Source organism: Thermococcus sp. 2319x1 (assembly GCF_001484685.1).
Taxonomy (GTDB): Archaea; Methanobacteriota_B; Thermococci; order Thermococcales; family Thermococcaceae; genus Thermococcus_A.
Window position 1 is genome coordinate 999,214 of sequence record NZ_CP012200.1, and the last position, 109,708, is coordinate 1,108,921.

Here is a 109,708-nt window from a genome sequence, read left to right on the forward strand (position 1 = left end):
TGCAAACAAAGTTAGAAAAGTTCTCTTCGCCTTAACACGTGGCAAGCTCAACCCCGAGGAAGTTGTAAGAGCGTCAGCCCAGCTAAACCAATACCTCTTTGATAAGCTCCAAGAAATGGGCGTGAAAAAAGAAGACGTCGTAAGAATTTCGATAGGGTTTGACATCAAAAATGAAGAGATAGAGTGGAACTATGACACGCTGAGAATCGAGGTCTACAAGAAAGAGGAAGAGGAAAAGCTTGCGGAGGCTATGAGAGAGGTTGAAGAAAGCGAGAAAGCCCTAGAAATTGCGATAGACGAGTTGAGCAAACTTTCAGAGAAACTAAGAGAACTCAGCAATGAAATTGCCCAAACTATAGAGAGGCTCAAAAGGGAGCATACATCCCTAAAGCTCGAGTTCGAAAAGTAGTTACTATTCGTATCCTTCACTCTGGTAGCTTTTTCCTTCCATTTTTATCACATAATCGGCTGCATTCTGAAGTGCAACACTAAACCCGGGCTCGGCTCCTATAACTACAGTCTCCTTACCTTTCCTTTTTGCTTCGCTTATTATGGGGAGAAAATCCGCATCCCTCGTAGCCAAGGCTATCACCTCTATATCACTGTTGTATATTAGCTCCATCGCCTCAATGGCAATCCTCACGTCTGTATCCCCGGCAACTATTATGGGCTCAAATCCTTGATTAACAACTGCCTCAATAAGCCCCTGAGGAGCGTACTGGTTTAATACAACCTTAGCTACTCTGATTTTCCCTATCTTTTCAAGTGCCTCCTTGATGTTTTCGAGCTTAATCCCAAATTCCTTCCTCAGTATATTAGGGCCGTCTATTATCAACCCTATGCTTTTTTGGGGAGTTTCAACTTTTTCTTGCTTTTCTTTTTCCTTAGGCTCCCTTTCTTCTCTTTTCAGTATTCTGAACAGTGCTGTTCTCATCCACCTCACCCCTTTCAAGGATAATTACGTAATCCGCAGCATGTTTTAAAGCGGCACTAAACCCGGGTTCAATTCCAATTATGGCGGTTTCTTTTCCTTTTTCTTTTGCCTTCAAAATTATCGGGAGAAACTCCGCATTTCTCGTGGCCAAAGCAATAATATCAATGTTTGGATTGTATATCTCTCTCATAGCCTCGACGGCAAGTTTTACTCCAGTTTCTCCAGCAACGATTATCGGTTCAAAACCTTGATTTGCAATCGCTTCAATAAGCCCCTGAGGAGCGTATTGGTTCAGAACGACTTTTGCTACCCTTATATTGCCGAGTTCTTCCAATGCTGTAACAATATCCTCAAGGTGCACATTGAATTCCTTTCTAAGGATATTTGGCCCATCTATAAGGAGAGCAATCCTTTTTCCTCGCTGGATTTTCTTCCTCATCATTGCAATACTCTTAACCCCTTCCTTTGTCATAGAGACTATTCTCTCCCAATTACTGGGCATCGTTACCACCGCAATCATTATGAAAAGTCTACATAAAAAAGTATGGCCTTAAAGTATAAAAAACTTAAGGAAACGGTCAGACGAAAGTATTATAATCGATGAAAGTCTAGTAAAAAACATGAGCAGAGTCCCTTTCTACCTTAGGGAAAGACTTGACGAGATAAGGCAGAGGGTATTGTACGAAACCTATGAAGCCCAAAAGCTTCCAAAATGGGAACAGGTAGTCCTTACCTGGATTGCACTCTTTTCCTTCTGGGTGGTGATAAGTGGAAATACAGAGATTGAGAATTTATTCATCGGAGGGATAGCAACCCTGATGATTTCTCTATTCATGTACGAAATGCTCACCGAAGATATAAGGCAGAGCGGCCACATTGTAGAGAAGATTCTTTATATAGGTCTCTTTGTTATTCCCCAGTACCTTTTCATAATGGCATTTCGGCTAATCGAAAGCAACTTCAAAGTAGCAAAACATGCTATATTAATGGACGTAAACCCGGGAATAATAAAGATCAAGACCGACCTGCATTCAGATACTGGAATAACGATTTTGGCAAACTCCATAACCCTCACTCCCGGGACTTTAACCCTCGATGTCGACAAAAAACTCGGAGAAACCTATCTCTACGTACATTGGATAAACGTTGAAACGCTCAACAGAGAGAAAGCCGGTGAAAAGATTAAGGGGGACATCGAAGCATGGTTGAAGAAAATCTTCTGGTAAGCCCTTTTGGATGGGGCGCAGTAGTGCTCATAATAACCTCTATAATCCTCTCCTATCGAGTACTCTTCGGGCCTACCTTAGCGGACAGAATAGTCGGTATAAACACCGTAACAACAAAAACAGTTATTATACTGGCTATTTTCGGATTCATGGCAAAGGAGTACTTCTTCTTAGACCTTGCAATAGTTCTTCTCATGGTTAACGCTGTTGGAGGACTAATATTAGCAAAGTACATGGAGGGGGCAAAGTGATAGAATACCTCCTTCTTCTCCTTGGAGAGTCCATAATGATATTCGGAACCCTCGGGATACTCCGCTTTCCCGATGTGTATACTCGCCTTCATGCGGCAACAAAGTGCGACACCGGTGGAGCGATGAGCATCCTCATAGCCTTGGCTATTGCCTCGGAAGCTCCGCTATTGATTAAGCTGAAATTTCTCGTGCTGGCGTTTTTAATAGCCCTAATAAACCCCATGGTCTCACATGCAATAGCGAGAGGAGCCTATAAGTATGGAATAAAACCGAAAGTTGTGGTGGATATGTATGCCTGGGATAATCCTTGACATACTTCTCTTAACCATGATCCTCCTATCCATCGCCGTGGTAGAGGAAGAGAACCTCGTTAGCGCGGTTGTTAAATACGCCTTTCTCAGCCTAGCCTTTGTTCTTGTGTTGGCCCTTTTAAAGGCCCCAGACGTTGCCCTTTCTGCCATTGTTGTAGGAGCAGTGGTCATAGGCGTGTTTCTCTTTACGATTCGGGAGGTGGGAAAGTGAAGCGATTAGCTGCCATTCTTTTACTCTTAGCTCTTGCCTATGTTTTCACCGGCTTGGATTACTCCAAAAGCGAAGGTGGAAGCTATGAGTATTACATCACTAACTGGAAAGAAGTTGGAATTCCCAATCTCGTAACGGCAATCCTGGCTGATTGGAGAGCATACGACAGCTTAGGAGAAGCAACGCTTCTTTTTACCGCTGTGGCCGGCTTTTACATTCTCTTAGGAGGGAAGAAAAAATGAAAATGAGCCTGATAGTAAGGACAACAACAAAGCTCATAAGCCCGTTTCTGGTAGCTTATTCCGCTTATCTAATGGTCTACGGCCATCTAAGCCCGGGAGGAGGGTTCCAGGCGGGAGTCATCTTGGCGGTAAGTATTGTTCTCTTAATAACCTCCCACGGTTACAGCAGGGTTAGAAAAACCTTTAAGTTCTGGGAGGTTCAGCTCATCGAAGGAGTCTCGGGGGAATTTTTAGCCCTCTTGGCAACGGCAGGTGTGTTCTTCAGGGGATTTTTCTACAACTTTTTGCGAGGGGGGAGGTTTGGTTCTCTTCTAAGCGGTGGAACAATTCCTCTCTTCAACATAGGCGTTGCATTGAAGGTTGGGGCAGCGTTTACGTTCATGTTTTACATCCTGCTGAGGTGGGTGGAGCGTGATTAATCCCGAACTTGCTGGGATTATAATAATCCTCATAGGGCTCTATGGTCTGATGACGAAAGAGAACCTGATCAAGATAGTCCTCTCCATAAACGTGGTCTCCATAGGGCTCGTCCTCTTCTTTATTGGGACTGGCTATGTAGAGGGAGCAGATGTTCCAATAATGCCTAGAGAGAAAGTTGTCGATCCTTTACCCGCTACCCTTATGCTGACCACCCTCGTTGTTGATGTTGCCATAACTTCCCTTGCATTGGCATTAATCCTAAAGATGGGGAGGGAAGAAGAATGATTCCCCTTATCGTTGCGTTTCCACTTATTATGGCATTTTTAACCTCCATTCTTCCAGCCCTAAGGAGAGAAAAGTTCTCCAAGTATCTGTTCATGACCGGCATGCTGTCCCCGTGGCTTATTCTACCCCAAATAATCAACAATATCCCTTCCAACGAGGTTGTTGGGAACTGGAGCAGAACCTCTGGCATTGAAGTTGCCATAGATGCCTATAACATCCCCTTTATAGTGGCAGAGCTCATTCTCTCGGCCTTTGTTGCTCTCTATGTGTGGAGCTATTATCCAAGAAAGATTGAAAACAAAGCCTATGTCCTCATCCTTCTTCTTCATGCGGGGCTTTTGGGGGCTTTTATAAGCAGGGACCTCTTCAATTATTACATCTACATGGAGATAGCATCTGTGGCGAGCTTTGCCCTTGTGGGAATTTCAAAGGAGAAAGGAGCAAGAAGGGCGGCTTTCAAATACGCGGTCTTTTCCCTTCTGGCTTCATACATTTTCATCTTGGGGATAGGGATTATCTACCTGAAAACAGGCTACCTGAACCTGGCCCTTATAAAAGAAAACCTGAGAATGTCGAGAGAGATTAACGCAGCTTTGGCACTATCTTTTACATCTCTGCTCTTGAAGAGCGGCATTTTTCCCTTGCACTTCTGGCTTCCAGATGCTCATTCTAAGGCAGATGCTCCAGTAAGTGCCCTGCTTTCCGGCCTTGTAGTCAAAGCCCCAGCATACGGAATGATTCTCCTCACACTGACGTTCCCGGTCAATACCGCTATGCAAAGAACATTGCTTGCTCTGGCGTTTCTTTCGATGTTTTTTGGCATAGCAATGGCAATTTTACAGAAAAACTCCGAGAGGCTTTTGGCATACCACACTGTTTCGCAGATGGGATACGTCTTATTGGGGATTGCCCTCCTAAACCCCTTGGCCGCAGCTTACTATGCCTTAGCACACGCCCTCTTTAAGGGAGGCCTTTTCTTAAGTGTAGGAAGCTTAGCGGAGCACTATGAAACTCGGGATTTGGAAAAACTGTCGTATAGGAATAATAAGATTTTAATGCTTGCAATCGTTTTGTTGAGCCTTGCTATCGGAGGTATCAGTCCATTTATCGGGGCATTTGGGAAGGCTATGCTAATTGAGAACCTCAAGGGATTTCTGAAATATGCTTTTTATGCGGGAGGAACCGGCACTCTGGTTTCGTTTACAAAGCTCAACTATTATCTTTCGAAAAGAGGAGAAAAAATTGAAATTCCCAAGAGAAAAGAAGTGATTTCATTGTCTCTTGGAATCCTAACACTCCTCGGAGGTATCTACCTCTACCCGCATCTCAGCGTCCTCAAAGACTCAATTAGCCTCGTCATTGCCATCTTTCTCTTTTTCCTGCTCAGGAAGCTGGGAGTCTTTGAGGTATCCCTTAGGGCTTTTACGCCGGAGCAATTCAAAACCCTGGGCAAAGAGATAAACGCCTATATGCTCCTCTTCACTGCTGTGTTGCTATTGTTCTTATTCAATTTCCTTTAGCGAAACTTCCATAACCTCTTCAATATTCTGCAACTCCGCGATAAGCTCTTCCCTGCTTATGTCCATCTGACTTACGTCGACAACAGCTACTATTGCCCCAAGGCCAATTTGCTCCATTTCCTCGGCCTCACTAAACAGGATATTGACTCTATGCTTCCCAAGAGTGCCGGTGATTTTAGCCAGAACTCCCGGTTTGTCCTTAACAATTAGTTCGATCTCTACAAGTTCTTTTCCGGGAAGGGCGATCCTTTCGAGGTGAATTTCGTTTAGATCGGTGTCAATTTCCACCAAGAAGTAAGCTCCTCTAACAAGCCCTACTTCGTATGCCCATTCCAGCGGTATTTCTATCTTTCCGTTCTCCTTAATCCTTAGAATTTCATAGTGCCTCATATGGATAACTAATGTTTCGCAACATAAAAACCTTCTTCCCTTTTAGAAAATTTTTTAATAAAGGAAATACCAGAAAGGGTGGAGGTGCACCCGTGGAAATTGGCGTGATCGGCTATGTGTTCGTTATAATCGCAATTGCAAGGCTTTTTGCGGAGATATTTGAGCGCTTGGGTTATCCAGGGTTTCTCGGGGAAATCTCAGCAGGTTTGGTACTTGGGACTTTTCTCGTCTCAATGCCAAGGGAGGAGCTAAACCTTCTCGCAGAACTTGGGGTATTTTTCCTAATGATGTACGCCGGATTGGAGCTTACCCCAGAAGAAGTCCATCTCGGAGGTAAAAAGAGCCTCCCCCTCTATATCTTAACCTATGCCTTGATGACCTTCGTAACACTACCTTTTACAAATTACAAAATCTCACACGAAAACCTCATAGTAGGTTCAATACTCTCCGTTGCCTCTGCTCCCATAGTTCTCAGATTATCGAGATTTTTTGGAGAAGATTTTCTGCACATAGCCCTCTCATATGCGGTGATAAGTGAAATCGGAGCCCTTGTTAGCCTATATCTCTTAGTTAACTTTGAGGTTTATCACTTAACGTATTTCGGCCTGTTTGTTGAACTACTAAAGGATGGACTGTTCCTGGGAGTCCTCCTTGGAATAAACTATTTCCTAAACGTCAAGCACAAGGTTTTGATTATCCGAGCACTTAGGAATTTAAAAAGTGACGAGGCGGTTTTTGGTCTGGTGATGATTCTCGCAACCTCCATAGCCCTTACCAGCGAAATGATCGGCCTTCACTTCAGCATTGGTGCCTTTATCGTTGGACTCTTGCTTCACAGTGACTTAATGGGAACCAAGCAGTATAAGAGGGTATACACAATAATATCCGGTGTGACCTATGGGATTTTTGCCCCAATCTTCTTTGCTTGGCGAGGGATAAACTTTGAAACTGAATTTTCAGTGGAAGTGGTTTACTTCTTCATCCTAATTTATATCATCAGGATTCTTTTAACCATGGGCTTCACCCGGAGCAGGGATATTAGAAAAACGATAGTAAGGGCAAGCGGGATAGCGAGCTTTGGAGTTCTTGGACTGCTTGTGGGCGAGTTAGGATACGAGTATGGAGTGTTAAGTCAGCACCTCTATGCACTGGCATCTTTGGCCAGTATCTTGGGAATGTTTGTCTCCACGACACTTGGAAAAGTTCTCTCGGTTGAAAATTCCTAGCTTTTTCTAGCCTATTTTTGGTTTTAGGTCTTTTCAAGACGTTTTAAGGGGATATGGAGCCATTTATACTGTTTTACAATTGTTCCGAGCAAAGGCGAAAGGTTTATAAGCAAACCTACATGTAACATCAAATTGATAGCAAAATTCTTAGTTAAATGGGCTTAAAATTATGATTAACCATAAAATATATGAAAAAAGAGGAGGTAAACTGCTATGAGCTGGACAACTCCGAAAAAAGCCATTTTACTCGCCGCAAGTGCTGAGGGGGGAACAAAACTAAACGCATTTGATAACGCTTTACTCAAAATAGGGATTGGAAACGTCAACTTGGTAAAGCTCAGCAGTGTCATTCCAGCCCACATAGAGTGGATTGACGAACTTCCCAAGAACATTCCAATAGGGATGCTCCTTCCAACAGTTTACGCTCACATAGAGAGCGATGAACCCGGATCAACAATTAGCGCCGCCCTCGGCGTCGGGATTAGCGAGGACAATACCGGTGGGCTAATCTACGAATACAGTGGCTACTGCACCAAAGAAGAAGCCGAAAGAATGGTAAAGAAAATGGTAGAAGAGGGCTTTAGAGTTAGGGGCTGGAAGCTTAAGGAATTCAAAGTTGCCGTTGCCGAAATAACGGTTAAGGATAAACCTGCCGCCGCCATTGCGGCCGTTGTTATGCTGCCCTATTGATCTTTTAATTTTCCAAAAAGTGGGGGGTGTTGTGGATGGAGGGAGGTGAAGGCGATGGCTCAAGTAATCGAAACCCCAATAGGGATGCACGTTATTTTGGACCTCTACGAATGCGATCCCGAGATACTGGACGATATGGAGAGAATAGAAGAGATACTTACCAGAGCTGCTGAAGTAGCGAATGCGACTATTATTGATAAACGCTTCCACAAGTTTTCTCCTCAAGGCGTTTCTGGTGTTGTTGTCGTTTCTGAGAGCCATATAACAATTCACACATGGCCGGAACATGGCTACGCAGCAGTTGACGTTTACACATGTGGAGACCATACGATGCCCCTTAAAGCGGGCGAGTATATTATCAAAGAACTAAAATGCAAAAAACCAACTGTTGTAAAGCTCGATAGGGGGCTTCTCTTTAAGGAGTGATCTCTATTTCTTTTCTTACCTTCTAAAACAAGATTTTTGTTGAATATTAAGGCAAACTGGAGGCAAAAGTTTAAAAGACGTCTGGTAAGCTTTCAACCGAGGTGAGCATAATGGAATTCATCGAGTGGTATCCAAGGGGATATGGCGTGGGATTTAAAGTTGTTTCAAAAATAACCGAAGTAGAGAGCGAATATCAGAAGATAGAGCTTTATGAGACTGAGGGCTTTGGAAAGCTTCTTGTTATTGATGGTACCGTCCAGCTCGTTGAGCATGGCGAGAGAAGTTATCACGAGCCGTTGGTTCACCCCGTCATGCTCGCTCATCCAAACCCAAGGAAAGTTCTCGTCATAGGAGGGGGAGATGGGGGAACTTTAAGGGAAGTGCTTGAGCACAAGACCGTTGAAAAGGCGGTTATGGTGGAGATAGACGAGAAAGTTGTTGAGATTTCAATGAAATACCTGAAAATTGACGGGGGACTTCTGGAGAGGGCTCTCAAAGGAGAAGAGCCTAGGGCGGAGCTCATAATAGGGGATGGCGTTGAATACATGAAGGGGCACAAAGACCGCTTTGACGTAATAATTGTGGACTCAACGGATCCCGTCGGCCCGGCAAAGCTGCTGTTCAGCGAAGAGTTCTATAGAGATGCATACGAGGCCTTAGGAGAAAAAGGCCTGTACATTACACAAGCCGGGAGCGTTTATCTCTTTACAGATGAACTTCTTGATGCCTATAAAAACATGAAGAAGGTCTTTGATAGGGTTTACTACTTCAGCTTTCCCGTAATAGGCTATGCCTCTCCATGGAGCTTCCTTGTTGGAGTTAAGGGCGACGTAGACTTCACAAAGGTTGATCTAGATAGGGCGAAGAACCTTAGCTTGCAGTATTACGACCCAGAAAGGCACGAAACTCTGTTCCAGATGCCGAAATACGTTAGGGATCTGCTGGAAGGAAAGCTTAAGCTTTAGAGCATCTCATTCGCTTCCTTTTCAAAGCTTTTTATAAATTCTTTCATTTTGCTCAAAAGGGTATTTAATGCCTCCTTTGGGGCTTTTGCTTTGTAGAGATAGCCAAGCCATCCCCTGTTTATCAGCTCCTTCTCAACCAGTCCCAGCTCAAGGAGGTGCTTAAGCCTCTCCCTAACAATTCTCTCAGACAAATCAAGCTTTTTTGATATCTGCCTTGGTGTTAGTTGCTCTTTTAGAAGGAGAGAATATATTTTAATTTCTGAGCTTGTAAGCTCAAATTTTTCAAGTGTATTTGTGAGGGCCTCCAACAGTTCCTCCATTTTTAATCACTATGAAAATTTTTCTTCATACCTATTCATAATTTAGTGAAAATATTTATAAACCTTTCCGAAAGAGGTTCAACGGTGGTGATATGTTAAGGGCCGTGATAAAAAACACCAGAATAATCGATGGTAAATCGTTCATAGGAATGGGACTACTTGGCCTGGTAATGAACCTCACTTATAACCCCAATTTCAAAGGTGCCTTCATGGTTCTGATTTCACTGATATTATATGTTGCATACGCTTTTGCTGTAAACAATTGCTTTGACGTGGACACTGATTCAATAAATCCTCTAAAGAGAAATAAAAATCCAATAGCCAACGGGGAGCTCGGCTTTAGGATGGGAATTCTATCATCAGTTGCAATTGCAGTTTTGGGTATATTATTTGCAGCCTTCCTTAGCTATGGAGAGCTTCTAATTTACGTTTCAATGATAATGCTGGCTACTCTTTACTCAGCACCCCCAAGACTTAAGGCACAGCCCATACTGGACGTTCTATCACATGGAATATTTTTTGGAGCAATGCCCTTCCTCTATGGTGCATACTTCGATGGAGTTTTAACGAAATACGAGGTTGCAATAGGAGCGGCTCTCCTGTTCTATTCATTTTCGATGGAACTCAGGAATCATCTTGAAGACTATGAAAGTGACTTAAAAGCAAATTTAAAGACTACCCCAATTGTTATTGGTAAAAGCTTATCAGAAAAGCTCGTGGTAGTGTTTTCAGCTCTTTCAATAGCTCTTCTCTTAGCTGTTCTGGATGTTCCTTTTGGGGTCCTCGGGGTTATGTTTTTGGGGGTTAGGGTGAATTACAGAACTCTTGATGCAGTTGTCGTTTTCCTGTTAATTCTGCATGCTTTAAGAACGTTATTGGGTGCGTGAGATGAGAAAGGCAACTTTAAGAAAGCTCTTTAGCGCAGTGGCTTTTTTAATCTCTCTGGCTTACCTCTACAAGAACGTTGATTTTAACGAGCTTGCCATGGCAATAGGCGAGGCAAACTATGCCTATCTTCTTCTCTCCTTCCTTCTGTCCATTCTCACCATTTTACTCGGTGCATTGAGGTGGTATCTGCTCCTGAGAAAAGTTCAAAAGGCCAGTTTTGGAAAAACCCTCCAGGCATTTGTAAGTGGTTACTACCTAATGGCGATTCTTCCTCCAACGCTGGGGCATATGGCAAAGGTCAAGCTTGTTGGAGGGGATTACTTTGCAGCCCTTTCTTCCCTTGCCCTTGGAATGGCCGCAGAGGTAATTGTCCTCCTCTCCTTCAGTTTAATATTCCTTGGCTTCACAAAGCTGGGTCTTTTGGGAATAGCGATAATACTTGTCGCTTTTGTTTATGATAACGCCTTTCATAGGATTGCGCTCACCTTCTTTAAGCTCTGGGAAGATTTAGGGGCAAAGAGAATTTCAAAGACGCTCAAAGAATGGTGGCATAGAGGCTACTCGGGCTGGACAAAGGCAAAAGAAAGCAAGACCGGTTTTGCCACAGCATTTTTGATTTCACTCGCAGTAATAGCCCTTCAGGTTTTTGGTTTAGTCTTTGTGGGAAAAGCTTTCTCGCTGGAAATCTCAGTCAAAGGGGCATTTTACGCCTTTCTTATGAGCGTTCTCTTTGCTTCTCTTAGTGGAATACCCTCGGGAATCGGAGCCAATGAGTTTGGCATTCTTATAGGAATCGGCCCATCAACAAAAGGGGCTTTGACGGCATTTCTCTACAAATTTATTTTCCAGTACGAGTACTCAATACTCGGCGCATTTGTGTTCTATAAACTTCTCGGTGGTGGATATGAAGGTAGCGCTGGTCAGTGACTGGTATTATCCAAAAATAGGGGGAGTTGCAAGCCATATGCACAACTTAGCCATAAAGCTCAGAGAAAGAGGACACGAGGTGGCGATAGTCACAAATAACAGAACCACCGGAAAGGAAAAGGAGCTTGAGAAATATGGAATAGAACTTATAAAAATTCCCGGTATTGTAAGCCCTATTCTGGATGTAAACCTGACATATGGAATAAAATCCTCAGATGAGCTCAATGAATTTCTAAAGGACTTTGATGTGATTCATTCCCATCATGCCTTTACACCCCTCGCTTTAAAAGCCGTTAAGGCTGGAAGGACAATGGGAAAAGCCACTCTGCTTACAACCCACAGCATCTCCTTTGCCCACGAATCAAGGCTCTGGGAGGCGTTAGGATTTACAATCTCCCTCTTCACAAGCTATCTAAAGCACCCTCACCGGATAATAGCAGTAAGCAAGGCTGCAAAGGCATTTATAGAGCACTTTACAGATGTTCCAATTTCAGTTGTGCCAAATGGGGTTGATGATAAGCGTTTCTTCCCTGCAAAGAGTAAAGACAAGATAAAGGCCAAGTTTGGACTTGAGGGTAACGTGGTGCTTTATGTAAGCAGAATGAGCTACCGAAAAGGACCTCACGTGCTTTTGAATGCATTCTCCAAAATAGAAGATGGTACTCTTGTAATGGTCGGTAACGGAGAGATGCTTCCTTTCCTAAAAGCCCAAGCTAAATTCCTTGGAATAGAAGACAGGGTTGTCTTTATGGGATACGTGCCGGATGATATTCTCCCAGAAGTTTTTAGAATGGCAGATATCTTCGTGTTGCCATCAGTATCTTCGGAAGCATTTGGTATAGTTATCCTCGAAGCTATGGCCTCAGGAATTCCCGTTATAGCCACAAACGTTGGTGGAATACCCGAAGTGGTTAAGGAGAATGAAGCCGGCCTCTTAGTGCCTCCCGGAAACGAACTTGAGCTGAGAAAAACAATTCAAAAGCTTTTGAAGGATGAAGAACTAAGAAGGTGGTACGGGAACAATGGGAGAAAAGCCGTTGAGGAAAAGTATTCATGGGACAAGGTTGTGGTGGAAATAGAAAAGATTTATGAGGAAATCCTCTCAAATCTTTAAGGGGAAAGCACATGAAAATGGAAGAGCTGACGTGGGAAGAATTTGAAAAGGCAAAAGCCAAGGTATCTGCTGTTCTTCTTCCCGTGGGCAGTGTTGAAGCTCATGGAAAGCACCTACCTCTGGGCACTGATGTTTTTGCCCCCCTTGAAATTGCAGGGAGAGTTGAAAAAAAGCTGAAGGATAAAGGAATAGAAATCCTAATAGCGCCTCCGATCTGGTATGGGCACAGCTTTGTACTGAACGTTTATCCGGGAACTATAAACGTGAGAGCAGATAGTCTGAGGAGATACGTTAGGGATGTGATGAGTGAATTTGCAGAGGAGGGCTTTAAAAAGGTAATCATCTTAAATGGGCACGGTGGAAACGTTTATCCGCTCATAGAGGCGGGTGAAGAAGTTGCAGAGAGTTACAACGTCGAGATAATCCTCATAAACTGGTGGATGGACTTCAGAAAAGAAATACTTGAAATATGTTCTTCCCAGGGGCACGCAGGAGAAGATGAAACTTCGGTAATGCTTGCAATAGCGCCGGAACTCGTCAAGATGGAGAAAGCGAAAGGCGAAAAGAGAAGTGCTCCGGTTAGAGTAATAAGAAGAGATATAGGACTTGAGCTTTTCCCAGACGGAATCAATGATAATCCGCAAGGAGCAACAAGAGAAAAGGGAGAAAAGATTTTGGAAGTGGTTAGTGAGAGAATAGCAAAAATGCTGGAAGGAGTGTTATGAAGGAGGTTTTAAAAGAGATTGATACAAGGATAAAAAGACTTGAAGCGGAAATAGAGCTAGCCGAGAGCAGGCTGGAATTTCTCGATAAGATAGGGGCGAGCTCCAGATATAAGCTCCTCGAAAAAAAGCAGAGAATCAGCGAGATGTATGTGCTCTTTCTCATGCTCTGGGGGTTTATAGGGCTAATGCTCCTTCTATATCTCAAATATAGATATGCAGAGATGCTGCCATTTTCGCTAACTCCCTATATCCTCTTGATGGTGTTTTTTATCCTCTTACCCGCCGGATACTATGCAATCTCTTCCAGAAAGCCCGAAGAAGAAACCCCAATTGACTATCTCAATAAAAGAGAAAGGATGGCACGCCTGCTTATAAATCGCTTTTACAAGCCTCTAAGAGAGGCCCTTGAAAAAAATGATAACGTCAAGCTAAAAGAGCTGGCGGACATTATAAGCACGGGAGAACTCGCCAGAGCTGCTGAAGAACTCAACGAGGGCAATCCAAAAGCCATGGCATATGCCCTTTACATCTACCTTGCCAGAGATACCGTAAGCCCCGAAGAAATCCAAGAAGCATTGGCACTCGTAAAGAACAAACCTCTAAAAATTCTGCTCTCAACACTTCTCAAGGAAAGCTCGAGCGAGCAATGAAAGGTTTTTAAACTCAAGGGAAAAAGAAAAGAATGACCGATGATGGCAACAGGGTAGCTACCGAATTTGATGTGGAAGCCGTTCCAGTCTGAGGTTATTCACACGGCACTAACAGGACGGGAAGTTTTGAGTCCCTAACCACCCTTTCTGCCGTGCTTCCGAGCAAAAGGTCTTTTAGAACGCTCCTACCCTTCTTGCCCATAACTATGATCGAAGAATCCTTGGCCAGGGCGGTGCCTAATATAGAATGCGAGGCTATTCCCGTGAGCACCTCAGTTTTTACCGGAACGCTAAACGTCTTCGCAAATTCTGCCAGCTTTGCCTTTGCGTTTTCAATGTTCTTTTCAAGATCTTCCGGCTTTCCATAGTCCACTACGTGAATAATAACAGCTTCTTCGATTAGCTCCTCAAACCTCTTTGCCGCATTTACAACTTTTTCAGAACATTCAGAAAAGTCCAAAGCAATCAAGGGCCTCTTGAAAATCTCTTTACAATTTGAGAGACATTTAATTTTCTCCTCTTCCCCGTCCCATTCGTATTTTACAACCAAGACAGGTTTTTTAGTCGCCCTAACAAGGTTCGAGGCAGTGCTGCCCAGGAGCATCTGCCTGAGGATGTTCTCACCTTTAGACGGCACAACAATCAAATCCACATTGTTCTCCTGAGCTATTTCAGCTATTTCCAATGAGGGTATTCCAATTTTCACGATTGGTTCAACGTCAATTCCCTTTGCCTTTATTTCCCCGGCAAGCTTATTTAGCTCCTCCTCGTCTATTTTCATAAGCTCTATTGCCTCTATATCCGTAGCTGTGATATCAACTATGTGAACTAGGTAGAGCTTCTTAGCACCGACTTCAAACAGCTGGGGAATGCACTCCCTAAGGGCGTGCATAGAGACCTCAGAGAAGTCCGTTGGAAAGAGCACCTTTTCAAACATGCGACCACCAGATATATATCGTCGTGAGGGTATTTAGCTCTTTAGGAAGGAAAACATTATATTTGAAGGGGCATATTTCATGGATGGTGATACTATGAAGAGGGTGCACATTTTTGACTGGCACAGGGAGCATGCAAAGAAGATTGAGGAGTTTGCAGGCTGGGAGATGCCCATCTGGTACTCGAGCATAAAGGAGGAACACCTTGCCGTCAGGAATGGAGTAGGGGTTTTTGATGTTTCCCACATGGGAGAAATCTTCTTTAGGGGGAAGGATGCGCTCAAGTTCCTTCAATACGTGACCACAAATGACATTTCCAAACCTCCTGCAATAAGCGGAACCTACAGTTTAGTCCTCAACGAGAGGGGAGCCGTGAAGGATGAAACCTTGGTTTTCAACATGGGAAACGACACTTACATGATGGTCTGTGACAGCGATGCCTTTGAGAAGCTCTACGCCTGGTTCACCTCAATTAAAGGGGCAATTGAGCAGTATACAAAGCTCGACCTTGAGATAGAGAACAAAACCTATGACATGGCCATGTTCTCGGTTCAAGGACCAAAAGCAAGGGATCTCGCCATGGATCTCTTTGGAATTGACATCAACCAGCTCTGGTGGTTCCAGGCTAAGGAAGTCGAGCTTGATGGCATAAAGATGCTCCTCTCAAGGAGCGGTTATACGGGAGAGAACGGCTTTGAGGTCTACTTTGAGGATAAGAACCCCTATCACCCGGACGAGAGCAGGCGCGGAAAGCCGGAGAAGGCCCTCTACGTGTGGGAGAAAATACTTGAGGCCGGGCAAAAGTACGGCATAAAGCCGGCCGGACTTGGTGCTAGGGACACGCTCAGACTTGAGGCCGGCTACACCCTCTACGGCAACGAGACCAAGGAGAAGCAGCTCCTAAGCACGGACATAGATGAGGTGACACCTCTGCAGGCCAACCTTGAGTTTGCAATCTTCTGGGACAAGGAGTTCATAGGCAAAGATGCTCTCCTCAAGCAGAAGGAGAGGGGCCTCCCAAGCAAGATGGTGCACTTCAAGATGGTTGATAAGGGTGTTCCAAGGGCAGGGTACAAGGTATATGCAGAGGGCAAGGAGATTGGAGAAGTTACGAGCGGAACAAGCTCACCGCTCCTTGGAGTGGGCATCGGTATAGCCTTCGTCAAGCCCGAGTACGCAAGGCCCGGAATGGAGATAGAGATCGATATAAGGGGGCAAAAGAAGAAGGCGTTAACCGTTGCCCCACCTTTCTACGACCCCAAGAAATACGGAGCATTTAGGGAGGAATGATTTTAAACCCTCCCTCCCTTTTTCCTACCATGTCCCGAAAGCACGCCGTCCTCGCTATTTCCCTCTGGTCAACCGTTGCCAGCGCCTTCAAGCTCTCCCTACGCTATCTTACCCCTCTCGGGCTCCTCTTCTACGCCTCTCTGACTTCACTGATCCTCTTTGGAGTTCTTTACGCCCGCGAGTTCTCCCTTCGGAGGGAGAACCTCCGCTCGGCTTACCTTGGCCTCATAAACCCTCTAACCTATTACGCCGTCCTCTTCTCGGCCTACGACCTCCTTCCGGCTCAGGAGGCTCAAGCTTTAAACTACACCTGGCCCCTAATGCTGGTTCTCCTCTCAATCCCCCTCCTCGGAAAGAGACCCAATCCAAAAACAATCTCCGGCCTGTTTTTAGGGTTCCTTGGAGCAATAATCGTGGCCACGAAGGGAGACCTCACGAGGCTGAGCTTCTCAGACCCCTTTGGCGTCGCCCTCGGTCTCGGGAGTGCGGTGATATGGGCGTCCTACTGGCTCCTGAACCTAAGGGATGGTAGGCCTCTCATTGAGAAGATGTTCTGGAACTTCCTCTTCGGCTTCGCCTACGTATCGGTGGTTCTCTTAATCTCGGGCGAATTCATCGTTCCCCCGCTTGAGGGCCTCATCGGTGCAGTCTACGTGGGCCTCTTCGAAATGGGAATTACCTTCCTCCTCTGGTACAGAGCGGTTGAAAGCGATATGGCCTTCGCCTCGAACCTTGCCTACCTCGTCCCCTTCATGAGCCTCTTTTTTATCTCCCTGCTTGTGGGCGAGAGGATAGCCCCCGCCACCGTCCTTGGGCTGGCGATGATAGTTGGGGGCATAATCCTCGGAAGGGGATGGTAAAGCTTTTAAATGGGGAACGGCTTAATTATGGCGGGCCAGGGGGGTAGTAGTTTAGCCTGGTCCAGGACACCGGCCTCCCAAGCCGGTAACCCGAGTTCAAATTCCGGCCACCGCACCATCTTCTTCTCACGGACATTGCTCACACCTTCCTGCCCACGAGGAGCCTGACAGAACCTCTCCAGGGGGCCGTCTATGCGCTCGTACCCCGGAATCCCATGGTTGTGACTCCTCGGCGACTTCGAGTTCACTGGAAAAACCAAGAAGTTCATAACCGAGAAGATCGAAGGCGCAAAAGCGAGACACATAGGGAGCGTGCAGTTCTCCATAGACGACTCGGCGATAGTGGCAAAGCTCATCGCGGAGGGGAAGAGGCTGGGGGAGATAGAGTATAACCCTCCACTACGCGGTGCCGAAGCTGGAGGGGAGGCTTCTGCTCACGCCGGGCCTGATAGAACTCCAGAAGAGGGAACTGGGTTACACCGGGGCGGACGATGAGATAAGCGACGAGGAGCTTGAGGCGTTTTTCGAGGGGAAGGGGGAGCTTTAAGTCGAATCCCCCAAATTCTTTCGGATTCGTTGGGTTTCTACAGGGACATTCTCCGGGACGGCACACGATTACCCCGTTAGAGATTTATCTCCATACGACAGGCGTTGACTGTTTTTAAACCTATCGAATGTGTTAAACACAACCTTAAAACGTAAGACTTATATGGCTCAATTTGTTATTACTAATGCCTCCTAAGGAGGTACTACTATGGGGCGTAGGATACTGTTCGGAGTCCTCTTGGTGGGAGGACTATTAATCGGCCTTGTGAATGCCGCAAGCGGTGTTTCAACCCAAAGCTGCTGGACGCCCTGGGACCACAACAGCGACGTCAGGCAGTGGGGTCAGAACGAGTGGGTGTGGGCTGGAATTCACGGACAAGTCCTTGTTTGCGACGGGAAATTCCAGAGAATCCTCACCGACACAGTTTATGGAACAGCCACGGCGAAGGGAATGGAATGGTATCGTCCCGAACACAGGGTTACTTCTTCCTATGCATATTACAAAGTAGTTTACAAAAGGTACTCTGAGACGTATTCCGGCACTGCAATAGCAGACATACCCAATTACCGGGGGTGAATTGATGAAAAATCGCCTTCTTCTGTTCCTTTTTATTATTTCTCAGCTTGTCATACTGTCATCTTCTGCGATGTCTTCCAACTATACAACCCTTAATATAGATGGGCTTTACCTAAAATATGCGCTATTGGCTCCTAACGATACTCCGGGACATGATGTCAACATATTTGAGGTGTATCTTCCCAGAATGCCGGAACGACCAAGGAATCTAATTCTAGAACGACTAAACGACACAAAAACGGATGAGCTCGTGTCTTTGGTTGTTCGGGGAGACGTATTCCTGACATTTAGAATATTGAACATACAAAATGAGATCGCGCTGGTAAACACCACCCTTGAGCTCAACGATGTCTGGATTTACAACAGGCATTACCTGAAAAAGATCGTTATGTCCACCATTCTCACCCTTGATCTTAAACGTATGGAGTACGTAAATGACAATGGTTCGGCAATTGGGAGACCAACTTTTCTCGTCTTTCCCTGGGAGCTACCTCCTAAAAAAAGCCTGTTAGTAAATATGAGTGATGTCGGAAGATTAGGTGCGGTAACCCAAGACCTCGTCGTGGACAACGTATCCTATTCCAAGTGGGTGGACGCAAAGTTAAACACATATTACCGAACTTTTGAACCTCCGTACATCTACATTTCAAGCTCACAGGTTCCTTTCTACTGGAAACTCAGTGACGGGTACTACTCGGCCACGATTTGGAATTATTACATTTATGACTTTGATATGGGAGTGCTGATAACAGGACTTTTTGATGTGACGCCTGAGTTCCTAGCCCTTGGGGTTATAAACGGTGACAGTTATGACTACCTAGCCGCAAAAAAGATGGACGAACTGCAGAAAAAGGGTATAAGGCACGAACTTTGGAATCCCGGTTTCAATCTCTATGATACAAACATTGAGTTCCCGGAGACTTCGTCAACAGCAACTCCAAACACGGGGATGAGGTACTTCTTCACGGTTTCCCTCGTCGTCCTGCTCCTCACCGCCATTTTCACCAGGAGGTGGGGAAGAGGATGAAAAACGGCGGCCATCCTACCGGTGCTCATCTCAATCCCAGCCACCACGCACCAAGCATACTCCAACCCATACTGGTTCAAAGAAGGAACCTACATCAAATATGTCACAAAAATGCCTGAACATCCAGACAGGCACGAGGTAAACGTATCTCCCGTGTGGCCACAGCTTCTTCCCAAAGGATACATACGCTAAAATAAAGGAGTCCTCCACCTTTAACCTGAGCGATATCCCACGTTTTTCATAGACGTCAGCAATCCCCCAACGAAAGGGGAGCACGTTCTCTCGCCGGCGTTTATGAAAAAACACCATTTACTAAGGGAGTATATTGTTGTAACGAACGTCTCCCTCACCTAGATGGAAGACAAAATCCTCCATACCCATTACAGAGATTTTCTGCCTCCTTATCTCTACATGGAAGGGAGAAGCAGAATACTTAATCTATGACCTAAACACCGGGGACGGAGTGGAAACCGTAACCCAGCTGGTCTACGATATTGACACGGGAATATTAACCTAGTTCCCACGACATGTGAAGTGATCCCCCTCTTCACGGCCAGAATCGCCCCAAAATCCTTATCCAAAAACAAGAAAAACCAGTGAACTCTTCAACAATCGCCCCGAACTCTGTAAGTTACGCGTGGAGGTTGATTTCGTTGTGAGTGTTTTTCGGGTGGTGTTCTCTGATTATTGAGTAGATTTTGGATTTTTATGATCAAGATTTCCTTCTGAAAGTCTATAACAACAACCATCAAAAAAGCTAAGTAATTCTAACAGCCCGATGGGAACTAAGGTTGTTTAGGACATTCATTCACGAAAATGTTGCATGGGGAGGAGACTCTGAACAACACTAGCGTCCATAGGAACGAAATTACCGCTGTGGAGTACGGATAAAACCTGAAAACCCACACGAAAACATTCGACACCGGAGCCACGGCCGAGTAGACGAACCATACTCTGCCCTCTCTTGCGCAGTACTCTGAATCTCTGTAGGTAGAGCATATGATCCACTCCAAAGTTGAAGAAGCCAACCAGAAAAAACCGGTGATAAGAAGGGCCACGGGATGGAAGCAATTGCTTCCAACGTAACCCCCAGAGTGCCAAAACCAGCTCGGCAATCCACCAGTGTAAAAATAAAACGGGAGAAACCTCAGCCCCGTAAAGCCTCTATCACCACCCCACGATGTCAGACACACTCCGTTCTTACACGGTGGAAGGTTTCCGCTTGGATACAAAGTCAGGGTTCCGGTTTTTGTCTTTTCCACGACCCATCAAATGGTATGGATATAATCATTAACCGAGTTCTGCCATGTGCATCATCCGACAGCACTAAATGGGAGGTGGCAAAAGGAAAAATGTTACGAAACCCGCCAATAGACTGGAAATCCGGATCAAATGAACTCTTCCAGGTGAAGACCTCGAGACGATGATTCCCATGTAATAGTAAGACACAACGAGAGAAACTACAAGAAGGCTTTGTTCAAGAATAACTCTGAGTGGAAGAAATTCCGGAATAAGCATATTAAAAAGCCTTAAAGCGAATGCAATCACCCCATAAAACGCGGCGGGTCTGAAATATTTTACAGAATCTTCCGTTACAATGATATTCGACCGCAGGATCATTTTCAAAAGACCTAATGGGACAATCAAAAACGCCATACCCCTAATCGTATAACCAACACTTGAAATTAAAAATAACAGCAGCGCTCCAGCCCACCCAGATCCAAAGCCCCACACTGTAAATGACAATATTTGGGGCAGATAAAACATCCAAGAATAAAAGGAAATTCTCAGCAATGTTCTACCAAGTTCGGACATCTAATCACTCTCCACGATTTTATCAAGCCTGTAGAGGACGGGTAACACTATGAACAGGCAAAACCATCCAAGGATTGGTTTTATCCGTCCGCCAATCAAAGCCGGGAAGTACGCGAGGATAATACCAAGAGCCAAAAGCCCCACAAGCTTTGTCATGCTCTTTGTTATGCTTCTGTCTGAATTTTTTCTTTCGTAGAAGCCATTTCTAGTCTTAAATCTTTCATATACAAGAGACAGAATTAATATCACTGAAACAACGACGAAGGGAATTACCACAGCGTAAATAATTCCTTCCCCAATCTCCCAGATGTTCCATTTACCCAAGGTGGCTTCAATCAGTCCGACAATGGCGATAAAAGAGTAAATATAGAAAAACCTCAAAAGGTTCATAAATCTCACCCCACGTATACAAAGGCTATGTCCGCGTTGACCCCAGTTTCAATTATCGAGACTACAAGACCTGCAAGGTTAGACTTCAACGCCAAGTTCTTTAGAGCACTTAGAGTGAACTTTGTGCCAAGAGACTCAACGAGCTTTTTAATGCCATAAAAACTCATCGCAAGCTTTGTAGTGTCTCCGAACGATGACATGGAAGTTCCCAAAGTACCAACTATCGTCCACCCTCTCTTTGTGAATTTCACAGGGATTCTGACTCCGACCTTCCAAGTCAACCAGCCTTCTTTCTTGAAGTGGAACGTGTTCTTCTTGTTCCCAATCCACGGGCCGAGATACTCCACCTTTTTGTACTCATTCGAGAGTATCTTTTTTCCATCTATGTCTGTGGCTTCATTTAGGTTCACCACGGCACTCTCTGGGAATATAACTACAAATTGATACTGGCCGCTAAAGGGTATCCTGTGGTACTTTACTTCAACTGTATACCATCTGTCTCTGCTTATCATCCACACATCAAGTTTTCTGAGTTCACTGGATATAGGAAGCGAATAGTGATCCGCGTTGGACCCCATTATTGACATCGAAACATATGATCCCAGGCCAATGCCACTCTGTGGTCTTATCTTTTCCATTCGAACCGGCATCGCTATAACACTCCCGGCTGTCACTCCAACCATCAGCAGTCCCAAGAGGACTGCCATCAAAGGCTTCCACTTCACGTTGTTCCCTCCAATAGTTTTTACCTGAGTATTAAGGCTGAGCCTTTAAAAATTTTTTTCTTTAATAGTAAATTACAAACTAATAACAATAGTTCTCACCACATGTGAAGTGTTCTCTGATTATCGGGTAAATCTCGGATTTTATGATCAAGATTCCCTTCTGGAAGCCATCACGACCACCAATCAACCAATCCTAACGATCCGATGGGAACTAGGGTATAGTTTCTGGCTTCATTTTTCCCCTTCTTTTTCTGAAAATTTCAGGGATTTAAGCCTGACGCCCCGCTGCTTATCCTGATGGTATCCTTTTTCACATTCCACATAGTAAAACTTTTAAGGACCCGGTCATTATTACTGCTCGTTTGGGGGTGCTACTATGGGGCGTGGGATACTGTTCGGAGTCCTCTTGGTGGGAGGACTATTAATCGGCCTCGTGAATGCCGCAAGCGGTGTTTCAACCCAAAGCTGCTGGACGTTATGGGATCATAACGGCGATGTTAGAGAGTGGGGTCAGGATGAGTTGGTGTGGGCTGGAATTCACGGACAAGTCCTTGTTTGCGACGGAAAATTCCAGAGAATCCTCACCGACACAGTTTATGGAACAGCCACAGCAAAGGGGGTTACCGTGATAGGTAGGGGCATCAGGAAAGGCTCAGATATCTCATACGCATACGTTACGTACACTAGAGATGGCAAAATAATCACTGCCTTTGCGGACATACCCCCCTACTTTGGATAATCGGGGGAAACAAAATGAAGAGGATAGTTCTATCTTTCTTAATCCTTCTTTTGCTTGTTTTACCTTCCCCCATTGTACAAAGTATAGAAAAGCCGAAGACGTCCCCATGGTTCCGGGATGGAATTTATTTGACGTACGCGATGATGATGCCCACGAATCCAAAGAAGGGGGAAGTTAATGTTATTGAAGTGTGGCCCAAGCTAATTCCTGCTCAAAACGTTCTTAAGATTATTGGGGATTGGGATGAGAGCTCAACTGTGACCCTTCTGGTTTATGGAGACATGTATCTAACCCTTAAAATCACGAATATAACCGGTGACATTGCGTATGTTCACATCGCGCTGGAGTTAAACAATGTGAGTCCGAAATCTGGAAGTACTATTCACAAATTAAATCTGAACAGGACTCTCATCCTTAACCTAAGCGACATGGTTTACTATGAGGGAGATGGAACACCAATTGGCAGGCCCATGTTTTTTGTGGATCTAGCTCATTTGCCAAAAAAGAATGACTATCTGGTCTATCCAGCCTTCCTCAAGAAGTACGGCATTATCTCGGACAGTATAACCATAAAGAACGTCTCATACACTTGGATGGAAAACAAGGTGCTTCACACGCACTACAAAGATTTCATGCCACCATACATCTACGTTGATGGTAGAGGACGATATCTCGTGTATAATCGAAAAACAGGAGAAAGCTTCGATATCGCGACTCAGTTGGTTTACGACATGGATACAGGCGTTTTAATAACAACCGGGGTTTGTGATATCACCCCCGAACTTGTTAGTTTAGGCATTGTTAAGATGATCGCTTTGGATCGGGTTAACTCCAAGAAGCTTGATAGGCTCATCGATGAGGGGAAGGCGGATAAGGAATGGTACGCTCAGGGGTTCAACCTCTACGCTACGAACGTTGAGTTCCCGGATTACGGAACAAAACACTCGCCCTCAACTCCAATGAAGTACTTCTTTGCCCTGGCACTGCTCGTCCTCATGATAACCTTTGTCTGGAATGAAAGGAGGTGGAGACGGTGAGGTGGAAGCTCATTTTTCTGACGTTTTTGATGGCCGGTCTACTCGTTCCTCCCGCGTATTCGGCCGGAGAAAGCACGATGGAGAGGCCCGGCTACCTGTTCGTTGAAGCACCTGGAAACGTGGCCGAGATAGTTGGGGTGGGCTCTTACACCACCCCCGTTGGTCTGGTGCTCAAGCCGGGAAACTACACCGTCAAAATAACCGGAAACGCAACCGTAATCGCCGGGGTTTCGGTGAAGGCTGAGAAAGCCACAATCCTCCGCGTGAATCCTGAGGAGATTGCGAAGGCGGTTTCTGGAGATGGGATTGTGTCGATATGGGCAATCTTCAACGAGAGCGCCAACTACAGCTGGGAGAAGCTCAACCCGCCTTTTAATCCGTTTGCGTTCCCGGGTGGGTGTGGAAGCAACTCCGGGTATCTCAACATATCGAACCCCTACCCAATGGGCCTCGCAGTGCGGGGAAGGGACGAGGTGTACATAACCCTTAATGGAACCTTCATGCACATTGGGGACGATGACGGGAAACCCTGTATTTTCTATGTCGAAGTGTATCCCGGGGGAAGCGAACGCCAAGAAAGTGTTAAAAATGCCACCTATCTCGTCCCTTGGGCGCGGCTGGAGATAACCTCTGTTCCCGAGGGTCTGACGATATACCTCAACGGCGGTCACAACCGCTACATCTTCTACACCCCTCTGAGCCTCTACGTTCCGGCCATTCCCCAAGACGTCTACAACGCAACCGCCGTCGGCTACTACGGGACGATACAGATTCCCGTCATCCATAAGCTCGACATCCACGTCGTTGGAATCGCGGAGAACCACTACCTCGTTGAGAGCGTCTTGAAGGTTGTCCCCAACGAAAACCGCCACATCAACGTGGACATGGAAAAGGTGAAGTCCTCGCTGACGGTGGAGAGGGAGACTGTGAGAGCAATTCCTCTCAAGGTAGATTCAGAGCCGGACAACGCTTCCATAGTGGTTACCGACGGCGTTCTACGGGCCTTCGCCGTCACGCCGGCGACCCTCTTCCTCCCGCCTGGAAACTACACCGTCATCGCCTCTAAGGGCAACCTCTCGGCCGGGAAATCTGTGGCCCTGATGGAAGGCTCGAACCTCTTCCTGAAGCTCTCCCCTGCCAACGCGACCCTCAACGTCGTGACGTCTCCGGACAACGCAACAGTGCTCCTTAACGGCGAGGAGGTCAAAGCTAAAAACCTCACCCTCAGCCCCGGGCGCTACAACATCACAGTGAAGGCTCCCGGCTACCTCACGAAGAGCTTGGATATAATCCTGGCCCCAAATGAGTCAAAGACGGTTGAAGTAAACCTGGAAAAGAAGCCCGCGGGGGAGAACTCGGAAATCGTCATCTCGCCCTCTTCTGGTGGGTCTGACGATATGAAACCGGGGGAGGTAACAGAGACCGACAAGAACGACGCTTCCGGTAAAACCCAAACCAATCCGCTGCCCCCAATGGATAACGTCCAAAGCCCGGGAGGAAAGAAAAACGGCTCCCTGTGGGCCAAGCTGGCTATCCTAGCTGGGGTTGTTGTGGCGGTTTACCTGGTCCTGAGAGTGAGGAGGTGAGGCAATGCGGACACAGATGAAATGGGAGCTTGAGGACCCCTACAACCTCATAGTATTCATGTTTGGTTTCGTTATGCTGGGCATCACCTTCTTTTCCGGCCTGACGGGTAGCGACGTGACCTTCATGATAAGTGGGCCTGACGGGATCATCGTTTCAGAAGCAGCCAAAACCTTGGGCCTCATGCTTCCGAGGCTTGGAACCGAAGAGTACACAATATTCGCCCTTACCGGGGCCCTACTGGTTTCACTGATGATGAGATACGACAGGGACACGAGAGTCGCCAAAAGCGTCTACAGCCTGCCGGTAAGAAACCATTCCGTGGTGCTCTCAAAGGCACTATCGGCCATGGTCTTGCTCTTCATTGCCTCGCTCCTTCCGGCGTTTTTAGCGTTTATCTACATTCACTGGGACGTTTCAAATCTAATTGAGAGGGCGCTCTTTGACGAGGGCTTCCTGACGGGTTACCTACTCTACTGGGCGATGATGGTGCTCTACGTTGTCTCGGTGTCGGCCCTTGTGGCAATGCTCTCCCCCAACACCTTTGCCTCTCTCCTGGGAAGCATTACCCTCCTATACTCCCCCCTCGTGCTCAAACTGAGGAGTCTCCCTCCGGCGGTGATTGAGGACGCGTTCTTCAAGGCCTACACAACCCAGTTTTACCCCTCCGACAGGATAGCGGCGTTCATTGATGGTTCATTCTATATGGGTATCCTCCTTCCGGCGGTGATGCTGGGGGCGGCCCTCATACTTAGCGAGTGGAGGGATGTCTCATGAGGCTCCTGAAGGCGGTACTGCTGTCGGTGGTCATCTTGACGCTCCTTGTATTTCCGATAGAGAAGAACGCGTTGACCCGGCCGATTTCTGAGGTCGTGCTCTTGGGGCAGGGGATTGTAGTGCCGTCCGCCGGAATGGCAGTGCTCAGTGCCAGCGCCGACGGGGAAACCAGCTATACCGTTAGGGTCTTTGACCCCGAAAACAGTAATGCTATTCTTGAAAGAAACGTGACCGGAAGTTTCAGGGGCAGGGTTATGCTGGAGCATTCAGGGCCGTACTACTTCTCGGTTCAGACAATGACCCCCGTAACGATGGCGTTGAGGGTCATCAACAGGCACCCCTCGGTAGCGGTGCTCAACATCAGGTATGGGGTGGGGGGAATAAGCGCCCTTCTTCTGTCTGTTATCCTGCTGCTGGAGGGGAGGAGAAGATGATAACCGCGAAGAACCTCACAAAGAGGTTCGGAAAGCTCGTGGCCCTGGACTCGGTGAACTTAAAGATTGATAAAGGGGTAACGCTGATACTCGGCCCCAACGGTGGCGGAAAGAGCACCTTTCTGAACCTCTGTGCCGGGTTATACCGGCCAAGCAGGGGAGAGATCAGGGTGCTGGGGGCTAACCCATGGAGCAACGATCGCCTGAGGAAGAGAATAGGCGTGTCCTTTGATCCACCCGCGCTTCCCCGACACAGGAGCGGAGAGGAATGGCTCAAATATCTGGCAGAGTTCAAGGGACTCGACGATGGTGAGGTCAACAGGGTGGCGAGACTATTCTCCGCTAACGGCTATCTTGATAGAAAGATAGGTGAGTACTCCGCAGGAATGTTGAAAAGGATCAGCCTGGCCCAGGCTTTCTTAGGAATGCCAGAGCTGGTGCTTCTTGACGAGCCCCTTGCAAACCTCGATCTCAAGGGGATTAAGGAGGTGGCGGGAATTCTGAAGGAACTGGCGGAGAAGGGCACCAACATGGTGGTAGTCTCCCACATATGGCGCCCCCTCCTTGAGTTCGCGGACAGGGTGGTTGTCATTGCTGCAGGGAGAGTGATGCTGGAAGGAACTCCCGACGAGGTGATCCCCAGTATCGAGGAGATTTAAGCTTTCTTCCACTCCTCCTTTTATCAATCACGAAAAAACCTCCTGAACGCTCCCATCGCTCTTCGCTATGAGCTCGTCTTTTTGCTGTTTTCCCGATGCCATTCAGCCTAATTAGAAGATGAACATCAAAATTTTCTTTTGGATCTTCTTCAGAGTCAGTTAAGCACTCCCTAAGCCCCCTCTCTCTTAATAAATTCTTACAAGCAACCACCGTTGCCTCAATAATCACCTTTTTAACTCTTTGACCTTATCCCCAAAAGGTGATTGTATGGAGTGCACAAAAGATTATTGCGTAAAGGACCTTAAACTTGCACCAGAGGGGGAGAAAAAGATAGACTGGGTTTCAAGGTTTATGCCCGTCCTCCAGCATATAAGAAGGGAATTTGAAAAGGAAAAACCCTTTAAAGGGGTTAGAATTGCTGCAACTCTTCATCTCGAAATGAAAACAGCCTTCTTGCTCTTGACTTTAAAAGCTGCAGGAGCGGAGGTTTCGGCAACTGCCAGCAATCCGTTGAGCACACAAGACGATGTTGTTGCAGCTTTGGCAAAGAATGGGGTGAAGGTCTACGCCATAAGGGGAGAAAGCAGGGAGGAGTACTACGAGTTCATGCACAAAGCCCTCGACATTAACCCAAACATCATTATAGACGACGGAGCGGACATGGTTTCAACGGTCTTAAAGGAGAGACAAGAGCTAATCCCCGAAATATGGGGTGCCAGTGAAGAAACTACCACAGGCGTGATAAGGCTAAGGGCGATGGAAAAAGAGGGAGTGCTCAAGTTCCCGGTCATAGCTGTTAACGATTCATATACAAAATATCTCTTCGATAACCGCTACGGGACAGGTCAATCAACGTGGGACGGCATAATCAGAAGCACAAACCTCCTTGTTGCAGGCAAAAACGTCGTGGTCGTTGGCTACGGCTGGTGCGGAAGAGGAATTGCCATGCGTGCAAAGGGGCTGGGAGCGACGGTTATAGTTGTTGAGGTAGATCCTATTAGGGCATTAGAGGCAAGAATGGACGGGTTTTTGGTTATGTCAATGAAGGAAGCGGCTAAAGTTGGAGATATCTTTGTTACCTCAACCGGAAACATAAACTGCATACGCAGGGAGCACTTTGAAGTTATGAAGGACGGGGCAATAATGGCAAATGCCGGACACTTTGACGTGGAGATATCAAAGCCCGATTTAGAGAGCCTGGCCGTGGAAATAAGCAAACCAAGGCCAAACATAACAGAGTACAAAATGAAGGATGGAAGAAGGTTATACCTCCTGGCAGAAGGTAGGCTCGTTAATTTGGCTGCAGCAGATGGGCATCCAGCCGAGATTATGGACATGAGCTTTGCTTTGCAGGCGAAAGCAGCAGAGTACATCAAGGACAACCGTGGAAAGCTTGAACCTAAGGTCTACGTCCTTCCAAGGGAGATCGACGAGATGGTTGCAAGGATTAAGCTTAAGGCAATGGGCATTGAAATCGAGAAGCTAACTGAAGAGCAAAGGAAGTACCTTGAGAGCTGGGAACACGGGACTTAACTCCACTATTTTGTTGCCTCTGGTTTCCATTTTTCTCCATAGAAGTTGTTCCTTAAAAAAGAAACCGAGGTTTGGAGATGAAAAAATTCAAACTAATCCCAATCGGCCATGTTCATAAAGACAGTGAGTCCTTCCTCGAAATCTACCCAGAGTTCGCTGAGGCTCTTGAAGGCCTTAACGAAGGGACTGGATAAAGCTTATCTTATGGTTCCATGAGAGCGACACCCCAGAGAAAGGGAAAACGTTGAAAGTCCATCCTCGTGGGAATCCAAAAAAACCCGCTAAGAGGAGTTTTTGCAACTCGCTCGCCAGTTAGACCAAATCCCATTGCCATTTACACCGTGAAGATTGTTAAAATAAAAGGGACAAAGATATTTATCAATGAGATAGATGCCTTTGATAGTACTCCTATAGTGGATATAAAGCCCTTCGTAAAAGGGCTTGACTGTCCAAAAGGGATTTAAGTTTTTTGTTATCTCTTTTTTTGGGTGTTCAGCTTGATATACAAGGCAAAGTTCGGAACCCCCGAAAAAGGGTGGGTAATCCTAGTTCACGGCCTTGGAGAGCACAGCGGAAGATATGGCAAGTTAATAAAAATGCTGACTGAAGAAGGTTTTGCCGTTTACACCTTCGACTGGCCTGGCCACGGAAAAAGTGAAGGAAAGAGGGGCCACGCGAGCATAGAGGAGGCAATGGGGATAATTGATTCCATAATTGAAGAGCTAAACGAGAAACCTTTCCTCTTCGGTCACAGCCTTGGAGGATTAACGGTGATAAGATACGCCGAGACAAGGCCTGAGAGGATAAGAGGGGTCATAGCTTCGTCTCCCGCTCTTGCAAAAAGTCCCAAAACTCCAAGCTTCATGGTTGCCCTTGCAAAAGTTCTCGGAAAAATAGCTCCCGGCTTAACGCTTTCCAACGGCCTTGACCCGAAGCTTCTCTCTAGGAATCCCGAAGCAGTTAGACGCTACATCGAAGATCCCCTAGTCCACGACAGGATTTCGGCAAAGCTTGGCATGAGTATCTTTGACAACATGGAGCTCGCACATAAAGAGGCCCACAGGATAAAGGTGCCCGTGCTTTTGCTTGCTGGCACTGGAGACTTAATAACCCCTCCAGAAGGAGCAAGAAAGCTTTTTTCGGAGCTTAAAGTGGAGGACAAAGCACTGAAAGAATTCGAAGGAGCCTACCATGAGATTTTTGAAGACCCAGAGTGGGGAGAAGAATTCCACAGGACTATAGTGGAATGGCTCATTGCCCATTCCGATAAAAAGAATTGGGCTTGAAAATGAGGTAAACTCCCATTTAACTGTAGAGAGTGACTAATGGAAGGCTGGAAGATGATGTAAATGAAAAACTGTCATAAGTGCTCCTGAAAGCCCTGAAATTGCTGTGAAAATAGATGATTCCTCCGTTCGAGAGTTTAGATACTCTCCGCTTCCAAGGGAAAAATGCCTAAACCTATTACGCTTGAGGATTAATTGCCCACGAGTTCGGCCACTCAATCCACTGGCTTTTAAGGGGAGAGGATATAGAGAAACTTGAAGACGAGTAAATCTGGCTTTATACAGAGGAAGCAGTTCTTGGGCTACTATCTCGGCTATAAATTTATCCGATGGCTTGAAAGGGAGTATTCTCTTGAAGAAATTGCAAAGCTTGAAAAAGAAAAGATCAAAATCCTACAGTTTCTACGCTAAATGTTCTCCCTTAAGTCGATGATGTGCTCTAATTCCGGCCCAGTTTTTATAAGGCCCACTGGCACTCCAACCCTTTCCTCTATCTCCTCAATGAACTCTTTAGCCCTCTTCGGAAGCTTGTCAAAGTCGGTCACTCCAAATGCCTCCTTATCGTACTTATCGAGCATAGTTACCGCCAAAATTGTCGCACCGTTAACCCTTGCGGAGTACCTTGCGAACTCAAAGTCAAACCATCCAACTCTTCTCCTTCTTCCGGTAACTGTGCCGTACTCGACCAATCCCAGTCTATCGGCCTCCTCTTCGCTCATCTCCGTTGGAAATGGACCCGCACCGACCCTCGTTGGAAAGCTCTTGAAGACCACTATGACGTCATCAACCCTTGTTGGGCCTATTCCGACGTCACTTGCTATGGCTGATGCGGAGGTATCCTTGGATGTAACGTAGGGATAAGTGCCGAAATAGAGGCTTAAGCCAAACCCCTGCGTTCCCTCCACCAAAACGAGCTTTCCATCGTCGAGGGCATCGTTGACCTCTTGAGCCACATCGGTTAAGTAGGGCTCAAGTTCCTTGAGGTCCTTTACCTGCCTAGCCTTTCTCAATGCCCTATCAGCGTTAGCTGGACCGCAGCCAGAGCCAGTGGTTCCTATCTTTCCGTGGAGATAGCCGTTTGTCCTGTCGAGCTCTTTGTGCTTCGGCTCTATTAAAGTGCAGCGATAATCAATGCCCACCCTATCCTTAACGTTGAAGTCTTTTAGATGCTCAAGTTCGTGGAAGAAAACTTCCGGATCAACCAGAACTCCAGCCCCGACCAGAAGCCTTGCATCTCTGTTCATAAAACCCGTGGGAAGCTGTCTTACCGCATACTTCTTTCCGTTTATAAAAACGCTATGCCCTGCGTTTGTTCCCACTCCGCCCCTTGCTATGACCTCTGGTTTATCGCGCATAGCGAGATAAGCGATTATCGACCCTTTCCCTTCATCTCCCCATTGACCACCAACGACAATGTAGCTTGGCATGGCTCCTTACCCATAGTTAAGAGAATGACACCCTTAAAACAGTTTCGATTAAGCGATGAGATAAAAATTGACAAGAAAATGCAAAAACTTAATATACCTCAGCCCTTATTCCTCACAAGGAATCCAAGATGATTGCCGCTGTGCTTGCCGGAGGAAAAGCAAAGCGTTTTGGGGAAGAGAAACTACTTTACAAGGTTAGTGGGAAGCCTCTGATAGCCCACGCCATAGAGAGGGTCTCGAAGGCAGAGAAAATAGAAGGGGTAGTGATAATAACCTCAAGGGAGAAAAAAGAAACGTTTGAAAGACTTGGCTTTAGAGCCATAGTCGACGAACTTGAAATAGGGCCCATAGGGGGTGTTTACACAGCTTTAAGAGAGCTGGGCGATGTTTTTGTAATAGCAGGAGACATGCCCTCGATAAAACCCGAATTCGTCGACTATATCATAGAGAGGTTCCATGAGCTTAACCCCATTGTGTGCGTTCCAAAATGGGAAAACGGGTATCTTGAACCCCTCCATGCTGCATATTCAAAAAACTTCTCTAAAATATTGGAGGAGCAGATAGCAGAAGGAAGGTACATGCTTAACGAAGCAATAAGACTCTCTAACCCATGCTACATAGAAATAGAGCCCCTCCCCAAAGAATGGCAGGAGAGCTTTTTTAACGTAAACACTAAAAGCGATTTAAGGAAGATTAAAGGTTCTTTGAGAGTATAATAACGTTATCAAGCACTTTGGGTTTAAATTCTTCCACAAATTCTTTTCCGATTATCGTGCGGAGCTCTTTGAATCCAAGCCCCTTCGCTCTGGCGAGTAGAAGAGGGATGTCTCCCTCTCTCCCCCACAAGTAGCCCGTAACAACAGAACTATCATAATAAACCCCTTCAAGAACATAATAAGACTTCCCCAGCCTTCCGCTCTCGAAATAAACCCTATCATCTATCCCCGCTATCTTATCCCTAAAAGCCAAGAACCAGTGGTGGTAGGAGCTTTGGAACTTTCCCGCGACCATTTCTAGGCCCTTAACTTCTTTCCACGAGAATTCAAACACCTCAGGCTCTAACTCAATAGTAGAAAAAGAACTTAAGTCAAACTCCACAAAGCTGGCATTGTAGAGAACATCCCTTATGCCGAGCTTTTCATAGAAGCCGATTGCCGATTTTTCAGGCGTAACTGTAACCAGCTCACAGCCTTTCTCACGGGCCAACCCTTCGACAAATTCAACAATAGCCCTGCCCACACCTTTGCCTCTGAAGCTTTTATGCACCTCAAGTACATCTATGTGGGCGATTTTTCTAATTTTGCCCCCCATGGGCTCTTCACTGACTAAGACCTCCCCGTTCCCCATTATACCGCCATTTTCTTCCGCAACTATGGGAAACTGCCCCTCTAAAAGGAGGTTGTTTATATGAATTGCACAGGTTTCAACGCTCATCCAAGGGCCGCCATGGAGATAGCGCTCCTCAATGCTGAGTTCTTCATAGCTGGCTTCTCCACCTCCACTTTTCTTTATCCATCTCTCAACTCCGGAGCAGTGGACATCAACTATGGCTTTGCAGTCATCAAGCCTTGCAATCCTAACTCTCATAAAAACCACCAAAAAAGAAGAAAATTAAAGCTCCGCCTCGCTTAAGAACTCAAGAAGGTCCAAGAGCCTTCTGTCCTTTATCTTCGTTATGTAGTCACTAACCCCTTCCCTTCCGATCTTGCCGTCCTTGTACAGGGCGACAGCCTTTACTCCTTCAAAGAACTCTCTCATCTCTGGAAATGCCCTGGCAAACATGTCTATGTTGTTGTAAATCTCATCAAACCTGTCTTCGATCATGAGCTGCCACACTACATCTATTAGGGCATCAAATGCAACGTCAAAGTACTCGCTGTCTCTTCCATAGAGCATTGCATAGAGGCATTCATGCAGGGCCGCCTCGTAGTTGTCTTCATCCTCAAATATCTCCTCAAAGACAAGGTGTATCTGGGATTTCAACCTGTTGTTCAGCTCTTGTGAAAGAAGCTCAGCAAGCTCTGCCTTTGCCTCTGCTATCTTCCCCATCTCGAAGGTTATGTAAGCTTTGTAAATCCTTATCTGCTTAACATCCTCCTCCTTCCCAAGCTCTTGGAGGGCTTTTTCTGCCCTGTCCATTAGCTCTAATGCTTTTTCGTACTCTAAAAGCTCCTCATGAATGAGCCCCATGTTGTAGTAGATTTTTGCAATGTTTTCCAGATTTCCCTTCTCGGTCTCCTCTTCAAGCAGTCCTCTGTAGAGGTCAAGTGCCTTTTCTAATTCTCCCAAGAGGTAATATAAATCGGCGAGGTGATATTTAGCCTCAAAGGTATTCTCTTCCTCAGCGAGCCTCTCAAACTCCTCAACCTTGTCAACATCCAGAAATTCAAGGAAATAATAAACCACAAGCTTGTAAAGCTCATAATCCTTGCACTCTAAGGCGAGCTTTTCAGCCTTTCCAAGAACCTCTTTCAGCTCTTCTTCACTAAGCTCATCGGCCTTGTAATATAGCAAACTTGCCAGCTTTTTACAGTCTTTCTCCTGAATTGCCTCGAGTATTTCTTCCATTTTATCGCACCCCAAGAAAATTAGGCAATGGAACCTTTTAACCTTTAACATTTTTCTTTTGAAAGCCTCGCCCTTGAGCGGTTGAAATCTGTTGAGTGGCCCTTTTGGGTGATAACCCCGAGCTGGCTTTGCCGGTAGGGGTAATGGGCACGAGACCGGGCCCTCGGGCTGAGCCGAAACCGGCGACGGGAGTAGGTGGTGAGCCCGTAAACCTCTCTGTCAATGGCGAGGGAGTTAACGGCGGGGAAGAGAACAAAACATAAAAAGGCTTATGGGGGTTGAAGCTCTGTGAAAGCTGCAACGCCTCGGCGAGCTATAGGGTCTACCAATATGGAGAGGTCGTAAAGGAGGGAACCGCAAAAATCAAATGGCTTAAAGGAACTCTCTACATAACAGTCCCTCTGGAGCTCTACGATGAGTTTATCGTTTATCTCTCTCCGAACTTCTCCTGTGAGGTAAAGCCTGTAGAATATAGGGTGATTGCCGGACTGAACCTCAACAAGCTTAGAGACATCAGCGTTAAGGTTGGGAAAGCGATTGAGTTGCAATGGAATGGCACTGTATCCAAGAACTCTTCCTCAAAGCTAAGATTCAATGCCTCAGGGAGGCTTTTAGGAATTGATGTAAAGCTCTACAATTACAGGGGAAAGGAGGTTTCGGGGATATTAGAATGGGGAAATAGTAAAGGATGGCTGGACATGGATACCTGGCGAAGATATACGTGGGGAGGTAACACTAACCTTAAACCTCCCACCCGGAACTGGAGTAAGTGCAACCGCTTATCATGCTCGGGAGAGGGAGCAAATTAACGGAGACCTCTTGATTAAAGACAAAGAAAACCACACAGATTTTAATTACCCCTTCGGAGCTATGTTGTGGGACAGAGGAGGTATCGAGGCATAGTTTGAAGCAAAAGGTGAAGGAGATGTCCTGGTCTTTGACTTCGGCAACGAAAAAATATCCAGAGTATCAATAAAACGCAACGAAGTCTGTGCTGAGCTCTACACCCTATATTATGGCAAAAAGAAGCATTGCTCTCTGCTCCCAATGAAGAAAATACACAATTTAAAGGTATCTTTGATTAGAATCCCCGACGGAAGGCGGCTCCTGCGGATTAAGGTTGATAAGGTTGTCTTCAGCGAAATGGTAAATTCCCCCAATTAGATTCTGGTATTTTGGAGATAATATCTCCCTGATAAGTCTTGATGCATCTTTGCACAGAAACCCGGACTACTATGTAGTGCCACCTGATGAAAGAAAAACGGATATTGCCCTTGGGATTTCAACATTGGCACTGGTATTTGCCATAGCATTGTGGATACGTGAGAAAAGGAAGCAAGCGTCATGAGAATACCTTTTAAACTCTCCCGTCGATCACAAATCATGCTTGAAGTGATTTTCCTCGGAACCGGAGGTATAATGCCCAGCAAAGAAAGAAACGTGCCCTCCATAGCGTTAAGATACAACGGGGAGATTATCCTCTGGGACATTGGAGAGGGAACTCTAAGACAGCTGAACATAGCCAAGCTGAGCCCCATGAAGATTGAGAAGATTTTCATAACCCACTTCCACGGCGACCACTACCTTGGTCTGATGAGCCTTGTTCAAACAATGACCCTCTGGAACAGGGAAAAGCCCCTCCACGTTTACGGTCCAAAGTACACCTTCGAGTTCATTCAAAACTACCTAAAAAGTGGATTTTTCAGGCCAAGCTTTGATATACATGTCCACGAGCTCGGAGAGGCAAGGTTAAAGTTTGGAGACTATGAAATATGGAGCTTCAAGGTGGAGCACGGCGTTCCAGCATTAGGCTATGTTTTCAAGGAGAAGGACAAAAGGGGAAGTTTTGATCTTGATAAAATTAAAGAACTCGGCCTAAAGCCCGGTCCCTGGATGAAAGAGCTTGAAACCAAGGGAAAGATTGAGATTAATGGCAAGTTTATTCACCTCGAAGATGTGACTGGAAGTCCCAAGAGGGGTGTGAAAGTCGTTTATACCGGCGATACCGAGCCCTGCGAGAGGGTGAAGCTCTTTTCTGAAAAGGCAGATGTTTTAATTCACGAAGCAACTTATCTTAGTGAAGAGGATAGGGGAGAGAGCTATCACTCAACGGTTCCAGAGGCCTGCGAAGCTGCAAAAAAAGCAAAAGTTAAACTCCTTGTTCTCTTCCACAGAGCTCCCAGATACACGTATGAAGAGTATAAGCAGGGGGCGGAAAAACTCTGCGGGCATAGATTTATAATACCCAAAGACTTCGATGTGCTTAGAATTGGTGAAGGCTATGAGCTATCTTCGCTACGTTAAGGTCATAGGGACAATGCACGTATCTCCAAAAAGCAGAAGGGATGTTAGAGAGACCATATTAAAGGAAAAACCAGACGCAGTTGCCGTCGAGCTTGATAGACAGAGGTTTTACTCCCTCCAGTCCTCGGAGAGGATAACGTTTAAGGAAGCAGTAAAGCTCGGAAAGAAGGCCCTCTTGGGATACATCCTTATGAAGGTTGAGGAGAGGATTGGAGAAGAATTTGGCATGAAGCCCGGAAGAGAAATGATGGAAGCAATCCAGACAGCATCTCTTCTCGGAGTTCCGCTGTATTTAATCGATGAAGACATACAAAGTATAATGGAAAGGCTTCTCAGAGCACCTTTGAGGGAGAAGATACTCCTCCTACTTGAGAGCTCCTTGGTTTTTCTTCCGATTGCTCCCGAATCAGAAAACCCGGAGGATATAATGGAAGGCTATAAACTAATGATGCACAGATTTAAGCTCCGCTATCCATATCTTTTCAGGATTCTCGTGGAGGAGAGAAATGAGATAATGGCAAGGAACCTAAAAGCAATCGTTGATGAGCTCAAGGGGAGAGGGGTCAAAAAGCCAAAAGTGGTGGCGGTTGTTGGCCTTGGACACAAAAAAGGCATAGAAAAGCTTTTGAATTCTTACAGAGAATAGAAGAACTTTTATACAATAACGACAAGATTGTATGGGTGATACCATGGAAAGGCAACACTTAAAATGCCCTCTATGCGGAGGAACAAGCTTTAAGGTTGAAGAAGGAAAGCTGGACAGCAAGTGGGGCTTTACGGCGCATAAGGTGAAGATAGTCATCTGCGAAAACTGTGGTTATGTTATGATGTTCTACAAAGGAAGAACGATATGGGACTTCGATTAGTCCTAAACTTTATATTCTATCCATCCAATTTTTCTTGGGGTTGGAAATGAGGGAAAAACTGAAGCGCATGCTTAAAGTTGATATTCTCGACATTGAATACGAGGGAGACAAAGTGATTGTTTATGTTCCCAAGGATCAGGTTAGGATAGCCGTTGGGAGTGGAGGAAGCGCTGTAAAGGCAGCAGAGCTTGTACTTGGCAAGAAAATCGAGATTAGAGGTAGATGAGCAATGGTGCTTGGCTTTAGGAAACAGGAGCTTGAGGACTTAGCCATATCCTTCATTGTTCTTACCCTTGTTTTTTCCCGATTTGAGCTCAGGCTAATCCCCTATGTTGCCCTTGGAATATTTACGGCGTTTGTGTTCCACGAGCTTGCCCATCGACAGGTTGCAAGGAAGTATGGATACTACGCGGTTTATAGAAGATGGGACACTGGAATAATGCTCGCTCTGCTCTTGGGGATACTGAACAAGCTTCTAGGCCTTAGGTTCATTTTCGCAGCGGTTGGGGCCGTTCAAGTTTACTCTCTCTATGCAGGCTGGAAGGATAGGGAGATTTATGGAAAGATAAGCCTTGCCGGACCTGTAACGAACATATTGGTGGGAGTGTTTGCACTCGTTTTACTGCTATTTGGAAAATTTTCCGGTATTTTGTGGGCTTCCCTGTACTATACGGCCTTCATAAACCTCTGGCTGGCATTCTTTAACCTTCTACCGATTCCTCCTTTGGATGGCTATAAGGTTTTAAGGTGGAATCCCGGCTACTGGGGAGTGGCTATAGGGATAGCCTTTCTCCTCCAGTCCCTCCTTTAGTTTCACTCTTGGTGATACAGGAGGGAAAGGTTAAAATACAACAAGTCCAATCATCTAAGGGAGGTGAAAAAATGAAGTATAAAGAGCCCTTTGGTGTTAAGCTCGATTTTGAAACCGGGATAATTGAGAACGCAAAGAAAAGCGTCAGAAGGCTCAGCGACATGAAAGGCTACTTCATTGATGAGGAAGCCTGGAAGAAAATGGTGGAAGAGGACCCTGTGGTCTACGAGGTCTATGCAATAGAGCAGGAAGAAAAAGAAGGCGACTTAAACTTTGCAACAACCGTTCTCTACCCCGGCAAAGTTGGAAACGAGTTCTTCATGACCAAAGGTCACTACCACTCAAAAATAGACAGGGCAGAAGTTTATTTTGCCCTTAAAGGCAAGGGCGGTATGTTGCTTCAAACACCCGAGGGAGAGGCAAGGTTCATCGAGATGGAGCCGGGCACTATAGTTTACGTTCCTCCATACTGGGCTCACAGAACTATAAACACCGGGGATGAGCCGTTTATCTTCCTTGCACTGTACCCGGCAGACGCGGGCCATGACTATGGGACAATCGCCGAAAAGGGCTTTTCTAAGATAGTGGTTGAAGAGAACGGAAAAGTTGTTGTCAAGGACAATCCCAAGTGGAAGATGTAATCCCGTTTTCTCTTTTTTGAGAGCTGGATAAAATGTCCAATAGAAAATGAGACCTTTGAATATGTAAAAGATTTTTATAGGCTTAAAACATATCCCCTTACGGTGGTGTTAATGACTTTCGATAAAAAGAAAATTGAGGAGATTAAGAAGGCCGAGCAGGAATGGGAAGAAAAGACCGTAAAACCGTTCATTCAAAAAGGGCCTGAAAGAAAGGAGAAGTTCATGACAGACGACGGCTTTGAAATTAAAAGGGTCTACACACCTGCAGACCTCGAGAACTGGGACTATTTGGAGAAGCTAAACTTCCCGGGTCAATATCCGTTCACCAGAGGGGTTTATGCTACAATGTATAGAGGAAGGTTCTGGACGATGAGGCAATATGCCGGTTACGCAACCGCTGAAGAGTCAAACAAGCGCTACAAATATCTTCTCGAACAAGGGCAGACCGGTTTGAGTGTTGCCTTTGATTTGCCAACCCAACTTGGCTACGATTCCGATCACCCCATGGCGGAGGGAGAAGTTGGAAAAGTAGGCGTTGCCATCGATTCTCTCTGGGACATGGAGATTCTTTTCGATGGCATTCCCCTCGATAAGGTTTCTACATCAATGACAATTAACGCCACAGCCGCCAATCTTTTGGCCATGTATATTTTAGTTGGTCAAAAGCAGGGTGTTTCCCAGAAACAGCTTATGGGTACAGTCCAGAATGATATTCTCAAGGAGTACATAGCGAGAGGTACCTACATCTTCCCACCTCAGCCCTCTATGAGACTAACAACCGATATTATAATTTACTGTGCTGAAAACGTTCCGAAGTGGAACTCGATAAGCATAAGCGGTTACCACATCAGAGAAGCCGGAGCAAATGCGGTTCAAGAGGTTGCCTTCACACTGGCCGATGGAATAGAGTACGTCAAAGCGGTGATAGCAAGGGGCATGGACGTTGACAAGTTCGCACCAAGGCTCAGCTTCTTCTTCAGTGCCCACAACAACTTCCTTGAGGAGATAGCAAAATTCAGAGCTGCCAGAAGATTATGGGCAAAGATTATGAAGGAAAAATTTGGCGCAAAAGACCCAAGGTCAATGCTCCTAAGGTTCCACACGCAAACGGCTGGTTCAACTTTGACCGCCCAACAGCCTGAGAACAACATAGTAAGAGTCGCTATCCAAGCCCTTGCAGCGGTATTGGGAGGAACTCAAAGCCTACACACCAACTCCTACGACGAGGCTTTAAGCCTTCCAACGGAGAAGAGCGTTAGAATAGCCTTAAGGACACAGCAGATCATAGCTTACGAAAGCGGCGTCGTTGATACAATAGATCCCCTCGGAGGAAGCTACTACATCGAATGGCTTACAGACCACATAGAGGAAGAGGCCATGAAGTACATCGAAAAAATCGAGGCCATGGGGGGCATGATGAAGGCCATTGAGAGGGGTTACATCCAGAAGGAGATAGCCGAGAGCGCCTACAAGTACCAGAAAGAGATTGAGGAAAAGAAGCGCATTATAGTTGGAGTTAACGAGTTTGTCGTTGACGAGCCAATAGATGTTGAAATTCTCAAAGTAGATCCAAGCATTAGGGACAAGCAAATAGAGAGGCTAAAGAAGCTGAGGAGCACAAGAGATAACAAGAAGGTTGAGGAGGCCCTTGACAAACTCAGAAAGGCTGCGGAGAATGAAGACGAGAACTTAATGCCCTACATCATTGAGGCACACAAACACCTCGCAACACTCGGTGAGGTTACGGACGTTTTAAGAGAGGTATGGGGTGAATACAGGGCTCCACTTATCTTCTGATTACCCCATTTTCTTTTCTAAATATACCACAAGGGCGAGGAGTATCACAAGTGCGCCAATTATAAGATATGCCCCCCGTGACTTCAGTTCACCAACTTCCGCCCCTCTGCCCGCTTTTTCAAAGTTTATTGTGACATTTCCTTCCCCAATCACTGCCAGGGCTATGAAGTCCTCGTAACTCCTTATACCGAGTTCTCCTTCAATGGCTTTTCCCTTCCCCTTAAAAGCTCCTTTGAAGTTCGTAGATAAGGGATCAAAGTTTTCTTTTTCGTTGTTTAGGGTGAAGTAATACACCCTCAGCTCCACATCCCTATCTGAGGAAAGAGAAAATTTCAGCTTCTGACCTCTGAGAGAGGTGGCATTTATTATAAAAGTCCTCAGTCCTTCGCCGAATTCCCTTCTCCTAAGCTCGAAACTAACGTTTCTCAGCCCGTTGAGATAATCCGACACCAGTAAGATGCCCTCGAAGTAGCCTTCTCCCTCGACCATTACCATAAAATCGCCCTCGGTGAACACTATGTAGTCGCTTCTTCCCCTCTCTTGCGTCGAAGATGCTATGATCTTTCCTGAAAGGTCTAGGAGATGAATTCTAAGGTCCTTTCCCTGTCGTATGTGCCTCCCGTAGAGGACGGCAATCTTCTCCCCGTCCCATGGCTCAAAGGCGAAGGGAGGGGTTATCTCGTTCCCCATTACTCTATAAGGCAAGCCTACATGGTGGTGTTCGCTGGTGTAGTTGACCTTCGCGAGCCAGTTGTCGCCGTAAACCGGGAGTATCCCTATTCCCCTGACCTCCAGTTTTAGGGGAATCTCGATGTCGTTAACCGTCACGCTGAAATCTATCGGTTCATTGAGCATGAAACCCTGCGGTAGGCTTGGAAGCTTTAAAACGAGCGTTACCTGAGCATTTTGAACCACGTCAAGCTCCTCAATTTGAGTATCTCCATAGTAAAAGTAGGCCTTTATAGAATCCGGCAGCCCTCTAATGCCGAACTCCGCTTTTCCGTTGCCAACAACAGTTATAACATAGCTCACGCTTCCTCCAAGTATGCCCTTAGCGTAGGAATTGACCGCTTTTGCAGTCAGTTCTGCCTTTAGGAAGAGCGGGAAGGTAACAGAGTAGGAGCCCGATGTGACCCCAATGGTTAGAATTTGCACATCTTCTGGAACTTTAAACTCGAGATATGCCTCTTCGTTTGGATTTATTGTAACATCGGCAAAGTAGGGCTCACCCACAATGGCGGAGTTCCGGTAGACAGCCACTTTTCCCAAGAAGCTTGCCTTCCCATCGTTTCTTAACCATACCCTCAGCTTTCCACCTTCCTTCTCAACCTTCACAAGAGAAATCTTTGGCATTTCGAAGTAAAAGCTCTCCTGCTTTACTACGCCATAGTCAATCAAAACTGTGCCTTGAGTTACATCTATGTCAAAGACCACTTCTCTCTCTTCCTTTGAGTTAAGGTAAACCTCTTTCTTGTCTAAGGTCATTCCGCTAACCAGAAGCTTAACCGTGACTCCAACAGGATCCCCATGGTTTTTAAGAAGGACGTGAAGCTTTTCATCCCTCCAAATCTTCTCAATCGTCACAAGTTCCTTGAGAGAAGTTACCGTTATGGTCTTTGACAGCTTGGCTTCTTTTAGCATAAAAGTTAGCTGATTGTAGGAGGGGGAGATCTTCAAAGTTAAGCTTTCTCCGGGTTTGAGAACAACAGGCTGCTCCACTATTCCAACTCCCTGAGCAAGAACCATAAGTGCATCGCTGATTTCGTAATAACCCGTGTTCTTTACCTTTACCTTTATGTAGGCATCAAAGGACTCCACAAGGGACACCTCAAAGTCCTTCTTTTTTAGAACCTCAACGCTAGAGTAGTTACCGCTTAGATGGAGCCTGAGGGTAAGCGTATCCAAATATAAGCTCCCGACTGTGTAGTTCACCCCATTGAAGAGAACACTTTCCCCAAAGTGAAGCCCCTTGATCAGGCTCGTGTTTTCACCATTTAAGAATAGAAAGACGATATCAGGATTGCTCTGGGAAACATCAAAAGTTACAGTGGTGTTATCCACTATCAGAATATCATCCATTCCGAGCTCAACCGAGAGAGCAAAAGCGTTCCCGGCAAAGAGGAGAAGCATGAAAAGTGGTAAGGCTTTCCTCATGGCTCATCCCTCATACTCCTTCCTGTATAAACCCAAGAGAGTAAAAATAAGGCTCAGCAAGACAACACTAACGAAAAACAGAGCACTCATAGCTGAATCTCCTTTGTAGCTGTCCAGTCCAGTGTGAAGCGTAAAACCCCTCTTTAGCAAAACCCCTATTTGATAGCTCAGGTTAAAGCGCTCCGGGTTATCAAAAAAGGGCAACTGTGGGAGTATGAATTGAGCAGTAAACACCAGCCCAAAGCTTGCAAGGGATGCGTAGAGGGGTCTCGAAAGAACCACTGAGAGAAGCATTGAAACCGCCCCAAGGCTTCCAAGAACGAGAACTGTAACCCCAAGGGCAAAGAGGAAGTCGTCAAAAGTTGCCCTAAATCCCTCAAAGCCCGATTTGTAGAGAAGAACCATGTAAACCTGCATCACAAAGTAGGGGATGCCAAAAATCATGAGCACAGCAGTAATCCCAGAAAGAAACTTGCCAAATACTATTTCGCTTTTCTTTATCGGTTTTACGAGGAGAAGTCTTATCGTGCCCCTGTCAATTTCACTTGCGAGCAAATCGCTCATAACAATAATAACGACCAGCTGGCCGATTACACTCGCCCAGAAGTTTATTAAAAACTGGGAAACGTTTATCTGGAATGAAATCTCCAAGGCTTTCGCGCTGTATTCGGTTATCTCCTCATGGGTGAAAAAGTAGACTATCACGGGAAGAAGCATCAAAACCAGCATTACCTTAAGACGCCTTGATTTTAAAAGCCTATAAACCTCGTTTTGATATAGAACGCTAATCACTTTCCTCACCTATGCTGAACTTTTCCATAAGAATTCTCTCAAGCGGGCTTGTGTGGGGTTTGAAAAGCTTTAGGCGAATACCCCGGGAAACTAAATGCTTCGGGAACTGCAGGAAAAACTCGTCAAGGAACCTCGGATCGACTTTAACCCTAATTATGTTCTCCTCCTCCCAGACTTCCCTAACGTATGGCTTTTCCTTTAGGAACTCAATTGCTATCTTGTTGTCCGAAGTGGAAACATCATAATCGTTTTCCTCTATCTCCGTCAGCTCACTTATCTTTCCCTGGGCTATCAAACGGCCCTGATTTATAAGGCCAACGTAGTTGCACATCTTCTCAACTTCGCTCACTATGTGTGAGCTTACAAAAATAGTCTTTCCTTCCTTTGCCAAGGAGAGGATTTTTCCTATGAACTCTATTCTCCCTAGAGGGTCAAGATTGGCTGTGGGTTCGTCCAGTATTAAAAGTTCCGGATTACCAATTAGAGCAGAGGCAAAAGCTACCCTTTGTTTTTGTCCCGAGGAGAGTTCCTTTATTTTGTTCAAGGCTAATCTACCAACCCCAACGTAGCGCATAAGCTCCTTCGCCTGTTCCCTAGCTTCCTCCTTTTTTAAGCCTGAAAGTCTGCCCATATAAGTCAGAAAGTCAAAGATCGTCATATCATCATAGGCTATGGGTATTTCGGGCATATAGCCAACGTTTTTCATTATCTCAACTCTCTTTTGGGGCATCTCAAGGTTAAAAATTCTGATTTCTCCATAAGTGGGTCTCAATGCCGCCGTGAGCATTTTAATAGTGGTGGTTTTACCAGCACCATTGGGCCCCAAAAAGCCATAGACAACCCCTTTAGGAACTTTAAGGTTAAGATGATAGATTATGTTCCTTTTTCCGAAAAACTTTGTGAGATCTCTGGTTTCTATAACGTATTCCATCTTCAACACCAGACTGTAGACGATGATCTTAACCAATAGATAATAATCTAAAACGAAGTTAAATGTTTTGTGGAATTCTGTCTTAGTTTCTGTATACAGATTTTGCCAGCATGGCTCATAGTTCCACCCACGTTCACGGGTTCGTGAGCGTGCATGAAGTCGTAGATGAGGACTTCCTTAAAAGCATTGAAGCAACAGATGAAAAAGAAGGAGTAAAAAACGCTGGAGACATCAGGCCCGGAAAGCTACCGAAAAAAGAGCTTAACAAAATGCTGATAACCTCAATCGTGCGCAGGTTAAGAAGATTGTACTTCAGCGTCCCAAAAAGTGAGGACAGAATACTAATCGAAGAAACCCTTGAGGACCTCACCCAACTAATGCTAATCAACAACATTGCAACGTTTGTAGTGCTATGAAATACACCATCACAACTGTTACCTCTATCATTTCAATTTTCATTTCACAGCAACTTGCCAACTTCCTGACCATTGATTTTTATCACCCATACCCTCATCATCCACCCCTTCGGCTCCAATTCAAATATTTTATCTTCATTTTTTCCTTAACCTTGAGTTCAATATAATGCCTTCCACTCTTGTAGTCAATCTGAACCACATCACCATCAACTTCCATAACAACCCTTTTTCCGAAGGACCCAAGAGGCCAACAAATCCAATAAGACCAAGGACGAATCCCACAAATTCATAGAAATCCTTTTCCGTAGTATCCAAGGTTTTTGAATAGACTGCTTCTCTGACCCCGACATACTTAGATGTAATCAAGCTGAACGTATTATCCCAATAAATTGTGTATTTCCCGACACCGTACTTGCTAACATTTACAATGATATGGATCGGGCTCGTAAGCCTCCCATAATCGACACGGCTCACCCCCATACACAATTTTAGAGTGGTCTGTGTACACACTCATAAAAGAAGGGCTCTCAATGGAGAAAAGGCACGAAAGAAGCGAAAGACAAGGCTCAATATCACAGTTGATGAAGAGGTCGGCGAAGTGTTTGAGCGGCTTTACATTAAAAAGTCTAAGTTCATTAATGACCTCCTCAGAATCGTTCTTTTTGGGGAGGGCGATATTATGAATTTCTTAGAATCGTTATGGTGGGCCCGCGGGGATTCGAACCCCGGACCTTCGCCGTGTGAGGGCGACGTCATAACCAGCTAGACCACGGGCCCGCCCAAGTGGTCATCCATATCTCTCCAAGCATTGCTTATAAATTTTTCTTACCCTTTACTGATACTGTCGGGATAAGCAGTGGGGCGTCAGGTTTAAATCCCAGACACTGCCACAGAATAAGAAAGGGGGAATATGCAAGCTGAAACCATTATTCACCATTTACTCCCTTAAAACCCTTTCTCCGAAAAAATCCCACCAGAAAAGATAATCAGAGCAATAAACCTCCAAGTTTAAACGATTTTTTCCAAAATTTGACAACGGCACAGGATTGCATTGGTTCTTCAAGTTTTAATCACTCATTTCTTAACTTTCTTCCTTCCTCCAGTTCCCTTCTCAGAGTTCTTGCCTCAAACTCTGCATCTTTTGCTCTAAATACCTTGGCTATCCTTTCGATTGCCTCGAGCTTTCTGATTATGCCGTCGAGCCATGTAAAGATGTCCCCAGGATAGAGCACGAGGGAGTACTGCTTTCTGAAGTAATCTGCAATCTGTGTTGGATGCTTCCCCTGTCTTCTGAGCTCGATTATCGTGGATGAAACCCGCTCCATGGCATATTCCGTACATTCTTCTTCCTCGCACATAAAGAAGTCTTGGTAAATCAGAAACAGCTTGTCCTGCACGTTTGGACTGACCTCCGGCAGAACTTTTTCGAGCTCCTCTAAGATAGAGGCAAAGCTTGGGGAAAAAATGTTGCTGCTCAGTCTTCCTCTCACGGCACTTTCAAGCTCTCTCTGGAGCATTCCTGTGAGATAAACGTTCTCAAATGGTAAAAGCTTAATTGCCATCTCCCTTGGGTGTCTTTTGAAGAGGCTTTCCCTTATAAACTGAGCCTCCTTTGGAAGGAGAAAGCTCATGCTCACGGCCCTTCCGTATGGGGTAACGTCTACAATCTTGCCCCTCACCTTTACAAAGTCGAATTCTTCAAGCTTTTCAAGAACTTTTTCGGCATTTTGATTTGCTCCGAGGCAGAGGGACTGTACCTTTTCGATATCGTCAAGGTAAGAGAAAACACAAGAGTGAGCCAGAACTTGATCTAGCTCAAGCTCATCACTCCATTCAACGTGAACAGGTTCAATTGATGCCGTCAAAAGTTTAAACGCCACTTCATCTTCACTTCCGTCCATCTGAGCAGAATACTTTCTACCGGGCTCCACTATGAGATAAACCTTGCCCTTTTCGTGATACAAAGGCCTGCCAGCCCTTCCAAGCATTTGGTGGAATTCCCTAACAGTGAGCCATTTGTTCCCCATTGCGAGGCTTTCGAAGATTACCTGAGAGGCCGGAAAGTCAACTCCCGCCCCTAGGGCAGCGGTTGTTACAACGACGTCAAGCATTTGGGCTTGAAACTCCATTTCAGTGAGCTTCCTCTGGGGATAGGGCAAACCGCTGTGATAGGGCTTTGCCTTCAAACCCCTGCTCGTTAAAAATGCCGCAAGTTCGTGACACCTCTTTCTTGAGAATGTAAACACTATGCTCTGTCCCTTAAAACCCTGGGGAGACTTTCTCATTGTTTCAGCTTTGCACAGCTGAGCAATATGACGCCACTTCTCGTTTTCGTTTCTCGCTATTATCACGTGCCTCTCAAGTGCAACTGGTCTCTCATCGTAAAGAACAAGCTTCAACCCAAGTTCTTTTGCAAGATCTTGAGGATTTCCAATCGTTGCGCTCAAACCTATGAACTGGGCATTTGGATAGAGCTTTCTGAGTCTTGCAATAAGGCCATCAAGCCTTGCTCCCCTTTCTTCGTCGTCCAGCATGTGAATCTCATCTATGACTATTGTTCCGACGTTCCCTATTTCCCTCCCAGCCCTTAGGAGGTAATCAATGCCCTCGTAAGTTCCAACTATTATTTCGGCATCTATACCTGTATCGACAACAACGAGCTCATCTTTGGTCTTTATCCTGCTCATTCCAACCCTTATAGCGACCCTAAGGCCGAGCTTTGAGTACCTCCTCTTGAAGTCCTCGTACTTTTGGTTTGCCAGAGCCACAAGCGGCACCAAGAAAAGAAACTTTTTCCCTTTGAGGGCTTTTGGAATGCCAGCGAGTTCCCCAATGAGAGTTTTCCCACTCGCCGTTGCGGAAACTATCAGCAGGTTTTCTCCTTCGAGAAGTCCATTCTGCAGAGCTAAAACCTGAACTGGAAGGAGTTTTTCTACGCCTTCTTCTTTTAGAACCTCCTTAAACTCTTCCGGGATGCTTACCTCATCTATGGACAGCTCTTTAACATTAACATGTTTTGGCTCCAGTTCGTCCCACTTCGTAACCTCTGGATTTTTTGTCGGGTCAAAACGGGGATCAAAGACAGCCAGAACTTTATTTAGATCTTTAAATCTCTCAAGAAGTTTTTTTGCTTGGTCAAGCATTCCAAGGCTTCTAAACCTATAGCGGAGCTCGTTTTTGAGTTCTTCCTCGGCACAGCTCTCACAGATAAATTCATGGTGATATCTTATCCTATTCCCTTCCGTCAGCACGGTTATTTTCCCATTTAAAAGACAGAGTCTGCAAAGCTCTGCTTTCTCAACCCTCTTGTTTTGAAGCCTCACCCTGAAATACTCTTCCCATTCTGCGGCATCGGAGGTTAAGACGATTCTCGCAGCTTTCAGCATTTTTTCAATCTCTTTTGGATTTTGATAGTTGCTCCCTTCCAGAACCTTGAAAAGTTTTCCAGCTCTCATTATCAATCTAAAAACCCTCTCCGCCTTTAGGTTTTGAATCTGAGAAAGCTTTTCGAGTTCATCCTCAATGTAGAATGCTTCAAGCTCACCGCTCTTTTTTCCTTTTCTGATTACAAAGAGCATCCCTATCATCTCCTTTGGGAGCCCTTGGAAATCTGAACTCCATTGTCTTTTATGACATCGAGGATTATGGTAACCCTCCATCGTCGGAGGTTTTTGCGAAAATATCTTTGAGAGAGAAGTCTTAAAAAGCTTTTCAGCTCGTCCGTGTTCCTGAAGTTAGCCCTTATCATCACCTGAAACTCCCCGGTTTTTTTATAGATGCCCAAGACGTTTTCGAGAGTTCCTATCTCTTGCAAAACCATCTCAGCTTGGGGATCATCGGCGAGGAGTTCAAGCTCGATTAAAGCCAGCAAATACTCCTCAAGAAAAGCAGGCTCCACAAGAGCTGAATAACCCCTTATCGCGCCGAGTCGCTCGAGTTTATCCACCCTATTCTTTATGCTCGCTACAGATAACCCAAGTTTTTTACTGAGGTCTGTGAAGGTAATCCTACCGTTCTTTCTAAGCTCCAACAGAATTTTTTTGTCGATTTCGTCTATGTCCACCATATCAATCAAAAATATTGAAGAGAAGATATTTAAGTTTTCGCTACTCTACCGGGTGCACCTGAGGGAGGGTTGAAAGCTTTATCGGCGCTCCAAATGCCCTATCCCCCGCATCCCCAAGGCCGGGGAGTATATAGCCTTTATCGTTGAGCTCCCTGTCTATCTTTGTTACGAATATCTCAACTTCTGGGAATTTTTCCTTTATCCTGCTTATTCCTTCAGGAGCCGCAAGAACACCCAATACAATTATCCTCTTTGGAGTACCGTATTTCTTGACCTCTTCTATTACCCTCAGCAGGGTTGAGCCGGTGGCTATCATGGGATCGGCTATGATGACAGTGTCTTCGGGCGTTATCTGGGGGATTTTTATGTAGTTCATCTCTATCTCAAACTTTGGAGCTTTTCCTCTTGATGCCGAGACTATACCAATCCTCGCATGTTCAAAGACCTTTACAAGGCCTTCCATTAGGGGAACAGCGGCTCTAAGGACTGTTACTATGACCACGTTTCTCCTGTCCTTGACTATTATTCCCTCAGTTTCTTCCAAAGGTGTCTCGACTTTTACTTTCTCTGTCTCCATTGTCTTGATTATCTCATAACCCATAAACCTTCCAAGCTTTACAAGCCCTTTTCTAAAGGCTATGGAGTCTGTCTCTTTATCTCTAAGCTCTGTTAGTACTTCCATCAGATATGGGGAGTCATCAAAGGAGTAAACACCTTTCCACCTCTTATCCTCTATCATCTCGATCACCTCAACAGTTGATCAAGCAAAATGGCCGTTAAGGCTCCTACAGCCATGCCTGATTCTAAAATGCTCCCCACAATTCTTGGAAAGTGCTCAAGGAATTCCGGCGGCAATTGGGGAGCTCCAAGTCCCACAATCAGAGCACTTGCGATTATGACCATGTTTCTATCGTTTAGCTCTACCTTCTCCTTTATTAACCTAAGCCCGGTAACACTTATCATGCCGTAGAGCGCTATCGTGAGTCCCCCAAGTACGGGTTGAGGGAGAGAAGCCAAAACACCTGAAAACTTTGGGATCATGGCTAAGAGGATTAGTATCGCCCCTCCTACCTGCACCACTTGTCTGCTTGCAACCTTAGTTAGAGCCACCAATCCTATGTTCTCAGAATAGCTTGTTGTCCCGCAGGCTCCAAAAACTCCAGCAATTGAACATGCAAGCCCTTCGCTCATTATTCCCCTATTGATGTTTGTGTTTGTTATCGGAGCTTCAGATATAGCGGAAATTGCGTGGTAATCTCCAACGCTCTCTATTATGCTCACGATGAATGCGAAGAGAAGGGTTATTATTGCAGAGGCTTCAAATACTGGCGTGCCCCATGGTAGAGGTCTTGGAACATTTACCAATGGTAACTCTTTAACCAATCCGAGATCAGCCATTCCAAGGGGAATGCTGAGGATGTAACCCACCAACGCTCCCACTATTACGGGCATTGCCCTTAAGGCTCCTTTTCCTTTAAGTGCGACGTAGACGGTCGTTGAGAATGTCACAAGTGCGATAAAGAAAGCCTTCGGTATTGTTGAGCCGCTCGGATCGGCAAAGAAGTTGAAGGTGTACTTGACCGCCACATGGGCTAGAGAGAAGCCTATGAGCATTATCGTGACCCCCGTAACTACTGGAGAAAAGAGCCTCTTGACCTTTCCGACAATTCCAAACGCTCCTATTGCCGCTTCGATTAACCCGCCTACGATTAGAGCTCCTTCTACAGCAGCCAATCCCAAGCTTTTCCCTATGCTGATAAGCCCCGGAATAAAGGCGAAGCTTGAGCCCTGAACGATTGGGTATCTTGACCCTATCGTGGTTTGAAGAAGGGTCGCTATTCCCATTGCTAGGAGAACCACCTGGATTAGGAGTGCTATCTCCCTCTGCTCAAGTCCAATTGCCGTCCCCACTACAAGGGGCACTGTAACCGTTGCTCCGAACATTGCAAGAACGTGCTGAAAGCCCAAAAGAACAGCTTGCTTTAATTCAACTTTTTCTTCTATTCCAACTTTAATTCCGTTTGCCATTAAAGCCCGCTCGAGATATGTCGTGAGTAATTTAAAAAATTTTCGGTTTAAGTGATAGTTTTATGGCAACATTGAAAAAGAGATAACAAAAATTGGTCATAAAAATGAAAAATCACTCGCCTCTTTCCTCAGGGGGTATGCTACCTTCTTTTACCGGGATTAAGCATAGGAATTCGAGGGTTTCTGAGTCGGGATTTTCGTATCCGTGCGGCTCATTCGGGGGGATATACAAAAAGCTGCCCGGTATAACTTTCACAGTTTTTCTTCCGTTTGTTATATAGCCCTCTCCCTTTACAACGAATATCTCGTGCTCCCAGTCATGCTGGTGGATTGGTATTTTTCCTCCTTTCCTAATAACAAAATACCTCATTGCAAAGTTTTTGGCCCCTATCTTTGGGGAGATGAGCCATCTTATCGTTGTATTCTCAACTCCCTCCATTGTAACTTCCTTTTCCTCCACGTCTTTGTAGTGTCCAACGAACATTTTTATCACCGTAAAATGTAGGGGAGGCACATTAATAAGCTTATCTGACCACCCATATTGTCCACACCATAAAGATGTAAGCGAGCACACTCACAAGGATGTGTACCTTTATCCAGAACTGCCTCTTCTTGGAGAGAAGTATGAAAGCACCGCTGAGCATTGAGAGACTCATGAGTCCAAAGGCTATATATCCGAGCGTGTAATGGTCTAAAACCACCATCTTAGACCCTCCCAACGGGGAATATGTATAACGGGGCACCCTCAGTACCTATTATCTTTGCAACCTCCTCGTCATAAAAAGCTCCAACGGCAACTGTGCCTAGCCCTAAAGCTGTTGCCTGGAGGTATATGTTCTGTCCTATATGCCCAGCTTCCATATGTACGTACCTGATTCCCCTCTCTCCATAAATCCTTGTGGTTCTTTCATAGAAAGCCACAAGCACAATGTCCACTGCAGCATCTCCTACCCACTTCTGGTTCAATGCTGCTTTCTGGAGCTCCTTTCTAAAGTCTCCCTCCTTAATCATTGTTAAGCTGTGTTCAAAGGGGTCATAGTGATATATTCCCGGCCTTAGGCTCTCCACGTTCCCAACTACAACAAAAATCTCAAAGGGGTAAGTTGCCCCAGCACTTGGAGCGGCTCTTTTGTCCTCGTGGGTTATCCCCTGACAGGCCCATAAGAGTTGAGCAAGCTCTTCTATGCTGATAGGTTGATTTTTGTATGTTCTGATGCTTTTTCTCTTGGCAATTGCCTCTTCCAAGCCCATATCTCCCTTTAACCTCGGCTCTGGCAGAAGTATTTTTTCTCCTGAGTATTTAGTCTCCCTTCCTCGCGGAAAATAGGGTTTTAAGAATAAAGCTATTGAAGACACTACCACAAGAACCACAACAAGGGCTGCAACCTTTTGATAGTTCATATGTGTTTCTGGGTTTTCATGATATTTTAACTTTTTCCAAGAAAAAAGAGAGAATGTTTAAGCCTTCCTTCCGGCTATAAAGCCAAGAAGGAGGCCAATTACAAGGGTGCCAGCTATTAGGGGTATTGAGTATCCACTAGTTTCCTTTTGAGCTGGGGAAGTGGTGTTTTGAGGTGCCGTCTGGTTTGTAAGCGGCGTGGTGAGGGGAATGAGGGGCTCTTCTGTTATCTTTGGCGGAGTTATCGTGCCTAAGAAAACGGTGGAAGTTTCCTTTGCGTATTGATAGAACACCATTGCGGTCCGAATATTCTCTAACCCTTCCTGCTTTTCATAGCTCTGGGCAAACTCATAGTATGCAAGACTCAAGACCGGATACGTGCCTTCTTTCTGAGCTATTGCGATAGCTACTTTAGCATCTTCCTTCATTTTCTGAAGCTTGTCCATAAGTACGGTCTCGTTATCGATTCCAAGGGTATCTAAGATTATCTCGGCCCTTATCCTTGCCTCCATTGCGGAAAAGATGGCCGCTGAATATTTGCCATCTTGGTAATATTTCTCGCCTTCGTTCATTAAGTTCACCAAATCCTGAAGGTTTGTTTCCCCAAACATTGAGGTTATGTAAGTTATTATAAGCCTCGAATTGTCCAAGTATTCCCTTGCGGTATCTTTTATGGCATCCCTTTCAATTACCTCTCCCTTTGCGTATCTCTCTCCCAGGGATGCCCAGAACTTTGCGGTCTGTATCCTCTCGTACGCAAAGGCGGCATTGCTTATTGCATCCCAGTAGTTCCCATCGTAATAAGACGACCAAGCATCTTTTAAGAGGGATTTTGCCTCTTCAACTCTCTCTTCACTCGCGGCAACCGCCTGAAGCATTGTTATTCCCCTTATTGTGAGATTTGAGACATAGCTTTCGGTGCTCTTTATCTCGTTGTCAACCTTTTTCAGCAGATCCTCTATGTCACCCTCAGTTTTCACATCCAAATACCAATCCACGTGCCTTACAGCAATCCTCGCCTGAAAATCAAGGCTTAGAGCTGTGTAGTACATACCTTCGTCCAAGTTCCTCTTGGCCTCGTCTAACTTAGCTTTGGCATCATCCAGTGCATTTTTGAGGTAGGAGTAGGTGGTGTAGCTGACGTCACTGTTTTTGAGCTTATTTTCAACCTGCTTGTAATAATTCAAGGTCTCATCGTAGTCCTTCAGCGCATCGTCCTTTAGGAAGGAGGTGTCAACCCTCAACTCCGCTGGCACAGATGGTTTTTCTATCTTCTTTCCGGTGAAATAGTAAACTGCCTCATATATATCCCTAATTTCCTTAACCTCAAGACCCCATCTCTCTTTTGCGTATTCAACCACGTCAACTTTTTCGGACTTGCTCGTTATCTGCACTATTGGACCGATTTGCTTTTGCTCCGTCTTTTGGACTATTTGTATCCTCTGTCCCTCTGGAATTAAGAAGAGCTTTGCCCCTACGCTGTGGGCGGCTGAGACTTTCTCTAAAATCCCCCCTACTGGCCCGATGCTTCCATCGGGGTTTATCATACCCGTCATCATCACGTCCTTCCTTACTTCCCATCCCTCTAAAGCCGCTATTATACCGACGGTCATGGTTCCTCCGGCAGAAGGACCTCCAATAATCGGGGCATCCGATTTCACCTGAATAAAAACGTCGTACTTGCTCATATCAACTCCAAGAACCTTTCCAGCCACTTGGGCGGCCAACCTTGCCGATGCCTGCATGTCAACCTCTGCCAATGGCCAAGTCTCAACGTAAACGTGCCCATTTCCAGGAGCAACTGTGATTACAAAGTCCGTTGCCACTCCTATTAGCTCACCACTTGATGTTCTCGAAACTGCTGGGGCTTTTAATACAACGGTGTTTCCTTTTTCTGGACATTGGGCATTCGCTAAGGGTAAGAGCAAAAGAATCAGCGCCAGCATTGATAATATTTTCTTCACCTTCTCACCCCCAGTGATTAGTTCCTCGTGTCCTTTAATATCTCTTGTGGTTCATAACTCCAAAATTGAATGGATGAACCAAAGTCTTTTTAAACGTTCTATCAAAACGGTTAGGGGAAGTAATATGGGATTGTATTCCTCTCTCATCGGTCGAAAGTTTAAACACATAGCTGGGAAGAAATATGAGGACATAATGAAGCACTACAGGGAGTTTCTTCTAACTGAGGAGGAAAAACAAATCCCCGAAATTCGCTCTATTTTAATGCCGCTTGACAGATACGTTAAGAACATCCCCTTAGAGTTGTACGAAACGATAAGTGCCTATGAGGCAAGTGTTTTACTTGTCTACATTCTTGATGCACAGGTATTTGAGCTTGTACGTCAAACACTCAGCCCGGAAGCAAGTGAGGAATTCAGGCGAAAAGAGGAGGTGATGGGGGAAGAACTGCTCAACAATGTGGCGAAGAAGCTTGAGAGCTATGGCTTGAAAGTTCAGAGGCGCATGTTCTTTGGGAACAAGAGCGATGATGTTATAAGAATGGCCGAGAACTACGACATGCTCGCAATCTCGAAGAACTATGGCTCGGAAATAACAAAAACCTCTTCCCTAAGTCCTTTGGTTCTTAAGATAATCCAGCATTTGGAGATTCCGGTGATAGTCTATTAGGAGGTGCTCAGATGGCCCCATTGGAGATATTTGCCCTTGCAGTGTTCATCCTTACCTACGCTCTCATAATTAGCGAACGAATACACAGAACCGTTGCCGCGATGGCCGGAGGTTCTTTGGTACTTCTCACCAATATAGTCCCTTGGGAAAAAGTTCCCCTTTACCTTGACCTTGACACTATACTTCTCCTTGCTGGGATGATGATAATCGTTAATACAACAAGATTAAGCGGTCTTTTCGAATACATCGCAATAAAAACTGCCAAACTTGCAAAAGGAGAACCTCTTAGAGTTTTGCTCCTTTTCTCATTTGTGACTGCTCTTATAAGTGCCTTTCTTGATAACGTGACCACGGTTCTTCTGCTCACTCCAATGCTTATCTACATTTCAAAGCTCATGGAAGTTAACCCTCTCCCCTTTCTTCTCTCCGAGGTCTTTGCCTCCAACATCGGTGGAACAGCAACGCTCATAGGTGACCCACCTAACATAATGATAGGCTCCGCTGCGGGACTTAGCTTTAACGAGTTTCTCATCAATATGGGCCCGATAGCGTTTCTTGATTTGATACTCATGGTTTTTGTTGTATACTTAGCTTATAGAGAAACCCTTAGGGTCAGCCCTGAAAAAAAGGAGAAAATCTTAAGGACACTTGGCGGTCTGGATGAAAGAGCTGCGATTAGGGATTTACCTCTTTTTAGGAAGTCTATTGTAACAATCGTCATTGTGGTGCTATTCTTTTTCGTTCACGACAAGCTTGGGATAGAGCCCGCTGTGGTTGCATTATTTGGAGCATCTTTGCTCCTTTTCTGGAGTAGGGAAAATCCTGAGGGGATTCTAGAGAAAGTTGAATGGGCAACTCTGTTCTTTTTCGGGGGGTTGTTCCTCATTGTGGGGAGTTTAGTTGAAACTGGGTTTATAGGGCAGATGGCTCAGTGGATAACGTCCCATGTCCATGCCGAGGGAGAAGCTATGCTAGTTATAGCGTGGTTCTCAGCACTTGCTTCGGCTGTTATAGACAACATCCCCTTCACGGCCACTATGATACCCCTAATAAAGGCAATGGGAAGCTCTCTTAATACATATCCTCTTTGGTGGGCTTTAAGTTTAGGGGCGTGCTTGGGTGGAAACGGAACAGCAATTGGTGCTTCGGCAAACGTTGTTGTTATAGGGATTGCCGCAAGAGAGAACATAAGGATAACCTTTATGGACTTCCTCAAAATAGGCATGCTCATAATGGTCTTAACTGTAGGTGCCGGCGTTGGGATATTATGGCTTAGGTATGTGTGGTGATGAACATGAAAATACTCGTGTTGGTAGACGGCTCGAAGTGGAGTCAAAAGGCAGCTCTTCATGGAGTTGCGGTTGCCAAGAAAAAGAACGCAAAATTGGTGCTGTTTTCTGTTTTGGATAGGAGAGAAGCCAAGGCAGTTGCATTCAACCTGGGAGCAAGACAAGGAGACTTTGAGAAAGTGCGCAGTTTTGAAGAGGAAATCTGGAACAACATGAAAAGAGACATTCAAGATGTTATGAGCGAAATGCTAAAGTTCTGCCGAGAAGAGGGAGTGAACTGTTCCATAAAGATTGTCGAAGGGATTGCGAAGGATAAAATCCTTGAAGAAGCAAACAGCGGGGAGTATTCACTTGTAATAATGGGGGCTTACGGGAAGAGTGGAAAAACGAGGATAGGGAGTTTGCTGGAAGAGATAGCTGGCAACGTGAAGCCTCCACTCTTGATAGTGCGCTAGTCTTTAGCTTCGAGATATTTAACCTCTATGATGCCATCCAACTTCTTCTTTTAAGCTAAGTAGCGCCATTCTGGTGAGGGGTATGTGAACCTTCCCGATTATATCGAACGGGCCTGTAACCACATGCACCTCATCAATAATCCCCAATCTCTCGAGCCGTTTTGTATGAGAAACTATAGTAGAGGGGGTCAAGTTGAGCTTTTCTGCAATTTCGCTCTGGTTTTTGTCCCCTTCCGCAAGTAAAAGGAGTATCTTTCTTTGGCTTTCGTTTGAAATTTCCCTCTTTTTCAAGATGCCGTAGGTGATATTGTAGGTTTCCTATCCCTATGTTGAGTTCTTGGGCCAATTTGCGAAAGGTTATTCCCGGATTCTTTGTGACATAGTCCAAAATTCTTTCTCTGGTGCTCATGAATATCAAACCAAAATATAATTCGAGTGTTTTAACTCTTTGTGGTACGTTTCTCAAAAGAGTATTTTATTGGAGCCCCGGGCGGGGTTTGAACCCGCGACCTGCCGCTTACCAAGCGGCCGCTCCACCAGGCTGAGCCACCGGGGCACCGAAAGAAAGAAGCCAAAATTGCATATATAAACTTTTCGCTCAATCAGTTCTCAAATTAAAAAGACATAGATGGAAGGCTAATATTCCCTCTCCACTATGAAGTCTGCCAACAGCTCAAGCTGTTTCCTTGCCTCGCTTTCTGGGAGTATTTTTAGTGCTTTCTTTGCCTCATCTGCCAGTTCTCTTGCAACTTTTGCAGCGTAGTCTATGCTTCCATAATTTTTGAGGAGTTCAATTGCTTCTTTGATTTCCTCTTGAACGTCCTCCTCTATTATCCCCTCTCCCTTTACATCACCGGCGTATTTCCCAAATATCTTGAAAAACGCTGCTTTGTCTTCTTCACTTGCGTTTTCAAGGAAGTGTGCAACTATGAGAGTTTTTTTACCCTTTCTTATGTCACTCCCCACTGGCTTCCCGAGTTTCTCTTCGTCTGCTATCAAATCGAGAACGTCATCCCATATCTGGAACGCTATGCCTATGTTCCTTCCATATTTTGACAACGCCTTAATGTATTCCTCGCTTTCTGTCCCAATAATACCTCCTATCGTGGCTGAGGCATCTATAAGTGCTCCAGTTTTTCGGCTTATCATTTTCATGTACTCATCTATAGTGACTGCTTCCCTGTTCTCAAACTCCAAGTCCATTGCCTGGCCTTCGCATAGTTCGTTTGATGTTTTTGCAATGACATCCAGAACCCTTACAGCCTTCTCAGCCTTGACAGGTATCTTTGCCACAGCCTCAAAAACCTTCGAAAATAGCAAATCTCCAGCTAAAATTGCCATGTTTATTCCCCAAATTTTATGAACTGTTGGTCTGCCCCTTCTTTTTTCGTCCATGTCCATTATGTCATCATGAACGAGGGAATAGTTATGGAGTAGCTCTACAGCCGCTGCCGCGTAAACGGCCTTCTCTGGGTTTCCACCAACAGCTTCAGTAGAGGTTAAGACTATGAACGGCCTAACCCTCTTTCCTCCCGCGAGAGGATAATGTCTTGCAGCGTCATAAAGAACTTTGGGCTCCTTTTCGGGTATAAGCTCGAAAATAGCCTCATCGACGACCTTGGCCTTTTCTTTTAGTGCTTTAAATAGTGGGTCAAACTTCATTCTATCACCTCACATCGACTTTGTAACCGTTTCTTGACACAAAAACGTCCCTTCCGATGAGATACCCTTCCTCTTCGGCAAGCTCAGCATAATGGGTGAGCATCCTAAACTCTCCATGGGCGGGGATTATATTCTCTGGATTTAAAAGCTTAATCAAATATCTGTGATCTTCCCTGCTCGCATGACCTGAGACGTGTAAATCTTTAACCATTCTCACTCCTCTCATTCTGAGCTTTGTTTCAAGGGCATAGCGTTGGGCTATGTTTAGCGGATTCGGGATAACTCCAGCCGAAAACACAACGGTGTCATCTTTTCCGATGTCATAGAGTTCCCCATTAGCCATCCTTGTAAGCACTGCCCCCGGTTCACCCTGGTGCCCTGTGACTATTAGGAGATAGTTCTCCTTGGCCTGAGAAACCTCTCTGAGTGTTTTTTGAACAGCATTTGGGCTTCTCACAGCTTTTGCCCCTTTCATCTTTATTAGACCAAGCTGTTTTGCTATGCCTGTGTATTTTGCAAGCGATCTACCTACCAAAACCGCCTGCCTGCCCATGTTGTTCGCTATCTCTATCAGCTCTTGCAGACGGGCTATGTGGGAAGCAAAGGTTGTGGCGATTAGCCCTTTCTCCTCCATACCCTCATAGTAAAAAAAGTCCTCCAAGAGAAGCTTTGCAGAGGCTTCACTTGGTGTTTTTGTTTCCTCAGCAACCCTTGTGGATTCTGGTATCAAAATTTTTACTCCTTCCTGGCCTATTTCCTTGAGTCTCTTGTAATCCGGCTTCTCTCCAAGGGGGTTGTGGTTGTCGAACTTATAATCACACGCATAAACCACTGCACCTTCGGGCGTATGGATAACCACCATCGAGGAGTGCGGGATTGAGTGGGTAATTTGAACAAACTCTATAGCCAAATTTTCGCTAACCTGAACAATCTCCCCGTACTGGGTCTCATACATTGGATTTGTAACCTCAAAATACTGCTCGCTCCTCACCTCTCCCTTTGCGAGCTTTATTGTGTAAGGGGTTCCGTAGATTGGAACATCTGGATAGTGAGGAGCAAGCTTTGCTATAGCTCCTATGTGGTCTAAGTGGCCATGAGAAAGTGCAACGGCAACGACTTTTTTGTTTTTGAGGGGGGAATCATCGGGGATTGCACCCAACTTTCTTAAATCCCTCGAACTCATCTGCTGAAAATTAACGTCCTCATGGATGAGAACCCTATCAAGCCTGATTCCCATGTCAATAATCACAACTTCTCCTTCATATTCAACGGCAGTCATGTTTTTTCCTACTTCCTCGTAACCGCCCAGTGTGTAAACTTTTATCATTTTAGTTCCTCCTTGTTTGACCTCTAAGCTCTCACGAGCATAAGGCCGAGCTAAGTAATAATCGAAGGTGGGGTTTAAAAAGCTAAGCTTTTTGGGGTTGATACTGTCAGGAGAAAGTTCTTAATTGCCCATCCAGCTTATTATCCTAACCGGTATCCCCTCAAAATGTGATGTTTTCATAAGTTTAAAAAAGCATTCCAAAGATATTAGAGATAGGTTCCCTGTCACTTTTCAACTGGCTATAATAGCGTTTTTATTCACACTCATCATTGGAATTCCTCTTGGGCTGATTTCCGCCCTAAAGAGGAATAGTATTGTGGATACGATAGTTAGAATTTTTGCCTTAATTGGAGTTTCAACTTTAGGGCTGGGTGCGACACCCCCAATTGCCGATTGGGGTAGAATAGTCTATGATGGGGCACAGTACTTCCCAAAAGCCTGGTGGTTGGTATTCTACCCAGGTCTCATAGTCATGCTCGTTGCCCTTGGATGGAACCTCCTCGGAGACGGTCTCAGAGATGTCCTAGATCCAAAGACAAGAAGAAGCATAGAGTTCAAAGTTAAGAAGAGCAAGAAGGGGGGAGAGGAAAATGCCTGAACCAATATTCCAAGTTAGAAATTTAACCGTTCACTTTTACACCTACGCCGGAATTGTAAAGGCCATTGAAAACGTATCCTTTGATGTCTATAAGGGGGAAACTTTTGCACTCGTAGGGGAAACCGGATGTGGGAAAAGCGTCACATCAAGAGCTTTAACTCAATTGATAGAACCCCCTGGAAGAATAGTAAATGGTGAGGTTATTTATCACTCAGAAAAAGGACCCATTGATCTGCTAAAGCTCAGTGAAGAAGAAATAAGGGAAATAAGAGGAAATGAAATAGCATACATCTTCCAAGACCCTCACGCTTCTCTTGACCCGCTATACACCGTGGGCTACCAAATAGCAGAAGCTATGGAGGTTCACGGGAAAGTTAAAAACATAAAAGAGGGAATTAAAAGAGCTGTAGACATGTTAAGAGCAGTTTTAATCCCGGATCCAGAAAAAAGAGTGCACAACTATCCGCACGAATTAAGTGGAGGAATGAAGCAGAGAGTTGTTATTGGGACCGGAATTGCAAACAATCCAAAGATCCTCATTGCAGATGAGCCTACAACAGCCTTAGACGTTACGGTTCAAGCCCAAATTCTGGATTTAATAGACAGTCTAAAAGAGAAGTATCACGCGACGGTTATACTAATTACCCACAACTTGGGTGTTGTTGCTGAAACTGCCGACAGAGTAGCAGTGATGTATGCGGGTAAAATAGTGGAGATAGGGAGCGTAGAGCAAATTTTCAAAAATCCCCTCCATCCCTACACCAAAGGACTATTAAAAGCCGTTCCAAACCCAATGACAAAGATTGAACGCCTAGAAGCTATTCCCGGTACAGTGCCTAACTTGATAATTCCCCCAGGAGGCTGCAGATTCCATCCGAGATGCCCGTATGCTATGGAAGTGTGTAAGCAGAAGGTTCCCGAGCTGGTTGAAATAGAAGATGGGCACTTTGTTGCATGCCACCTTTACTGAGGTGAGAACATGGAGAAAGTACTTGAGGTTAAACATCTGAAGAAATACTTCCCAGTTAAAGGGTTATTCTTCACCAAAGGGTACGTTAAAGCGGTTGACGACATAAGCTTTGAGATATACAGGGGAGAAACCTTCGGTTTAGTTGGGGAAAGCGGATGTGGGAAAACAACCACCGGAAGAACGATCCTCCGCCTTATAGAACCAACAAGTGGTGAAATAATCTTCAAGGGGAAAAACGTGATAGAACTTAAAGGGGATGAACTCCAGCAATTCCGCAGAGAAGCCCAAATAATGTTCCAAGATCCCTATTCTTCCCTAAATCCGAGACAAACGGTATTCGAGATTATAATGGAACCAGTGAGATTTCATGGGATTCATGTAGATGACCCGGAAGAGTTCGTAATAAGGTTGCTTGAAAGCGTAGGTCTTAACGAGATGCATCTCTATCGTTATCCCCACGAGTTTAGCGGTGGGCAGAGACAGAGAATTGCATTAGCAAGGTTGCTCGCTCTAAGACCAGAATTCATCGTGTTGGATGAGCCCACTTCAGCACTTGATGTATCAGTACAAGCAAATATCCTAAACACCTTAAAAGACCTTCAGCAGGAGTTCGGCTTTACGTATCTCTTCATCTCCCACGATCTTGGTGTAGTCAAGTATATGAGCCACAGAATGGGAGTGATGTACCTTGGAAAGCTCGTGGAAGTTGGTCCAGCAGAAAGAATATTTGAAAACCCCTTGCATCCGTATACCCAGTTTTTGCTCTCCTCAATCCCGGTTCCCGACCCTGAGCTTGCTAGGGAACTAAAAGCAAAGAGACAAAAGATTACTGGCGAGCCGCCAAGTCCAATAAATCCACCATCAGGATGCAGATTCCATCCGAGATGCCCATATGCAAAGGAGATTTGTAAGAAGGAAGAACCACCATTAGTGGAAGTGGAGCAAGATCACTACGTGGCCTGCTGGCTGTACTCTAAGGCATAGAGTGCTTGCCTAAACCCATTATCTCGCTTTAAAAGCTCTGTATAAATGGGGTCTTTTTCCCCTTTTTCGTTATATATTTCATCCCCTCTAAGCTCAATTGTGTAGTACCTCCATTCTACTGGTCGCAATTTTATATCCCTAAGCTCAATCGGATTTTTAACCCCTAAAACCTCTTGAAGAAGAGAGAGTGCCAATAATGCTTCTCGATTTTCTTTTGCAAGTGCTTCATCTTTTTCCTTATGTCTTCGAAATCCGCTAGGAATTCCAAGAATCCTGAGAACATTCCACTTCCGTATATGTCTGAGTCTCTCGTCAAGCCTTCTTCCTGAAAGTTCGTATATTCTCTCAAAGGTTGTCTTAAGGAGTTCCTCAATAGTTTCTTCATCAATCAGCTTTGGAAGTGGATTTTCTGCATCTTTTGGGAGATTGCCCTCAAATTTCCTTATAAGGACACTGATGTGTTCTGCTTTCTCAACTTTTCTGGAAAAGTAGGCGTCTAGCATAAAGCGTCTTCCCTTTACTTCGAAAACGAGATACGGCACCTCAATCCTCATGAGGCTTAATATTTCAAAAAGCTATATAAACGCTTTTCTTTTATTTGGGCTGATGGGTATGAAGGTAGAGGAACTTAAATCACTGGGAGTCGATGAGAGAGTTATAGGGCTGATACGCGAGAGAGGTATAGAAGAGCTGTATCCCCCTCAAGCAGAGGCATTGAAAACTAAGGTGCTCAGCGGAGGTAACTTGATTTTAGCCATCCCTACTGCCTCTGGAAAGACCCTTGTTGCGGAAATAGTGATGATAAACAAGATTCTCTGTGAGGGGGGAAAGGCAGTATATCTTGTCCCCCTAAAGGCACTTGCCGAGGAAAAGTACAAGGAATTCAAGTTCTGGGAAAAGCTTGGAATTAGGATAGCAGTGACAACTGGGGATTACGACAGTGCAGAGGAGTGGCTTGGGAGATATGACATTATAATAGCAACATCAGAAAAATTTGACTCTCTGCTTCGCCACAAGTCTCCATGGATAAGGGATGTCAAGCTTATAGTTGCGGATGAAATTCATCTTCTCGGCTCATATGACAGAGGGGCTACCTTGGAGATGATTCTCGCTCACTTAAGGGATAAAGCCCAGATTTTAGGACTGAGTGCAACAATTGGAAATGCCGAAGAGCTTGCGGAGTGGTTAAATGCTGAGCTGGTGGTGAGTGAATGGCGCCCCGTAAGCCTAAAAAGGGGTGTTTTTCACCATGGACAGCTTTTCTGGGAAGATGGGAGTATTGAAAAATTCCCAAGCCAGTGGGATTCTCTCGTTATTGACGCTTTAAAAAAAGACAAACAGGTGCTCGTCTTTGTCAATACCCGAAGAAGTGCCGAAAAAGAAGCCCTTCTATTAGGGGGAAAAGTTCAGAGATTTTTAAGCAAGCCTGAAGAGAGGAAGCTAAGGCAAATAGCGGATGAACTTGAGAGCACTCCAACAAATGAGAAACTTAAAGAGGCTCTGAAGAAAGGGGTAGCATTTCACCATGCAGGCTTGGGAAGAGAAGAGCGCTCCATTGTGGAAGAAGCCTTTAGAGAAGGGCTTATAAAGGTGATTACAGCCACCCCGACCCTGTCCGCTGGCGTAAATTTGCCCGCGTACCGTGTCATAATTAGGGACACAAAGCGCTATTCAAACTTCGGATGGAGTGACATTCCCGTTTTGGAGGTACAGCAGATGATGGGAAGGGCAGGGAGACCTAAATACGACAAAGAGGGGCAGGCAATAATAATTGCAAAGACCGAAAGGCCAGAGGACCTGATGAAGAGATACATCTTTGGAAAGCCGGAAAATCTCTTTTCAATGCTCTCAAATGAGGCCTCCTTCAGGAGCCAAATCCTTGCCCTAATAACAAACTTCGGAGTTAAAAACTTCAGAGAGCTAATAGAATTCTTGGAGAAGACCTTCTACTATCACCAGCGGAAGAACCTTGAAACCCTTGAAGGAAAGGCCAGGGACATAGTCTACTTTCTGCTTGAGAACGAGTTCATCGATATTGATCTAAACGACCAGTTCATGCCGCTCCCATTTGGAATAAGAACTTCTCAGCTGTATCTCGACCCGTTAACGGCTAAAAAGTTCAAAGATGCCTTTGAGAAGCTTGAAGAAAACCCAAATGCACTGGGTATTTTCCAGCTTTTGGCTTCCACCCCGGATATGGTTTCTCTAAGGATAAGGCACAGAGAACAGGAGGATATCCTCGACTATGCCTATGAGATGGAGGGCTATCTTTACCAAAACATCCCCTATTGGGAAGACTACAAATTTGAGAAGTTCCTTGGAGAGGTAAAAACGGCAAAACTTCTCCTTGACTGGATTAATGAAGTCCCCGAAGCGAGAATCTTGGAAACCTATGACATAGACACCGGAGATCTTTACAGAATACTGGAGTTGGCGGATTGGCTCATGTATTCCCTAATTGAGTTATACAAGCTTTCCAGCCCCAAAAAAGAGATTTTAGACTTCTTAAAGAAGCTTCATTTAAGAGTGAAATATGGAGTTAGAGAGGAGCTTCTTGAGCTTACAAGCCTTCCAATGATAGGCAGGAAGAGAGCAAGAGCTCTATACAATGCAGGATTTAAGAGCATAGAAGACATCGTAAAAGCAAAGCCCAGTGAACTCTTAAAGGTGGAGGGAATTGGAGTTGGAATCTTGGAAAAGCTATACCAACACTTTGGAGTGGAACTCCCAAAAGTCAAGGCAAAGAAAAAAGCAAGAGGAGGAACGTTAGATGAGTTTTTCAAATGAGCAACCTTTTTAAATCAATTAGCTTTAGATGGGTGTGGGCAATGATAATCTGTATAGTAGGAATGCCCGGTTCTGGAAAAGGCCAGATAGTGAAAATTTTTGGTAAGTATGGAGTGCCTCACGTTTCTATGGGAGATATTGTAAGGGAAGAAGCTGATAAAAGGGGAATCCCCAGGACTCCAGAGGGAATGAACAGTGTGAGCATTCAACTTAGGCAGGAGCTTGGGGACAATGCCGTGGCAAAATTAACAATCCCAAAGGTAAAAGAACTACTAAAGAAGCACAGGGCAGTCATAATTGATGGAGTAAGGTCTCTGGAGGAAATCCAGACGTTTAAAGATGCTTTTCCAGAAGAAGAGATAATCATAATAGCCGTACACTCTTCGCCAAGAAAAAGATTTGAGAGGCTTAGCAGAAGAGGGAGAAGCGACGATCCAAAAACATGGAGTGAGTTTGAGGCCAGAGACTGGAAAGAGCTCAAGTTTGGAATTGGGAATGTCATAGCTTTAGCGGATTACTTGATAGTTAACGAAAACCACATAGCAGAATACAAAAGAGAAATAGAGGAACTCGCGGAGAAACTTGGACTAAAAAGCAGCAGAGCTACCTTTTGAGCCATGTATCTAAGCCGGTTTGTTTTGAGCTTTGATACCTTAAATCCTCTTTCCTGTATCCAAATGCTTCAAGGATTCTAAGTACTGCCGGCAAAACTTGGTTTTCTATGTAGTAGTCTGGATCGTACTTGTGCTTTTCAGGATCGTATTCTGTAAGTAAAATTACCCTATCGCTTATCTTTCCGCTTCCTTTGAGAACGAGATAGCTTATTATTGTCCCTGGTTTCACTTTTATCCCTCTTGTGGCAAGTCTTTTTGCTATCGACACATGGGGGCCAATGGCTTTGTAGTCCTTTAAATCCCTGGTAATCTGCTCATGGATAACAAGCTTTTCAAGTGGAACCCTGTATTTTGCTATTTTCTCTACAACATCTCTAACAATTTCTACAGCTTTTTCAACACTTCCATCTTTAAGTATAGCCTCTAAAACCTTTGCCTGAGTCTCTTTAGCTATCTCACTCCAGTCCCTCCTTACTACTTCCAAGCCCCTTGTTGTTATTCTGCCCTCTTCATCTATGACTGCATAGCGCTTTTTTGTAACAAAGAACCCCCTCAAGTAAAAGCCCTCATACTCAAGCTCAAGCAGACCTGGAAGTTTGGAGTTTATGTAATTTAGGAACTCTCTGGCTTTCTTTTTAATGATTTCAGGCTTTTCTCCGGGTATTGTGGCATAAAACCCGTCGGTGTCTGCATAAAGAACTTTAAAGCCAAATTTTTCCTCTATTTCTTTTATCGTCATCTCTATGTAGTGCCTCCCCCACGCGGTAACACTTTCGGCACATTCCTTCGAGTACCATCTCGCTTTAGGATACCCCATGTAGCCGTAATAACTATTTGCAAGCAATTTAACGGCCCGTTGTCTATAATCAAGCATTTTCTTTTCGATTGGGTCAATTGTAGCTTTCATTTTCTTCTTTATCTCTTGCCTCATTGCAATTAAGTCCCCGAGTATGGAGGGAATAAAGCCCGGAAAGTCCTTGCAGAACCTATAGCTTACTATCGGAGCAATATCATAATTTTCGCAACCCTCTTTTTCGAGAGTGTCCGGCGATACGTTATGGGTAACTATTATTGAGGGATACAAGCTACGGAAATCCAAATAAATGATGTTCTCCCATAAACCCTTTTCTGGCTCTTTTACATATCCTCCCAGGTAAGTTGTTCTTAAACGTCTCTTGTATTCCTCTTCATCAGGTTTGTTTGGCGCAAGTTCATTCCTTGCGTATGCCACCCTTAACAAATACCACTCCACGAGGTTGCCGGTGCTTGATCTCGAGACGTCCCACACGCTTTGACCTATCAGCTTCGCCAGCTCAGCTTCCATGGGGAAGAATTCCTTTCCGAGCTCATAAGTCGCCCTTGCATCTTCCATTGAGTACTGGGCCAGTTTTTTCATGCTTTCTTCTGTTTCCCAGATAGCGGCTATCTCCTCCGCTCCTAATTTGCTTTTGGTTTTTCCCAAAACTGCTTCATAAACTGCCTCAAGCGTATACGTCGGAAGGTTTATAGTCCTTCGCACAACTGGGAAAAGATCAAAATGTATTCTGCCCTTGATTTCTACAGCGAAGCTATCCCCCATTCTCTGGATCTTGGGTTCGGGATTTTCTTTGTCCCTTCCTAAGACAAGCCGAACCCCCAGCTTTTCTGCCCGTTTTATGAGATACGGCAAATCAAAATTGTCCCCATTGTAGGTTATTATCACATCCGGGTCTTTTTCTTTAACAACCTGAACAAAGCGCTTTATCATCTCCCTTTCATTGGATACAACATCGACATACGGTAAATCAATGTTCTTCCACGTAATTACTCTGGCCTCTTCTTCATCGGCATAACTAATCATTATTATCTCGCCTTTTCCAAATTCATCTCCCTCATGATAAAACGTTTCAATGTCAAAGGCGAGGAGCTTAAGCTCCTCGTCTCCCTCCATAGGAATCAAGCCCTTGTCTATGAGATAACGCTTGGCAAATGGTATGTCATATTCGTAAATGTCGATAACAGCTGGATGCTCTTTTATCTTGTCCCTCATAGCCGGAACGTCTTGGGGATGCTCGAAAATGAGCTTCCAGACCTCAACTTCCCTTCCCAAAAATTTTTTTCTGACTTTCACTGCATCGAGCACTCTCACGGTTTTTCCATGTCTCTCGCCCTTTATTGCCTTTATCTCCTCAATAGCGGAGTCATCTTTGAGAAGAGCATATATATAGGGCTGAAAATGGGGATCAAGTTCTATTTTAAACTCCCCGTTCTCTTTCTTAAAAATTCGGATTATAGGTTTACCATCTTTTGTTATGTAATCAGTGTCCAGTATCATAGATACCACCAGATATAGAGTGGAATTCAAATTAAATAAAAGTTCCGCCAAATTTTTAAACCTCCCCCCAAATCGAAAGTCATGGAGTTGTTCTACAGAATAACCCTTCACGAACTCATTGCAGATGTACTGACCCTCATAGAGGAGCGTGAGCTTTCATCAAAAAATGCTTTGGAGAGAGTTTTCAAGAGAGTTAGCGGGAAGGACAGAGAAAGGGCGAGAGGTTTAGCTCATGCTTACGTTTTTGAAATTGAAAAATGGAGGAAGAAAATAGATTTTATTGCAAACTCCCTCCTCAAAGGAACCAGAATCGAGGATCTCGACCTTTATCTTGCCAATCTTCTCAGGATTGGAATATTTGAAATGAAGTTTAAGGGTGTTAATCCAGCAATAGCCACGGATTCGGTGGTTAGAGTCGTAAAGGAAAAATACGACTTAAACAGAGCAAAATTTGTAAATGCTGTTCTCAGAGAGGCAGAAAAATTCGATCTGGAAAAAGCTCTAAAAAAGCTTAAAGAGAAGGATAGGGTAGAGTATCTAAGCGTAAAATTTTCCCATCCACGTTGGTATGTTGAATACGTAATTGACCTTCTCGGCTATGAAAGTGCAGTTAGACTTTTGCTGAGCAACAACAGACCACAGAGGTACTATGTAAGGGTCAACCCGCTAAAGACGGACATAGATAGGCTTGAGGAGTATTTGGAAGAACATGGTGTTAGAACTGCAAGAACTCCAGTTGATGATGTCCTAAAGGTCTTAGAGTACGAAACACCTATAACCCGCTTGGATTGGTATAAGGAGGGCCATTTTGTTATTCAAGACCTTGCGAGTGCTTATGTTGCCCATGTCCTTGCTCCCGAGAGAGGGGAGCGTATTCTTGATCTTGCCGCTGCACCTGGAAGCAAGACCTTCCACGCAGCTCACTTAATGGAAAACACCGGAGAGATAATTGCCGTTGATTATTCTCTTGAAAGGCTCCAAAAAATGAAGGCAAAAATGAAAGTTCTTGGCGTCAAAAACGTCAAACTTGTGCACGCAGATGGGATGAAATTTAAAGATAAAGAGCCATTTGACAAGATAATTCTCGACGCTCCCTGCTCTTCTTCCGGAACATACAGGCAGTTCCCAGAGGTCAAATGGCGCTTTGATGAAAAAAAGATAAAAAAAGTCATTCAAGTCCAAAAAGCTATGATAAGAAACGCTTACAAAAATCTAAGAGAAGGCGGGGAAATGACGTACTCCACGTGCTCAATAAGAGTCGATGAAAACGAGGAGAACATAAAGTACGCCATAAATAAGGTAGGATTTGAACTCCTCGATTATCCATTCTCATGGGGAGAGAAGGGGTTCACTGAGATTGGGGATAAGGTTTTTAGGAGTTTTACCCATTTACACGACTGTAACAGCTTTTTCATCGCAAAATTGAAAAAATAAAGGAACTAACCAATTCCTTCCTCAAGAACACCAACCACATCTCTTACGTGGAAATATGCTTTCCTCAGGTTTATGAACACCTTAATACTGTTTAAATTCTGAAGTATTGGTCCATTTTCTTCGGCTTTTGCAAAATATTCTTCAGCAAGTGCTTTACAGTGGAGAGCCATTTCTAAAGTTTCATTATCTAGTTCACCTGCCTCGGGACTGCCATGGAGTAAGTTAAACTCTTCTGTGGTTTTCTGGTATTGTCTGTAGTAGAAGAAGTTCCATATTATATAGTTAAATTGCTTCTCAACCACTTTTGGTCCCTCTTTTTTGGAGGTATACTCCAAATTCTCTGTTATGAGCTTCTTAAGAAAGTCCCTCCACTCCATCCCTCTATACCTAACACTGTATTCGAATGTAAGCCCAGTAGCTAAAACACTACCACGTCCGAGGGGATATATTATTGTGCTTGGTCTGTTGTAATCTGGAGTAGTACCATCTCCCTGAACGGTAACTATTTCCGCACCTGCTGGCACGTTGATTAAATAACCATGGCTTGCGTAGGTGCTGTAGAGCCAGGTTCCGTTCTTGATAATGTAATCGTAATTAGAGTAGCTTCTTGTAATTGAAACCCCACCTGGAAGTGAAGTTGTCCAAAGCCCTCCATGCCACCCCCAGTTAGCCGCATGAACGTGGAGCACTTTTCCTGCCTTTACAAACTCTTCAAGCTTTGGCATCTGCGGACCAAGATCATCGTAAAACTGCTGGTTCTGATCACTTGCAATTAAGATCATGTCGTAGGTATTTATTAAATCAGAAGCAGTTAAGGAATTTAACTGAGCAGCGGTCATAACATCATATGGGACTCCAAGTTCAGTCAATACCACTTCATTTGCATTAGAATTCCATGCATCTACGTTCTTCAGTATTAGCACTTTCTTTCCTGTGGGTCCTTGGGCTGCAGAAAAGCCAAGGCTACTCAAAACAAACAAGAAAACGACTAAAAGCCCTAAAACTTTTTTCATAACTTAAGACCCCCGACTTATCACTATGGTGTTTGGGCAAGAATACTATATAGGTAATTGGTCATTACCGTTCTGCCTACCCGTAAAGTGTGTGTAGGGTGTTAATTTCGTAACGGGTAGGCTTCCACCCTCTGGTTTCATCGGGTGGCTTTCGGGGGGAACGGAAACTCCCCACATCTTCAGGGCTTTCGGCAGTCTCCATTCGGGCTTAACAACCCCACATATCGGAGACTACCACATCATTAAAATTACAACTCAAAACTATTTAAAAAAATCGCCCTACGAACTTCAACAGACTTTCCACTTTTAACTATCTACGAAACAGCCCTTTTTAAATTCAACAAAAATCCCAAAAAGAGGATACAGTAAAATAGACAATGTTATAGAAGTGGTTTCCTCTTCACAGGCCCGTTGGGATACTCCTCCTCAAAAATCTCCGCTGTAAAACGGTAAACTTCTGTGTCTTCATCCAACCAGCAGTCCGGTGGAAGGCCTGCCTTCCAGCATGTTTCACTCAAGAATTCCTCTTCATCCCATCCCCATTCGACGGGAACTTGAGGAAGCAAAAGCCCACTGTAAATTCCCTTTTTAACTATGAGCCCATCTCTTCCTACCTTTATTTTCTTGGGCCTCTCATGGGGAGACCCCTCTATGGGCTCCGGAGGGGTTAGAACGCTAACCTCTATCCTTAAATCCTTCAGTTCCTCCAATTCCACCGGGGGAAATCGTGGATCGTCGACGGCTGCGTAGATTGCGGCCTTTATGGTCGCCTTTACCAGGGGATATATTGGATATGGAAAACCTATGCATCCTCTTAATGCCTGCGTAGGGGGAACTTTCGATCTGTTGAGAGTTACAAAAACCCCCATTTTTTCCCACAATTCGGGAGGAGTGTCCTTAGGAGGTTCTATTTCCTTACCAGACTTCAGGTACTCCTCTATGGCTTTTCTGGCGAGCTTTACCAGAAATTCTCCCCACTCATCTTTTATCTTATACATGTCTCTCACCGACATTCTTTTGTTAGTTAGACAAAATAAGGCTTTCGACACTGTCAGGATAAGCATTGGAGTGTCGGGTTTAAAAAGAAGGGGACATGAAGGCTGAAACCATTATTTACTATGTTACTCCCTTAAAACCCCTTCACCCCAACAAAATTCCAGTAGAAAAGAAAATCAAAGCAGTAGAATTATTGCAAGGCCTTAGCTACCGCAAGTCTCCAGAATACTCGAAATAAGCCACACAAGAGCCGAAACAGTTCAAAAAATAGCGGAAGCAATCTACCGGCCAAAAAATCCTTGGAGTGAAAAAACAGAGAAACTTCATCGCAGTTGAGGAAACAATAACAAAAATCAACGGGAGAGAAGAGTTCTCTGGGCTGCAATTGACGTTGAGAGCAAGGAGGTTTTAGCAGTCTGGATTGCAACCCTTGGAAACTGGTGGACCGTCAGGGACTTAAAACCAAAAAATTTATAAGAGCATTGTAATCCCTAACTTATCGAGGGCCGGTAGCTCAGCCTGGTTAGAGCACCGGGCTTTTAACCCGGTGGTCGCGGGTTCAAATCCCGTCCGGCCCGCCACTTAACAACTTTTCTAAGAATCGAAAGAGCTTAAAGTTTTGAATACCAATTATCTTAACGGGTGATAGCATGGATGTTTTTGAGCTGGCTAAAAAATATCATGTTGAACTGGGCATAAAGGAACCGAGTTTTGCCACGATGGCAGCGGAGCTTTTCGGAGATCTTGGATTGAGCATAATGAACCATTTGAAAGAGGAAGGATACACTTTAAAGAGCACAAGGTTCCTGGACTATGAGAAGAGCCTCGTATTGGAAATAGTAAAAGAAAAAAAGAGCTACGAAATCCTCTTGAGAAAGCTTTAATAGCTCACTTCATAGTCAAAGGTTACTTCTTCCTTTTCTCCAGGATTAACCGTTACTTTGAATTCCACGTAGTTGGCCGTCTCTACTATTGGACTCACCGAGCTTTCCAAGATTTTTCCACGCCACTTGTAGTGTCTGACAATTACTTCCCTACTCTCTTTGCCGAAGTTTTCTATCGTGACTTTGATTTTATAGTAGGAATATCTTTCCCCGTGCTTTTCTTCCAGCACTTCCGTTTTTCCTTTTAGGTCCACATCTCTGCCTAATTTAAGCCTCAAAATGTCGCCTTTTGCAGTGTGATCTATCATCTGCTCTCCAATTAAAACGTTCTTGTCCTCCATTTCTTTGTAGATTTCCACAACACCTCTGGGAAGAACTTCACCCGTCTTTAGGGAGATAATCTCATAAACATCTTGACTTCCACCGTAGGGATGGCTTTCATAGAGGTACTCCCGCGTAAACTCGCTCTCCTGGTAGATGTAAGGGATGAGCTTTTTCTCAAATGCCTCTATGTCAATAGTCCCGAGTTTGTAGAGGTAAAAGGCTTCCAGTTTTGTCTCCTGAATCGGTTGCTGAGGTACCTCTTTGGCAACCTCTAACGTATAGTACCTCTCAATAACCGCTTGGGGAGGCTGATAAAACTGCACATCTCCAGAAACAAGAAGGACGTCAGCGTTTTCAAAGCTCTTGTTTGTGGGATTGTCGAGTATGATGTAGCCGTAAAACTCTGCCTTGTCACTTAGGTAGAGCTTGTACCTTGAGCTCCAGCCTATTCCTCCAACCCGGTAGATGAGCTTAAAGAAGTACTTTCCATCCTCCTCAGCGTTTACTATGGCATAAACATCCGCGGTACTTTCTTCACCGATTGAGGCCATCTTCATATAGGCTATTTCCTCTGGACTTATCAAATAATAACCGTCTCCTTGCATTGCTATCTTTCCGTCTTTGTATCCCAGGAATTTTCCACCTATTGTTTCTCCGCTTTTCAGTTTTATTGTTATCTCCTTTCCAATATTGGCTTCGATCAGATCTTTTCCTTTGAGCTCTTTACTTACCAATCCAAGCACTTTCGCCTTCCCATCAAGAGGCTTCAGCGTAACCTCATTAATTTGAAGTCCTTTAAGCATCTCCAGCGGAACTTCATTTATGCCTTTCTTCAGCTCAAGTTGAATGGTCTTTTCCACAACTCCAATGCTGGCTGAATCATAAAGTGCAAGTGCAGTGTGGCCCTCTTCAGCTTTCGTTTGATGGAATACAATCATGGCTAGAAGAACAAAAATCACCAAAACTCCTCCAACAATTTTTCGCTTCATTTCAATCACCCAAGGAGATATCAACCTCACTCTATTTATAGGAATCGACAGCTTCAATCACATTCGAAATGGAAAGACTTTTAACATTGTCAACATAACTGAAACTGTCATCCCTATAATCGAGGTGGTAGAGATGGATAGAGTTGCAAAAGCTAGGGAAATAATCGAAAAGGCAAAAGCTGAGAACAGACCACTTGTGGAACCGGAGGCAAAGGAAATCCTCAAGCTTTACGGCATTCCAGTTCCGGATTTTAAGGTTGCAAGAAATGAGGAAGAGGCTGTTCAATTCGCAAGAGAAATAGGCTATCCAGTTGTTATGAAGATAGTTTCTCCACAGATTATCCACAAGAGCGACGCTGGTGGTGTTAAGATCAACATTAAGAACGACGAAGAGGCTAGAGAAGCCTTCAGAACTATTATGGAGAACGCCAAAAACTACAAGCCCGATGCAGATCTTTGGGGAGTTATAGTGTACAAGATGCTCCCCCTTGGCAAGGAAGTTATCGTTGGTATGATAAGAGACCCACAGTTTGGACCCGCGGTGATGTTTGGTCTCGGTGGAATATTCGTCGAGATTCTCAAGGATGTGAGCTTTAGGGTTGCTCCAATAAGCAAAGATGAAGCCCTTGAGATGATCAAAGAAATAAAGGCTTACCCAATCCTTGCCGGAGCAAGAGGAGAGAAGCCAGTTGACATTGAAGCCCTTGCCGATATAATTGTCAAAGTTGGAGAATTAGCCTTGGAGCTTCCAGAGATCAAGGAACTTGACATAAACCCCATCTTCGCTTACGAAGACAGTGCAGTTGCAGTTGATGCCAGAATGCTCCTTTGATTTCTCTTCTTTTTAAATAACCTAAAAAAGGGAAAAGGTTAATACCAGGTTTCAGCTATAACATCATGCTTGTGTATGCTCTCATGGCTCACAACTCTTACGTGAATTCTGCCCTTAAATTTCTGCTTTGCCTTAAATATTATCTCCCTCGCAACATCCTCCACGAATTTGGGATTTGAGTACATTTTCTGAACAACAGCATTTTCATCAACGGTCTTCAATAAGGTATATGTCGGGGAGCTAAAAGAGCTCTCCACCACATCTATCATATCTTCCAGGGCTATCTCCTCATTGTAGTCTGTTCTTATTTCGAGTGTCGCAACCGCTCTCTGGATGTGGGTTTTCCCTTGATTGTTGGCCATCGCGTGTGGACATGCTGTGTTTCCAATTACCTTCACCCTTAAAACCTTCTCAATTTGCCCGGGCTCTTTTATTACCCCAACCTCAACGTCATATGTCTCAAGGCTGATTTTTTTGCTGGCAGGTGTTTCCCTCTCCATGATAAGCTGTGTTTTAATCCACACTTCAGCCCTCTTATGGGGATGCTTTCCTTCCAACCTCTTTATCACCGCGAGACCAAGTTCTTCAAGAGAAGTGTGAGCCTCTCTTACCTCCTCCTCAACGGCCTCACTCATCGTTTCGGTGATGCTTTCAACAAGCCTGCTCATGTGGATGCCCTTCTTTTCCTCAGGAACGTCTATCGTTACCTCAAATGTCGGGATAAAGGTGTAAAGCTTGCCTTTCCAGTTTATTCTCGCTATTGTTCTCAAGTTTGTTATGCCAACTCTGTGAAGTCTCTCTTTGATCTCTGGAATCTCTTCTTGAGTCTCGAACATTTTCTCACCTCCATTAGGAGAACCTAATCGGTTCTTTTAAACTTATCTCAAAAATCTCATAAGCTTCTCGTAACTTTCCTTTGCCACAGTAATATCTTCCCCGTTGAGTCGATAACCGTATTTTGCTTTTTCAAACACGCGGGTAAGTTTATCCAAATCCTCCAAGTCCTCAAAAATATCCCTCAGCTTGTCCTCATGCTCCCAGTGAGTCCAGCTTTTTTGGTAGGGATAACCTTTCCTTATTAACCCCGCAACGACGTTTTTGTACATTTTGATTATTCTTTCCTCTGGGCTTCCCTCAATAGAGTCAAAGGTTACCTCAGGATCAAATTTGGCAACCTCAAGTTTTTCCGGTTTCCTTCCTCTAGTTACGAAAAGAAGAACAAGGATAAGGACAAAAACAAAAATTGGGGCAAGATAAGCATAGCTTGGAAGGGGTTCATAGGTTATTTTGAAAGTATCGTTAAAAAAGCCCAACTTTGGATATTTTATTATAGGCGCTTGAACGCCCCTATAAGGCTCAACCCTTCTGCTGAAAAGAGCCCTTAGGGCTATCACAATCGCCAGAATAAGTACAAGCTCTCGGAGATAATCTCCTTTTGTTCGCTTTCTTTTTTTAACTGACTGCAATGGAATGCCCTTCTCGAAAAGAAACCACACTGAATAGGCAAGAAGTCCAAAGAAAAGGACTGCCCAGAGGATGTAAACCACCTCGATGTTGAAGGTGCTTTGTCCATGTTCCACAGTAGCCCTAAAGAGCACGGCAAAGAGCAACAACATAAGCAAAAATGGGAGCAATCCCTTCATCCTTACCGCCCGTTTATTATGTAGTAGACAGTTCTCAGAGGAATGTTAAGTTCTTCACTTATCTCCCTGGGCGTTTTTCCGCTTTTAATGAGTTCTTCAATAAGCTTTAATGTAGCCGGATCATACTTTTTAGGTCTTCCTCGGGCGTGGTTCATAGGAACAAGCTTAATTCCCATTTGGTTAAGTGCTTTGATGATTTTTTTGGAGACCTTTGGGTACAAGCTCGGAGGGCAGCCAATGACTTTCACATTTGGAGCCCTCTCAAGTATCTTCACAAGGACTATCTTGGTCGGCCTGAGATTTATGTAAACCTCAGAAGCATCCCTATTAAGCTTCTCCTCTATTTTTCTTAAAAGCTCATCATTATTTCTCGCCTTTATCTCAACCCTCATTCTTCTCACCCTTGGAGGAGCTCCAAAAATTGTTTTGCCTTATCACTCTTTGGCATAAACTTCTCAAATTTGTTTGTATCTTCAAATAGCACCATGTGTAAGCCAGAGAGTACGAACTTCTCTATAGCTTCTTTGAGTTCTTCTTCATCTATCCCAAGTAGCTTGCTCACTTTTTCTTCATCAAAGGGGCTAACCCCATACAGAACAACTCCGCCCAATAGGTAGTTGGGAATATTCGAAATCTCGCTCCTCTTCCCGCTTAAGAGGGTCTCAACTTCACATTTCTTGATAATAAGCATGCTACCAAACCCGGTACGGAACTCTGGTTCATCCATAAACGGCAGATCGAAAATTGAGTAATGGCAGTCTATACAAGGCCTCATCTGAGGATAGAGGCCAATAGTTTCCCTCTCCTTTTCAGAGGTTAGGTAATAATATCTGAATAAGTCTAAGGCAAGAATTCTGGCCCCGTCTTCCGGATACAGTGAAGCATAAGCGAGTGAGAGATTATCTATGGTATAGTGACTGTTTATCAATACCCCCTTAGTTTTCACGTAGGTTAAGAGTCTCCACCTAAATTTCTGGCCAAAGCGCTTTTTGAGTTCTCCGTCTATATCGGCATCTACAGGAAGCTCAACTCTCTCTTTCTTTAACCTTCCTCCCTGCCAGTATTCTACCTCTATTCTCATTCCCTTTTTTTGAATTTGGCCTTTTTCCTTGAGCTTGGACTTTATTTCCTTAAAGGTATCTCTGGTTTTGTTGCTTTTTTGTCCCAGAATTCTAAGAACATCACCTGAGTAGGCCAAATGAGGCAATATCTCCATTCTTCCAAGCTTAATGGGCTTTTCAAAGATTCTTATTGAATCGAGTTCTTCTTTGTTGGTTATGTCTTTAACTTCAATAATTTTCTTCCCTTTGTAAAAGGTGTAACTGGATTCTATTGTGGCAAGGGCAATTTTATGGGCTGTTATTGCTGTCCTAAGCCGTTCAAGGGTCAACATGCGGTAGTGATTTCTCAGCAGGATTCTTCTGATATGGGGATCCCGCTCCCTTTTACTTGACATTGTATAAGAGAGAGCCTCGCTAACTCTACGGGAAAGCTCTTCTTCCAAATCTTTAAGGAAGGCAAGATTGCGGTTTAAATTAAAAGCTAAATAAAGAGGGTCGAAATTCTCAAATAACCTGCCCATGTTTATCTTTATGTCGTCCAAAATCCTGTTTATCTGTGCTATAAGCTCTTCAGTTGTCGTCATGGCAGGAGTTCCTCATTGGCAATTTTTTCGGGGAGGTATTTTCTCGCAACGAACTCCAAACTCTTGTTTGCTAATGCCTGTTGTTCAATCCTAACCCCCCAATCGAGTGCCAATTTAAGCTGTCTCTGCCATTCCTTGTTCTGGAACCACGGGTAGTTCATCTCCTCTATAATACGCTTGTAATCCCCGGTTGGGCCGCCTTTCTTGTTCGGCGGAATTCCCTTGAGTTTTTCTGTAACGTTTTCAAGACCGTATTTCTTGATGTCGTCCATCGTCATGCCAACGAACTTTGCCTCTGGCGTTGCAAGCTTTTCGCTAAGGTAAGCCAGGTTTATTGACCCCTGCTTGATTGTAGAGTAGATGTACCATCCATAAGGGTCACCATCGGTAAAGACAATTATCGGCAAACCTTCCTCGTAGTGAAGCCTGTGGATGAGCCTCCTAACGCCTCTTGAAGCCTGTCCTTGAGTGGCAACTATGAGGGCTTTCTCTTTCTTTGGATACTTTTCTTCTATAAGCCTGTCCGCCATAGCGGCAGTCTCTACCACAAGGACGTAATCCACGTTAATTTCTGGAAACTCTATGTGCTCCACCGTTCCTGGAACCGCCCATCCACCCATGCCGAGCCTCGAGGCGTTGAACTCATCTTCCCCATCCTTAATAACGATATCCCCGTAAACGTATCCCCTTCTGTCCGCAGTTATGTGCATCTCTTCCCTTAAAACACCGAACATTCTCTCCAAGTCCTCTATTATGGGATCGCTCTCGCTCTGATCTTCGAAGGTGTTTTCCTTCGTACCGGGGATTGTGTGTTTGTTTGCATAATAGGCTTCTCTCAAGCTTGCGTGCTTGCCCTCAGCAACCAATCTCTTTATGTATGCCGCTATCAAGAGCGTCTGCATAAATCTCCTGGCATGGGCAACGTGGAAGAGATACCTCCTTGAGGTTTTGTTGCCCATCTTAATTAAGCGATCTTTTTCATCGAAATAAACGTTGCTGAGGCCTCTTGTAGGAACATCTATAAAGGGATTTCTGCCTACTTTTAGTTCTTCGAGAACTTCTTTTCCAAATTCCTCAAGCTTTTCAAGGACTTTTTTAGGATTGTAACTGAAGCGTTCCTTAGGTTTTTCACGTTTAAGCATTCTCCTCAGCCTCCAGTGGCTTTTCTTCTATGGTTTCAAATTTCTTTTCGATAATCTTTATCAGAAGAGTTTTTATTGTATCTTCAGGCTCTCCGGTTAGAATGCTCAAAGCCCTGCTTATCTCTGGAACGTACTTCTCAAACGTTTTTCTTCTTTTCACCTGATAGAGCTTGCGGTGTTTTCCTCCAATATACTTGGCAAGTCGTCTTGCAACTTCCATTACAGCGAGTCTTACCTCTTCGTATATCTCCTCTTCACTCGCCACGCTTTGCTTCCCTGTAGAGGTGTAGGGAACGTGCACACTGACTACATTAACCAAAAGCACCAGCGGCGTTCTTTCGAGATCATCCACTCTGTATCTCTTCCAATCGATATTTCTTACCGCAGAGGTTATAACACATGAACCGGCATCAAAGAGCAGGGGAACCCTGTTAGCGTATCTAAGAAGGTCAAAATCACTGCCCAGCTCTCCCCCAAATGCCAAGCCCACCTCTACTTGGAAAGGAATTCCACCACGGTATACTTTGGGAGGTCTTGTCACAGCGGTTACGAACTCTGGCCTCAAAATTCCTAAAAGTCCTTTTTCTATGTTCTTCTCCCCGATTGGTCTTAATCCATGGGTTGGTGGAGCTAAAAATGTCATGTACTTAAACGCCTCTACAATCTCTTCAGCCTCGTGCCAAGTGAGCTTATCCGGAGACTTTTCCATGATTTTTCTGACTTCTCTGAGAACTTTTTTACCTTTTCCTCCAAAACTTGCAATTATTCCATCAACTTCTCCATCAGCGAGCCTCTTTAGGAGTTGTTCCCTGACATTCTGATCCTCTTCTTCCTTTATAAGTCTCAATGCAGTTATATATTTTACAAGCTCGTCTATTTTTTTGTCGCTTATTCTTGAAAACTCTCCTATAAGAAAAGTCCTCACTGTTGTTTTTGTCGTTCTTCTGGCCATTCTGTAAACGTCATCTGTCATTACTCCCTTTGGGTGAGGTTTCATTTCCTCCGGAGGCTCTGGAACTTCTTCACTGCTTCTCGGAAAGACTATCAACTTTCCATCGGGCTCTATAAGTTCGATATGGGCGTGAGGATTGGCTATCGCGGTAAGCTTAAGATACCAGTAAGGACCCTGCTTGGAGCGGATGTAACGAACTTCCTTAACTTCCATTTCTATCCTCGTTCCCCTCCATCCCGTAGGGTTTGGGTGTTTTATCTTTTTGAAAATTTTTCCTTCATTTTTTTCCACATCTATGCCGACCCAAGCTTCTATTATCTCATCACCACCAGTAGAAGTTATAACTCTGGTGGCTTTTCCACTGGTGATTTGGGCAAACATCACGGCACCGCTAATACCGATACCCTGCTGACCCCTGCTTTGAATGTTTCTATGAGCCTTTGTACCAGCGAGCATTTTACCAAAGACGTGTGCTATGAACTTTTCTGGAATTCCAGGGCCGTTGTCTTCAACGATTATTTTATAGTGCTCATTTCCAAGTTCTTCTATCTCGACTCTAACGTAAGGCGGGATACCAGCTTCCTCGCAAGCGTCCAAAGAGTTCGTTACCGCTTCGTGGATAAGAGTCGTAAAGGAGCGCAGTTTTCCAGTATAGCCAAGCATTGCGGCATTTCTTCTAAAGAATTCACTGACACTCTGGATTTTAAACTCTTTAAACAGCTTTTCTGCTTCAGAATTCGCCATAATACATGCCCCCCTCAAGCTCTAAATCCTTTTTTCTTCTTTCAAGATATTTATAAACAGTTCCGTGGGGGGAACCTTTGGCGAGCTTTTCAATAGCAGTTTTGGCTATTTGGACTTGAATTGGATTTCCAATGATAGCGACGGTCTTTCCATAGACACTTATATCCGCTCCGCTCATTTCTTCGATTATCTCCCTCGTCCTGCCCTTCCTACCAATTATTCTCCCTCTAACCCTTGGAAGGGCATTCTTCTCATTCCCTACAACAACATCTGTCAGGTCAACGACTTCAAGAACCTCACCTTCATTAAGCAGTCTGAATGCCTTCTCTGGAGAGAAGCCCCTTCCAATAGCCAACACAATATCTCTCGCCTTCCATACCGCCAGAGGATCGTCAGTTTTTTCTGTGGAAGTGATAAATACCTCCCCTGTTTGACTGTCTACCTCTATCTTGGTCTTTGTTGCCTCTTCAATCTTTTTCTTTGTCTCGCCCTTTTTCCCTATAACCACTCCAATTCTCTCTTTAGGAATTCTCACAAACTCTTCCTGCTCGCCTAAGGCCTCAAACTCTTCAATTTCAAAGGACTCCTTTTTTTCTCCCTCTTTGTCTACATACTCATACTTTTTCAGCTTCTCTTCAAACCCATCCATTTCAATCACCCGCTAGCTCTCTAAACTTTTCCTCAAGATTATCAACTGCCACTCCCTTTTTGGCGAAGTAATTGATGACATTTCTCAAATCACGATAGAGCAGTGAGAGCGCCATTCTGTTCCTCTTCACCGTCGCCTGAGACCAGTCAATTATTACCGGCTTATCCCAGATTAGGATGTTGTACTCACTCAAATCTCCATGGACCATATCCCCTCTCTTCCAGAGTTTTTCAATTGAATCCATGGCAAAGTTATAGAGCTCCTCAAATTCTTCTTTAGTGAGTTCTTTTTCCGCGTCTTTTAATCTTGGAGCGGGGTGTTCATCCCCGATGAACTCCATTATGAGGACGTTATTGCCGAACGCTATTGGTTCTGGAGCCCTAACAGCGTATTTCATTGCCCTCTGGAGATTTTTAAATTCCCTCCTAGTCCATACAAAGACCAGCTTTCTGATGTCTTTTGGTAGATAGCCAATTCTTGGATCCGCTGCCAAATACTCCCATATTCTCCTAAATTCGGTTGTATAGGTACGATAGATTTTAACAGCAATAGGATTGCCATCGGCATCGATACCCCTAAACACATTCGCCTCCTTTCCCGTTGAAATCACACCAAGCAGTTTTTCTATGTTTCCCCTTCGATGGAAGTAGGAAAGTGTGCTGATGGTGGTTCTATCAAATACCTCACTAAACACTTTATAGAGTTCACTATCCTTTTCTCTACGCTCTTCTAATCCCAGAATCTGCGATATCTCCTTATCTATGTCTGGGATCTTCATAAGCCATCACAGAGTTAAGCCGCCGGTAAGGAAATCCTGGGTGATCTTGTTCTTTCTGATAAGCCAGTCAACCTGAGTCTTCGTATAGCGGTAAACTATGTCTCCCCTTTCGTCGCTTTGCACTTCCCAGGGGTGAACTATAACCACATCCCCAACTCTAATCCACATCTTCTTTCTCAGCTTCCCCGGTATCCTGCACCTTCTAACCTTTCCGTCCGAGCATCTAACGTCCATCCATCCTGAGCCTAGAGCTTGCTCCACTATCCCGAACACCTGGTTATCCTTTGGGAGAGGAACTCTGATAACTTCCTCCCCCTCAACAGTTCTATTTTTATCGTTTCTTGGCATAAACATCACCCCCCATAGTTTATTTGATAACCTTATAAGCCTAAGCTTTTTGCAAATATTTTCCACTATCAATTAATTGGGATGTTTTTAAAATTTTTGCATGAACTCATTTAAACATCCATAAAGTTGAAAAGGGGAAGAGCCTAAACTCCAGTTACGGAAAGAGGGGGATGAGATATGAAAGAAACAATACTCCTCACGGGCCCTCCTCTTAACGGACGGGATGAATATGCTGAAAAGGCATTAAAGCTTGCAAAAAGTGAGAGCTTTCAGTATTATCACGTGTTTGACTATCTGAAGGAAGTCGGAAGAGAAAAGGGCGTCAAAATTACAAGAAAAAACGTTTTAGACTTTGCGATAAGCCATCCGGATTTGATGAACAGCATTCGCGACGAGGCGTTCAAGAGGATAAAGGAAGAAATAGAGGAGAGTGAAAAGACCTTTCACTTAGTCTCAACTCCAGCCCTATTTAGATGGGGAAGTGGGAGCGTTTTAGGTTTTACCCTAAGCAACTTAAAACTCCTAAGGCCGAGCAGAGTTATAATCATGCTGGACGACATTTTGAGCGTCAGGAGAAGAATAATCCACGATAAAGAATGGTTTGAGCGCTTTGGAGAAGACAAAGAGAACATTAAGCTCACAACCCTTGTAATGTGGCGTGAAGATGCCATAAACCACGTGAAAACCCTCGTGCATGAACTCAACAAGGAGGGGGTTCAGGTTAGGTATGTCCTTCATTTTGGAATTAGACACCCACCCCAGACGTTTATAGACTTAATTTTCCACGAAAAAGAAAAACCCTTGGTGTACCTAAGCTATCCCATGACAGGGCACGAGGAGGAATACTACCATAGGGTTAGGGGATTTTACGAGAAGCTCAGCAGACACTTTACCGTCTTAGATCCGGGAGCGCTTGACGACTGGTGGATTGTTGCAGAGTATGACGCCCAAGTAGAGAAAAACCCAGAAGTGCAGAGGATAAAAATCAAGAACATCTGGGATGGTGAAGAAATAGAAGAGCTCGACAGAGAGGATATAGAACAAGCCACCGATATTTTAAGGAGACAGCTTGTTGAGAGGGATTTCAACTTGGTGGATGTGAGCAAGGCCATAGCGGTTTATCACTATGCTCAGGGAGTTTCCGCTGGAGTTATAAGTGAGATGGCAGAGGCTTATAGAACTCTGGGAGCAATTTACCTCTACTACCCGTTTAAAAAGAGGCCAAGTCCGTTCATGGAGTTTTACGGCATGCAGAATCCCTCAAGGAGGACTATGTTCAAGGACGAGGACGAGATGATCCAAGCCATGGTTGAAGAGAAGGAGTACTGGACGAAAGCTTAGAGCAATCCATATTCTCTAAGAATCTCTGAAATTTCCTCAGGAGTCCCATTTGCCTTTATTTTTCCTCCGGAGAAAAAGATAACAAAATCAGCAAGGGGGAGTAAAGGACGCCATATGTGAGAGATTACAACAAAGTTACTCTCTTCGGCTTTTGATGATAAAAGTTCTATGACTTGCTTCATGCCATCCACATCAATATTCACAAGAGGTTCATCAAGAAAAATAAGATCCGGATCTCCGAGAAAAGCTTGAGCCAAACCCACTCTTTTCAGCATTCCTGCAGAATACTCCCTAGTTAATCGATTTATGAAACTTCCAAGTTCAAACTCATTGCAAATTCTTTGAATTTCCCTTTTTTCAAGCTCTTTAATCTCCGCAATAGTCTCTAACCATTCTCTTGCAGAACGAAATGGTGGAAGTGCTGGAGGGTCAAAAGAGACCCCTATTCTCCTTTTGACTTCTTCATCACTCCATGGGTCTTTTCCAAGCACTTCTACTTTTCCTGCTGTTGGTCTGTAAACTCCCACGGCTATCTTCAAAAATGTGCTTTTGCCCCCACCATTTGGGCCAATTATGAGAGTAAACCCTTTAGGAATTCTTACACTAACATTTTCAAGGGCAGTTATTTTTCCAAATCTTTTTGTTAATTTTTCAGCAGTTATTATTGCCATTCTTTTCCCTCCAGATTAGTAATGAAAGAAGCAACGCAAAGAGGGTTCCAAGAGAATACTCTAATTTTAAAATTTCTCTCGATGGCAAAATTTTGATACTCTTTAATGTACAGCTTGGCATAGACCCTTCATAAGAAAAGTAATAAGGCCCAGAATGGGGGATGAAGAGAACTTCTTTTGCAGTTCCATAGCTTCGGATGCTATTTAGCTCTTCCTCTGTCTCGGGGTCTATTACTTTTACTTCAAAAAAGGCATTGTTTTGGGAAAAACAAGTGATCTCAACAAGCATAGAAGAAGGGGCTACAAAATAAGCGTACCCATTTTCAAAAAACATCAACTGTCCCCCCAGCGGTTTCTCCTTGTTAAGATGCTGTACACCCATAATGGCAAGGGTAGAAACAAGGAAGGTGAGAAGTAGGACATTGCCCATTCTCATCTCACATCCCTCCATTCACCTAAAATAAGATAAGCAGAAAGAGCCAAGAGCGGTATAAAAACTCCCCATGGAGTGGTTCTGTTGAAACATTGGGTGTTGCAAATAAGGTGTTGCATGTGTGGTGGTAAAAATTAAAGTTGATTCTTATGGAACTCCAAGCTTTTCTTAAGCAGATCTAACCATTTGTTGTTGCCTAAGTTTAAGTCGATTCCTGCTTCTTCTGCTGGAGTTTTACCATTTAAGCTCATGTGAGGTCTGATGAAGTTGTAGTAGATCATGTGTACCGCAATTATTGGTGTATTTTCAACCTTCAAACCTCTCATAACTTTCTCTCTATCCCTTATCGTACCATGTAATCTTTCAACCAAGTTGTTGTTTAGCTGACCTTTCCATCTAACACCGCTAATGTGCTTGCAACTTCTGTGATGATTCCAAAATTCTTTGTTAAATGCTTTATGATAAACGCCTAAACCATCTGTTACTACAAACTTTGGCTTTTTCTTCCCAATTTGCTTAGCAATTCTGAATCCTCTTCTAGCATCTTCAATTTTCCTTTCCTTTGAAATTATACTTGCAAGTTGAAATCTAGTTTAATGCTAGCCAAAATCTTACCTATTTAAAATTTTCTGCAAAATTTTAAGATCTGTCCACGTAGGGGGATAAAGCTTATATATGGGATATTTAAGCCTTTCGCACAAAGTGGACAGATCCAAATTTTACACCAAAAACTTTGTAAATAATTTTACCTAATATTTATGATAGGTGATTGGCAATGGGAGAAATCACTATGCTTACCAAAGCTACATCGAAAAGCAAATCCTTAAGAACCACTATTCCTATGGGCATTGTCAAGCAATTTAATCTTTCAGAAGGGGATAAGCTAAACTGGGAAATTAGAGCAGAGGGTGGAGAGCTTATAATTGTCGTAAGACCATTAAAAGAAAAGAAAGGTGGTAGACATGGATAAAAAACAGGTAACGCTGTTTGGGGAAATAGTTGAAGAGGAGCAAGTGAGAGAAGGATACATAAGAGACTACATTACAGGCAAACTTTTGAAGGATACTCCAGAAGAGAGAAGGAGGCAGGAGGTAGAGAGGAGACTTGTTGAGGAATGGGGATATCCAAAAGAGCTAATTGATATCGAAGTAGAGATTCAATTTGGTAGCCGAAAACTCGGTAGAGCGGATATAGTGGTATTTAGAGATACAAAATCAAAAGATCCAAACAAAAATGCCTACATCATTGTTGAGGTTAAAAGGGAAAGTAGAAAGGATGGAATAGAGCAGTTGGAGAGCTATATCAACGCTACAACTGCTGAGTTTGGAATTTGGTATAACGGTAGGGACATAGCCTTTATTAGAAGATTAAGAAAACCTCATCAATTCCAAGAAATAAGTAGGATACCCAGATACGGCGAGAGGTTCGAGGATTTAGAGAGACAGCTAACAAAAGACGACCTAAAACCAGCGTTTAATTTGACAGCAAGATTTGACGAGATTCATAACTACCTCTACGCAAATGAAGGCTTTTTGAAGGAGAAGTTGTTCGGGGAGATAATTAAACTCATTTTCATGAAGATTGTAGATGAGAAATCGCCAAGAAAAGAGGTGTGGTTCTGGATTTCAGAGAGAGAATATGAAGAGATGTTAGAGAGAGGAACTTCTACATCTTTCATGCAGAGGATTCAAAGACTTTGGGAAGAGACTAAGAGTTTCTATCCAGAGATTGATGGTGATTTGCTACTAAAACCTCTTTCAATTGCTGAGATCGTTAGAAGGTTGCAGGAGATATCCTTCATGAAAACAAGGGACGATGTAAAGGGAACAGCGTTCCAAACGTTCATACACGAGAACATGAGGGGTGATAGAGGAGAGTTCTTCACACCACAGCCAGCCATCGAGCTTGCTGTTGGGATGCTGAATCCACAATATCACGAATCCGTTATTGACCCAGCCTGCGGAACTGGAAGATTTCTTATCTGGGCTATGGAACATGTCAAGAAAAATTACAACTTGGATGCAAGGGGAGTAGCGGATTACGCAAGAGCACACATCGCTGGAATTGATATAAATCCAGATTTGGTTAAGGTTGCAAAAATGTATATGGTTTTGTTTGAAGATGGGTGGTCTAATATTTTCTCAGCTAACAGCTTATTGCCGTTTGATAAGTTGGAGGAAATAGCAGAGAAAATGAGAGTTCCTAAGCCAGCTACCCCAGAACCTAACAAGTTCGATATAGTCTTAACAAATCCACCATTTGGAACAAAAGGAAAAATAAAGGATCATAGAATTTTGGCTCAGTTTGATTTAGCCCATAAGTGGAAGTATGACAAAAAGCAGAAAAAGTGGATTAAGACGAGCCAGCTTCTCAGGGAGCAAACGCCAGAAATATTGTTCATTGAAAGATGCTGGCAATTATTGAAGCCCTATGGAAGGATGGCTATCGTTTTACCTGATGGAATACTGACCAATTCAACTTTAGGTTATGTTAGGCAGTGGATAATGGATCACGCAAGAATACTGGCTGTAGTTTCCTTACCGCCAGAAACATTTATACCTTATGGTGCTGGTGTTAAAGCATCTATTTTATTCATCCAAAAGATGCCTGAGGAAAAACTAGAAGAATTGAAAAAAGAAGATTACCCTATTTTTATGGCTTCTTTAGAAAAGATCGGCTATGATGTAAGAGGACGAACATTATTCAAGAGAAACGAAAAAGGTGAATATATTAATGAAAAAGGAGAAGTTGTAGATTCAAAAGAAAAGGCAGCAATAGATACGGAAGTGCCAGAAGTTATTACAAAGTTTCATGAGTTTAGAAAAAGGCATAATCTAACCTTTCTTTTGAGGTGAAAGAAAATGCCTGTCTCTGAAATTAGATTTTCAGACATTCTCATTGATAGGAGATTTGAAGCAGAGTATTATCATCCAATTAGAATGAAAACAATAGAAGCGTTAAGGAATTCAGGTTTTGAACTTACATTATTGGGGAAGATAGCAAATATAAGAAGAGAACTTATAGACCCACAGGATTACTACAGTAAGAGATTTATTTATGTTGAATTAAAAAATGTACCTTTCGGAGGTTTTGGAACTATTTTTACTAAAGTGCTTGGGAAAGAGTTGGATAGCACCAAATTACGCTTTAAAAAGACGGATATTCTTTTTTCCAAGATTAGAACATACCTAAATAAGGTTGTTTTGATCCCCGAATATATAGAAGAAGGAATTTGTTCAACAGAATTTGTTGTATTAAATATTTTCAAAAGCGAATACGATCCTTATGCACTTTGGATTTACCTAATAAGCAAGTATACGTATAACCAAGTAAGATTTATAGGAATTGGTTCAACAAGGCCTCGTGCAAACCCAGCAGATATACTTAATATAAGAGTCCCAATATTTCCCAAAGATTTTCAACAAAAAATAGGAGACATTACACGGGATGCATTTAAAAAAATACAGATAGCAGACCAAAAATACCAGCAAGCGGAAGAGAAGCTCTACGAGCTTTTAGGAATTAGCAAAGAAGAGATAGAAAAGTTAGAGGCGGAAAAGGCTTATGAGGTGAATTTCAAAGAAGTTAGACAGGCTTTCAGGTTTGACGCAGAATATTATCATCCAAAATATCTTGGAGTTATTGAATTACTGAAAAAGGTACCATTTGAGGTTAAGCCACTTAAAGAAATTGCTAAGATTAAACATAAGAAAGTTAATCCGGAAGATAAGCTATATAGAACGAAAAAAGTCAAGTATATAGAGATAGGTGGAATAGATACTGCTTTTGGAGAAATCATAAAATATAAAGAGGATTATGGATGGAAATTACCATCTGGTGATAAATATCTCGTTAAAGAGAAAGATATACTCTACTCTAAAGTTAGACCCTATAGAAAAGGTATAGGTTTTGTGACAGATGAATTTAAAGGAAGTTTAGTTACACAAGGCTTCACCGTGGTTCGATGCAAAGATGAAAGCATAATTCCAGAATTCTTGTTCGTTTATCTGAGAAGTGACATTGGAAATCTGCCAGTACTAAGAAACATGAGTGGTAGTACTTACCCAACAATAAAAGATGAGGATGTTGGAAAAATCTTAATTCCAAAAGTACCAAAAGACGAACAACAGGAAATAGCCGAGCTAGTGAGAGAATACTTCAAACTAAGGAAAGAATCAAGACAACTTGTCCAAAGAGCGATCAGAGAAGTTGAAGAGGCGATTGAAAATGCCTCTCCCAGAGAGTGATAGAGAGGCATTGGCAATAAGATGGCGAAGACTTCTTATTTTAGGCCTACTTGACTTCTTTAATGGAGCTAATGATTTTGGTAAACTTATCATAAAAGAGCTTGTAGACATGCGTGAAGCTGTGATAAAAGCGTTTGCCAAAAGTCTCGGGATATCTCTACATTCTGGAAATAGGTGGAAAAGGTTTAATGATATTTTGAATGACATATATAATCACCAAGATGTTTCTGATGAAACTAAAAGTAATCTAAAGGAAATTAACGAATTCTTTATATCGCCCGAATTTTCTTTTCAACAAATCTCCTACTCTCTGAAGGATTTAAGAAACGAAGAAACACACTACCTTAATATATCCGACATTCCAAAGGAAACGATAATCAGAGTATGGAGAAAATTTTACGAGCTCGTATATGTTATAGATCCTGATTTTTTCGAATACGTAAAAAATCGCCCAGAGATTCGTGATTTTTATCACCTCCAAGACTTTTTCAAAGTAGTAGTTGTAGAAGGTAATGATGAGAGAATTTCTGGGAGAAGTATTGACCTTGAGAAGGTGAAGGAAGAAAGGATATTGGACAAGAGAGGTAGAATCAAAAAAAGAAGGCAACGAAACGTTTGCGAGATGATAGAGTTTATAAAATCTGGTAAATATTTAGAGTCATAACCACCACACTTGCAACACCCTGAATGCAACACCCTAAGATTCAACAGAACCCATGGAGTAAGGGTTTTTATAATTTGCAGTCTGATAAAAGGATTTTGCATATGAATAAATGCCCGTATAAACAGATAGGGGGGAGACTAAGAAGGCCCATGAATTGAGGGAGATACAGAAAAACTATTCCAAGGAGGAAAGCAGCGAAAGTGTTTGGAGCAATTATAGAAACAAGATAAGAAATTGATGAGACATATAAAGAAACAAAAAGAAAGAATACAGCAACATAGAGTAGGGTGTGATTCATCATCAGACTTTCTTTAAATAACCTCGGAATATCTGAAAACGAATAAACTAACACTAACAAGTAAGAGCCAAAAAGTGCTGTATAAGAGAAAGCAACTCCCATAAGGAATTTTACCAACAAGATCTTCCACTTTTTGAGGGGAAGTGTAACCACAGATAGTGCAAACTTTGTGTCTCTTTCATATCTTACCCCAATAGTTGAGATTAAAATAGAGGTTGAAACAAGTATGAGATAAGAATCCGAAGAGAACATAAAGAAATAGATAGTCCAAAGATTTTGAGATACATAATCCATAGAAGTTGAAGCACCAAAAGGTGCGTTATAAGTGCTCGATTTAAAAGAAATTAAGAATAAAACAAATCCCACTAAGAAAATAAGACTTCTTATTGGATCACTAGCTTCCCACTTAACAAGATGCTGGATTTTCAATGTCACCTCCTCCTTAGGAAAAATACTACAAGCAAAATACTTAGAGATATTAAAAACAGATATTTTATAGAGGTTTCTTCTTTCCCAACCTCTGTTTTCGGTTCAAATTCTATGTTCGTGTCGTATAAAACTAATCCTGCAACCCATTTTTTATCTAATTTCAAAGCCTCTACCGGTGAAGGACCCTCTAAAAGCTTTCTCTGGTTTTTCATTGCAACTTGATCAACCAGTGCTCCATGAGTTATTCCAAGAGCTCTAAACTCTGGAACAAATGAAATAACTCCACCAATAAGAATTCCAGTTGAAAGATCATAATAGAGTAAGTCTCTTCCCATAGCTCCATCATAACTAATGCTATTGGTCTTCACAACTAAAATGGGGGGTTTAAATGCACGGGCATGGGTCAAATACGTAATATTGGTTACAGTTTCAATTTTGTCAATTGAAAGGGTGTAATTCCCCCACCGGCCAATTATAATCCCTTCTTTAACATTTGCAGGATCTACAAAAAACGTTATTTATAAATTTTTTGATTAATCTAATCCAAACAATTAAAAAAGTAACACCTTATCCTCACTATTAAAATCAAGCAGAATTGAATTTAAACTTTATAGAAAATACAAACCTTCAGAACTATTAATAAACCACGAAACCAAGAGAAAAAAGAGGAAAGGAAATCACTTCTTGACCCATCCGCGGTCCTTCATTGCCTGGTAGACTCTGCTGACTGCAACTACGTAAGCAGCGTCTCTCATGTTGATGTTCTTCTCCTTGTGGGTGTTGTATACGTCCCAGAAGGCCTTGGTCATCTTCTTGTCAAGCTTTGCCCTTGTCTCCTCAACTGTCCAGTAGTCACCGGTTATGTTCTGTACCCACTCGAAGTAGCTTACCGTAACACCACCTGCGTTACAGAGGAAGTCTGGGATGATGAGTATGCCCTTCTCGTAGAGGATTTCATCTGCCTCTGGTGTGGTTGGACCGTTTGCAAGCTCGGCAACAATCTTGGCCTTGATGTTGTCGGCGTTCTTCTTTGTGATGACCTCTTCGATAGCTGATGGTGCAAGAACATCTACCTCAAGCTCAAGGAGCTCCTCGTTTGTTATGTTTGTAGCCCCTGGGAAATCCTTAACGCTACCGGTCTTCTTCTTCCATTCGAGGACTTCATCAGCGTTAAGACCATCTGGGTTGTATATACCACCCTTGCTGTCGCTGACTGCAACAACCTTCATTCCGTACTCTTCGCTCATGATCTTGGCCATGTAGTATCCAGCGTTACCGTAACCTTGTATGGCTATTGTCTTGCCCTTCAAGTCCATCCCAAGAGCCTTTGCGGCTTCCCTGACTGTGTAGCTTGCACCTCTTGCTGTAGCATCCATCCTTGCTACGATACCACCAACGCTTGGTGGCTTACCTGTGATAACACCAAAGGATGGGTCCTTTCTTCTTGAGATTGTTTCATATTCATCCATCATCCATGCCATGATCTGTGGGTTGGTGTAAACGTCTGGAGCTGGGATATCGGTGTATGGGCTTATGACATCGTAAATAGCCCTCACATATCCTCTGGCAAGTCTTTCCTTCTCTCTGTCGCTCATTTCCTTTGGATTACAGATGATACCACCCTTACCTCCACCGTATGGGAGGTCCATAACGGCAGTCTTCCATGTCATCCAAGCAGCCAAAGCCTTAACGGTGCTGAGTGTTTCTTCGGGGTGCCATCTAATACCACCCTTTGTTGGACCGCGAGCCCAGTTGTATTGGACTCTAAATCCTGTGAAAACTTTTACAGAACCGTCATCCATCTCGACTGGAATGCTGACCTCAACAATTCTTTGTGGCCTCTTTAAAAACTCAAGGGCCTCTTCACTTATGTCCATATATTGGGCAGCTCTTTCAAGCTGCTTAACGGCAATTTCAAATGGGTCTTGCTCAACCATGTTCATCCCTCCAATTTAGGTGATTGGCGATACAAATTTGAGCAATAGCCTATATAAACTTTTCGCTGAAAGTGGTTAGAGAACCGATATTTTTAAACAAAAGGTTATATACATACATTTTCCCACAAATAAAAAACATCCAAAAAAGTTTTCTGATGGGAGAGCCCCCAGATGCTTTTTTTAGCATACATCAATGTCTAAAAAAGTATATTGACGTATGGAAAGTTTTAATTATGTCAAAATATTTCAAAAAAATAAAATGCCCTCAGCGAGAAGTCGGTCATCACCCTTCAGCTCACTCTTGTTCCAATCATCGGGACATACTTAATTATCCCAAAATCCTTTTAAAAACTAAACCCACAACCAAAATTTTTTAATTATATAATATTTTTCAATTATGAAATCTTAAACAATTATCCAAAAACCATAATTACGCTATTTTCAAGTATTGTCGTCTTGACAAATATCCAGATTCTGAGTTTTAAGTGTTTGTAAATCGTCTTTTGTCGAAATAAGCCAAGAGAAAAGTTTATTAATAGAAGAAAACATAGACATATTTGCCGATATTTGTACATCGGCATCCCCTTCAGATACAACAATATACGGGGTGGATTAGTATGGAGCAAAGGGATAGGTGGGCAACCAAAATTGGTTTGATCTTAGCTATGGCAGGAAACGCAATAGGTCTCGGAAACTTCTGGAGATTCCCCTATCAGGCCGCCAAGAACGGTGGCGGTGCGTTCATGATTCCCTACTTTGTTGCATTGTTCCTCCTTGGAATACCCATCATGTGGATAGAGTGGGTCACAGGTAGGTATGGGGGTAAGTACGGCCACGGTACACTGGGCCCAACGTTCTACTTAATGGCCAGAGAAAGTCTGAGGCCAAAGAGGGCGTTGATACTTGGTATCCTTGGTGGTATGTTGGCGTTCTCAGTCACAACATTGCTCAACAGCTATTATCTCCACATCGTAGGATGGTCAGCTGCTTATACTTACTTCAGCGCAACCGGAGCGTACTTTGGAAAAGACTCTGTGGAGTTCCTTATTGGCTATCTAACCAACAATACTCAAGTGTTCATCTTCTGGGGTATCTCAGTTGCACTCCTTGGTATTGCAGTAGGGCAAGGTGTCAGCAAAGGTATCGAGAGATGGGTTAAAGTAATGATGCCAGCTTTGTATGTGGCAGCTATCTTATTGGTGCTCAGATCATTAACTCTTGGTTCTCCAGTAAAGCCAGAGTGGAGTTCAATCAAAGGTTTTGAGTTCCTCTGGGAGCCAAGATTTAGTGAAGTAACATGGAAATCAGCTCTTGCAGCTGCAGGACAGATATTCTTCACGCTCTCCCTTGGTATGGGTATCATACAGAACTATGCCTCTTACCTCGGCCCAGAGGATGACGTTGCACTTTCAGGTTTGGCAACAGTTTCACTCAACGAGTTTGCGGAGGTTATCCTCGGTGGTTCAATTGCTATCCCAATAGCCTTCGCTTACCTTGGAGAAGAGGGCATAAAACAAAGTGTGGGACTGGCATACATTGCATTACCTAATGTCTTTATGAGGATGCCCGCCGGTCAACTCTTTGGTGCAATATGGTTCTTATTGCTTTGGTTTGCTGGATTCACATCCGCTATAGCAATGTACAACTATCTGGTTGCATTGCTTGAAGAGGACCTCAAGATAAGCAGAAAGACCGGTGCAGTATTTGTGTTCATACTCTACCTGATCCTCGGACTTCCAGTTGCATTAGACCCAACAGCAGCAAGCGTGGACTTGTACTACCTAACCGAGCTTGACAACTGGGTTGGAAGCTATCTCCTCGTCGTGCTCGGTCTCTTTGACATTATAGTTGCAGTATGGCTCTTCAAGCCAGACAACTTCTGGGAGGAGCTCCACAAGGGAGCATACATCAAGGTTCCAGAGTGGGTTAAGCCTGTTATAATGTACATTGCCCCAATTTACACAATAATACTCCTGCTAGGAAGTACGTGGGATTATTACAAGGAAGGCTACTTCAAAGCAGTTCCAAGCTACGTAGCTAATCCAGAGTTCGCCAATTGGGTTTGGTATGCAAGAGGCATAATACTGCTTATCCTCATCATCGGTGCCATTGAGGCATACATGGCCATTAAGAAGAAGTACGGCGAGGAATTAGCAAAGAACGAGGTAATAGTAAAGCTCTGAGGTGATGAAAAATGAAGGCAAGTGCTTTGGCATTTATGGCCCTTGCATGGGGCGTAATACTAATCTGGATGTACTTGGCAGTAAGCAAGTTGCTCAAGGCAGGGCAAAAATCTTAAAGCCCTTTTCTTTTCTTTTATTAAGAGGAGGTGTTCTTTGTGAAAAGTCCAGAGCTTCTTAGGGAAACTGCGAAGGTTTTGGAAGAGACCGAGGAGAGAATTAAAAGTTTAACTTCCCTCTCACCAAGGAAGAAGCAAAGTGCTCTAAACAAAATAAGGGAGGCAAAAGAGAATTTTAGAAAAATGGCTGATGAAGTTGTTATTGATAACGAAGAGCTTGCTAACTTTTTCTTGAAGAGAGCTGTTAAGCTAAAGAACTCTACAAACGACAAGACCATAGAACGGTTAGGGGAGAAAGAGTACATGAAAGACGTCGAGGCAATGTTTAGATATTCCAAGGCCGCACTGTATGATTTTGCCGGGTATATGAAATATGTAAACAGAGCTTACAAAGCATACGTGTGGGGTATGATAAGCTTTTTTGTTGTAACCGCGTTCTTGCCGGTGGAATTTAAAATAACTTCCCTCATATTGCTAATCCCAATATTGCTTTCTCTCCTGAGTTTAAGGAAGAGGGGATATACGGGACTTATGCTGGCCTTTGCGGCAACCCCAATTCCACTAATAACGGGTGCCCTTGCAGTGAGGGCTTATTTAGATGTGTTCATAAGCCCCAGTGGACTTCAAGAAGCCGCCCAAGGATTGGGAGTATCTCCAACTACTGCTCAAATCGTCGCCGGAGTAATGGTGCTCTTTGGAATTGCCGAGCTGTTGCTGTTGAGCTACGCTATCTACATGTTTTACAAGCACAGGCACGCATTCCTCTGATAAAGAAGATTAGAATTTAGCCCTCAATAGAGAGCTTCGTTTCCTTTTTCTCCCGTCCTTATTCTTATCGCTTCATAAACGGGAAGGATAAATATCTTGCCATCCCCGGGTATGCCCCGCCTTGCATTCTGGATTATTGTGTCTACTACTTTTTCCACATCCTCATCTTTAACAACTATCTCAATCTTCATCTTCGGCATGAGCTCATAAGGTGGTACTCCTCCCTGCACACCCCTGCCCTTGACAGGATAAGCAGTCATTGGAATTATTCCCATCTGCTTCAAAGCCTTTTGAACTCTATCAAAATCCTCTTCCCTAACAACAGCTTCGATTTTTCTCATAAGTTCCACCAAATATAATAGGGCAGAAAAGAAGATAAACTTTTCTAACCAAGGCACTTCAAAGCCTTTTCAAGTCTCTTCTTTGGAATTCTTGTTTCTTTTGCCAGTTTCACTAAATCGGCATTTTTAAGGTCTTCAATGCTTTTAATTCCAGCTCTCTTTAGTTTCTCAACTGTCTTTGGCCCTATACCCTTTATAGCCAGAAGCTTCTCCTCAAACTCCTTCTCTTCTCTCGTTATCTCCTCAAGCTCAAGCTGACGTCTGGCTTTACTGCTCTCCCACTTTTCCTCAAAGTTCTGGGCACTTGCAACACTTATGCTTTTTCCTTTCTCTTCTTCCTCTAAGGGAATTTCTGGTGGTTCAATGTAATCGGGAACACTCGGAGGCTCTTCACTCACGTAAACCTCGATGTTTATTGGGTGAAATGGATTGTCAATCTCCTCCACCTCTTTTAAGAATCCCCTTTCTTTAAATTCTCTGCCTTTGAAGTACTCTTCCAGGGCGTTTGCCAAGCGGTGGAAGTAATTTGTGTGCTCCAAAAGACGTTTTTTGCCATATTCCTTTGCTTGACCCGTGGTTATGAGGAAGGGCCAATCACTGCTCTCAATAAGCAAAAGCTCTCTTCCAAGCTGTTCTAAAACTCTATCCCCAAATTCATCCTCATGGAGGTATTTACTTGCAAGGGCGAGCATCCTTCTCTCTGCAAGATGTATATGCTCCCACATCCACTCCACTTCTGGATTCCACCATGTGTAATGACTCCCGTACATTCCCCATGAACCCTCTGGAAGCTCTATCTCATACCTCTCCCCCTGATAGTTCTCAAGGAACCTTGATATCGTTGTGCTCTCTATGCCCTCTTCTTCCATAAGTTCCAGTACCCTTCCGAGCCATTTAACACCCTCAAACCACCAGTGGCCGAAGAGTTCCGTATCGTAAGGCGCAACAACTATACCCTTTTCCCCGTATTCCTTTTCATATTCTTCCAGGAGAGACTTAACTAAGCTTACAAAGTGTCTTGCATGTTCCTCGACCCTTTCTAAAGCCTTTTCTGGAACGTAGGGTTCTTTCCCCCCAAGGTCGACTTCTTTGGATGTAACCCTCCAGTACTGACCTCCACTCTTTTCTGCTTTTTTGTGGAACTCCCTATACCAGAAATCCCCCGGATACCCTATGTCCGCACTCCAAACTTGGAGCCCGGTTTCCCTGTTCCTTGCGAACACAGCTATGTTCGTTCCCTTTATGAAGTAAGGTCTCAGTGTGGACTTCTTGGTCTTTGCAGGGAGGATTTTCCCATAGCCGAAGCTTGCGGGACCTTCATCTATCAGGTGGCTTTCAACAAAGAAAAACTCTAATCCGTACTTTTCTAAGAACTTTTCAATGCCTTTCCTCCATAACACTTCTCCGGTACTCGGGCTTTGCCAAAGCCCCTCTGGTCTGTAAGCACACTCCGGAAGCCATATGCCTCTTGGTTTCCTCCCAAAATATTTTTCGTAAGTTAGAATTCCATTGACAATCTGTCCTTCAATTGCTTCATCCCTCTCTAAAAGGGGTAGATAGCCGTGGGTAGCCCCGGATGTTATTATCTCTATGTATCCTTCGTCTTGCAACTGCTTGAGAACCCCAAGTATGTCTCCGTTTATGCTCTTCCAGTATTCAAAGACTTCTTCAAAATACTTGAGCATGTATTTGACTGCATTTCTCAGCTTCTCATCGTTTTCAAACTTTTTCAAATCCTCACGCATAGCGTTGAGCTTCCTCTCCATGTATTTCTCAAATTCAGCTTTCATGTATTCATCTGCAAGCTGCTCCGCTAAAATGGGGGTGACACCTATTACCAGCTGAAACTTTACCCCTTTTTTCCTGAGCCTCTCAAACTCCATCAAAAGAGGTATGTAAGTCTCAGAGATAGCCTCAAAGATCCACTCCTCGCCAAAGGGCCATTTGCCATGTTTCCTTACATAGGGAATATGGGTGTGTAGCACAAACGTAAAATATCCTCTGACCATAAAATACCACCTCTATGCTGCAATTCTGTAGAACTTTATTAACTCTTGAGTATTTAACGATTTCGGAATGGAAATTCCTTTTATGGTTTAAAAATGGTTTATGGTACTGAAATAATTCTCATAAAAACGGTATCATCCCCGAAACTTGCGTTGAAGTTGGTCGGAAAAAGAAGGAAAAGTCTGTCAAGGTCTTCGTTCAGTTTTAAGCTGAGTTGAGTTTTCTCAGCATCTTTCCAATAGGCAATGCCACTGAACACCTAACTCCGTCTCTTGAAGTCTTTTTCACCCAGTTACAGTAGCATGTACTTCCCCATTGCCACTACTCTCTCGTATTCTATCAGTGGGATGGCATTCAACGTCTTTGGTCCGGCCTGCTCCCTTAACCAAAAAGCCGTATCTGGCCGACAGGATAACATAGCCGTCTGTATAGAACTTCTCACCATACGGTATGCAGAACTGCGGAGAAAAGCTTAAATATTCATCTGTATACAATCTTGTATAAGAGGTGGTCAAAAGTGATGCTTGTGTTGGATGCTTATTTTAAAAACTTCCCGGCCAGGAGAAAGGTGGCGGAGTTTCTTTTTGAGAACGGGCTAAGTGTGAAAAATGGGAAAATTTATCTGAGAAATGTTGAGATTCCAATAAGCGAGCTTTCTCGCGTAATAGGCGTGAATAGAAAGATAATCTACCATACTATCGAATACATAGAAAAAACATACCCTCTACGAATGATATTTGAAAAGCTTAACCCGCTTCCAAGCCTTATAAACGTAGCACCCATCATGGGCTGGGAAGTTCTTGAGATAGAACTTGAGAAGGATGAACACTCTTATGCTCTTTCTGAATTGCTTAGGTACCTTTACGAGAACGGTGTGCCAATAGTGGAGATATTCAGCAGGAACCTTAGGCAAGAGGACGCCAAAGCATACATCGTTATAGATGGAACTCTGCCCGTAGAGGTTTTTATGAGAATAAAGGATATTCCGGGGTTTAGGAAGCTGGTTCTCCACACTCCCGAAAAGAGTAAGGAAAAAGTCGTATGCAGCTACTGTGAAGTTAATTACTGTCCCAAAAAAGTCGTTATTGAGGGACTAAATTACAAAGGTTAACCCACCACTCTAAATCCTTTCTCACCCCTTGGTTCTTCCCATTCCACCTCTACCCTTGTAACCCTTGCCCAAGGTGGCCCCTGATGCGCCCACCCTATTAATGTCTCGACCCTCTCCCTTTCTCCCTCAATTACAGCCTCTACGCTGCCATCTGGGAGGTTCCTTACCCATCCGTTAACACCGAGTTTTTTCGCTTCTCTTTGCATGCTCCATCTAAATCCTACTCCCTGTACCCGGCCGTATATCCTTATATGTGCCCTCACTATCTCCATCTACTCCCCCCATTAAAAGTAACCTCCATAAAATTTAAGTTTATCTTTACCAACTCTTCTCGGGTGTGTGGAATGGGTGAGATGATACTTGTCTATACAACGTTTCCTGACTGGGAAAGTGCTGAAAGGATAACAAAAGAGCTGCTGGAGAGAAAACTAATTGCCTGCGCCAATTTGAGGGAACACAAAGCTTTCTACTGGTGGCAGGGAAAGATTGAAGAGGACAACGAAGTTGGGGCATTGCTAAAGACAAAAGTTGACCTCTGGAGCGAGCTCAAAGAAGCTCTAAGAGAACTGCATCCCTATTCTGTGCCGGCAATAATAAGGATAGATGTGGACCACGTTAATAAGGAATATCTATACTGGCTTTTAGAGGTAACAAAATGATCCGGAAAGTAAAGCCCCAGATAAGGGTTATCGGCTTCGATGACGGTACTTTTTCTTTTAAATCTAAGCTCAGAAAAGGTCGCACTATTTTAGTCGGGGTTGTCATGAGGGGTCCTCAAGATGTTGTGGGAGTAGTCACAAGGTGGATTGAAATCGATGGTAAAGATTCGACCGAAAAAATGATTGATGCGGTAAACAATTCCAGATTTAAGGACCTGAGGGTTATAATGCTCAAGGGAATAACTTATGCGGGCTTTAACGTCGTTGACGTGGAAAGATTAAGCAAAGAAACCAGATTGCCCGTGATAACAGTGATAAGGAAAAAGCCCGATTTAAGGGCCATGGAAGATGCTTTGAGAAAGCACTTTGTAGATGCCGATGAGAGAATTGCGCTTCTTAGAAAAGCCGGGGAAATAAGGGAGCTGATTCGAGGGAAAGTATTCTATCAAGCTTATGGAATTCCCCCTCAGCAGGCAGAGGAAATAATAAAACTAACCCAAAAGAGCTCTCTCATACCTGAACCTTTAAGATTGGCTCATATGATAGCCTCCGCCGTAATTACCGGAGAGTCTAAGAAGGAATAGGCTTTGCTGTATCTTTGTTCTAACCAAGCCTTCAATGAAATCAGTCCCGGAGTAACCTATCGCAATCAAACCCAGAGACATCCTGAGACCCATGGGGTTTTGTCCTCATTCTTAACAGAGGCTGTCGAGAGATAGTTACCAAACCTTTATATAGGCATCGGGGGATATTATTAAATGGCGGCGGACTAGGCCGGGGGGTTCGGCGTCCCCTGGAACCCGAAACCGTCGATATGCGGGGGCCGAAGCCCGAGGGGCGGTTCCTGAATCCAGCGGTGGAAGCCGAGAGGAGCCATGAGCCCCTGTCCCACGGGGCCGGCGGTGGGAGGGGCGGAGCTGAAGGGCTCCGCTAACTCCCTTTGCCCGCCGAACCCCGCAAGGCCCGGAAGGGAGCAGCGGTAGGCGGGACGTTCGGCGCTCGTGGGGTGGCGGGGGCGAGCAAGTCTCGGTGGAAGCCGCTGGAGGAGGGTTCCCACCCTCGGGCGCGTCCGCCGCCGTAAGAAACCTTTTAATATGTGGAAGCACTCAAACAAGGTTTGTTATTTTAGAGTAAAACAATATAGCAAACTTTGGCAAAATTTTTGAATGTTTAGCTAAATGATCAGAAACGTTCACTCCACTACTCGGCTTTCTTTTGACTAAAGGAGCTCATAAAGCTATGGTTAGAAAGTAAGAACGTATGGAAAAAAGCGTAAAAAATTAACACTAGTAAAAGAAAAAGTTATAAACACCAAGATGTTAAATTCATACGCAAAAACTGTTTGAGGTGTTGTTAAGTGAAGTGGAAACCTCTGCTGGCTCTTATCATCGCATTACAAAAGAAGTGGTAGAATTAATTAATGGGAAACCCACTACTGTTAAGAGGACTACCTTTATGGAGAGAAAATATTTCGTTTCTATTGTAGGAATTCAAGGGGACAAGATGTACTCCGGAGGAAAATTCATTGTATTTGAACCCAAAAAGCCATTAACTCAGATAATATACAGCGTTACTCCTCTTTCGTCAGACACAGACACTGCGCTCCTCCCTGCAGGAATAATTCACGCAGCTCCCGGAACAAAGGTTGAATGGCACATCTCATCTGGAGCAGAATTACCAGGACCAACAGGCTTGTGGTACGACAGCTTCTATCAATATGTGCTATGGGGAGATGAGCCTGATCCAGATGGATGGGAGAGGGGATACAAAAAAATCGCAATAGCAAATACTGATGATCATGTCACTCTGGACAACACATATTCGTCATTTTACAATCAAAGAAAAGTTCTGGCACATGTCCAATATAGGATAGACGCCTACTATATTGGGCCTCCAGATTGGCCAGTCATAGAATATGTAATTACACCTCAGTATATACTGGACTTGGTGGGGGGTTCTACCAGTACTGACAACTCTGTTCCATTAACCCTGCCCAGCTATGCCGGGACAATCCATAATTCCCCACAATGGATAAACTTTGAAACAAATGAGGATGGACCTGGATGGATGGTTCAGTCAGTTACATTCACATTTGGAATTGACTATAAGACAATCACAGCAGATGTGACAGTAACCCTCTATAGAGTAGCAGGAAGCACAACAGCTAAACCTCCCTATGTGAAAGTATATAACGCCATTGGAGCCAAATACTGGTACAAGAACAATGATAAGACAACATATGAAGTGTATTTCCACTGGTAGCAAAGCTATACCCCCATCTGGTACCCCCAGTGCATTAAATGACTTCCCTAAAATTTTTATAGCGAGATGTGGAATATATGAACCAGATATCACATATTTTGGGCAACGTTAATGCTTCTTCTTGGAGTTACTTTGATACGGTTGACAAAAATATCAATAAAAAGAGGGCTAAGCTAGGGGTTACAGTTCTCCTTCTACTTCCCATAGCGCAAACATTATTTTCTTCCCGCTGGCTACTTGGATATGGCATTGTTGAAATGGTATCATACATGATTTTATTCGATTGTACATTTCTGACTGTTTTTGCGGTATTGGACATTTTCTCCTTTGGAAAAGATGAGAAGGGGTTCGCATTCTTAGCTGAAAAGCCTGAACGAAGTTGCAGATGCCTTTGAGCTTAATTTAAACTGTCCTTACGCTAAAGGTTATGGCATGGAAATTGGGCAAAATCCGGAGAGGGTGTATAAGGTCGTCAAAGCCGTTAAAGATGCAATGGAGAAACCGGTAATAGCAAAGCTGACTCCGAACATTGATGATATAACAAAAATTGGACTGGCAGCAGAAAAAGCCGGTGCTGATGCTGTCTCTGCAATAAATACTATCAAAGCTATCGCAATTTAAGGAAATTAACGAGGGGATAGAGAGATTTTTAAATGAGGAAGGGTTTAATAGCATAGATGAGATAGTAGAAATAGCTTTGGAGGGATAAAAATGAAAAGAGCAGTTGTTTTGTTTAGCGGTGGGCTTGACAGTACGGCTTGCTTATACTGGGCAGAGAAAAATTATGATGAAGTTATCATGCTAACCATAAACTACGGCAGCAATGAGGAGAAGGTAACCAATAAAGTAGCGGAGTTTTTTTCAAAAGAGCTCAATGTTCCGCTGAAAGTCATCAAACTTGAGTTTTTGGAGGAATTCTCCAAGCTTAGAGGAACAACTTTAGTTGGAGGGGAAACTCCAAAAGTTACTGCAAAAGATTTAGAAAGCATGGAAATTGCTCAAGAAACGGCAAAGAGCGTTTGGGTTCCAGCAAGGAATGTAGTGCTAATATCTGTTGCCGCTTCACTTTTGGATGCCCTTGGAGGAGGAGATATTATAGTGGGCTTTAATGCCGAGGAAGGTGCCACTTTTCCCGACAATACCCCCGCATTTGTGGAGAAAACGAACGAGATGCTAAAATATGGAACCATGGCGGAGGTAAAAGTGGTCGCTCCCCTCATAAATCTGGATAAAAAGGACATAGCAAAGCTGTTGAAAGAGTTCAATGCAAAATACGAGTATTCCAATTCATGCTACATGCCCCAGGGTTTTACGGAAGATGGGAAGCCCATTCACTGTGGCGAATGCGAGAGCTGTGTTAGGAGGCATAGGGGGCTCATTGAAGCCATCGGAGAAGACAAAACCGTCTATAAGGTCAAGCCTGAGGTATAACTTATCACTTATTACTTATATCTCAGAAGTTAAAAGTGAGAGCTTAAAACTCCACCCTCTTTTTTACGATTTCTTCTGGCTTGATTACGCTTAGACCAGTCTTTTTTCCGAGAACCTCAATCCAGACATACCAATCCGGATTTGTGAGGTCTACTTTAGCCTTTAGCTCCTCTTTTATTTTTGCTCCGAGCTCTATCTCTATCTCCTTTCCGGATGAAATCCAGTTGCCCCTTCTTTTGCATCTGACTGCAAAGCTGTCTCCCTCTTTGATATACTCCTTTGCAAGCCGAAAAGCTTCCTCAATAATTTTCTCTTTTTTGCTCTCCACGAACTTTTCTATGGGAAGTACCTTGAATATAGCCGTCGTCTCAAATTCCTTGATTCTCTCGAGTGCCTCATCTTTGCTTGAGGAAGTCCGAACTATCAGCACTCCTCTCCACTTTGTTCTCCTTACCCTTGCATCCCCAAGTGCCCATTCCAGTTCAAGGGCGGCATCTCCTTCTCTTCCACCCGGTACGGTTACAAGCAACGTTGCCATTTTCTTCACCTCTATGGACAAACTTATATATTCCCCCACCTAAAACTTAGACTTGGTGGGTAAAATGGAAAGGCAGAGTACACTTAAAGTTTATTCACCTCCCTCTTATGAAGTCTACGGTTTGGCAAAAAACCCTTTTGAGCAGTTGGCAAGTGAGGGCATAGAGGACGTGGAGAGCATACACGTTTATCAGGAAGTGGACATGAGGCTTTCAATGATAATTTCGGAAGTTATTGGGAACAAGAGCTCAATAGCCTTCTCCCTGATCGGCCCCCTTGGGATGGGAAAAACGCAGAGGCTTAAAAGCATTCATAAAGCGATATCAGAACAAGGCGGAAAGTCAATCTACATTAAAGTTGACACAAACGACATTCTAAAACTCACAGGGGATATGTTTAACGGTCTGAAGCCCCCGAAGACAAGAACCAACATCTTTTTTGAGAACCTCTCAAAGAAGCTCGGCTTTATAGACAGGCTTGAAAAGATGCTCTCCTCAACGAAGGAGTACAAGTCCAGAGATATTGCGGAAATGCTCACAAAGGAACTTAGCAAATATCCCTATTCTGCCCTCCTTCTTGACGAGCTGGAAAACATGCAAACGGCAAGTGAGGAGAGTAAGATTCTATTTTTTGAGATGCTCAGGCATTTTATAAGCAACATGCCTCCGGGATGCATATTTGGATTTGCGTGCGTGCCGGAAGCGTACGAGGAGTACTCCAAAATTTTCCCGGCGTTCTTTATGAGGCTTCACTATGAATTCAAGCTTAGGCCCATGAGCCTTGAAGAAACCTTTGAACTTGTCAAAAAGAGACTCAACAAGGTTAGAATAAGAGACACAGACGATCCGATATATCCCTTTACAGAGGATGCCATAAGGTTAATCCATGAGCTTGCGAAGGGCAATCCAAGGCAAATTTTAAGACTCCTGCACTACGTTTTAAGCGAAGCCAGCAAGCATAAATTTGATCCGATAGATGATTACGTTGTTACCACAATTCTGGAAGAGCCCAAGAGTCTGGAGGAATACCTAACAAGGATTCCCAAAGAGTACAGAGACCTCGTGGAGGTTGTAGTGTACAAGTTCAATGGTGGGCCGGTGAGCTATATTCAGGTTGCAAAAGAGGTCAAAAAACCAGGGGTTCAGGTCTATGAGCATCTTGAGGAGCTCATACGGCTTGGATTCTTAGTGGGAGATCCAAAGGGCAACTATAAAGTACCAGAATATGTTAGAAAGTTCCTAGAAGGGCAGAAGGAGGGTAAGGAGTGAACTACGAAGGGCACGTGCTTAGCGGTATCTTAACCTATCCTCTTGCTGTCCTCCTTGCATCTTTTTTGAAGTACTATGCAAACCTCCCCTTTGAGCTAACTACCATCTCTATGATAGTGGGATATGGGGTTTACGTTTTAGGCTCTGACCTGCCCGACCTTGATCACCCGGAAGCGCTTATACACAGAGGAGTGAAGCCAATAGTTGCCGTAATCGTCGGTGGTGCGGTTTTTGTTAAAGGGAGAAACCTTGTGTCAGTTGGAAACGAAGTAGGTGATCCAGCCCTTGGGTGGCTTATAGCCTGTTTGCTTGCCTTTGGCTCTTGGTATGCCTTTTCAGCCCTAATGCCAAAGCATAGGGGGATTGTTCATTCTCTGGCATTTGCACTTCTATATGGAGCCGTGATTTTTGCCTCCTTTGAGTACGGCCTTGGATTTAAATTTGGAGAAGCGTTGTTTATTGCCTTTGCTGCCTTTTTGGGGTATTCTCTCCATCTAATAATTGATAGGGAGATAAAGCTGATTTAGTTCTCAAATCTGTTCCACAATGTTTTTAAATATTCAACCAAAAGTTGCAAACCGGAGGTGAGGGAAAGATGTTCAGCTTAGGGGGACTTTCACAGACAGTTGATGAAACAAAAACGTGGGATGTTCTGATAATAGGAGCGGGCCCAGCAGGTTTCACTGCGGCAATATATGCGGCACGCTATGGGCTGGAGACCCTTATAATCTCAAAGGACATAGGTGGAAACGTTGCCCTTACAGACCTCATTGAAAATTACCCCGGATTTCCCGATGGGATAAGCGGTGCAGAGCTTGCCAGCAGAATGCATGAGCAAGTAAAAAAGCTTGGAGTGCCGATAATTTTTGATGAAGTTGAGAGAATAGACCCCGCTGAGTGTACCTATTATGAAGGCCCATGCAAGTTCCATGTAAAGACAAAAAATGGGAAGATTTACAAGGCTAGAACCGTTATAATAGCCGTTGGAGCGGAGCCTAGGAAGCTTAGAGTTCCCGGAGAGGATAAATTCTATGGACGGGGAGTTAGTTACTGTGCAACATGTGACGGGCCTTTATTCAAGGGGAAAGATGTGATAGTTGTTGGAGGAGGGAATACAGCGCTACAGGAGGCTTTGTATCTGAAGGAGATAGGGGTTAACGTTACCCTTGTTCACAGAAGGGAGCAGTTTAGAGCGGATAAGATACTTCAGGACAGGTTCAAGAAGGCCGGGATTCCAGCAATTTTAAACACGGTTGTGGTTGAGATAAAGGGCAATCAAAAGGTCGAAAGTGTAGTGCTGAAAAATGTAAAAACCGGTGAAGTATTTGAAAAGAAGGTCGATGGCGTGTTTGTTTTCATAGGCTACGAGCCTAAGACGGATTTCGTTAAGCACCTCGGCATTACCGATGAACAAGGCTACATTCCCGTTGACATGCACATGAGAACAAAAGTAAAGGGACTCTTTGCCGCTGGGGACATAACAAACGTCTTTAAGCAGATAGCAGTGGCCGTTGGGCAGGGGGCTATAGCGGCTAACTCAGCAAAGGAGCTTTTGGAAGAGTGGAAAACTCAAGTGAATGAAGAGTGATTCTCCACTAAACCTTTTTTACAAACTTTTTTACTGGCTTTATTGTATAACTAATGCTTAATTCCAATTATTTTCGAAACTTTTTCGAGCAAAAACAAGTTTTGATGAGCATAAAATTATATAGATGTGAAATATCCAATACATCGGTGAGCGAACATGGTGAAGGGACCCCAGGTTAAGGAAATCCCCGGACCGAAGGCTAGGGAAATAATAGAGAAGCACCACAAGTATATGGCAACCACAACAAACGACCCAAATGAGTACTTCTTGGTTATAGAGAGAACGGAGGGCAACTACTGGATTGACGTCGATGGGAATAGAATTCTCGATTTCTCCTCTGGTATAGGTGTTCTCAACGTCGGTCTTAGAAATCCGAAAGTTGTTGAAGCTTTGAAAGAGCAGCTTGACAAAGTTATTCACGCAGCCGGGACCGATTATTACAACCCCTACCAGGTTGCCTTGGCGGAAAAGCTTGACAGCATAGCTCCCGGTGACTTTGAAAAGAAGACCTTCCTCTCAAACAGTGGTACAGAAGCTAATGAAGCAGCCCTGAAGATAGCAAAGTGGTCAACACAGAGAAAGCTCTTCATAGCCTTCATTGGGGCATTCCACGGCAGAACTCATGGAACGATGAGCTTAACCGCAAGCAAGCCCGTTCACAGGTCGAGGATGTTCCCAACAATGCCCGGTGTTGAACACGTTCCATATCCAAACCCCTACAGAAATCCGTGGCACATTGATGGTTATGAGGAACCGGATGAGCTCGTGAACAGAGTAATAGAATACATTGAAGATTACCTCTTTGATCACTACGTCCCACCGGAAGAAGTGGCAGCGTTCATAGCGGAGCCAATTCAGGGTGAGGGAGGCTATGTAGTACCACCTAAGAACTTCTTCAAGGAGCTCAAGAAAGTTGCAGACAAGCACGGTATACTAATCATAGACGATGAGGTTCAGATGGGAATGGGAAGAACGGGCAAGATGTTTGCAATCGAGCACTTTGGAATTGCTCCAGATATCATAAGCCTCGCAAAGGCCCTTGGTGGAGGAGTTCCAATTGGAGCAACGATCTTTAGAAAAGACCTGGACTTTGGCATCCCCGGTGTACACAGCAACACATATGGTGGAAATGCCTTGGCTTGTGTAGCAGCGTTGACGGTAATTGATGAGCTTGAGAAAGGATTAATTGAGAACGCCAAAAAGCTTGAGCCGCTGTTCAAAGAGAGACTTCAGGAGATGTATGATAAATACGAAATCATCGGTGATGTCAGAGGGCTTGGCCTTGCTTGGGCTATTGAATTCGTAAAGGACAGAAAGACAAAAGAGTACGCAAGCAAGGAAAGAAACCAAGTTATAATTGAGGCACTTAAGAGAGGCCTTGCAACCCTCGGCTGTGGAAAGAGCGCTCTAAGACTAATCCCACCGCTAACAATAGACGAAGAAGAGGCCAAGATTGGTTTGGACATTCTCGAAGAGGCCATCAAAGCTGTTGTTAGCTGATTCCTTTTCTATTCTATTTTTGTCCTTCTGGGCCTGTTAAGGATAAGGTTTTTTTAAGGTCAAATTTCAAGGTAAAACTTGAAAAATAAATAAGGTGGGAGGGACAACAATGGCCACGGAAGCACTTGCACCTTACGGTAAGTGGGTGTTAACGGCCGTTGCCGTTCTTTACTTTGTTTACCTCTTCGTGCTCAAGAAGAAAGTCTTTGAAGTCGCGGTTGGGGTAGCTTTATCCGGCATAATGGCGGCTTTAGTGGCTGTGGTAACGATGCTAATCCAAGTTCCAACGCCCTTAACGAAAGGATACATCAACGTTGGGGACAGCATGGTAATGCTTGTGGCAGTTCTCTTTGGCCCCACAATAGGGGCATTCGCCGGGGGATTTGGTTCCGCGATGGCAGATTTAATTACCGGCTACGCACACTGGGCACCTTTCACTTTGGTTATAAAAGGAGTAGAGGGATTCGTTGTTGGATACCTAACTTCAAAGAAAGACGACTTTACAACAATCCTCTTAGCTACAATCCTTGGTGGAGCCCTGATGGTTCTAGGATACTTCTTCGTTGAGGTCTACTTTTACGGATGGGGAGGGGCCATAGCAATGGTTCCGGGGAATACCCTCCAAGCTGTCACCGGAATTGTTGTAGGCGGTGGAGTGGGGCATGTGATAAAAAGAAGGGTCAAGGACATGCTTGTATCACTTCAGATTTAGAGTTCTCCAATTTCCCTTATCTCTTCCCACATCTCCCTTTCTTTCCTTAAGGGCTCGAGCGATATTCTGCGTGAGGCTTTTCGGAGATGCCCGAGGAATCTTGGGTCGGCAATTATTGCGTCGCAATTAAGCTCTTTTATTACATAAACATTCAATCCAAGAGCTTCCAATTCTTTTGCGGCTTTTTCAGCAAACTTCGGGCCCACAAATGCAACTTTTGGTTCAAACCCATCTTCTCGAATCTCTTTTATTACAGTCCTTAAGAGCTCCAAGGTTTCACTCATTTTTAGCCCCTTCCACGATTTTCACACCGCTCGATGTGCCTATTCTGTTAGCCCCAGCCTCTATCATTGCCAAAGCCTGCTCGTAGGTTCTTACCCCTCCAGCGGCTTTCACTCCAAGCTTATCCCCAACAACCCTGCGCATTAACTTGACATCTTCAACAGTTGCTCCTCCAGTTCCAAATCCCGTTGAGGTTTTGACGAAATCAGCCCCAGCCTCCATGGCGAGCTTACATGCTATCTCTTTTTCTTCGTCAGTGAGGTAGCAAGTTTCAATTATGACCTTCACTATCGCCCCCTTTTCGTGGGCAACCTTTACAACCTCTGCTATGTCATTTTTAACGTACTCGTAATCCTTATCCTTCAATGCACCGATGTTAATGACCATATCAAGCTCATCTGCCCCATCCTCAAGGGCTTTCTTTGCCTCAAAAACCTTCACTTCCGTCGGCGTTGCCCCAAGAGGAAATCCAATCACACTTGCAACCTTAATCTCTGTACCCTTAAGCTGTTCCTTTGCAAGCTTTACCCTGTATGGATTTACACAGACGGCATAGAAGCCGTATCTCTTTGCCTCCTCACAGAGCTTTATTATGTCCTCCCTGGTGGCGTAGGGCTTTAAGTTTGTGTGGTCTATGTACTTGGCAATATCCATATCCTCCACCTCACCCCTGATTAGGTCTGGGTTGTATTTTAGGGTTTCACCCAAAGGTTTAAAAATTAGTTCTTGAAATACCTTCCGGGAGGCACAATGGCGGCAGAGTATATTGTAACCTTTGGAGCC

122 protein-coding genes, 3 tRNA genes, 1 other RNA gene and 5 pseudogenes (2 of these 131 running past the window's edge) are annotated in these 109,708 nt (G+C 44.1%); 76 read left to right on the plus strand and 55 right to left on the minus strand.

What is annotated here, in order from left to right; translation table 11 throughout:
- Window positions 1-409 carry the 3' portion of a single- stranded DNA-binding family protein gene (locus ADU37_RS05625; protein WP_058946682.1) on the plus strand. It extends 41 nt beyond the left edge of the window, so only the last 409 of its 450 coding nucleotides appear in the window; its start codon lies beyond the left edge, outside the window; its stop codon occupies window positions 407-409.
- A gap of 3 nt (window positions 410-412) precedes the next feature.
- Here the strand turns inward: ADU37_RS05625 and ADU37_RS05630 are convergent, their stop codons facing one another.
- A complete protein-coding gene (locus tag ADU37_RS05630) occupies window positions 413-934 on the minus strand; it encodes a TIGR00288 family NYN domain-containing protein (RefSeq protein WP_058946683.1) in 522 nt (173 codons plus the stop codon).
- Window positions 885-1,436 (minus strand): TIGR00288 family NYN domain-containing protein, encoded by a 552-nt coding sequence (locus ADU37_RS05635; protein WP_058946684.1) that lies wholly within the window; start codon window positions 1,434-1,436, stop codon window positions 885-887. The genes ADU37_RS05630 and ADU37_RS05635 overlap by 50 nt, the downstream gene beginning before the upstream one ends.
- A gap of 118 nt (window positions 1,437-1,554) precedes the next feature.
- Here ADU37_RS05635 and ADU37_RS05640 point away from each other — a divergent pair, with 118 nt between their 5' ends.
- The 8 genes from ADU37_RS05640 to ADU37_RS05675 are packed head-to-tail and all read left to right on the plus strand — an operon-like array spanning window position 1,555 to window position 5,400.
- Window positions 1,555-2,160, plus strand: coding sequence for a Na+/H+ antiporter subunit E (locus ADU37_RS05640; RefSeq protein ID WP_058946685.1), 606 nt, complete (start codon window positions 1,555-1,557; stop codon window positions 2,158-2,160).
- Window positions 2,136-2,411, plus strand: coding sequence for a monovalent cation/H+ antiporter complex subunit F (locus ADU37_RS05645; RefSeq protein ID WP_058946686.1), 276 nt, complete (start codon window positions 2,136-2,138; stop codon window positions 2,409-2,411). The genes ADU37_RS05640 and ADU37_RS05645 overlap by 25 nt, the downstream gene beginning before the upstream one ends.
- Window positions 2,408-2,722 carry a monovalent cation/H(+) antiporter subunit G gene (gene mnhG, locus ADU37_RS05650; RefSeq protein ID WP_058946687.1) on the plus strand — a complete coding sequence of 105 codons (315 nt, stop codon included), beginning with the start codon at window positions 2,408-2,410 and terminating at the stop codon, window positions 2,720-2,722. The genes ADU37_RS05645 and mnhG overlap by 4 nt, the downstream gene beginning before the upstream one ends.
- Entirely contained in the window at window positions 2,703-2,933 is a 231-nt protein-coding gene (locus ADU37_RS05655; protein ID WP_058946688.1) for a hydrogenase subunit MbhD domain-containing protein, read from the plus strand. Before mnhG ends, ADU37_RS05655 begins: the two co-directional genes overlap by 20 nt.
- Entirely contained in the window at window positions 2,930-3,175 is a 246-nt protein-coding gene (locus ADU37_RS05660) for a hypothetical protein (RefSeq protein WP_058946689.1), read from the plus strand. Before ADU37_RS05655 ends, ADU37_RS05660 begins: the two co-directional genes overlap by 4 nt.
- The gene (locus ADU37_RS05665) at window positions 3,172-3,594 is read left to right on the plus strand and encodes a Na(+)/H(+) antiporter subunit B (protein ID WP_058946690.1); all 423 of its coding nucleotides are present in this window, start codon (window positions 3,172-3,174) and stop codon (window positions 3,592-3,594) included. Before ADU37_RS05660 ends, ADU37_RS05665 begins: the two co-directional genes overlap by 4 nt.
- Window positions 3,587-3,880 (plus strand): cation:proton antiporter subunit C, encoded by a 294-nt coding sequence (locus ADU37_RS05670; RefSeq protein ID WP_058946691.1) that lies wholly within the window; start codon window positions 3,587-3,589, stop codon window positions 3,878-3,880. The genes ADU37_RS05665 and ADU37_RS05670 overlap by 8 nt, the downstream gene beginning before the upstream one ends.
- Window positions 3,877-5,400 carry a proton-conducting transporter membrane subunit gene (locus ADU37_RS05675; protein WP_058946692.1) on the plus strand — a complete coding sequence of 508 codons (1,524 nt, stop codon included), beginning with the start codon at window positions 3,877-3,879 and terminating at the stop codon, window positions 5,398-5,400. Before ADU37_RS05670 ends, ADU37_RS05675 begins: the two co-directional genes overlap by 4 nt.
- Here ADU37_RS05675 and ADU37_RS05680 read toward each other — a convergent pair.
- Complete coding sequence (locus tag ADU37_RS05680; protein ID WP_058946693.1) at window positions 5,383-5,790, minus strand: ACT domain-containing protein; 408 nt, start codon at window positions 5,788-5,790, stop codon at window positions 5,383-5,385. The two genes, ADU37_RS05675 and ADU37_RS05680, sit on opposite strands and share 18 nt — an antisense overlap.
- A 92-nt stretch (window positions 5,791-5,882) precedes the next feature.
- Between ADU37_RS05680 and ADU37_RS05685 the strand changes: the two genes are divergently transcribed.
- From ADU37_RS05685 to speE, 4 genes are all read left to right on the plus strand, one after another.
- Entirely contained in the window at window positions 5,883-7,016 is a 1,134-nt protein-coding gene (locus ADU37_RS05685) for a cation:proton antiporter (RefSeq protein ID WP_082663072.1), read from the plus strand.
- A gap of 213 nt (window positions 7,017-7,229) precedes the next feature.
- On the plus strand, window positions 7,230-7,706 hold the full coding sequence (locus ADU37_RS05690) for a pyruvoyl-dependent arginine decarboxylase (RefSeq protein WP_058946694.1): 477 nt from the start codon (window positions 7,230-7,232) through the stop codon (window positions 7,704-7,706).
- Window positions 7,707-7,760: 54 nt separating this feature from the next.
- On the plus strand, window positions 7,761-8,132 hold the full coding sequence (speD, locus tag ADU37_RS05695; protein ID WP_058946695.1) for an adenosylmethionine decarboxylase: 372 nt from the start codon (window positions 7,761-7,763) through the stop codon (window positions 8,130-8,132).
- A 110-nt stretch (window positions 8,133-8,242) separates the two neighbouring features.
- On the plus strand, window positions 8,243-9,097 hold the full coding sequence (gene speE, locus ADU37_RS05700) for a polyamine aminopropyltransferase (protein WP_058946696.1): 855 nt from the start codon (window positions 8,243-8,245) through the stop codon (window positions 9,095-9,097).
- Here speE and ADU37_RS05705 read toward each other — a convergent pair.
- Window positions 9,094-9,417: a helix-turn-helix domain-containing protein gene (locus ADU37_RS05705; RefSeq protein ID WP_058946697.1), complete on the minus strand. Its 324-nt coding sequence runs from the start codon at window positions 9,415-9,417 to the stop codon at window positions 9,094-9,096. The two genes, speE and ADU37_RS05705, sit on opposite strands and share 4 nt — an antisense overlap.
- A gap of 92 nt (window positions 9,418-9,509) precedes the next feature.
- Here ADU37_RS05705 and ADU37_RS05710 point away from each other — a divergent pair, with 92 nt between their 5' ends.
- From ADU37_RS05710 to ADU37_RS05730, 5 genes are read left to right on the plus strand one after another with little or no spacing between them, the layout of a single operon-like run.
- Window positions 9,510-10,304: a UbiA prenyltransferase family protein gene (locus tag ADU37_RS05710; RefSeq protein WP_058946698.1), complete on the plus strand. Its 795-nt coding sequence runs from the start codon at window positions 9,510-9,512 to the stop codon at window positions 10,302-10,304.
- Between the two features lies 1 nt (window position 10,305).
- Window positions 10,306-11,232, plus strand: a complete 927-nt coding sequence (locus ADU37_RS05715; protein ID WP_058946699.1) for a lysylphosphatidylglycerol synthase domain-containing protein — start codon at window positions 10,306-10,308, stop codon at window positions 11,230-11,232.
- Entirely contained in the window at window positions 11,210-12,346 is a 1,137-nt protein-coding gene (locus tag ADU37_RS05720; protein WP_058946700.1) for a glycosyltransferase family 4 protein, read from the plus strand. Before ADU37_RS05715 ends, ADU37_RS05720 begins: the two co-directional genes overlap by 23 nt.
- An 11-nt stretch (window positions 12,347-12,357) precedes the next feature.
- Entirely contained in the window at window positions 12,358-13,071 is a 714-nt protein-coding gene (locus ADU37_RS05725) for a creatininase family protein (RefSeq protein WP_058946701.1), read from the plus strand.
- Window positions 13,068-13,721, plus strand: coding sequence for a hypothetical protein (locus tag ADU37_RS05730; RefSeq protein ID WP_058946702.1), 654 nt, complete (start codon window positions 13,068-13,070; stop codon window positions 13,719-13,721). The genes ADU37_RS05725 and ADU37_RS05730 overlap by 4 nt, the downstream gene beginning before the upstream one ends.
- A 94-nt stretch (window positions 13,722-13,815) precedes the next feature.
- Here ADU37_RS05730 and ADU37_RS05735 read toward each other — a convergent pair whose 3' ends face one another.
- On the minus strand, window positions 13,816-14,658 hold the full coding sequence (locus ADU37_RS05735) for a universal stress protein (RefSeq protein WP_058946703.1): 843 nt from the start codon (window positions 14,656-14,658) through the stop codon (window positions 13,816-13,818).
- A gap of 94 nt (window positions 14,659-14,752) precedes the next feature.
- On the opposite strand from ADU37_RS05735, the gene gcvT reads away from it, so the two are divergent.
- The 5 genes and pseudogenes from gcvT (at window position 14,753) to ADU37_RS05765 (ending at window position 18,956) form a co-directional block, all read left to right on the plus strand.
- Window positions 14,753-15,946, plus strand: a complete 1,194-nt coding sequence (gene gcvT, locus ADU37_RS05740) for a glycine cleavage system aminomethyltransferase GcvT (RefSeq protein ID WP_058946704.1) — start codon at window positions 14,753-14,755, stop codon at window positions 15,944-15,946.
- 29 nt (window positions 15,947-15,975) lie between these two features.
- Window positions 15,976-16,806: a DMT family transporter gene (locus ADU37_RS05745; RefSeq protein ID WP_058947637.1), complete on the plus strand. Its 831-nt coding sequence runs from the start codon at window positions 15,976-15,978 to the stop codon at window positions 16,804-16,806.
- Between the two features lie 225 nt (window positions 16,807-17,031).
- A pseudogene (locus ADU37_RS05755) lies at window positions 17,032-17,353 on the plus strand (hypothetical protein); the annotation flags it as partial.
- Window positions 17,354-17,560: 207 nt separating this feature from the next.
- A complete protein-coding gene (locus ADU37_RS05760; protein WP_058946705.1) occupies window positions 17,561-17,929 on the plus strand; it encodes a hypothetical protein in 369 nt (122 codons plus the stop codon).
- Window positions 17,930-18,116: 187 nt separating this feature from the next.
- Window positions 18,117-18,956, plus strand: a complete 840-nt coding sequence (locus ADU37_RS05765) for a hypothetical protein (RefSeq protein ID WP_144433208.1) — start codon at window positions 18,117-18,119, stop codon at window positions 18,954-18,956.
- Window positions 18,957-20,282: 1,326 nt separating this feature from the next.
- On the opposite strand, the gene ADU37_RS05780 is transcribed toward ADU37_RS05765, so the two are convergent.
- From ADU37_RS05780 to ADU37_RS05790, 3 genes are read right to left on the minus strand one after another with little or no spacing between them, the layout of a single operon-like run.
- On the minus strand, window positions 20,283-20,771 hold the full coding sequence (locus tag ADU37_RS05780; protein ID WP_058946709.1) for a hypothetical protein: 489 nt from the start codon (window positions 20,769-20,771) through the stop codon (window positions 20,283-20,285).
- Window positions 20,772-21,161: a hypothetical protein gene (locus ADU37_RS05785; protein WP_058946710.1), complete on the minus strand. Its 390-nt coding sequence runs from the start codon at window positions 21,159-21,161 to the stop codon at window positions 20,772-20,774.
- 5 nt (window positions 21,162-21,166) lie between these two features.
- Complete coding sequence (locus ADU37_RS05790) at window positions 21,167-21,886, minus strand: hypothetical protein (RefSeq protein ID WP_238981930.1); 720 nt, start codon at window positions 21,884-21,886, stop codon at window positions 21,167-21,169.
- 376 nt (window positions 21,887-22,262) lie between these two features.
- Between ADU37_RS05790 and ADU37_RS05795 the strand changes: the two genes are divergently transcribed.
- From ADU37_RS05795 to ADU37_RS11430, 10 genes are all read left to right on the plus strand, one after another.
- Window positions 22,263-22,625: a hypothetical protein gene (locus ADU37_RS05795; protein ID WP_058946711.1), complete on the plus strand. Its 363-nt coding sequence runs from the start codon at window positions 22,263-22,265 to the stop codon at window positions 22,623-22,625.
- 14 nt (window positions 22,626-22,639) lie between these two features.
- On the plus strand, window positions 22,640-23,662 hold the full coding sequence (locus ADU37_RS05800; protein WP_058946712.1) for a hypothetical protein: 1,023 nt from the start codon (window positions 22,640-22,642) through the stop codon (window positions 23,660-23,662).
- Complete coding sequence (locus ADU37_RS05805) at window positions 23,659-25,248, plus strand: PEGA domain-containing protein (protein WP_058946713.1); 1,590 nt, start codon at window positions 23,659-23,661, stop codon at window positions 25,246-25,248. The genes ADU37_RS05800 and ADU37_RS05805 overlap by 4 nt, the downstream gene beginning before the upstream one ends.
- A 4-nt stretch (window positions 25,249-25,252) precedes the next feature.
- Window positions 25,253-26,023 carry a hypothetical protein gene (locus tag ADU37_RS05810; RefSeq protein ID WP_058946714.1) on the plus strand — a complete coding sequence of 257 codons (771 nt, stop codon included), beginning with the start codon at window positions 25,253-25,255 and terminating at the stop codon, window positions 26,021-26,023.
- The gene (locus tag ADU37_RS05815; protein WP_058946715.1) at window positions 26,020-26,457 is read left to right on the plus strand and encodes a hypothetical protein; all 438 of its coding nucleotides are present in this window, start codon (window positions 26,020-26,022) and stop codon (window positions 26,455-26,457) included. Before ADU37_RS05810 ends, ADU37_RS05815 begins: the two co-directional genes overlap by 4 nt.
- The gene (locus ADU37_RS05820) at window positions 26,454-27,116 is read left to right on the plus strand and encodes an ABC transporter ATP-binding protein (protein WP_058946716.1); all 663 of its coding nucleotides are present in this window, start codon (window positions 26,454-26,456) and stop codon (window positions 27,114-27,116) included. Before ADU37_RS05815 ends, ADU37_RS05820 begins: the two co-directional genes overlap by 4 nt.
- Window positions 27,117-27,384: 268 nt before the next feature.
- The gene (locus tag ADU37_RS05825; RefSeq protein ID WP_058946717.1) at window positions 27,385-28,650 is read left to right on the plus strand and encodes an adenosylhomocysteinase; all 1,266 of its coding nucleotides are present in this window, start codon (window positions 27,385-27,387) and stop codon (window positions 28,648-28,650) included.
- A 260-nt stretch (window positions 28,651-28,910) separates the two neighbouring features.
- Window positions 28,911-29,114, plus strand: coding sequence for a TrmO family methyltransferase (locus tag ADU37_RS11850; RefSeq protein WP_343203928.1), 204 nt, complete (start codon window positions 28,911-28,913; stop codon window positions 29,112-29,114).
- Between the two features lie 33 nt (window positions 29,115-29,147).
- Window positions 29,148-29,936, plus strand: a complete 789-nt coding sequence (locus ADU37_RS05835) for an alpha/beta hydrolase (RefSeq protein ID WP_144433296.1) — start codon at window positions 29,148-29,150, stop codon at window positions 29,934-29,936.
- A 255-nt stretch (window positions 29,937-30,191) separates the two neighbouring features.
- Window positions 30,192-30,347, plus strand: coding sequence for a hypothetical protein (locus ADU37_RS11430; protein ID WP_158508487.1), 156 nt, complete (start codon window positions 30,192-30,194; stop codon window positions 30,345-30,347).
- Here the strand turns inward: ADU37_RS11430 and ADU37_RS05840 are convergent.
- Window positions 30,344-31,363 carry an adenylosuccinate synthetase gene (locus tag ADU37_RS05840; RefSeq protein WP_058946719.1) on the minus strand — a complete coding sequence of 340 codons (1,020 nt, stop codon included), beginning with the start codon at window positions 31,361-31,363 and terminating at the stop codon, window positions 30,344-30,346. The genes ADU37_RS11430 and ADU37_RS05840 overlap by 4 nt on opposite strands.
- Before the next feature lie 128 nt (window positions 31,364-31,491).
- On the opposite strand from ADU37_RS05840, the gene mobA reads away from it, so the two are divergent.
- On the plus strand, window positions 31,492-32,079 hold the full coding sequence (mobA, locus tag ADU37_RS05845) for a molybdenum cofactor guanylyltransferase MobA (RefSeq protein WP_058946720.1): 588 nt from the start codon (window positions 31,492-31,494) through the stop codon (window positions 32,077-32,079).
- On the opposite strand, the gene ADU37_RS05850 is transcribed toward mobA, so the two are convergent.
- Together ADU37_RS05850 and ADU37_RS05855 are read right to left on the minus strand one after the other, a co-directional pair.
- Entirely contained in the window at window positions 32,057-32,950 is an 894-nt protein-coding gene (locus ADU37_RS05850; protein ID WP_058946721.1) for a GNAT family N-acetyltransferase, read from the minus strand. The genes mobA and ADU37_RS05850 overlap by 23 nt on opposite strands.
- A gap of 24 nt (window positions 32,951-32,974) precedes the next feature.
- Window positions 32,975-33,931: a tetratricopeptide repeat protein gene (locus ADU37_RS05855; RefSeq protein WP_058946722.1), complete on the minus strand. Its 957-nt coding sequence runs from the start codon at window positions 33,929-33,931 to the stop codon at window positions 32,975-32,977.
- 278 nt (window positions 33,932-34,209) lie between these two features.
- Here ADU37_RS05855 and ADU37_RS05860 point away from each other — a divergent pair, with 278 nt between their 5' ends.
- The 8 genes from ADU37_RS05860 to ADU37_RS05890 all read left to right on the plus strand — a co-directional run bounded on the left by ADU37_RS05860 (window position 34,210) and on the right by ADU37_RS05890 (window position 40,350).
- Window positions 34,210-34,740 (plus strand): hypothetical protein, encoded by a 531-nt coding sequence (locus ADU37_RS05860; RefSeq protein ID WP_058946723.1) that lies wholly within the window; start codon window positions 34,210-34,212, stop codon window positions 34,738-34,740.
- Between the two features lie 574 nt (window positions 34,741-35,314).
- On the plus strand, window positions 35,315-36,235 hold the full coding sequence (locus tag ADU37_RS05865; protein ID WP_058946724.1) for a ribonuclease Z: 921 nt from the start codon (window positions 35,315-35,317) through the stop codon (window positions 36,233-36,235).
- A complete protein-coding gene (locus tag ADU37_RS05870; protein ID WP_058946725.1) occupies window positions 36,213-36,881 on the plus strand; it encodes a TraB domain-containing protein in 669 nt (222 codons plus the stop codon). Before ADU37_RS05865 ends, ADU37_RS05870 begins: the two co-directional genes overlap by 23 nt.
- Window positions 36,882-36,924: 43 nt before the next feature.
- On the plus strand, window positions 36,925-37,101 hold the full coding sequence (locus ADU37_RS11515; RefSeq protein WP_004067956.1) for a hypothetical protein: 177 nt from the start codon (window positions 36,925-36,927) through the stop codon (window positions 37,099-37,101).
- A gap of 46 nt (window positions 37,102-37,147) precedes the next feature.
- Window positions 37,148-37,327, plus strand: coding sequence for a KH domain-containing protein (locus ADU37_RS05875; protein WP_058946726.1), 180 nt, complete (start codon window positions 37,148-37,150; stop codon window positions 37,325-37,327).
- Between the two features lie 3 nt (window positions 37,328-37,330).
- Window positions 37,331-37,912, plus strand: coding sequence for a site-2 protease family protein (locus ADU37_RS05880; RefSeq protein WP_058946727.1), 582 nt, complete (start codon window positions 37,331-37,333; stop codon window positions 37,910-37,912).
- A gap of 71 nt (window positions 37,913-37,983) precedes the next feature.
- Window positions 37,984-38,553 (plus strand): glucose-6-phosphate isomerase, encoded by a 570-nt coding sequence (pgiA, locus tag ADU37_RS05885; protein ID WP_058946728.1) that lies wholly within the window; start codon window positions 37,984-37,986, stop codon window positions 38,551-38,553.
- Window positions 38,554-38,664: 111 nt separating this feature from the next.
- Window positions 38,665-40,350 carry a methylmalonyl-CoA mutase gene (locus ADU37_RS05890; RefSeq protein ID WP_058946729.1) on the plus strand — a complete coding sequence of 562 codons (1,686 nt, stop codon included), beginning with the start codon at window positions 38,665-38,667 and terminating at the stop codon, window positions 40,348-40,350.
- Here ADU37_RS05890 and ADU37_RS05895 read toward each other — a convergent pair whose 3' ends face one another.
- From ADU37_RS05895 to ADU37_RS05905, 3 genes are read right to left on the minus strand one after another with little or no spacing between them, the layout of a single operon-like run.
- Window positions 40,351-42,504 carry a hypothetical protein gene (locus ADU37_RS05895; protein ID WP_058946730.1) on the minus strand — a complete coding sequence of 718 codons (2,154 nt, stop codon included), beginning with the start codon at window positions 42,502-42,504 and terminating at the stop codon, window positions 40,351-40,353.
- A 3-nt stretch (window positions 42,505-42,507) separates the two neighbouring features.
- Window positions 42,508-43,296 carry an ABC transporter permease gene (locus tag ADU37_RS05900; protein ID WP_058946731.1) on the minus strand — a complete coding sequence of 263 codons (789 nt, stop codon included), beginning with the start codon at window positions 43,294-43,296 and terminating at the stop codon, window positions 42,508-42,510.
- Window positions 43,289-44,227, minus strand: a complete 939-nt coding sequence (locus ADU37_RS05905; protein WP_058946732.1) for an ABC transporter ATP-binding protein — start codon at window positions 44,225-44,227, stop codon at window positions 43,289-43,291. The genes ADU37_RS05900 and ADU37_RS05905 overlap by 8 nt, the downstream gene beginning before the upstream one ends.
- 143 nt (window positions 44,228-44,370) lie before the next feature.
- Here ADU37_RS05905 and ADU37_RS05910 point away from each other — a divergent pair, with 143 nt between their 5' ends.
- Entirely contained in the window at window positions 44,371-44,643 is a 273-nt protein-coding gene (locus ADU37_RS05910) for a hypothetical protein (RefSeq protein WP_238981932.1), read from the plus strand.
- A 135-nt stretch (window positions 44,644-44,778) separates the two neighbouring features.
- On the opposite strand, the gene ADU37_RS11305 is transcribed toward ADU37_RS05910, so the two are convergent.
- From ADU37_RS11305 to ADU37_RS05955, 10 genes are all read right to left on the minus strand, one after another.
- Window positions 44,779-45,117 carry a hypothetical protein gene (locus tag ADU37_RS11305; RefSeq protein WP_144433212.1) on the minus strand — a complete coding sequence of 113 codons (339 nt, stop codon included), beginning with the start codon at window positions 45,115-45,117 and terminating at the stop codon, window positions 44,779-44,781.
- 226 nt (window positions 45,118-45,343) lie between these two features.
- A tRNA-Val gene (locus ADU37_RS05915) sits at window positions 45,344-45,420 on the minus strand.
- A 293-nt stretch (window positions 45,421-45,713) separates the two neighbouring features.
- Window positions 45,714-48,221 (minus strand): DUF5814 domain-containing protein, encoded by a 2,508-nt coding sequence (locus ADU37_RS05920; RefSeq protein ID WP_058946734.1) that lies wholly within the window; start codon window positions 48,219-48,221, stop codon window positions 45,714-45,716.
- A 5-nt stretch (window positions 48,222-48,226) separates the two neighbouring features.
- Window positions 48,227-48,709: an Lrp/AsnC family transcriptional regulator gene (locus ADU37_RS05925; protein ID WP_058946735.1), complete on the minus strand. Its 483-nt coding sequence runs from the start codon at window positions 48,707-48,709 to the stop codon at window positions 48,227-48,229.
- Between the two features lie 40 nt (window positions 48,710-48,749).
- Window positions 48,750-49,448 carry a uracil phosphoribosyltransferase gene (gene upp / locus ADU37_RS05930; RefSeq protein ID WP_058946736.1) on the minus strand — a complete coding sequence of 233 codons (699 nt, stop codon included), beginning with the start codon at window positions 49,446-49,448 and terminating at the stop codon, window positions 48,750-48,752.
- A 5-nt stretch (window positions 49,449-49,453) separates the two neighbouring features.
- The gene (locus ADU37_RS05935) at window positions 49,454-50,737 is read right to left on the minus strand and encodes a uracil-xanthine permease family protein (RefSeq protein WP_058946737.1); all 1,284 of its coding nucleotides are present in this window, start codon (window positions 50,735-50,737) and stop codon (window positions 49,454-49,456) included.
- A 112-nt stretch (window positions 50,738-50,849) separates the two neighbouring features.
- Window positions 50,850-51,221, minus strand: a complete 372-nt coding sequence (locus tag ADU37_RS05940) for a cupin domain-containing protein (protein WP_058946738.1) — start codon at window positions 51,219-51,221, stop codon at window positions 50,850-50,852.
- Between the two features lie 40 nt (window positions 51,222-51,261).
- The gene (locus tag ADU37_RS05945; RefSeq protein WP_058946739.1) at window positions 51,262-51,441 is read right to left on the minus strand and encodes a hypothetical protein; all 180 of its coding nucleotides are present in this window, start codon (window positions 51,439-51,441) and stop codon (window positions 51,262-51,264) included.
- Window position 51,442: 1 nt separating this feature from the next.
- Window positions 51,443-52,138, minus strand: a complete 696-nt coding sequence (locus ADU37_RS05950) for a SagB/ThcOx family dehydrogenase (protein ID WP_058946740.1) — start codon at window positions 52,136-52,138, stop codon at window positions 51,443-51,445.
- A gap of 57 nt (window positions 52,139-52,195) precedes the next feature.
- Window positions 52,196-54,100, minus strand: a complete 1,905-nt coding sequence (locus tag ADU37_RS05955; RefSeq protein ID WP_058946741.1) for a S16 family serine protease — start codon at window positions 54,098-54,100, stop codon at window positions 52,196-52,198.
- Window positions 54,101-54,224: 124 nt separating this feature from the next.
- Here ADU37_RS05955 and ADU37_RS05960 point away from each other — a divergent pair, with 124 nt between their 5' ends.
- From ADU37_RS05960 to ADU37_RS05970, 3 genes are read left to right on the plus strand one after another with little or no spacing between them, the layout of a single operon-like run.
- Window positions 54,225-54,767, plus strand: coding sequence for a universal stress protein (locus tag ADU37_RS05960; RefSeq protein ID WP_058946742.1), 543 nt, complete (start codon window positions 54,225-54,227; stop codon window positions 54,765-54,767).
- Between the two features lie 11 nt (window positions 54,768-54,778).
- Window positions 54,779-56,056 carry an SLC13 family permease gene (locus tag ADU37_RS05965; protein ID WP_058946743.1) on the plus strand — a complete coding sequence of 426 codons (1,278 nt, stop codon included), beginning with the start codon at window positions 54,779-54,781 and terminating at the stop codon, window positions 56,054-56,056.
- Window positions 56,057-56,061: 5 nt separating this feature from the next.
- Window positions 56,062-56,511: a universal stress protein gene (locus ADU37_RS05970; protein WP_058946744.1), complete on the plus strand. Its 450-nt coding sequence runs from the start codon at window positions 56,062-56,064 to the stop codon at window positions 56,509-56,511.
- A gap of 18 nt (window positions 56,512-56,529) precedes the next feature.
- On the opposite strand, the gene ADU37_RS11630 is transcribed toward ADU37_RS05970, so the two are convergent.
- The 5 genes and pseudogenes from ADU37_RS11630 to ADU37_RS05990 form a co-directional block, all read right to left on the minus strand.
- Window positions 56,530-56,802 (minus strand): winged helix-turn-helix domain-containing protein, encoded by a 273-nt coding sequence (locus ADU37_RS11630; RefSeq protein ID WP_058946745.1) that lies wholly within the window; start codon window positions 56,800-56,802, stop codon window positions 56,530-56,532.
- Window positions 56,803-56,848: 46 nt separating this feature from the next.
- Window positions 56,849-56,920 (minus strand): annotated as a pseudogene (locus ADU37_RS11635) (hypothetical protein); the annotation flags it as partial.
- 70 nt (window positions 56,921-56,990) lie between these two features.
- Window positions 56,991-57,067: transfer RNA gene (locus ADU37_RS05980), tRNA-Thr, on the minus strand.
- An 80-nt stretch (window positions 57,068-57,147) separates the two neighbouring features.
- Entirely contained in the window at window positions 57,148-58,173 is a 1,026-nt protein-coding gene (locus ADU37_RS05985; protein ID WP_058946746.1) for a polyprenyl synthetase family protein, read from the minus strand.
- A 4-nt stretch (window positions 58,174-58,177) separates the two neighbouring features.
- The gene (locus ADU37_RS05990; RefSeq protein WP_058946747.1) at window positions 58,178-59,500 is read right to left on the minus strand and encodes an RNase J family beta-CASP ribonuclease; all 1,323 of its coding nucleotides are present in this window, start codon (window positions 59,498-59,500) and stop codon (window positions 58,178-58,180) included.
- 349 nt (window positions 59,501-59,849) lie between these two features.
- On the opposite strand from ADU37_RS05990, the pseudogene ADU37_RS10985 reads away from it, so the two are divergent.
- From ADU37_RS10985 to ADU37_RS06005, 3 genes and pseudogenes are all read left to right on the plus strand, one after another.
- A pseudogene (locus ADU37_RS10985) lies at window positions 59,850-60,098 on the plus strand (ABC transporter permease); the annotation flags it as partial.
- A complete protein-coding gene (locus ADU37_RS06000) occupies window positions 60,091-61,068 on the plus strand; it encodes an ABC transporter ATP-binding protein (protein WP_058946749.1) in 978 nt (325 codons plus the stop codon). The pseudogene ADU37_RS10985 and the gene ADU37_RS06000, both read left to right, overlap by 8 nt.
- Before the next feature lie 9 nt (window positions 61,069-61,077).
- Entirely contained in the window at window positions 61,078-62,052 is a 975-nt protein-coding gene (locus ADU37_RS06005; protein ID WP_058946750.1) for an ABC transporter ATP-binding protein, read from the plus strand.
- Here the strand turns inward: ADU37_RS06005 and ADU37_RS06010 are convergent.
- The gene (locus ADU37_RS06010) at window positions 62,019-62,606 is read right to left on the minus strand and encodes a hypothetical protein (protein ID WP_058946751.1); all 588 of its coding nucleotides are present in this window, start codon (window positions 62,604-62,606) and stop codon (window positions 62,019-62,021) included. The two genes, ADU37_RS06005 and ADU37_RS06010, sit on opposite strands and share 34 nt — an antisense overlap.
- Before the next feature lie 58 nt (window positions 62,607-62,664).
- Here ADU37_RS06010 and ADU37_RS06015 point away from each other — a divergent pair, with 58 nt between their 5' ends.
- Together ADU37_RS06015 and ADU37_RS06020 are read left to right on the plus strand one after the other, a co-directional pair.
- The gene (locus ADU37_RS06015; RefSeq protein WP_058946752.1) at window positions 62,665-64,839 is read left to right on the plus strand and encodes an ATP-dependent DNA helicase; all 2,175 of its coding nucleotides are present in this window, start codon (window positions 62,665-62,667) and stop codon (window positions 64,837-64,839) included.
- Window positions 64,840-64,880: 41 nt separating this feature from the next.
- Window positions 64,881-65,453, plus strand: coding sequence for a dephospho-CoA kinase (locus ADU37_RS06020; RefSeq protein WP_058947639.1), 573 nt, complete (start codon window positions 64,881-64,883; stop codon window positions 65,451-65,453).
- Here the strand turns inward: ADU37_RS06020 and ADU37_RS06025 are convergent.
- Window positions 65,443-67,767, minus strand: coding sequence for a DNA-directed DNA polymerase (locus ADU37_RS06025; protein ID WP_058946753.1), 2,325 nt, complete (start codon window positions 67,765-67,767; stop codon window positions 65,443-65,445). The genes ADU37_RS06020 and ADU37_RS06025 overlap by 11 nt on opposite strands.
- Window positions 67,768-67,848: 81 nt before the next feature.
- Here ADU37_RS06025 and ADU37_RS06030 point away from each other — a divergent pair, with 81 nt between their 5' ends.
- Window positions 67,849-69,201, plus strand: a complete 1,353-nt coding sequence (locus ADU37_RS06030; protein WP_058946754.1) for an RsmB/NOP family class I SAM-dependent RNA methyltransferase — start codon at window positions 67,849-67,851, stop codon at window positions 69,199-69,201.
- Between the two features lie 5 nt (window positions 69,202-69,206).
- On the opposite strand, the gene ADU37_RS06035 is transcribed toward ADU37_RS06030, so the two are convergent.
- A complete protein-coding gene (locus tag ADU37_RS06035; RefSeq protein ID WP_058946755.1) occupies window positions 69,207-70,214 on the minus strand; it encodes a hypothetical protein in 1,008 nt (335 codons plus the stop codon).
- 380 nt (window positions 70,215-70,594) lie between these two features.
- The gene (locus tag ADU37_RS06040; protein WP_058946756.1) at window positions 70,595-71,212 is read right to left on the minus strand and encodes a TIGR00296 family protein; all 618 of its coding nucleotides are present in this window, start codon (window positions 71,210-71,212) and stop codon (window positions 70,595-70,597) included.
- 95 nt (window positions 71,213-71,307) lie between these two features.
- Here ADU37_RS06040 and ADU37_RS10990 point away from each other — a divergent pair.
- The 3 genes and pseudogenes from ADU37_RS10990 to ADU37_RS06050 form a co-directional block, all read left to right on the plus strand.
- Window positions 71,308-71,666 (plus strand): annotated as a pseudogene (locus ADU37_RS10990) (IS6 family transposase); the annotation flags it as partial.
- A gap of 47 nt (window positions 71,667-71,713) precedes the next feature.
- Window positions 71,714-71,791 (plus strand) — tRNA-Lys (locus tag ADU37_RS06045).
- A 69-nt stretch (window positions 71,792-71,860) separates the two neighbouring features.
- A complete protein-coding gene (locus ADU37_RS06050) occupies window positions 71,861-72,094 on the plus strand; it encodes a hypothetical protein (RefSeq protein ID WP_058946757.1) in 234 nt (77 codons plus the stop codon).
- Here the strand turns inward: ADU37_RS06050 and ADU37_RS06055 are convergent.
- Complete coding sequence (locus tag ADU37_RS06055) at window positions 72,091-73,407, minus strand: DUF4139 domain-containing protein (protein ID WP_058946758.1); 1,317 nt, start codon at window positions 73,405-73,407, stop codon at window positions 72,091-72,093. The genes ADU37_RS06050 and ADU37_RS06055 overlap by 4 nt on opposite strands.
- A gap of 133 nt (window positions 73,408-73,540) precedes the next feature.
- Here ADU37_RS06055 and ADU37_RS06060 point away from each other — a divergent pair, with 133 nt between their 5' ends.
- Window positions 73,541-74,239 carry an acetate--CoA ligase family protein gene (locus ADU37_RS06060; protein ID WP_058946759.1) on the plus strand — a complete coding sequence of 233 codons (699 nt, stop codon included), beginning with the start codon at window positions 73,541-73,543 and terminating at the stop codon, window positions 74,237-74,239.
- Window positions 74,240-74,277: 38 nt separating this feature from the next.
- On the opposite strand, the gene ADU37_RS06065 is transcribed toward ADU37_RS06060, so the two are convergent.
- Genes ADU37_RS06065 through eif1A form a run of 9 tightly spaced genes read right to left on the minus strand, consistent with a single transcriptional unit; the run spans window position 74,278 to window position 82,146 of the window.
- Window positions 74,278-75,075: a GTP cyclohydrolase IV gene (locus ADU37_RS06065; RefSeq protein WP_058946760.1), complete on the minus strand. Its 798-nt coding sequence runs from the start codon at window positions 75,073-75,075 to the stop codon at window positions 74,278-74,280.
- 42 nt (window positions 75,076-75,117) lie between these two features.
- Complete coding sequence (locus ADU37_RS06070; RefSeq protein WP_058946761.1) at window positions 75,118-75,882, minus strand: DUF4129 domain-containing protein; 765 nt, start codon at window positions 75,880-75,882, stop codon at window positions 75,118-75,120.
- A gap of 2 nt (window positions 75,883-75,884) precedes the next feature.
- The gene (locus tag ADU37_RS06075) at window positions 75,885-76,274 is read right to left on the minus strand and encodes a DUF1699 family protein (protein ID WP_058946762.1); all 390 of its coding nucleotides are present in this window, start codon (window positions 76,272-76,274) and stop codon (window positions 75,885-75,887) included.
- A 5-nt stretch (window positions 76,275-76,279) separates the two neighbouring features.
- Window positions 76,280-77,527, minus strand: a complete 1,248-nt coding sequence (locus ADU37_RS06080) for a DUF530 family protein (protein WP_058946763.1) — start codon at window positions 77,525-77,527, stop codon at window positions 76,280-76,282.
- Complete coding sequence (locus ADU37_RS06085; RefSeq protein ID WP_058946764.1) at window positions 77,524-78,669, minus strand: DNA topoisomerase IV subunit A; 1,146 nt, start codon at window positions 78,667-78,669, stop codon at window positions 77,524-77,526. Before ADU37_RS06085 ends, ADU37_RS06080 begins: the two co-directional genes overlap by 4 nt.
- Window positions 78,662-80,365 carry a DNA topoisomerase VI subunit B gene (top6B, locus tag ADU37_RS06090; RefSeq protein ID WP_058946765.1) on the minus strand — a complete coding sequence of 568 codons (1,704 nt, stop codon included), beginning with the start codon at window positions 80,363-80,365 and terminating at the stop codon, window positions 78,662-78,664. Before top6B ends, ADU37_RS06085 begins: the two co-directional genes overlap by 8 nt.
- A complete protein-coding gene (locus ADU37_RS06095) occupies window positions 80,352-81,014 on the minus strand; it encodes a KH domain-containing protein (RefSeq protein ID WP_058946766.1) in 663 nt (220 codons plus the stop codon). The genes top6B and ADU37_RS06095 overlap by 14 nt, the downstream gene beginning before the upstream one ends.
- Window position 81,015: 1 nt before the next feature.
- Window positions 81,016-81,792 carry a serine protein kinase RIO gene (locus ADU37_RS06100; protein ID WP_058946767.1) on the minus strand — a complete coding sequence of 259 codons (777 nt, stop codon included), beginning with the start codon at window positions 81,790-81,792 and terminating at the stop codon, window positions 81,016-81,018.
- Between the two features lie 6 nt (window positions 81,793-81,798).
- Window positions 81,799-82,146: a translation initiation factor eIF-1A gene (gene eif1A, locus ADU37_RS06105; RefSeq protein WP_058946768.1), complete on the minus strand. Its 348-nt coding sequence runs from the start codon at window positions 82,144-82,146 to the stop codon at window positions 81,799-81,801.
- A gap of 171 nt (window positions 82,147-82,317) precedes the next feature.
- On the opposite strand from eif1A, the gene ADU37_RS06110 reads away from it, so the two are divergent.
- Window positions 82,318-83,481 (plus strand): hypothetical protein, encoded by a 1,164-nt coding sequence (locus ADU37_RS06110; protein ID WP_058946769.1) that lies wholly within the window; start codon window positions 82,318-82,320, stop codon window positions 83,479-83,481.
- Here ADU37_RS06110 and ADU37_RS06115 read toward each other — a convergent pair.
- The 3 genes from ADU37_RS06115 to ADU37_RS10995 all read right to left on the minus strand — a co-directional run bounded on the left by ADU37_RS06115 (window position 83,478) and on the right by ADU37_RS10995 (window position 85,157).
- Window positions 83,478-84,152 carry an ABC transporter ATP-binding protein gene (locus ADU37_RS06115; RefSeq protein WP_343203929.1) on the minus strand — a complete coding sequence of 225 codons (675 nt, stop codon included), beginning with the start codon at window positions 84,150-84,152 and terminating at the stop codon, window positions 83,478-83,480. The two genes, ADU37_RS06110 and ADU37_RS06115, sit on opposite strands and share 4 nt — an antisense overlap.
- Complete coding sequence (locus tag ADU37_RS06120) at window positions 84,133-84,603, minus strand: hypothetical protein (protein ID WP_144433214.1); 471 nt, start codon at window positions 84,601-84,603, stop codon at window positions 84,133-84,135. The genes ADU37_RS06115 and ADU37_RS06120 overlap by 20 nt, the downstream gene beginning before the upstream one ends.
- A 116-nt stretch (window positions 84,604-84,719) precedes the next feature.
- Window positions 84,720-85,157: a DDE-type integrase/transposase/recombinase gene (locus ADU37_RS10995; RefSeq protein ID WP_082663028.1), complete on the minus strand. Its 438-nt coding sequence runs from the start codon at window positions 85,155-85,157 to the stop codon at window positions 84,720-84,722.
- A 203-nt stretch (window positions 85,158-85,360) separates the two neighbouring features.
- Here ADU37_RS10995 and ADU37_RS06130 point away from each other — a divergent pair, with 203 nt between their 5' ends.
- The 4 genes from ADU37_RS06130 to ADU37_RS06145 are packed head-to-tail and all read left to right on the plus strand — an operon-like array spanning window position 85,361 to window position 89,496.
- A complete protein-coding gene (locus ADU37_RS06130) occupies window positions 85,361-85,555 on the plus strand; it encodes an AbrB/MazE/SpoVT family DNA-binding domain-containing protein (protein ID WP_058946772.1) in 195 nt (64 codons plus the stop codon).
- Window positions 85,548-87,440, plus strand: coding sequence for an N-6 DNA methylase (locus ADU37_RS06135; protein ID WP_058946773.1), 1,893 nt, complete (start codon window positions 85,548-85,550; stop codon window positions 87,438-87,440). The genes ADU37_RS06130 and ADU37_RS06135 overlap by 8 nt, the downstream gene beginning before the upstream one ends.
- A 6-nt stretch (window positions 87,441-87,446) precedes the next feature.
- Window positions 87,447-88,832, plus strand: coding sequence for a restriction endonuclease subunit S (locus ADU37_RS06140; protein WP_058946774.1), 1,386 nt, complete (start codon window positions 87,447-87,449; stop codon window positions 88,830-88,832).
- Entirely contained in the window at window positions 88,813-89,496 is a 684-nt protein-coding gene (locus ADU37_RS06145; protein WP_058946775.1) for a hypothetical protein, read from the plus strand. The genes ADU37_RS06140 and ADU37_RS06145 overlap by 20 nt, the downstream gene beginning before the upstream one ends.
- A gap of 729 nt (window positions 89,497-90,225) precedes the next feature.
- On the opposite strand, the gene ADU37_RS06155 is transcribed toward ADU37_RS06145, so the two are convergent.
- Together ADU37_RS06155 and gdhA are read right to left on the minus strand one after the other, a co-directional pair.
- Window positions 90,226-90,558 carry a hypothetical protein gene (locus ADU37_RS06155; RefSeq protein WP_058946777.1) on the minus strand — a complete coding sequence of 111 codons (333 nt, stop codon included), beginning with the start codon at window positions 90,556-90,558 and terminating at the stop codon, window positions 90,226-90,228.
- 342 nt (window positions 90,559-90,900) lie between these two features.
- The gene (gene gdhA, locus ADU37_RS06160) at window positions 90,901-92,160 is read right to left on the minus strand and encodes a glutamate dehydrogenase (protein ID WP_058946778.1); all 1,260 of its coding nucleotides are present in this window, start codon (window positions 92,158-92,160) and stop codon (window positions 90,901-90,903) included.
- Between the two features lie 617 nt (window positions 92,161-92,777).
- Between gdhA and ADU37_RS06165 the strand changes: the two genes are divergently transcribed.
- Together ADU37_RS06165 and ADU37_RS06170 are read left to right on the plus strand one after the other, a co-directional pair.
- Window positions 92,778-94,343 (plus strand): sodium-dependent transporter, encoded by a 1,566-nt coding sequence (locus ADU37_RS06165; protein WP_058946779.1) that lies wholly within the window; start codon window positions 92,778-92,780, stop codon window positions 94,341-94,343.
- Window positions 94,344-94,498: 155 nt separating this feature from the next.
- A complete protein-coding gene (locus ADU37_RS06170) occupies window positions 94,499-95,227 on the plus strand; it encodes a hypothetical protein (RefSeq protein ID WP_058946780.1) in 729 nt (242 codons plus the stop codon).
- A gap of 23 nt (window positions 95,228-95,250) precedes the next feature.
- Here ADU37_RS06170 and ADU37_RS06175 read toward each other — a convergent pair whose 3' ends face one another.
- The 3 genes from ADU37_RS06175 to ADU37_RS11760 form a co-directional block, all read right to left on the minus strand.
- A complete protein-coding gene (locus tag ADU37_RS06175) occupies window positions 95,251-95,568 on the minus strand; it encodes a P-II family nitrogen regulator (RefSeq protein WP_058946781.1) in 318 nt (105 codons plus the stop codon).
- Between the two features lie 44 nt (window positions 95,569-95,612).
- On the minus strand, window positions 95,613-97,577 hold the full coding sequence (locus tag ADU37_RS06180) for a 1,4-alpha-glucan branching protein (protein WP_058946782.1): 1,965 nt from the start codon (window positions 97,575-97,577) through the stop codon (window positions 95,613-95,615).
- A 290-nt stretch (window positions 97,578-97,867) separates the two neighbouring features.
- Window positions 97,868-97,993: a hypothetical protein gene (locus tag ADU37_RS11760; RefSeq protein ID WP_255357501.1), complete on the minus strand. Its 126-nt coding sequence runs from the start codon at window positions 97,991-97,993 to the stop codon at window positions 97,868-97,870.
- 99 nt (window positions 97,994-98,092) lie between these two features.
- Between ADU37_RS11760 and ADU37_RS06185 the strand changes: the two genes are divergently transcribed.
- Window positions 98,093-98,686 carry a hypothetical protein gene (locus tag ADU37_RS06185; protein ID WP_058946783.1) on the plus strand — a complete coding sequence of 198 codons (594 nt, stop codon included), beginning with the start codon at window positions 98,093-98,095 and terminating at the stop codon, window positions 98,684-98,686.
- On the opposite strand, the gene ADU37_RS06190 is transcribed toward ADU37_RS06185, so the two are convergent.
- The gene (locus ADU37_RS06190; RefSeq protein ID WP_058946784.1) at window positions 98,683-98,958 is read right to left on the minus strand and encodes an acylphosphatase; all 276 of its coding nucleotides are present in this window, start codon (window positions 98,956-98,958) and stop codon (window positions 98,683-98,685) included. The two genes, ADU37_RS06185 and ADU37_RS06190, sit on opposite strands and share 4 nt — an antisense overlap.
- 81 nt (window positions 98,959-99,039) lie before the next feature.
- Between ADU37_RS06190 and cutA the strand changes: the two genes are divergently transcribed.
- The 6 genes and pseudogenes from cutA to queC all read left to right on the plus strand — a co-directional run bounded on the left by cutA (window position 99,040) and on the right by queC (window position 103,038).
- Window positions 99,040-99,345 carry a divalent-cation tolerance protein CutA gene (gene cutA / locus ADU37_RS06195; RefSeq protein ID WP_058947641.1) on the plus strand — a complete coding sequence of 102 codons (306 nt, stop codon included), beginning with the start codon at window positions 99,040-99,042 and terminating at the stop codon, window positions 99,343-99,345.
- Window positions 99,342-99,929, plus strand: coding sequence for a DUF99 family protein (locus tag ADU37_RS06200; protein ID WP_058946785.1), 588 nt, complete (start codon window positions 99,342-99,344; stop codon window positions 99,927-99,929). The genes cutA and ADU37_RS06200 overlap by 4 nt, the downstream gene beginning before the upstream one ends.
- Before the next feature lie 178 nt (window positions 99,930-100,107).
- Window positions 100,108-100,420: signal recognition particle sRNA (ffs, locus tag ADU37_RS11000), an RNA gene on the plus strand.
- A 275-nt stretch (window positions 100,421-100,695) separates the two neighbouring features.
- Window positions 100,696-101,607 carry a hypothetical protein gene (locus tag ADU37_RS06205; protein ID WP_144433215.1) on the plus strand — a complete coding sequence of 304 codons (912 nt, stop codon included), beginning with the start codon at window positions 100,696-100,698 and terminating at the stop codon, window positions 101,605-101,607.
- A 344-nt stretch (window positions 101,608-101,951) separates the two neighbouring features.
- Window positions 101,952-102,225 (plus strand): annotated as a pseudogene (locus ADU37_RS11005) (tRNA-dihydrouridine synthase); the annotation flags it as partial.
- A gap of 93 nt (window positions 102,226-102,318) precedes the next feature.
- Entirely contained in the window at window positions 102,319-103,038 is a 720-nt protein-coding gene (gene queC, locus ADU37_RS06220; RefSeq protein ID WP_058946789.1) for a 7-cyano-7-deazaguanine synthase QueC, read from the plus strand.
- Window positions 103,039-103,081: 43 nt separating this feature from the next.
- Here the strand turns inward: queC and ADU37_RS06225 are convergent, their stop codons facing one another.
- Window positions 103,082-103,576, minus strand: a complete 495-nt coding sequence (locus ADU37_RS06225) for a THUMP domain-containing protein (protein WP_058946790.1) — start codon at window positions 103,574-103,576, stop codon at window positions 103,082-103,084.
- Window positions 103,577-103,640: 64 nt separating this feature from the next.
- Here ADU37_RS06225 and ADU37_RS06230 point away from each other — a divergent pair, with 64 nt between their 5' ends.
- The 5 genes from ADU37_RS06230 (at window position 103,641) to ADU37_RS06250 (ending at window position 108,643) form a co-directional block, all read left to right on the plus strand.
- A complete protein-coding gene (locus tag ADU37_RS06230; RefSeq protein WP_058946791.1) occupies window positions 103,641-104,843 on the plus strand; it encodes a hypothetical protein in 1,203 nt (400 codons plus the stop codon).
- The gene (locus ADU37_RS06235; protein WP_058946792.1) at window positions 104,840-105,370 is read left to right on the plus strand and encodes a metal-dependent hydrolase; all 531 of its coding nucleotides are present in this window, start codon (window positions 104,840-104,842) and stop codon (window positions 105,368-105,370) included. The genes ADU37_RS06230 and ADU37_RS06235 overlap by 4 nt, the downstream gene beginning before the upstream one ends.
- A gap of 68 nt (window positions 105,371-105,438) precedes the next feature.
- Window positions 105,439-106,431, plus strand: a complete 993-nt coding sequence (trxB, locus tag ADU37_RS06240; RefSeq protein ID WP_058946793.1) for a thioredoxin-disulfide reductase — start codon at window positions 105,439-105,441, stop codon at window positions 106,429-106,431.
- A 156-nt stretch (window positions 106,432-106,587) separates the two neighbouring features.
- Window positions 106,588-107,931 (plus strand): acetyl ornithine aminotransferase family protein, encoded by a 1,344-nt coding sequence (locus ADU37_RS06245; protein ID WP_058946794.1) that lies wholly within the window; start codon window positions 106,588-106,590, stop codon window positions 107,929-107,931.
- Between the two features lie 109 nt (window positions 107,932-108,040).
- Window positions 108,041-108,643 (plus strand): ECF transporter S component, encoded by a 603-nt coding sequence (locus ADU37_RS06250; protein WP_058946795.1) that lies wholly within the window; start codon window positions 108,041-108,043, stop codon window positions 108,641-108,643.
- Here the strand turns inward: ADU37_RS06250 and ADU37_RS06255 are convergent.
- Together ADU37_RS06255 and deoC are read right to left on the minus strand one after the other, a co-directional pair.
- Window positions 108,640-108,927, minus strand: coding sequence for a family 4B encapsulin nanocompartment shell protein (locus ADU37_RS06255; RefSeq protein ID WP_058946796.1), 288 nt, complete (start codon window positions 108,925-108,927; stop codon window positions 108,640-108,642). The two genes, ADU37_RS06250 and ADU37_RS06255, sit on opposite strands and share 4 nt — an antisense overlap.
- Complete coding sequence (gene deoC / locus ADU37_RS06260; protein ID WP_058946797.1) at window positions 108,920-109,579, minus strand: deoxyribose-phosphate aldolase; 660 nt, start codon at window positions 109,577-109,579, stop codon at window positions 108,920-108,922. Before deoC ends, ADU37_RS06255 begins: the two co-directional genes overlap by 8 nt.
- A 96-nt stretch (window positions 109,580-109,675) precedes the next feature.
- Between deoC and ADU37_RS06265 the strand changes: the two genes are divergently transcribed.
- Window positions 109,676-109,708, plus strand: partial view of a calcium/sodium antiporter gene (locus tag ADU37_RS06265; protein ID WP_058946798.1) — the start only. 894 nt of this gene lie beyond the right edge of the window; the window shows 33 of its 927 coding nt (coding positions 1-33); its start codon is at window positions 109,676-109,678; its stop codon lies off the right edge, out of view.

What these genes read in the sequence shown, in the direction of transcription:
- ADU37_RS05630 (WP_058946683.1), bottom strand. Translation starts at nt 934, where the DNA reads ATGAGAACAGCACTGTTCAGAATACTGAAAAGAGAAGAAAGGGAGCCT.
- ADU37_RS05635 (WP_058946684.1), bottom strand. Translation starts at nt 1,436, where the DNA reads ATGCCCAGTAATTGGGAGAGAATAGTCTCTATGACAAAGGAAGGGGTT.
- ADU37_RS05640 (WP_058946685.1), top strand. Translation starts at nt 1,555, where the DNA reads ATGAGCAGAGTCCCTTTCTACCTTAGGGAAAGACTTGACGAGATAAGG.
- ADU37_RS05645 (WP_058946686.1), top strand. Translation starts at nt 2,136, where the DNA reads ATGGTTGAAGAAAATCTTCTGGTAAGCCCTTTTGGATGGGGCGCAGTA.
- ADU37_RS05655 (WP_058946688.1), top strand. Translation starts at nt 2,703, where the DNA reads ATGCCTGGGATAATCCTTGACATACTTCTCTTAACCATGATCCTCCTA.
- ADU37_RS05665 (WP_058946690.1), top strand. Translation starts at nt 3,172, where the DNA reads ATGAAAATGAGCCTGATAGTAAGGACAACAACAAAGCTCATAAGCCCG.
- ADU37_RS05675 (WP_058946692.1), top strand. Translation starts at nt 3,877, where the DNA reads ATGATTCCCCTTATCGTTGCGTTTCCACTTATTATGGCATTTTTAACC.
- ADU37_RS05680 (WP_058946693.1), bottom strand. Translation starts at nt 5,790, where the DNA reads ATGAGGCACTATGAAATTCTAAGGATTAAGGAGAACGGAAAGATAGAA.
- ADU37_RS05690 (WP_058946694.1), top strand. Translation starts at nt 7,230, where the DNA reads ATGAGCTGGACAACTCCGAAAAAAGCCATTTTACTCGCCGCAAGTGCT.
- speD (WP_058946695.1), top strand. Translation starts at nt 7,761, where the DNA reads ATGGCTCAAGTAATCGAAACCCCAATAGGGATGCACGTTATTTTGGAC.
- speE (WP_058946696.1), top strand. Translation starts at nt 8,243, where the DNA reads ATGGAATTCATCGAGTGGTATCCAAGGGGATATGGCGTGGGATTTAAA.
- ADU37_RS05705 (WP_058946697.1), bottom strand. Translation starts at nt 9,417, where the DNA reads ATGGAGGAACTGTTGGAGGCCCTCACAAATACACTTGAAAAATTTGAG.
- ADU37_RS05710 (WP_058946698.1), top strand. Translation starts at nt 9,510, where the DNA reads ATGTTAAGGGCCGTGATAAAAAACACCAGAATAATCGATGGTAAATCG.
- ADU37_RS05715 (WP_058946699.1), top strand. Translation starts at nt 10,306, where the DNA reads ATGAGAAAGGCAACTTTAAGAAAGCTCTTTAGCGCAGTGGCTTTTTTA.
- ADU37_RS05720 (WP_058946700.1), top strand. Translation starts at nt 11,210, where the DNA reads ATGAAGGTAGCGCTGGTCAGTGACTGGTATTATCCAAAAATAGGGGGA.
- ADU37_RS05725 (WP_058946701.1), top strand. Translation starts at nt 12,358, where the DNA reads ATGAAAATGGAAGAGCTGACGTGGGAAGAATTTGAAAAGGCAAAAGCC.
- ADU37_RS05730 (WP_058946702.1), top strand. Translation starts at nt 13,068, where the DNA reads ATGAAGGAGGTTTTAAAAGAGATTGATACAAGGATAAAAAGACTTGAA.
- ADU37_RS05735 (WP_058946703.1), bottom strand. Translation starts at nt 14,658, where the DNA reads ATGTTTGAAAAGGTGCTCTTTCCAACGGACTTCTCTGAGGTCTCTATG.
- gcvT (WP_058946704.1), top strand. Translation starts at nt 14,753, where the DNA reads ATGAAGAGGGTGCACATTTTTGACTGGCACAGGGAGCATGCAAAGAAG.
- ADU37_RS05745 (WP_058947637.1), top strand. Translation starts at nt 15,976, where the DNA reads ATGTCCCGAAAGCACGCCGTCCTCGCTATTTCCCTCTGGTCAACCGTT.
- ADU37_RS05760 (WP_058946705.1), top strand. Translation starts at nt 17,561, where the DNA reads ATGGGGCGTAGGATACTGTTCGGAGTCCTCTTGGTGGGAGGACTATTA.
- ADU37_RS05765 (WP_144433208.1), top strand. Translation starts at nt 18,117, where the DNA reads ATGCCGGAACGACCAAGGAATCTAATTCTAGAACGACTAAACGACACA.
- ADU37_RS05780 (WP_058946709.1), bottom strand. Translation starts at nt 20,771, where the DNA reads ATGTCCGAACTTGGTAGAACATTGCTGAGAATTTCCTTTTATTCTTGG.
- ADU37_RS05785 (WP_058946710.1), bottom strand. Translation starts at nt 21,161, where the DNA reads ATGAACCTTTTGAGGTTTTTCTATATTTACTCTTTTATCGCCATTGTC.
- ADU37_RS05795 (WP_058946711.1), top strand. Translation starts at nt 22,263, where the DNA reads ATGGGGCGTGGGATACTGTTCGGAGTCCTCTTGGTGGGAGGACTATTA.
- ADU37_RS05800 (WP_058946712.1), top strand. Translation starts at nt 22,640, where the DNA reads ATGAAGAGGATAGTTCTATCTTTCTTAATCCTTCTTTTGCTTGTTTTA.
- ADU37_RS05810 (WP_058946714.1), top strand. Translation starts at nt 25,253, where the DNA reads ATGCGGACACAGATGAAATGGGAGCTTGAGGACCCCTACAACCTCATA.
- ADU37_RS05815 (WP_058946715.1), top strand. Translation starts at nt 26,020, where the DNA reads ATGAGGCTCCTGAAGGCGGTACTGCTGTCGGTGGTCATCTTGACGCTC.
- ADU37_RS05820 (WP_058946716.1), top strand. Translation starts at nt 26,454, where the DNA reads ATGATAACCGCGAAGAACCTCACAAAGAGGTTCGGAAAGCTCGTGGCC.
- ADU37_RS05825 (WP_058946717.1), top strand. Translation starts at nt 27,385, where the DNA reads ATGGAGTGCACAAAAGATTATTGCGTAAAGGACCTTAAACTTGCACCA.
- ADU37_RS05840 (WP_058946719.1), bottom strand. Translation starts at nt 31,363, where the DNA reads ATGCCAAGCTACATTGTCGTTGGTGGTCAATGGGGAGATGAAGGGAAA.
- mobA (WP_058946720.1), top strand. Translation starts at nt 31,492, where the DNA reads ATGATTGCCGCTGTGCTTGCCGGAGGAAAAGCAAAGCGTTTTGGGGAA.
- ADU37_RS05850 (WP_058946721.1), bottom strand. Translation starts at nt 32,950, where the DNA reads ATGAGAGTTAGGATTGCAAGGCTTGATGACTGCAAAGCCATAGTTGAT.
- ADU37_RS05855 (WP_058946722.1), bottom strand. Translation starts at nt 33,931, where the DNA reads ATGGAAGAAATACTCGAGGCAATTCAGGAGAAAGACTGTAAAAAGCTG.
- ADU37_RS05865 (WP_058946724.1), top strand. Translation starts at nt 35,315, where the DNA reads ATGCTTGAAGTGATTTTCCTCGGAACCGGAGGTATAATGCCCAGCAAA.
- ADU37_RS05870 (WP_058946725.1), top strand. Translation starts at nt 36,213, where the DNA reads ATGAGCTATCTTCGCTACGTTAAGGTCATAGGGACAATGCACGTATCT.
- ADU37_RS11515 (WP_004067956.1), top strand. Translation starts at nt 36,925, where the DNA reads ATGGAAAGGCAACACTTAAAATGCCCTCTATGCGGAGGAACAAGCTTT.
- ADU37_RS05875 (WP_058946726.1), top strand. Translation starts at nt 37,148, where the DNA reads ATGAGGGAAAAACTGAAGCGCATGCTTAAAGTTGATATTCTCGACATT.
- ADU37_RS05880 (WP_058946727.1), top strand. Translation starts at nt 37,331, where the DNA reads ATGGTGCTTGGCTTTAGGAAACAGGAGCTTGAGGACTTAGCCATATCC.
- pgiA (WP_058946728.1), top strand. Translation starts at nt 37,984, where the DNA reads ATGAAGTATAAAGAGCCCTTTGGTGTTAAGCTCGATTTTGAAACCGGG.
- ADU37_RS05890 (WP_058946729.1), top strand. Translation starts at nt 38,665, where the DNA reads ATGACTTTCGATAAAAAGAAAATTGAGGAGATTAAGAAGGCCGAGCAG.
- ADU37_RS05895 (WP_058946730.1), bottom strand. Translation starts at nt 42,504, where the DNA reads ATGAGGAAAGCCTTACCACTTTTCATGCTTCTCCTCTTTGCCGGGAAC.
- ADU37_RS05905 (WP_058946732.1), bottom strand. Translation starts at nt 44,227, where the DNA reads ATGGAATACGTTATAGAAACCAGAGATCTCACAAAGTTTTTCGGAAAA.
- ADU37_RS05920 (WP_058946734.1), bottom strand. Translation starts at nt 48,221, where the DNA reads ATGCTCTTTGTAATCAGAAAAGGAAAAAAGAGCGGTGAGCTTGAAGCA.
- ADU37_RS05925 (WP_058946735.1), bottom strand. Translation starts at nt 48,709, where the DNA reads ATGGTGGACATAGACGAAATCGACAAAAAAATTCTGTTGGAGCTTAGA.
- upp (WP_058946736.1), bottom strand. Translation starts at nt 49,448, where the DNA reads ATGATAGAGGATAAGAGGTGGAAAGGTGTTTACTCCTTTGATGACTCC.
- ADU37_RS05935 (WP_058946737.1), bottom strand. Translation starts at nt 50,737, where the DNA reads ATGGCAAACGGAATTAAAGTTGGAATAGAAGAAAAAGTTGAATTAAAG.
- ADU37_RS05940 (WP_058946738.1), bottom strand. Translation starts at nt 51,221, where the DNA reads ATGTTCGTTGGACACTACAAAGACGTGGAGGAAAAGGAAGTTACAATG.
- ADU37_RS05945 (WP_058946739.1), bottom strand. Translation starts at nt 51,441, where the DNA reads ATGGTGGTTTTAGACCATTACACGCTCGGATATATAGCCTTTGGACTC.
- ADU37_RS05950 (WP_058946740.1), bottom strand. Translation starts at nt 52,138, where the DNA reads ATGAACTATCAAAAGGTTGCAGCCCTTGTTGTGGTTCTTGTGGTAGTG.
- ADU37_RS05960 (WP_058946742.1), top strand. Translation starts at nt 54,225, where the DNA reads ATGGGATTGTATTCCTCTCTCATCGGTCGAAAGTTTAAACACATAGCT.
- ADU37_RS05965 (WP_058946743.1), top strand. Translation starts at nt 54,779, where the DNA reads ATGGCCCCATTGGAGATATTTGCCCTTGCAGTGTTCATCCTTACCTAC.
- ADU37_RS05970 (WP_058946744.1), top strand. Translation starts at nt 56,062, where the DNA reads ATGAAAATACTCGTGTTGGTAGACGGCTCGAAGTGGAGTCAAAAGGCA.
- ADU37_RS05985 (WP_058946746.1), bottom strand. Translation starts at nt 58,173, where the DNA reads ATGAAGTTTGACCCACTATTTAAAGCACTAAAAGAAAAGGCCAAGGTC.
- ADU37_RS05990 (WP_058946747.1), bottom strand. Translation starts at nt 59,500, where the DNA reads ATGATAAAAGTTTACACACTGGGCGGTTACGAGGAAGTAGGAAAAAAC.
- ADU37_RS06000 (WP_058946749.1), top strand. Translation starts at nt 60,091, where the DNA reads ATGCCTGAACCAATATTCCAAGTTAGAAATTTAACCGTTCACTTTTAC.
- ADU37_RS06005 (WP_058946750.1), top strand. Translation starts at nt 61,078, where the DNA reads ATGGAGAAAGTACTTGAGGTTAAACATCTGAAGAAATACTTCCCAGTT.
- ADU37_RS06010 (WP_058946751.1), bottom strand. Translation starts at nt 62,606, where the DNA reads ATGAGGATTGAGGTGCCGTATCTCGTTTTCGAAGTAAAGGGAAGACGC.
- ADU37_RS06015 (WP_058946752.1), top strand. Translation starts at nt 62,665, where the DNA reads ATGAAGGTAGAGGAACTTAAATCACTGGGAGTCGATGAGAGAGTTATA.
- ADU37_RS06020 (WP_058947639.1), top strand. Translation starts at nt 64,881, where the DNA reads ATGATAATCTGTATAGTAGGAATGCCCGGTTCTGGAAAAGGCCAGATA.
- ADU37_RS06025 (WP_058946753.1), bottom strand. Translation starts at nt 67,767, where the DNA reads ATGATACTGGACACTGATTACATAACAAAAGATGGTAAACCTATAATC.
- ADU37_RS06030 (WP_058946754.1), top strand. Translation starts at nt 67,849, where the DNA reads ATGGAGTTGTTCTACAGAATAACCCTTCACGAACTCATTGCAGATGTA.
- ADU37_RS06035 (WP_058946755.1), bottom strand. Translation starts at nt 70,214, where the DNA reads ATGAAAAAAGTTTTAGGGCTTTTAGTCGTTTTCTTGTTTGTTTTGAGT.
- ADU37_RS06040 (WP_058946756.1), bottom strand. Translation starts at nt 71,212, where the DNA reads ATGTATAAGATAAAAGATGAGTGGGGAGAATTTCTGGTAAAGCTCGCC.
- ADU37_RS06050 (WP_058946757.1), top strand. Translation starts at nt 71,861, where the DNA reads ATGGATGTTTTTGAGCTGGCTAAAAAATATCATGTTGAACTGGGCATA.
- ADU37_RS06055 (WP_058946758.1), bottom strand. Translation starts at nt 73,407, where the DNA reads ATGAAGCGAAAAATTGTTGGAGGAGTTTTGGTGATTTTTGTTCTTCTA.
- ADU37_RS06060 (WP_058946759.1), top strand. Translation starts at nt 73,541, where the DNA reads ATGGATAGAGTTGCAAAAGCTAGGGAAATAATCGAAAAGGCAAAAGCT.
- ADU37_RS06065 (WP_058946760.1), bottom strand. Translation starts at nt 75,075, where the DNA reads ATGTTCGAGACTCAAGAAGAGATTCCAGAGATCAAAGAGAGACTTCAC.
- ADU37_RS06070 (WP_058946761.1), bottom strand. Translation starts at nt 75,882, where the DNA reads ATGAAGGGATTGCTCCCATTTTTGCTTATGTTGTTGCTCTTTGCCGTG.
- ADU37_RS06075 (WP_058946762.1), bottom strand. Translation starts at nt 76,274, where the DNA reads ATGAGGGTTGAGATAAAGGCGAGAAATAATGATGAGCTTTTAAGAAAA.
- ADU37_RS06080 (WP_058946763.1), bottom strand. Translation starts at nt 77,527, where the DNA reads ATGACGACAACTGAAGAGCTTATAGCACAGATAAACAGGATTTTGGAC.
- ADU37_RS06085 (WP_058946764.1), bottom strand. Translation starts at nt 78,669, where the DNA reads ATGCTTAAACGTGAAAAACCTAAGGAACGCTTCAGTTACAATCCTAAA.
- top6B (WP_058946765.1), bottom strand. Translation starts at nt 80,365, where the DNA reads ATGGCGAATTCTGAAGCAGAAAAGCTGTTTAAAGAGTTTAAAATCCAG.
- ADU37_RS06095 (WP_058946766.1), bottom strand. Translation starts at nt 81,014, where the DNA reads ATGGATGGGTTTGAAGAGAAGCTGAAAAAGTATGAGTATGTAGACAAA.
- ADU37_RS06100 (WP_058946767.1), bottom strand. Translation starts at nt 81,792, where the DNA reads ATGAAGATCCCAGACATAGATAAGGAGATATCGCAGATTCTGGGATTA.
- eif1A (WP_058946768.1), bottom strand. Translation starts at nt 82,146, where the DNA reads ATGTTTATGCCAAGAAACGATAAAAATAGAACTGTTGAGGGGGAGGAA.
- ADU37_RS06110 (WP_058946769.1), top strand. Translation starts at nt 82,318, where the DNA reads ATGAAAGAAACAATACTCCTCACGGGCCCTCCTCTTAACGGACGGGAT.
- ADU37_RS06115 (WP_343203929.1), bottom strand. Translation starts at nt 84,152, where the DNA reads ATGGCAATAATAACTGCTGAAAAATTAACAAAAAGATTTGGAAAAATA.
- ADU37_RS06120 (WP_144433214.1), bottom strand. Translation starts at nt 84,603, where the DNA reads ATGGAGGGATGTGAGATGAGAATGGGCAATGTCCTACTTCTCACCTTC.
- ADU37_RS06130 (WP_058946772.1), top strand. Translation starts at nt 85,361, where the DNA reads ATGGGAGAAATCACTATGCTTACCAAAGCTACATCGAAAAGCAAATCC.
- ADU37_RS06135 (WP_058946773.1), top strand. Translation starts at nt 85,548, where the DNA reads ATGGATAAAAAACAGGTAACGCTGTTTGGGGAAATAGTTGAAGAGGAG.
- ADU37_RS06140 (WP_058946774.1), top strand. Translation starts at nt 87,447, where the DNA reads ATGCCTGTCTCTGAAATTAGATTTTCAGACATTCTCATTGATAGGAGA.
- ADU37_RS06145 (WP_058946775.1), top strand. Translation starts at nt 88,813, where the DNA reads ATGCCTCTCCCAGAGAGTGATAGAGAGGCATTGGCAATAAGATGGCGA.
- ADU37_RS06155 (WP_058946777.1), bottom strand. Translation starts at nt 90,558, where the DNA reads ATGGGAAGAGACTTACTCTATTATGATCTTTCAACTGGAATTCTTATT.
- gdhA (WP_058946778.1), bottom strand. Translation starts at nt 92,160, where the DNA reads ATGGTTGAGCAAGACCCATTTGAAATTGCCGTTAAGCAGCTTGAAAGA.
- ADU37_RS06165 (WP_058946779.1), top strand. Translation starts at nt 92,778, where the DNA reads ATGGAGCAAAGGGATAGGTGGGCAACCAAAATTGGTTTGATCTTAGCT.
- ADU37_RS06175 (WP_058946781.1), bottom strand. Translation starts at nt 95,568, where the DNA reads ATGAGAAAAATCGAAGCTGTTGTTAGGGAAGAGGATTTTGATAGAGTT.
- ADU37_RS06180 (WP_058946782.1), bottom strand. Translation starts at nt 97,577, where the DNA reads ATGGTCAGAGGATATTTTACGTTTGTGCTACACACCCATATTCCCTAT.
- ADU37_RS11760 (WP_255357501.1), bottom strand. Translation starts at nt 97,993, where the DNA reads ATGTTATCCTGTCGGCCAGATACGGCTTTTTGGTTAAGGGAGCAGGCC.
- ADU37_RS06190 (WP_058946784.1), bottom strand. Translation starts at nt 98,958, where the DNA reads ATGGAGATAGTGAGGGCACATATAAGGATATACGGCCGGGTACAGGGA.
- cutA (WP_058947641.1), top strand. Translation starts at nt 99,040, where the DNA reads ATGATACTTGTCTATACAACGTTTCCTGACTGGGAAAGTGCTGAAAGG.
- ADU37_RS06200 (WP_058946785.1), top strand. Translation starts at nt 99,342, where the DNA reads ATGATCCGGAAAGTAAAGCCCCAGATAAGGGTTATCGGCTTCGATGAC.
- queC (WP_058946789.1), top strand. Translation starts at nt 102,319, where the DNA reads ATGAAAAGAGCAGTTGTTTTGTTTAGCGGTGGGCTTGACAGTACGGCT.
- ADU37_RS06225 (WP_058946790.1), bottom strand. Translation starts at nt 103,576, where the DNA reads ATGGCAACGTTGCTTGTAACCGTACCGGGTGGAAGAGAAGGAGATGCC.
- ADU37_RS06230 (WP_058946791.1), top strand. Translation starts at nt 103,641, where the DNA reads ATGGAAAGGCAGAGTACACTTAAAGTTTATTCACCTCCCTCTTATGAA.
- trxB (WP_058946793.1), top strand. Translation starts at nt 105,439, where the DNA reads ATGTTCAGCTTAGGGGGACTTTCACAGACAGTTGATGAAACAAAAACG.
- ADU37_RS06245 (WP_058946794.1), top strand. Translation starts at nt 106,588, where the DNA reads ATGGTGAAGGGACCCCAGGTTAAGGAAATCCCCGGACCGAAGGCTAGG.
- ADU37_RS06250 (WP_058946795.1), top strand. Translation starts at nt 108,041, where the DNA reads ATGGCCACGGAAGCACTTGCACCTTACGGTAAGTGGGTGTTAACGGCC.
- ADU37_RS06255 (WP_058946796.1), bottom strand. Translation starts at nt 108,927, where the DNA reads ATGAGTGAAACCTTGGAGCTCTTAAGGACTGTAATAAAAGAGATTCGA.
- deoC (WP_058946797.1), bottom strand. Translation starts at nt 109,579, where the DNA reads ATGGATATTGCCAAGTACATAGACCACACAAACTTAAAGCCCTACGCC.